The organism is Blautia intestinalis, from assembly GCF_014297355.1.
GTDB lineage: Bacteria > Bacillota > Clostridia > Lachnospirales > Lachnospiraceae > Blautia_A > Blautia_A intestinalis.
Genome location: NZ_JACOQE010000006.1, coordinates 1 through 115,343 on the forward strand (window position 1 = coordinate 1; position 115,343 = coordinate 115,343).

The 115,343-nt window shown below is 43.1% G+C and carries 104 protein-coding genes, 6 pseudogenes and 2 riboswitches (1 of these 112 running past the window's edge); of the genes and pseudogenes, 17 read left to right on the plus strand and 93 right to left on the minus strand.

Translation table 11 applies throughout. From position 1 onward, the window contains the following. The 19 genes and pseudogenes from H8Z79_RS10580 to H8Z79_RS10670 all read right to left on the minus strand — a co-directional run. A partial coding sequence (locus H8Z79_RS10580; RefSeq protein WP_187002817.1) for a rubredoxin occupies nt 1–102 on the minus strand: 102 nt, incomplete at its 3' end. A 91-nt stretch (nt 103–193) separates the two neighbouring features. Then, the gene (locus H8Z79_RS10585) at nt 194–568 is read right to left on the minus strand and encodes a desulfoferrodoxin family protein (RefSeq protein ID WP_015541216.1); all 375 of its coding nucleotides are present in this window, start codon (nt 566–568) and stop codon (nt 194–196) included. A gap of 27 nt (nt 569–595) precedes the next feature. Beyond that, on the minus strand, nt 596–1,543 hold the full coding sequence (locus tag H8Z79_RS10590; RefSeq protein WP_225876968.1) for an L-lactate dehydrogenase: 948 nt from the start codon (nt 1,541–1,543) through the stop codon (nt 596–598). A gap of 592 nt (nt 1,544–2,135) precedes the next feature. Then, a complete protein-coding gene (locus H8Z79_RS10595) occupies nt 2,136–2,570 on the minus strand; it encodes a bacteriohemerythrin (protein ID WP_015541209.1) in 435 nt (144 codons plus the stop codon). A 76-nt stretch (nt 2,571–2,646) separates the two neighbouring features. Then, on the minus strand, nt 2,647–2,811 hold the full coding sequence (rd, locus tag H8Z79_RS10600) for a rubredoxin (protein WP_015541208.1): 165 nt from the start codon (nt 2,809–2,811) through the stop codon (nt 2,647–2,649). A gap of 390 nt (nt 2,812–3,201) precedes the next feature. Next, on the minus strand, nt 3,202–3,459 hold the full coding sequence (locus H8Z79_RS10605; RefSeq protein WP_015541207.1) for a hypothetical protein: 258 nt from the start codon (nt 3,457–3,459) through the stop codon (nt 3,202–3,204). Between the two features lie 315 nt (nt 3,460–3,774). Beyond that, a pseudogene (locus tag H8Z79_RS17615) lies at nt 3,775–4,032 on the minus strand (hypothetical protein); the annotation flags it as partial. Nucleotides 4,033–4,239: 207 nt separating this feature from the next. Then, nucleotides 4,240–4,743: pseudogene (locus H8Z79_RS10615) on the minus strand (alpha/beta fold hydrolase); the annotation flags it as partial. 462 nt (nt 4,744–5,205) lie between these two features. Beyond that, a pseudogene (locus H8Z79_RS17680) lies at nt 5,206–5,295 on the minus strand (YaiI/YqxD family protein); the annotation flags it as partial. A 32-nt stretch (nt 5,296–5,327) separates the two neighbouring features. Beyond that, the gene (locus H8Z79_RS10625) at nt 5,328–5,696 is read right to left on the minus strand and encodes a DUF4186 domain-containing protein (RefSeq protein WP_072523184.1); all 369 of its coding nucleotides are present in this window, start codon (nt 5,694–5,696) and stop codon (nt 5,328–5,330) included. Between the two features lie 4 nt (nt 5,697–5,700). Beyond that, a complete protein-coding gene (locus H8Z79_RS10630; protein WP_225876969.1) occupies nt 5,701–5,985 on the minus strand; it encodes a fatty acid/phospholipid synthesis protein PlsX in 285 nt (94 codons plus the stop codon). A gap of 180 nt (nt 5,986–6,165) precedes the next feature. Continuing rightward, complete coding sequence (locus H8Z79_RS10635) at nt 6,166–6,306, minus strand: hypothetical protein (RefSeq protein ID WP_182279274.1); 141 nt, start codon at nt 6,304–6,306, stop codon at nt 6,166–6,168. A gap of 32 nt (nt 6,307–6,338) precedes the next feature. After that, nucleotides 6,339–8,567 carry a transporter substrate-binding domain-containing protein gene (locus H8Z79_RS10640; protein ID WP_187002838.1) on the minus strand — a complete coding sequence of 743 codons (2,229 nt, stop codon included), beginning with the start codon at nt 8,565–8,567 and terminating at the stop codon, nt 6,339–6,341. A gap of 99 nt (nt 8,568–8,666) precedes the next feature. Then, entirely contained in the window at nt 8,667–10,817 is a 2,151-nt protein-coding gene (locus tag H8Z79_RS10645; RefSeq protein WP_187002839.1) for an ATP-binding response regulator, read from the minus strand. 146 nt (nt 10,818–10,963) lie between these two features. Beyond that, entirely contained in the window at nt 10,964–12,808 is a 1,845-nt protein-coding gene (locus H8Z79_RS10650; protein WP_072523181.1) for an ABC transporter substrate-binding protein, read from the minus strand. A 99-nt stretch (nt 12,809–12,907) separates the two neighbouring features. Then, nucleotides 12,908–12,983, minus strand: a riboswitch (cyclic di-GMP riboswitch). Between the two features lie 221 nt (nt 12,984–13,204). Next, entirely contained in the window at nt 13,205–14,077 is an 873-nt protein-coding gene (locus H8Z79_RS10655; RefSeq protein WP_072523180.1) for a damage-control phosphatase ARMT1 family protein, read from the minus strand. A 28-nt stretch (nt 14,078–14,105) separates the two neighbouring features. Beyond that, nucleotides 14,106–14,255 carry a hypothetical protein gene (locus H8Z79_RS10660; protein WP_182001928.1) on the minus strand — a complete coding sequence of 50 codons (150 nt, stop codon included), beginning with the start codon at nt 14,253–14,255 and terminating at the stop codon, nt 14,106–14,108. 666 nt (nt 14,256–14,921) lie between these two features. After that, a pseudogene (locus tag H8Z79_RS10665) lies at nt 14,922–15,407 on the minus strand (LysR family transcriptional regulator); the annotation flags it as partial. Between the two features lie 104 nt (nt 15,408–15,511). After that, nucleotides 15,512–17,032, minus strand: a complete 1,521-nt coding sequence (locus tag H8Z79_RS10670; protein WP_015541196.1) for a PucR family transcriptional regulator — start codon at nt 17,030–17,032, stop codon at nt 15,512–15,514. A gap of 255 nt (nt 17,033–17,287) precedes the next feature. Here H8Z79_RS10670 and H8Z79_RS10675 point away from each other — a divergent pair, with 255 nt between their 5' ends. Genes H8Z79_RS10675 through H8Z79_RS10685 form a run of 3 tightly spaced genes read left to right on the plus strand, consistent with a single transcriptional unit; the run spans nt 17,288 to nt 20,290 of the window. Beyond that, nucleotides 17,288–18,508, plus strand: coding sequence for a hypothetical protein (locus H8Z79_RS10675; RefSeq protein ID WP_005426710.1), 1,221 nt, complete (start codon nt 17,288–17,290; stop codon nt 18,506–18,508). Between the two features lie 16 nt (nt 18,509–18,524). Beyond that, the gene (locus H8Z79_RS10680; RefSeq protein WP_005426712.1) at nt 18,525–19,514 is read left to right on the plus strand and encodes a glycine cleavage T C-terminal barrel domain-containing protein; all 990 of its coding nucleotides are present in this window, start codon (nt 18,525–18,527) and stop codon (nt 19,512–19,514) included. Between the two features lie 14 nt (nt 19,515–19,528). Continuing rightward, nucleotides 19,529–20,290: an SDR family NAD(P)-dependent oxidoreductase gene (locus H8Z79_RS10685; protein WP_015541195.1), complete on the plus strand. Its 762-nt coding sequence runs from the start codon at nt 19,529–19,531 to the stop codon at nt 20,288–20,290. Nucleotides 20,291–20,522: 232 nt separating this feature from the next. On the opposite strand, the gene H8Z79_RS10690 is transcribed toward H8Z79_RS10685, so the two are convergent. Beyond that, nucleotides 20,523–20,735, minus strand: a complete 213-nt coding sequence (locus H8Z79_RS10690; protein ID WP_005426717.1) for a hypothetical protein — start codon at nt 20,733–20,735, stop codon at nt 20,523–20,525. 364 nt (nt 20,736–21,099) lie between these two features. Between H8Z79_RS10690 and H8Z79_RS10695 the strand changes: the two genes are divergently transcribed. The 3 genes from H8Z79_RS10695 to H8Z79_RS10705 all read left to right on the plus strand — a co-directional run bounded on the left by H8Z79_RS10695 (nt 21,100) and on the right by H8Z79_RS10705 (nt 24,319). Next, on the plus strand, nt 21,100–22,290 hold the full coding sequence (locus H8Z79_RS10695; protein ID WP_243023288.1) for a sensor histidine kinase: 1,191 nt from the start codon (nt 21,100–21,102) through the stop codon (nt 22,288–22,290). Continuing rightward, nucleotides 22,291–23,004, plus strand: coding sequence for a response regulator transcription factor (locus H8Z79_RS10700; protein WP_015541192.1), 714 nt, complete (start codon nt 22,291–22,293; stop codon nt 23,002–23,004). 88 nt (nt 23,005–23,092) lie between these two features. Continuing rightward, on the plus strand, nt 23,093–24,319 hold the full coding sequence (locus H8Z79_RS10705) for a hypothetical protein (protein ID WP_015541191.1): 1,227 nt from the start codon (nt 23,093–23,095) through the stop codon (nt 24,317–24,319). Between the two features lie 109 nt (nt 24,320–24,428). Here the strand turns inward: H8Z79_RS10705 and H8Z79_RS10710 are convergent, their stop codons facing one another. The 3 genes from H8Z79_RS10710 to H8Z79_RS10720 are packed head-to-tail and all read right to left on the minus strand — an operon-like array spanning nt 24,429 to nt 25,718. Beyond that, on the minus strand, nt 24,429–24,998 hold the full coding sequence (locus tag H8Z79_RS10710) for a hypothetical protein (RefSeq protein WP_015541190.1): 570 nt from the start codon (nt 24,996–24,998) through the stop codon (nt 24,429–24,431). A 43-nt stretch (nt 24,999–25,041) separates the two neighbouring features. Continuing rightward, nucleotides 25,042–25,473: a flavodoxin family protein gene (locus tag H8Z79_RS10715; protein WP_118041645.1), complete on the minus strand. Its 432-nt coding sequence runs from the start codon at nt 25,471–25,473 to the stop codon at nt 25,042–25,044. Between the two features lie 41 nt (nt 25,474–25,514). Continuing rightward, complete coding sequence (locus tag H8Z79_RS10720; RefSeq protein ID WP_330360617.1) at nt 25,515–25,718, minus strand: helix-turn-helix domain-containing protein; 204 nt, start codon at nt 25,716–25,718, stop codon at nt 25,515–25,517. On the opposite strand from H8Z79_RS10720, the pseudogene H8Z79_RS17460 reads away from it, so the two are divergent. Continuing rightward, a pseudogene (locus H8Z79_RS17460) lies at nt 25,706–25,867 on the plus strand (hypothetical protein); the annotation flags it as partial. The gene H8Z79_RS10720 and the pseudogene H8Z79_RS17460 sit on opposite strands and share 13 nt — an antisense overlap. Before the next feature lie 192 nt (nt 25,868–26,059). Here the strand turns inward: H8Z79_RS17460 and iadA are convergent. The 23 genes from iadA to H8Z79_RS10840 form a co-directional block, all read right to left on the minus strand. Further along, the gene (gene iadA, locus H8Z79_RS10730; RefSeq protein ID WP_118039245.1) at nt 26,060–27,208 is read right to left on the minus strand and encodes a beta-aspartyl-peptidase; all 1,149 of its coding nucleotides are present in this window, start codon (nt 27,206–27,208) and stop codon (nt 26,060–26,062) included. A 32-nt stretch (nt 27,209–27,240) separates the two neighbouring features. Beyond that, the gene (gene yfcC / locus H8Z79_RS10735; protein ID WP_118039216.1) at nt 27,241–28,761 is read right to left on the minus strand and encodes a putative basic amino acid antiporter YfcC; all 1,521 of its coding nucleotides are present in this window, start codon (nt 28,759–28,761) and stop codon (nt 27,241–27,243) included. 152 nt (nt 28,762–28,913) lie between these two features. Next, the gene (locus H8Z79_RS10740) at nt 28,914–29,399 is read right to left on the minus strand and encodes an HD domain-containing protein (protein ID WP_015541186.1); all 486 of its coding nucleotides are present in this window, start codon (nt 29,397–29,399) and stop codon (nt 28,914–28,916) included. 93 nt (nt 29,400–29,492) lie between these two features. Further along, nucleotides 29,493–32,114 carry a cation-translocating P-type ATPase gene (locus H8Z79_RS10745; protein WP_015541185.1) on the minus strand — a complete coding sequence of 874 codons (2,622 nt, stop codon included), beginning with the start codon at nt 32,112–32,114 and terminating at the stop codon, nt 29,493–29,495. A 274-nt stretch (nt 32,115–32,388) separates the two neighbouring features. Beyond that, nucleotides 32,389–32,619 (minus strand): hypothetical protein, encoded by a 231-nt coding sequence (locus H8Z79_RS10750; protein WP_015541184.1) that lies wholly within the window; start codon nt 32,617–32,619, stop codon nt 32,389–32,391. Between the two features lie 90 nt (nt 32,620–32,709). Next, complete coding sequence (locus H8Z79_RS10755; RefSeq protein ID WP_187002840.1) at nt 32,710–33,705, minus strand: alpha/beta fold hydrolase; 996 nt, start codon at nt 33,703–33,705, stop codon at nt 32,710–32,712. A gap of 33 nt (nt 33,706–33,738) precedes the next feature. Continuing rightward, nucleotides 33,739–35,106: an MFS transporter gene (locus H8Z79_RS10760; protein WP_118039214.1), complete on the minus strand. Its 1,368-nt coding sequence runs from the start codon at nt 35,104–35,106 to the stop codon at nt 33,739–33,741. Nucleotides 35,107–35,130: 24 nt separating this feature from the next. Then, the gene (locus tag H8Z79_RS10765) at nt 35,131–35,268 is read right to left on the minus strand and encodes a hypothetical protein (protein ID WP_225876970.1); all 138 of its coding nucleotides are present in this window, start codon (nt 35,266–35,268) and stop codon (nt 35,131–35,133) included. 136 nt (nt 35,269–35,404) lie between these two features. Continuing rightward, on the minus strand, nt 35,405–36,316 hold the full coding sequence (locus H8Z79_RS10770) for a LysR family transcriptional regulator (protein ID WP_118039213.1): 912 nt from the start codon (nt 36,314–36,316) through the stop codon (nt 35,405–35,407). A 610-nt stretch (nt 36,317–36,926) separates the two neighbouring features. Then, the gene (locus H8Z79_RS10775; protein WP_118039212.1) at nt 36,927–37,637 is read right to left on the minus strand and encodes a hypothetical protein; all 711 of its coding nucleotides are present in this window, start codon (nt 37,635–37,637) and stop codon (nt 36,927–36,929) included. Nucleotides 37,638–37,652: 15 nt separating this feature from the next. Continuing rightward, complete coding sequence (locus tag H8Z79_RS10780; RefSeq protein WP_118039211.1) at nt 37,653–38,687, minus strand: DUF5692 family protein; 1,035 nt, start codon at nt 38,685–38,687, stop codon at nt 37,653–37,655. Between the two features lie 23 nt (nt 38,688–38,710). Continuing rightward, nucleotides 38,711–39,055: a hydrogenase maturation nickel metallochaperone HypA gene (locus tag H8Z79_RS10785; protein ID WP_118039210.1), complete on the minus strand. Its 345-nt coding sequence runs from the start codon at nt 39,053–39,055 to the stop codon at nt 38,711–38,713. 37 nt (nt 39,056–39,092) lie between these two features. Continuing rightward, a complete protein-coding gene (locus tag H8Z79_RS10790) occupies nt 39,093–41,879 on the minus strand; it encodes an FAD-dependent oxidoreductase (RefSeq protein WP_118039209.1) in 2,787 nt (928 codons plus the stop codon). A 32-nt stretch (nt 41,880–41,911) separates the two neighbouring features. After that, a complete protein-coding gene (gene hypB, locus H8Z79_RS10795; protein ID WP_118039208.1) occupies nt 41,912–42,580 on the minus strand; it encodes a hydrogenase nickel incorporation protein HypB in 669 nt (222 codons plus the stop codon). Continuing rightward, nucleotides 42,567–42,758 carry a hypothetical protein gene (locus tag H8Z79_RS10800; RefSeq protein WP_015541174.1) on the minus strand — a complete coding sequence of 64 codons (192 nt, stop codon included), beginning with the start codon at nt 42,756–42,758 and terminating at the stop codon, nt 42,567–42,569. Before H8Z79_RS10800 ends, hypB begins: the two co-directional genes overlap by 14 nt. Next, nucleotides 42,737–43,399: an SDR family NAD(P)-dependent oxidoreductase gene (locus tag H8Z79_RS10805; RefSeq protein WP_015541173.1), complete on the minus strand. Its 663-nt coding sequence runs from the start codon at nt 43,397–43,399 to the stop codon at nt 42,737–42,739. Before H8Z79_RS10805 ends, H8Z79_RS10800 begins: the two co-directional genes overlap by 22 nt. Next, on the minus strand, nt 43,396–43,608 hold the full coding sequence (locus H8Z79_RS10810) for an NUDIX hydrolase (protein WP_015541172.1): 213 nt from the start codon (nt 43,606–43,608) through the stop codon (nt 43,396–43,398). Before H8Z79_RS10810 ends, H8Z79_RS10805 begins: the two co-directional genes overlap by 4 nt. A 42-nt stretch (nt 43,609–43,650) precedes the next feature. Then, nucleotides 43,651–45,489, minus strand: coding sequence for an outer membrane protein assembly factor BamB family protein (locus tag H8Z79_RS10815; RefSeq protein WP_118039207.1), 1,839 nt, complete (start codon nt 45,487–45,489; stop codon nt 43,651–43,653). A 111-nt stretch (nt 45,490–45,600) separates the two neighbouring features. Continuing rightward, entirely contained in the window at nt 45,601–46,845 is a 1,245-nt protein-coding gene (locus tag H8Z79_RS10820; RefSeq protein WP_118039206.1) for a DNA polymerase Y family protein, read from the minus strand. 4 nt (nt 46,846–46,849) lie between these two features. Beyond that, the gene (locus tag H8Z79_RS10825; RefSeq protein ID WP_118039205.1) at nt 46,850–49,360 is read right to left on the minus strand and encodes a glycoside hydrolase family 3 protein; all 2,511 of its coding nucleotides are present in this window, start codon (nt 49,358–49,360) and stop codon (nt 46,850–46,852) included. Nucleotides 49,361–49,362: 2 nt separating this feature from the next. Then, the gene (locus H8Z79_RS10830; protein WP_118039204.1) at nt 49,363–49,596 is read right to left on the minus strand and encodes an HPr family phosphocarrier protein; all 234 of its coding nucleotides are present in this window, start codon (nt 49,594–49,596) and stop codon (nt 49,363–49,365) included. Between the two features lie 71 nt (nt 49,597–49,667). Beyond that, nucleotides 49,668–51,236, minus strand: a complete 1,569-nt coding sequence (locus H8Z79_RS10835) for an alpha-L-rhamnosidase-related protein (protein WP_118039203.1) — start codon at nt 51,234–51,236, stop codon at nt 49,668–49,670. After that, complete coding sequence (locus H8Z79_RS10840) at nt 51,236–51,571, minus strand: MFS transporter (protein WP_225876971.1); 336 nt, start codon at nt 51,569–51,571, stop codon at nt 51,236–51,238. The genes H8Z79_RS10835 and H8Z79_RS10840 overlap by 1 nt, the downstream gene beginning before the upstream one ends. Before the next feature lie 192 nt (nt 51,572–51,763). On the opposite strand from H8Z79_RS10840, the gene H8Z79_RS10845 reads away from it, so the two are divergent. The 4 genes from H8Z79_RS10845 to H8Z79_RS10860 all read left to right on the plus strand — a co-directional run bounded on the left by H8Z79_RS10845 (nt 51,764) and on the right by H8Z79_RS10860 (nt 57,652). After that, the gene (locus H8Z79_RS10845) at nt 51,764–52,816 is read left to right on the plus strand and encodes an AraC family transcriptional regulator (protein ID WP_118039201.1); all 1,053 of its coding nucleotides are present in this window, start codon (nt 51,764–51,766) and stop codon (nt 52,814–52,816) included. A 21-nt stretch (nt 52,817–52,837) separates the two neighbouring features. After that, on the plus strand, nt 52,838–54,193 hold the full coding sequence (locus tag H8Z79_RS10850) for an MATE family efflux transporter (protein WP_118039200.1): 1,356 nt from the start codon (nt 52,838–52,840) through the stop codon (nt 54,191–54,193). A gap of 158 nt (nt 54,194–54,351) precedes the next feature. Next, nucleotides 54,352–55,956, plus strand: coding sequence for a phosphoenolpyruvate carboxykinase (ATP) (gene pckA / locus H8Z79_RS10855; protein WP_118039199.1), 1,605 nt, complete (start codon nt 54,352–54,354; stop codon nt 55,954–55,956). Between the two features lie 79 nt (nt 55,957–56,035). Beyond that, nucleotides 56,036–57,652, plus strand: a complete 1,617-nt coding sequence (locus H8Z79_RS10860) for an alpha-amylase family glycosyl hydrolase (protein WP_118039198.1) — start codon at nt 56,036–56,038, stop codon at nt 57,650–57,652. A 96-nt stretch (nt 57,653–57,748) separates the two neighbouring features. On the opposite strand, the gene H8Z79_RS10865 is transcribed toward H8Z79_RS10860, so the two are convergent. The 5 genes from H8Z79_RS10865 to H8Z79_RS10885 all read right to left on the minus strand — a co-directional run bounded on the left by H8Z79_RS10865 (nt 57,749) and on the right by H8Z79_RS10885 (nt 65,097). Further along, a complete protein-coding gene (locus tag H8Z79_RS10865) occupies nt 57,749–58,375 on the minus strand; it encodes an ECF transporter S component (RefSeq protein WP_118039197.1) in 627 nt (208 codons plus the stop codon). Nucleotides 58,376–58,388: 13 nt separating this feature from the next. After that, nucleotides 58,389–59,372: a nucleoside hydrolase gene (locus tag H8Z79_RS10870; protein ID WP_118039196.1), complete on the minus strand. Its 984-nt coding sequence runs from the start codon at nt 59,370–59,372 to the stop codon at nt 58,389–58,391. A gap of 76 nt (nt 59,373–59,448) precedes the next feature. Continuing rightward, a riboswitch (PreQ1 riboswitch) is annotated at nt 59,449–59,493 on the minus strand. 135 nt (nt 59,494–59,628) lie between these two features. Continuing rightward, nucleotides 59,629–61,113, minus strand: coding sequence for an AAA family ATPase (locus tag H8Z79_RS10875; RefSeq protein WP_118039195.1), 1,485 nt, complete (start codon nt 61,111–61,113; stop codon nt 59,629–59,631). Between the two features lie 20 nt (nt 61,114–61,133). Then, nucleotides 61,134–62,837 carry an adenine deaminase gene (gene ade, locus H8Z79_RS10880; RefSeq protein ID WP_015541159.1) on the minus strand — a complete coding sequence of 568 codons (1,704 nt, stop codon included), beginning with the start codon at nt 62,835–62,837 and terminating at the stop codon, nt 61,134–61,136. A gap of 70 nt (nt 62,838–62,907) precedes the next feature. Then, entirely contained in the window at nt 62,908–65,097 is a 2,190-nt protein-coding gene (locus H8Z79_RS10885; RefSeq protein ID WP_118039194.1) for a DNA topoisomerase III, read from the minus strand. A gap of 175 nt (nt 65,098–65,272) precedes the next feature. Between H8Z79_RS10885 and H8Z79_RS10890 the strand changes: the two genes are divergently transcribed. Beyond that, a complete protein-coding gene (locus H8Z79_RS10890) occupies nt 65,273–66,196 on the plus strand; it encodes a diacylglycerol/lipid kinase family protein (RefSeq protein ID WP_118039193.1) in 924 nt (307 codons plus the stop codon). 53 nt (nt 66,197–66,249) lie between these two features. Here H8Z79_RS10890 and H8Z79_RS10895 read toward each other — a convergent pair whose 3' ends face one another. After that, nucleotides 66,250–67,263, minus strand: coding sequence for a glycosyltransferase family 2 protein (locus tag H8Z79_RS10895; RefSeq protein WP_118039192.1), 1,014 nt, complete (start codon nt 67,261–67,263; stop codon nt 66,250–66,252). Next, entirely contained in the window at nt 67,260–68,318 is a 1,059-nt protein-coding gene (gene mutY / locus H8Z79_RS10900; RefSeq protein ID WP_118039191.1) for an A/G-specific adenine glycosylase, read from the minus strand. The genes H8Z79_RS10895 and mutY overlap by 4 nt, the downstream gene beginning before the upstream one ends. A gap of 207 nt (nt 68,319–68,525) precedes the next feature. On the opposite strand from mutY, the gene H8Z79_RS10905 reads away from it, so the two are divergent. After that, complete coding sequence (locus H8Z79_RS10905; RefSeq protein ID WP_118039190.1) at nt 68,526–69,146, plus strand: HAD family hydrolase; 621 nt, start codon at nt 68,526–68,528, stop codon at nt 69,144–69,146. A 124-nt stretch (nt 69,147–69,270) separates the two neighbouring features. Here the strand turns inward: H8Z79_RS10905 and H8Z79_RS10910 are convergent, their stop codons facing one another. The 9 genes from H8Z79_RS10910 to gap all read right to left on the minus strand — a co-directional run bounded on the left by H8Z79_RS10910 (nt 69,271) and on the right by gap (nt 80,234). Further along, nucleotides 69,271–69,573, minus strand: coding sequence for a DUF3784 domain-containing protein (locus H8Z79_RS10910; protein ID WP_015541153.1), 303 nt, complete (start codon nt 69,571–69,573; stop codon nt 69,271–69,273). Between the two features lie 21 nt (nt 69,574–69,594). Continuing rightward, nucleotides 69,595–71,406 carry a L,D-transpeptidase family protein gene (locus H8Z79_RS10915; protein ID WP_182279210.1) on the minus strand — a complete coding sequence of 604 codons (1,812 nt, stop codon included), beginning with the start codon at nt 71,404–71,406 and terminating at the stop codon, nt 69,595–69,597. Nucleotides 71,407–72,087: 681 nt separating this feature from the next. Beyond that, nucleotides 72,088–72,402: a hypothetical protein gene (locus H8Z79_RS10920; protein WP_015541151.1), complete on the minus strand. Its 315-nt coding sequence runs from the start codon at nt 72,400–72,402 to the stop codon at nt 72,088–72,090. A gap of 203 nt (nt 72,403–72,605) precedes the next feature. Further along, a complete protein-coding gene (gpmI, locus tag H8Z79_RS10925) occupies nt 72,606–74,147 on the minus strand; it encodes a 2,3-bisphosphoglycerate-independent phosphoglycerate mutase (protein WP_015541150.1) in 1,542 nt (513 codons plus the stop codon). An 86-nt stretch (nt 74,148–74,233) separates the two neighbouring features. Then, nucleotides 74,234–75,382, minus strand: a complete 1,149-nt coding sequence (locus H8Z79_RS10930; RefSeq protein WP_118039188.1) for a DUF2974 domain-containing protein — start codon at nt 75,380–75,382, stop codon at nt 74,234–74,236. Nucleotides 75,383–75,425: 43 nt separating this feature from the next. Then, the gene (locus H8Z79_RS10935) at nt 75,426–76,721 is read right to left on the minus strand and encodes a homoserine dehydrogenase (protein ID WP_015541148.1); all 1,296 of its coding nucleotides are present in this window, start codon (nt 76,719–76,721) and stop codon (nt 75,426–75,428) included. A 190-nt stretch (nt 76,722–76,911) separates the two neighbouring features. Next, complete coding sequence (gene tpiA / locus H8Z79_RS10940; protein WP_015541147.1) at nt 76,912–77,661, minus strand: triose-phosphate isomerase; 750 nt, start codon at nt 77,659–77,661, stop codon at nt 76,912–76,914. A 217-nt stretch (nt 77,662–77,878) separates the two neighbouring features. Continuing rightward, nucleotides 77,879–79,072 (minus strand): phosphoglycerate kinase, encoded by a 1,194-nt coding sequence (locus H8Z79_RS10945; protein WP_015541146.1) that lies wholly within the window; start codon nt 79,070–79,072, stop codon nt 77,879–77,881. 142 nt (nt 79,073–79,214) lie between these two features. Continuing rightward, complete coding sequence (gene gap / locus H8Z79_RS10950) at nt 79,215–80,234, minus strand: type I glyceraldehyde-3-phosphate dehydrogenase (protein ID WP_015541145.1); 1,020 nt, start codon at nt 80,232–80,234, stop codon at nt 79,215–79,217. A gap of 211 nt (nt 80,235–80,445) precedes the next feature. Between gap and H8Z79_RS10955 the strand changes: the two genes are divergently transcribed. Together H8Z79_RS10955 and H8Z79_RS10960 are read left to right on the plus strand one after the other, a co-directional pair. Then, nucleotides 80,446–81,264 (plus strand): histidinol-phosphatase HisJ family protein, encoded by an 819-nt coding sequence (locus H8Z79_RS10955; protein ID WP_015541144.1) that lies wholly within the window; start codon nt 80,446–80,448, stop codon nt 81,262–81,264. 46 nt (nt 81,265–81,310) lie between these two features. Beyond that, a complete protein-coding gene (locus H8Z79_RS10960) occupies nt 81,311–83,503 on the plus strand; it encodes an alpha-amylase family glycosyl hydrolase (RefSeq protein WP_118039187.1) in 2,193 nt (730 codons plus the stop codon). Nucleotides 83,504–83,603: 100 nt separating this feature from the next. On the opposite strand, the gene H8Z79_RS10965 is transcribed toward H8Z79_RS10960, so the two are convergent. From H8Z79_RS10965 to H8Z79_RS10980, 4 genes are all read right to left on the minus strand, one after another. Further along, the gene (locus H8Z79_RS10965) at nt 83,604–86,048 is read right to left on the minus strand and encodes a cation-translocating P-type ATPase (RefSeq protein WP_118039186.1); all 2,445 of its coding nucleotides are present in this window, start codon (nt 86,046–86,048) and stop codon (nt 83,604–83,606) included. A 28-nt stretch (nt 86,049–86,076) separates the two neighbouring features. Beyond that, complete coding sequence (nifU, locus tag H8Z79_RS10970; RefSeq protein ID WP_015541142.1) at nt 86,077–86,517, minus strand: Fe-S cluster assembly scaffold protein NifU; 441 nt, start codon at nt 86,515–86,517, stop codon at nt 86,077–86,079. Nucleotides 86,518–86,578: 61 nt separating this feature from the next. Further along, nucleotides 86,579–87,763 carry a cysteine desulfurase NifS gene (gene nifS, locus H8Z79_RS10975; protein ID WP_015541141.1) on the minus strand — a complete coding sequence of 395 codons (1,185 nt, stop codon included), beginning with the start codon at nt 87,761–87,763 and terminating at the stop codon, nt 86,579–86,581. 29 nt (nt 87,764–87,792) lie between these two features. Next, a complete protein-coding gene (locus tag H8Z79_RS10980) occupies nt 87,793–88,227 on the minus strand; it encodes an RrF2 family transcriptional regulator (RefSeq protein WP_015541140.1) in 435 nt (144 codons plus the stop codon). A gap of 126 nt (nt 88,228–88,353) precedes the next feature. On the opposite strand from H8Z79_RS10980, the gene H8Z79_RS10985 reads away from it, so the two are divergent. After that, complete coding sequence (locus tag H8Z79_RS10985; protein WP_015541139.1) at nt 88,354–89,667, plus strand: polysaccharide biosynthesis protein; 1,314 nt, start codon at nt 88,354–88,356, stop codon at nt 89,665–89,667. 107 nt (nt 89,668–89,774) lie between these two features. Continuing rightward, nucleotides 89,775–90,806 carry a 3-deoxy-7-phosphoheptulonate synthase gene (locus tag H8Z79_RS10990; RefSeq protein WP_015541138.1) on the plus strand — a complete coding sequence of 344 codons (1,032 nt, stop codon included), beginning with the start codon at nt 89,775–89,777 and terminating at the stop codon, nt 90,804–90,806. A gap of 46 nt (nt 90,807–90,852) precedes the next feature. Here H8Z79_RS10990 and xerD read toward each other — a convergent pair whose 3' ends face one another. The 27 genes and pseudogenes from xerD to spoIIIAA all read right to left on the minus strand — a co-directional run. Beyond that, nucleotides 90,853–91,737, minus strand: coding sequence for a site-specific tyrosine recombinase XerD (gene xerD, locus H8Z79_RS10995; RefSeq protein WP_015541137.1), 885 nt, complete (start codon nt 91,735–91,737; stop codon nt 90,853–90,855). A 184-nt stretch (nt 91,738–91,921) separates the two neighbouring features. Continuing rightward, entirely contained in the window at nt 91,922–92,515 is a 594-nt protein-coding gene (locus tag H8Z79_RS11000; protein ID WP_015541136.1) for a stage II sporulation protein M, read from the minus strand. Between the two features lie 148 nt (nt 92,516–92,663). Next, on the minus strand, nt 92,664–94,223 hold the full coding sequence (gene rny / locus H8Z79_RS11005; protein ID WP_330360615.1) for a ribonuclease Y: 1,560 nt from the start codon (nt 94,221–94,223) through the stop codon (nt 92,664–92,666). A gap of 72 nt (nt 94,224–94,295) precedes the next feature. Next, nucleotides 94,296–94,778, minus strand: a complete 483-nt coding sequence (locus H8Z79_RS11010) for a regulatory protein RecX (protein WP_015541135.1) — start codon at nt 94,776–94,778, stop codon at nt 94,296–94,298. A 4-nt stretch (nt 94,779–94,782) separates the two neighbouring features. Next, nucleotides 94,783–95,826, minus strand: coding sequence for a recombinase RecA (gene recA, locus H8Z79_RS11015; protein WP_015541134.1), 1,044 nt, complete (start codon nt 95,824–95,826; stop codon nt 94,783–94,785). A gap of 186 nt (nt 95,827–96,012) precedes the next feature. Beyond that, entirely contained in the window at nt 96,013–97,461 is a 1,449-nt protein-coding gene (glgA, locus tag H8Z79_RS11020) for a glycogen synthase GlgA (RefSeq protein ID WP_015541133.1), read from the minus strand. Nucleotides 97,462–97,556: 95 nt separating this feature from the next. Next, complete coding sequence (gene spo0A, locus H8Z79_RS11025; RefSeq protein WP_015541132.1) at nt 97,557–98,363, minus strand: sporulation transcription factor Spo0A; 807 nt, start codon at nt 98,361–98,363, stop codon at nt 97,557–97,559. Between the two features lie 210 nt (nt 98,364–98,573). After that, nucleotides 98,574–99,785 (minus strand): SpoIVB peptidase, encoded by a 1,212-nt coding sequence (gene spoIVB / locus H8Z79_RS11030; protein WP_118039240.1) that lies wholly within the window; start codon nt 99,783–99,785, stop codon nt 98,574–98,576. A 92-nt stretch (nt 99,786–99,877) separates the two neighbouring features. Then, nucleotides 99,878–101,569, minus strand: coding sequence for a DNA repair protein RecN (gene recN / locus H8Z79_RS11035; RefSeq protein ID WP_015541130.1), 1,692 nt, complete (start codon nt 101,567–101,569; stop codon nt 99,878–99,880). Then, complete coding sequence (gene argR, locus H8Z79_RS11040; protein WP_118039185.1) at nt 101,563–102,018, minus strand: arginine repressor; 456 nt, start codon at nt 102,016–102,018, stop codon at nt 101,563–101,565. Before argR ends, recN begins: the two co-directional genes overlap by 7 nt. A gap of 18 nt (nt 102,019–102,036) precedes the next feature. Next, nucleotides 102,037–102,900, minus strand: coding sequence for an NAD(+)/NADH kinase (locus tag H8Z79_RS11045; RefSeq protein ID WP_015541129.1), 864 nt, complete (start codon nt 102,898–102,900; stop codon nt 102,037–102,039). Between the two features lie 14 nt (nt 102,901–102,914). Next, nucleotides 102,915–103,724 (minus strand): TlyA family RNA methyltransferase, encoded by an 810-nt coding sequence (locus H8Z79_RS11050; protein ID WP_015541128.1) that lies wholly within the window; start codon nt 103,722–103,724, stop codon nt 102,915–102,917. Next, nucleotides 103,721–105,583 carry a 1-deoxy-D-xylulose-5-phosphate synthase gene (gene dxs, locus H8Z79_RS11055; protein ID WP_015541127.1) on the minus strand — a complete coding sequence of 621 codons (1,863 nt, stop codon included), beginning with the start codon at nt 105,581–105,583 and terminating at the stop codon, nt 103,721–103,723. The genes H8Z79_RS11050 and dxs overlap by 4 nt, the downstream gene beginning before the upstream one ends. Nucleotides 105,584–105,599: 16 nt before the next feature. Then, nucleotides 105,600–106,487, minus strand: coding sequence for a polyprenyl synthetase family protein (locus H8Z79_RS11060; protein WP_118039239.1), 888 nt, complete (start codon nt 106,485–106,487; stop codon nt 105,600–105,602). After that, nucleotides 106,477–106,698 carry an exodeoxyribonuclease VII small subunit gene (gene xseB, locus H8Z79_RS11065; RefSeq protein ID WP_015541126.1) on the minus strand — a complete coding sequence of 74 codons (222 nt, stop codon included), beginning with the start codon at nt 106,696–106,698 and terminating at the stop codon, nt 106,477–106,479. The genes H8Z79_RS11060 and xseB overlap by 11 nt, the downstream gene beginning before the upstream one ends. Further along, a complete protein-coding gene (gene xseA, locus H8Z79_RS11070) occupies nt 106,676–107,905 on the minus strand; it encodes an exodeoxyribonuclease VII large subunit (protein ID WP_187002841.1) in 1,230 nt (409 codons plus the stop codon). Before xseA ends, xseB begins: the two co-directional genes overlap by 23 nt. A 130-nt stretch (nt 107,906–108,035) precedes the next feature. Beyond that, nucleotides 108,036–108,428 (minus strand): annotated as a pseudogene (gene nusB, locus H8Z79_RS11075) (transcription antitermination factor NusB); the annotation flags it as partial. Nucleotides 108,429–108,456: 28 nt separating this feature from the next. Beyond that, on the minus strand, nt 108,457–108,843 hold the full coding sequence (locus H8Z79_RS11080; RefSeq protein WP_015541123.1) for an Asp23/Gls24 family envelope stress response protein: 387 nt from the start codon (nt 108,841–108,843) through the stop codon (nt 108,457–108,459). A 76-nt stretch (nt 108,844–108,919) separates the two neighbouring features. Beyond that, nucleotides 108,920–110,509: a peptide chain release factor 3 gene (locus H8Z79_RS11085; protein ID WP_118039183.1), complete on the minus strand. Its 1,590-nt coding sequence runs from the start codon at nt 110,507–110,509 to the stop codon at nt 108,920–108,922. A 177-nt stretch (nt 110,510–110,686) separates the two neighbouring features. Beyond that, nucleotides 110,687–111,439 carry a SpoIIIAH-like family protein gene (locus tag H8Z79_RS11090; RefSeq protein WP_330421907.1) on the minus strand — a complete coding sequence of 251 codons (753 nt, stop codon included), beginning with the start codon at nt 111,437–111,439 and terminating at the stop codon, nt 110,687–110,689. Between the two features lie 19 nt (nt 111,440–111,458). Further along, nucleotides 111,459–111,791: a hypothetical protein gene (locus tag H8Z79_RS11095; protein WP_015541122.1), complete on the minus strand. Its 333-nt coding sequence runs from the start codon at nt 111,789–111,791 to the stop codon at nt 111,459–111,461. Next, nucleotides 111,754–112,329 (minus strand): stage III sporulation protein AF, encoded by a 576-nt coding sequence (locus H8Z79_RS11100; protein WP_015541121.1) that lies wholly within the window; start codon nt 112,327–112,329, stop codon nt 111,754–111,756. The genes H8Z79_RS11095 and H8Z79_RS11100 overlap by 38 nt, the downstream gene beginning before the upstream one ends. A 3-nt stretch (nt 112,330–112,332) precedes the next feature. Next, nucleotides 112,333–113,601, minus strand: a complete 1,269-nt coding sequence (locus H8Z79_RS11105; RefSeq protein ID WP_118039181.1) for a stage III sporulation protein AE — start codon at nt 113,599–113,601, stop codon at nt 112,333–112,335. After that, nucleotides 113,598–113,984: a SpoIIIAC/SpoIIIAD family protein gene (locus H8Z79_RS11110; protein WP_015541119.1), complete on the minus strand. Its 387-nt coding sequence runs from the start codon at nt 113,982–113,984 to the stop codon at nt 113,598–113,600. The genes H8Z79_RS11105 and H8Z79_RS11110 overlap by 4 nt, the downstream gene beginning before the upstream one ends. 13 nt (nt 113,985–113,997) lie before the next feature. Beyond that, nucleotides 113,998–114,192 carry a stage III sporulation protein AC gene (spoIIIAC, locus tag H8Z79_RS11115; protein ID WP_015541118.1) on the minus strand — a complete coding sequence of 65 codons (195 nt, stop codon included), beginning with the start codon at nt 114,190–114,192 and terminating at the stop codon, nt 113,998–114,000. A 31-nt stretch (nt 114,193–114,223) separates the two neighbouring features. Continuing rightward, entirely contained in the window at nt 114,224–114,742 is a 519-nt protein-coding gene (locus H8Z79_RS11120; protein WP_118039180.1) for a stage III sporulation protein AB, read from the minus strand. Continuing rightward, nucleotides 114,736–115,343 carry the 3' portion of a stage III sporulation protein AA gene (spoIIIAA, locus tag H8Z79_RS11125; protein WP_330360613.1) on the minus strand. Its footprint extends 319 nt past the window's final position, so only the last 608 of its 927 coding nucleotides appear in the window; the start codon falls outside the window, past its right edge — the gene reads right to left on this strand; its stop codon occupies nt 114,736–114,738. The genes H8Z79_RS11120 and spoIIIAA overlap by 7 nt, the downstream gene beginning before the upstream one ends.

The following is a 115,343-nucleotide window of genomic DNA, read 5'->3' on the forward strand; positions in this document are numbered from 1 at the left end:
TTCCGGAACATCCTCCCACTTTGTTCCTGGTGCAATACCACCTTCAGGATAACCTTCCTCTTCATCATATTCCCATCCGCAAACGTCACATACATATTTCATTAGTTTGTTCCTCCTTATAAATATATTAATACACAGCATATATTACTGTTGTATTTGTGTTGTTCTGTAACCTTAATATGTATAAATGCTTTTAGCATTTCCATAATCCATGCAGGTTACAATATGCATATACTTCTTCTACCTGTTCACCATCGCAAAGACAAAAATCTGCTACCGGCTCCTGCCCTGGATTTAACTGTTTTCTGTATATTCCCTGGTTTGTATTTAATGTAATCCACTCAATGAAATGCGCTTCAAGCATTGGATGTTTTGTCTCTCCGACCACGACATGAACATGACTGCCTTCTACCGTATATACAGGTACATGCTTCTCGACAGCAGCATCTGTCACTCCGGCTTTTAATTCCTGCATAGGTTCTCCGCAACAAATTACAGGTACACCCTTATCCTTTACCTTTTCAACAATGTTTCCACAATGCTTACAAATATAATACCTTACTTCCATGCCTTTTTCTCCTTCCATGTGTAAAATTTATAATTCAATTGTCTCCATAATCTTTTTCAATGAATCTGCAGATTCCTTAAGCTTTAACGCTTCCTCGCCACTTAAATTAATAGGTATATCAGACTCAATACCATCTGCACCTACAATAGCTGGCATACTTAACGATACTTCGTCAATATCATATACTCCATGAATCATGTGTGATACAGGAAGTATTGATTTTTCATCTCTCATAATCACTTCGCAGATTCTTTTTACAGACATTGCAATTCCATAATATGTAGCGTGCTTTTTGTTTATAATCTCATAAGCACTGTTCTTGACTGCTGTAGCTATTTCTGCCGTGTTTTCCTTGTACTTGTAATGTCCACGCATTTCACACATTTCACTTAATGGAACACCAGATACATTGGCTGATGACCATGCTACAACTTCGCTGTCTCCATGCTCACCTACTATAAATGCATGAACACTCCTGCTGTCCACAGATAAATGCTCACCAAGCTTATATCTTAATCTGGCACTATCTAACACAGTACCCGATCCAATAACCCTGTTTTCTGGAAGTCCGGATAACTTTATGGCTACCTGAGTCAGGATATCTACCGGATTCGCAACTACAAGCATGATACCTGCAAAATTTCTCTTTGCTATTTCAGGAATGATTGACTTAAATATTGCTACATTTTTATTTACGAGATCAAGCCTTGTCTCTCCCGGTTTCTGTCCAGCTCCGGCAGATATGACAACAATTGCAGCATCAGCCACATCATCATAATCTCCGGCATATATTTTCATCGGACTTGCAAATGGAATACCATGACTGATATGACCTGTATATATCGCCATTACCATACATAACATAGAACTTAAAGCAAAGTATTTGTGACTTGATTTTTGCTTTTTATATCCAGTGTAAAAAGTCCCAAGCATTGTGATCAATGCTCCTACTGACCAATATTTATGTGCTTTCATGTAATTCCTCCATTTTTTCAGTGTATTCAATTCTAATTATACGCTACCATATTCCTATGTCAATTTGATAATAGAGCCTTCCTATAAATTTTTTCAAAATATCATTGTCAAAACTATGTATTGTTATCCTTTAATTTTTCTTTGAAATAATTGACAAAAAGCTTGCTTTCAGGAGATTACTATTTAATCTCTTTTCCATCTATATATAGTTGAAATTTATCAGGATTATTGACAACATCATAGTCCTTTCCGTATTCTACAGGTCTATATTCGGCTGTCATTACCGATTCCCCGTCTTCAATATCCTCTTTCCATAAATAGATGTTCATATCAATGCTCGTCGCATATCCTCTGTCTGTGGAGAATTTTGTCGAATGAAAAGAGACTTTACAACTTAAAATTGGATAAAAAGGACAACAAAAAAGAAGAGCTGCTTGCTCTTCCCATATAGTAGTAGTAAAATAATATGTCATGCCAGCGCAATATATTACCTAGAATATCGCTATAACAGGAAAGGGGCTGCATTGTGACAGCCCCTAGTTTACTTCATCACGTTGTCTACATTCTGAGTGAACTCGTTCCCTGGTTTATTTTAGCATCGGTCTGGATTTTGTTTCATAAAGATAAATTTTGCCACAGAGCGGTCGTATGTTTTAATGTGTCCAAACAGCCAGTCGATTACATTTTTCTGTACAAGTTCACTGAACCGATCTGTTGGTCCTTCATACTCCTGAAGGTATTCATACAGTTCCTGAATTGTCTTTTTAAACTCTTCATGTTTTTCATAATGTTTTTCACGCTCTGGATAACCGGATTTTTCCTGAAGCTTTTCCTCTTCTTTGAAATGAAAGTCAGTATATTCATCCAGATAATCCAGCATTTTGATTGCTTTTACTTTGCTGTCGCCATTTTGACAGGCAGTTACAAAGTTCTGGATACGGTCGATCAATTCTTTATGCTGGGTATCAATTGTTTCATTTCCTGTTACTAAATTGTCATCAAAGGTAATGTTTAAATCGTAAGTCATAATTTGACCTCCATTTCTTTTATATGTTCTCTTAGGCTCTTTTAATGTATGGCAGTTTCGTACCTGCATTTTCTGCTTAGTCTTCTACAGGAACGAAAACATCTTTTCCTAATCCGCAGATTGGGCATGTCCAGTCATCTGGAATATCCTCAAATGCAGTTTCTGGATCGATACCAGCGTCTGGATCTCCTACTGCCGAATCATAAATATATCCACATGGTTCACATTCATATTTTATCATAGTCATTTTCCATTTTCAATGTCGATTTATTTTTGTTACCAAGTTTCTAGCAATTTTTCTAACACTTTGTTTCTTGTATATCTGTATTATACATGATAATTATTCTTTTGTCAATAATAGTAATTATTATCATTTTTACACTTAGCATAAACTGATATTTGAATTGCACATTTACATATTGTATATATCATGGGAATAGTTGAATAAAAAAATGAACTCTATTCATTAAAGACAGAGTTGCTGGAAATTATTTCTCTACAACAACTTTCTTCGTCTTTAAGCCATTGAAACACAATACTGTCCAATCAGCTTCGTCCAACTATTATATTTATTCTTTTCACACACCTTTCGGCAAATTTCATTTTCCATCAGTACACAGAACATCTTATCCTAAGCAAATGCCCAAACCGCACCATTCACATGGTTTTCCACTGCTTTCTGATCTATGCGATTTAAGCGTGTGACCATTTTTTCAATTTCTCCATTTCTCAAGTTACCGATATTTTTGCAGATAAACCGAAAGAAATTCAACGTTGCATATTCGTCATGCCAATGGAATTCTTCTGGATTGTTTTTAATTTTACTGGCTCGCTGCTGTTCTTTGATTATCTGATCAGCTACACCTTTCATCGAATCTTCGTATCTCATATTATTCACCTACTCTTCCTCAACTGAACCACTATATTCAATTATTCCATACCAATCTTTACATATCTTCTCTTTTGAACATATAAAGATGAGTGAAATCTGCATTACCCATATAGCACCTTTGGCTAACATTGAAAAGAAAATTTATTTGAATCAATGTGAGATACCTATTGAAAATATTATCTTGCTACGCAATAATGATACCATATATCTTTTTACCGAAAGTGAGTATGCAGCATTATAACAAAAAGAACCTGTTTATGTTCAGGTTCTTTCTGATCGTATTCAATATAAACTATATAATTATTCGCTTTCTCACAAATTATTCTTCATAATTTCCAAATAATTTTCCGGGAATCCAATCAGATTCAAATCAATGTCGTCCCTATATTCATCTATCACTGTTTCCACCGTCTGAATCAATGATTTCTTACTAAATTCTACAATAACCCACAACGGCATTTTGCTAGAATATTTCAATTTGTGATGTTTTACAATCAGACTATCTTTATAATAATTTTTCTCCCTGCTGAAATTTTCCATAACTTCCTTGTAACCCTTTTTGTTATAGAAATTATTTTCATCGTAATGCTAATCATGCGGAGCTTCTATACATTTGGCTATTGAAAATCCATATACTATCTGTGTCCTATAATATACTTCTGCTTTTTCAATATAGTCACTACCAGAAGGCTCTTGTCTGAATTGCAAAGCATAACCCGTAAAGCGATAATAATTTACTCTTTTTAAAATGTCTTTTGCTTTTTCTCTATCAGCGACAAGCCTTGCATATTCTTTATGATCTGGATTATAGGACATCATCATCTTCCGCATAAGATTCTGACCATAATCCGTCTCTGCACACCCTCTTGAACCAGCCCTAAGAAGTGCTTTCCATGGATATATCTTATATAATGGCTCTGCTCTTTCAAGAAGCCATATTTCCATCGCAGTCATATAAGACTTTTGAAGCGGTGCCGAATCAATGGAGATAAAGCCTTTTATCTTATCCGGATATAATTCCATATACATTTGAGCCAGATATCCGCCCATAGACTGACCGATAATGATCGGATTATAAATTTCTTCTTTTGCCAGGATTTCATAAAGCCATTCTGCCATGTCTGATAAACTGTAATTATTCGTAAATGGTCTGGATAATGCATGTGATGGTGCATCCCATACAAACACATTCTGTTTATTCTCAAAATATTCTGTCTGCTTCTCAAAAAGCCGGTGGTCTGCCGTAAGTCCCGGTAAAAACACTAATGTAATTTTCTGTTCCCCTTCCTATAAACCATTTCCAATGTCGTATGGGCGACATTCAATACTTGTGATTGTTTTTCTTCCGACAAAGCGAAAAATTTATCATTTATAAATCACCTCCGTTGACCAGTTCGGTTAATATGAGTATATACCCATTGACCGATTAACGGAAGGCCTCATTGATCAGAGAGCAGCACACATCAACAGTGATCTGAGCACGCAGAAAGTCATTCAGAAACACTGCGATTCTTACCGGCTCTGCCGTAAAGTGATAGAAGATTGCAAATCTGCAAAAAATCCAAAAGCTTACTGAACCAAGCATCAGGCAGAATACCAGCTCCACGATTCATTAAAAAAAGAGCTTCAGGATCTCAGTATTACCAAAATCCCAAGCTCTAATAAAATCCAGAATCAGATAGAAAATCTTGAATCAGAACAGGCTGCTGCCCTCCGGAAAAACAGGACTTGCAGAAAAAGCTGAAGACCCTGTTTCACATTTTTATCATTCGTGTACCATTTACCTGATTGATGAATAGCATAAGCACCTTTTCTCAATGCCATTGCAACTACAGGGCAGGCATCTGCATCAACAAATATTTGCACTAGTTCCTCTCCATTTCTTTTTGAATCCATGTCATAATTATATCTACAAGATATTCCTGCTGCACTTGGCTTAGTTTCTTTCCCGGTTGCATTTTATGCCACTTCCGAATGCAATCTCTGCAACATGTTGCCGTTGCATGCTGGGCAATAAATACCGGATGCCCACGCATTGGTGTCTGCTTGCCATCATTTGCTATATACGCCGGAGCTTCTCTCTTTGCGATAAACTCCTTTGCATGTTGTCTGATTGTATCCAGTCCTTTTTCGTTTATGTAATCAATATCCTTCTGCTTCAGATGGAAACTGCTTCGAAACTTGGAATTATCCAGTCGTTCAAATAACTGCTTGTACCATTCATCCTTCGTCATGTCATCACCACAAATCGTATTGTTTCATAGTCTCTGTATTTCGATATTCATGCTTCTCATAATATCCTATCAACTTCCCATCATCTCTGAGTGCCACCATATAAACATCTTTATTCTGTTTCTCGTTGTGAAAAGTATAAACGATATTATGACTTTCATCTACTGCAAACCAGTCCACTACCTGCTGTATTTTATCTCTTGATTCCGGATTATGACAATCTAACAAACTTCTTCCAACTAGTTTATCGCCACCTCGCTTCGCATAACTGATAACAGCTGCCGGATTCATGTAAATAATCTCATGATTAAGATTGCATATAACAATGGATGCTCTGTCCTGATCAACAATACTTTTATAAAAGCTGACCATCTATCTTTTTATGTATTTTTTTCTTTTTACTTTTCGCCATCTTATGTTATCCTTAGAACTTCACTACTTCCGGTTCATGTGTAAATGATGAAAATGTAGCTATTGCATATCTAAAAGCATCAGATCAATTCCAATATTTTCTCCTATCATCTGGATTGCCTGATTTCCGTTTTCGGCTCCCAGATAGTTATAAGCATCTCCAAGCACTCTCGCATTGTCATCTTTTAGTCCTCCTGTCAATTGTATTCCACTAATTCATGAACCTCTGCTAATCAATTATATACATACCTTATAATCGTTTTTATAACTTCATCAATCACAATCGGCTTTGACAAATGTGCGTTCATTCCTGCATCCAGTGATGCCTGAACATCTTCTGCAAATGAATTAGCTGTCATTGCTATAATAGGAATGTTTTTTCCATCCGGTCTGTCATTCATTGCCCTGATTGCTTTTGCCGCTTCATAACCATTCATTTCAGGCATCATGATATCCATCAGGATTACATCAAATGTGCCTTCCGGATGATTTCTGAAAATCTCAACAGCATTCTTTCCATCCACAGCTCTTTCTACATTCATCCCGAACTCTTCCAACTGCACGGCAGCAATCTCTGCATTCAGTTCATTATCCTCTGCAAGAAGGACATTCACACCTGTAAGATTCACCTTTTCAGAAATACCTGTGTCTGACTTATTACATTCCTTATCTGTAATTTCCAAAGGAATATCCACAGTAAATGTGGTTCCCTCATTCATCGGTGTCCTCATATCATGGGACATATGTGACAGAAATGCTGTTTTTGCCTTGTTTGCAGCCTGTGCATGCTCTGCCAGTTCCGCCATTTTCTCAGCTTTCTCCTGGGCCGCCTTCTGAGCTTTTTTTCTTGCACTGAGACGCACCATTGTCACAGCCATAATAGTCAGCAGCCATCCAAAAATAAGAAGAACCCAAACAGTAACAACAGGATGCAGACGGATCCAGTCAACAAATGTCAGCTCTGTTGCTTTGTATGTGGTATACTGTGCTGCAAGATCTTCAACAAGATTTTTGGGCATGGCATACATTGCTTTCGTCAGAATACCAGCCAGCGCATGGTTCTCAGTTGATGAAATTACCATGCGGTAGGTGAATGTAGGCTGTTCCAGCAGAGTATATGTCATGGTGCCCGTAGTGTCACTGTTCACAAACGCCTGTGCCATGTAATAGTAGACGAAGGCAGCATCTGCTTTACCCTCACGGACAGCTTCCATCATTTCCTGTCGGGTACTGCACATCAGTTTTTCTGCACCGGGTGCCATTGCATCTTCAATTGAATTTGATACTGTCTGGTCAACAGTAGTAACAACATTAATTTTTCCATCAAAGTCACGCCGTGTCACACTTGCCAGCTGCATCGTAATGAAAGGTGCAGTAATCCCCCATTTTTTCGTCTCAGCATAGTTATCTGTTTCCAGGCGCGCATCGATGCTAATATCTGTAGTATCCTTATTTTTCTGATAGGCAATATACTCATCTCTGGTGGCAGGTGTAAGAAACTCATAGGAAATCCCGGCATAGTCTGCAATTTTCCGGAAGTAATCCGGGATAATACCCTTCATCTCACCATTTTCATTATAAGAATATGGATAACGGGTCGGATCACACAGAACATGAAGCGGGTTGTCCTTGGAATACTGTGAAATAATACTTTTTTCTTTCTCCGTATATTCTAGATTCTTAGTTTCTATGCTTTCATAATTTTTATTATAAAGTGTCGTTTTCCAGTCACCCTCAACTGCATTCATCTGGTCGATTGCATAATTGATCTCATTCAGCAATTCTGTATTACCTTTTTTAACCATGACATAGAAATCGCTGCTGTCAAATTTATCCACGATACGCTCATTGTTTGTTTTTCTCAGAGAACTGGCAGCAATAGCATCAACATTTCCGCTCTGAAGAGCTTCCTCCATCTCTTCTGTCGTATCAAAATAAAATGGATCATATGTAAATCCTTTATTGCCTGCAAAATCCGCAAACTCTTTATCTCGTGAGCTTCCGTTCAAAAGTGCCACACGCATACCGTTGTAAGTACTGTAATTACCATCCACAATCGTGCTGTTGTCACTGCGGACGGTCAGAATCCCATTATTGGTTCCGATCGGACGTGAAAAATCAAACTTTTCTTTTCTTTCCGGTGTTTTGCGGGGAGATGTTACCATATCAATCTCGCCATCTTCAAGCATCTGCTGCATATCATCCCAGCTCTTATCATATCCGACATATTCGTAATCTACATCCCAATAACGGGCCATCAGCCGAAGAAAATCATAGCCATACCCGCTGCGGTTGCCTTCTTCATCCATCACATGATAACCATCCATGGCAAAGAAACCGACTTTGACAGTTTCATGCTGCGAACTGTCCTCGGCTGCATATGCAGTCTGGGGAGAAAATATCATACACACGCATACAAAAGCCAGTAATACTGCCACATATTTCTTTGCTCTCGAAATCATATTAAATCTCCTGTCTGTCTGTCAAATATATTTTCTCTATACATCTCCTTGTCAACCTCCTGATTTAATAAAATTGCACTGCCGCATCAAATCCATTTGTCACTGTTCAGTGACCTGCGGTTCGGTACCCCCCCCACCAGATTTTATGCTTCTGATCGTCTTTTCCAGCATCTTCATCTCAACCGGTTTTGAAACATGTGCATTCATGCCAGCTGCAAAAGAATGCTGAATATCTTCTGAAAATGCATTCGCAGTCATGGCAATGATCGGAATCGTCTTTGCCAGTTCATGGGAGCTTCTGCGGATTGCCTTCGTTGCCTCATAACCATTCATAACAGGCATCTGCACATCCATCAGGATCATGTCATAATCACCTGGAGCAGACTGCTCAAATGCTTTCAAAATCTCTTCGCCATTTTCACAGATGGCACATTCCGCACCTTCAATCTTTAACAGTTCCGTCAGGATCTCTGCGTTCAACTCATTATCCTCTGCACACAGGAATTTCATTCCCTGCAGAATATTTCCACCCTGCTCATCTGTTTCTTCTTGTGCCGCCAGAGCAACCGTTCTATCCTCTGCAATTTTCAGATCCAAGAGAACCTCAAAACAGCTTCCCTGTCCCAATTCACTCTCCACATCAATGGTACCTCCCATTGCCTCAACCAGATTCTTAGTAATCGCCATTCCAAGTCCGGTTCCTTGTATTTTATTTGTAAGGGAACTTTCCGCACGGGTAAACGCATCAAAAATTGTATCCTTGAAATCTGCCGACATTCCCATACCATTATCGCTAACTAAGAAACGGTACTTTGCATAGACAGATGACTTTGTCTCACATTCTTCTACCAGAAGCTGAATTTCCCCACCTTCCTGGGTATACTTCACTGCATTGGAAAGCAGGTTGCTGAAAATCTGCATCAGGTGAACCTGATCCCCATTCACCCACTCATGCTGAATATTTTCTTTTATGATTGTAAAGGTCTGCTGCTTTTCATATATTTGAGTATGAAATATAGTGTCAAGTTCCTGTATAAAATCCAGTATAGAAAAGTCAGAATACTTGAAGACTGTTTTTCCTGCCTCAATCTTACTCATATCCAAAACATCATTAATAATTCCTAACAGATGCTGTGATGAAATATCTATTTTATCTGCATACTCTATAACTTTTGCTTTATTACCTGCATCATGTCTGATCAAAGATGTGATACCAATGATTGCATTCATAGGTGTGCGAATATCATGTGACATATTAGACAGGAAATCCGTTTTCGCCTTATTTGCATTTTCAGCTGTCTGTAAAGCCTCTGTTGCAACGTTCTTTGCCTTTTTCAGTTTTTGATTGACTACTTCCATTTCCTTCATTGTTTGTAAATGAAGTTCATTATTTCTTTTTTCATATTCTGCTTTTTGATCTGCAAGACTGAGTCTGGAAATACTGTAGAATAATCCGGTAAAAAGTAAAAGTATAAAACCTGCCATGAGTATTGTTGTAAACAACACCGTTTTCTGGTAATCCGTCAGCACATTGTCAACAACTCCCCTTGCCACAATGCATACCAAAATGGTGTTGTTGCTTTCTATCGGGCAATACCCCAGATAATAGGGATTCTGTTTTCCCAAAAGTGCAACTCCGGATTCTCTGTTATCAAACTTCTTTTTGAACAAATCAGCCTCTTCTTCTGTAATAGCCTGTTCCCCTTTTAAATGTTTTAACAAAGAATAATTACGCAGGTATTTATCTCCACTCTGGTTCGTATACGTAATATTTCCGTCATTATCCAGCATGAACAAATATGCTTTCCCATGATAACCTTTCAATTTTAACATGGAATCCAGTTTCGAATGATCATACACAGTTCCAATTGCCGTATAAGTTTCCCCATTGATGGTATATTCCTGACATGGGATCGCAACCAGATAACCGTCTTTTTTCTTCTGATCATAATCAAGACGCACCAGTTTTCCAATATTGTATCCGTTCTTTAAGTCCAGCAGAAGTTTACTTGGCATATCAATCCGCATTTTTGTTCCACCTGCTGATATTGCCTGACCATTTTCCTGAAGGAATATAAGTGTACTTTCCGATTCTTTTTCCCATGCTTCAAAGAAACTTTTGTTCACATCCGTTTCAAGAGACAGCTCCCTCTCATGAAGTAAAAATTCCTCAACCAACTGCAGCTGGTTGTAGTATCCACTCACTTGAAGATCATAGGTCTGCTGTATCTGTTCAACAACAGCTTCCATACTGCTTTTTCCATTTTCGCTGATATACTTGCCAGACTTACTTATAAGATACTTTATACAAACTAAGCTTAAAAGAATAATAAGTAGTATAAGCAACAGCCTTGTTATTTTTTTTCTTTTATTTACCGTTTGTTCTACCTCCACTTTTACTGTTCAACCTCTATATAGTCTTCCGGTGCTGACGGCTGCTGTCCTTTTGACATTGCTTCGATCCATGCACTTGATAATGTTGTATCTTTAAGCTGCTCAATCTCACATTTCGGATTTATTTTTTTCAAAACAGACATTGTGGTGTCTGTAAGAAGAATAGAGTATTCCTTTTCTTTGTCTATTTTCTTATCATTAACTGTCAAGTCCTTTAATGAAAATCCACTTTCCTCTTGATTGACGATCATTTTCATACCGGATGCAATTGGTAATTCGTATTTATTTGTTACATAAAAATTCTCATCAGCTTCGGCGAGATAATTTTCCACGAGTTCATAAACCTGTTTACCATTAATTTTTGCAAAATATAATACTGTATCTGAACTCTTCGCTGTCATCATGCCAACCCGGCTATTGGTGCATTCTCCTTTGTACATAGAAGAAGTAAAATAATAATATGGTGCCAGCGCCAGCTGTGCATCATTTTCTTCTCTGATCGTAGTTAAAATGGAAGATGCTGCATCACGGCCATTTCTATCGTTCAGTGAAATGGAATATTCATTTTCAAAATTCACCATTGCTTTTTCTTCTGGATCTTTACGATTCATTACACTGCGAAAAGTATCATAAGCCTGTGTTTCATCCATTTCCCCTGTCAGTAATCCGTGAACAGCCTCAAGACTTGCATCAAATGATTTTTGAGCGGAATACCGGATATAAACAGCATTATTATTAATTTCCTCTTTCAGTCCTGGCACATCCTGCATCATGGTTGGAACATCTGTATTCAATGAAATAACACCGCTTCCATCCGCAATCAGCTTTTGCCCCTCTTCTGAAATCATACAATCCAGCACATCCAGTGCAGTATCCAGTTTCTCCCGGTCTTTTTCCAGATTTTTGTTAAATGCAATGTTTAAGGACGGAGTCATGTACACATAGGATTCATCCGATGTCTGTGAAAAGTAAGGAATACGGATCAGCTCCGCATCCATCTGTTTCTGCACCTGCTGCATAACCGTCGGATGTCCATGAAACATTGCTGATTTTCCCTCGACAAACATCTGGATTCCTGTATCGACGTCAATATTGATATCTTCTTTGCCAAAATGCGAGTCCTTAAGAAACTGACTGGTTTCTGAAAAAATACGTTTCCATAATACATCATCAAACTTCACTTCATCCGCTGCAGTCTCTGCACCGTTTCGCCATTCAATACCATCCAGGCTTGTAAACTCACCGATTGCCGCCGCCTGGATGATTTCATTATTAGACCAGTCTTCCCCAAGATCCATGGAATACGGTTTTATGCCATTATCATAAAACTGCTGACAGGCCTGTACATATTCCTCATAATTTTCTGGAATCTTTACGCCATACTGATCAAATAGTGTTTTGTTGGCAATGATCGTCTGCGGAATACCACAGATTGGCAGCCACTGGATTTCATCCTCCTCATTCTTATAATATTGCACCGCATAAGAATAATACTTAGAAACAACATCATAAGAAGCAAAATCCATAAGATAAGGCTGTAAGTCCTGTGCATCTGTTCCGGAGAATCGACGTACTGTTATGATATCCGGTAATTCATCATGTTCTTTAAAATAACTGTATAAATCGGTATCATTGTTACCAATAATAAATTCAATATCCTGATCAGGAAACTGTTCATGGATATAAGGTGCAATATTTTTCATCAAACGATTTTCCCACAGATAAACGGTAAGATGATCATCGTTTTTAGATATTTCTTTCTTTGACTGTCCACATCCAGACAAAACAGCAGTTGTTGCAAGTATACCTGACACCACTGCTATCAGACAACGTTTTGCCTTTTTCATACTCTTATTTTCCTCATTCTTTCCTGACAAAATCATTATTGTTACGTCTATGAAATAACACCGTAAAAAAGCACCGTCAGACAGACAGTGCACCTCATTTCATGCAACTGGCTGCCATTTTAAAGGCCCTGTAGCTTTGCGTCCCAGACTTTCATCTGGTTTGCCGATTTCCTTATTATAGATTATAGCTTTTAAACTTATGCAAAAAACTGATTTTATTATACTTTAACGCTCTATTATACACAAGAAAAAAAATAACCGTTTTAACGTTCAAAAACAAAAAAGCCGAAAGCCACATTGTTATCCGTGACCTCCGACTCATCTTTTAGAAAAACGGTTAATCCATGATATATTATTTTCTTGAGTGAATTTTTACCCTACCTTGATCACCCTGTATCATTTAATAACTTCTTCTCTTGTCATAATCCCCGTAAATTGTTCAACGCCAAAACGTCTCATAAACATTTCACATTTGCATAGGAAAAAATAATAAATATTTAATCCGCAACCACTTAATCCTTCATAATTCCCCTGACCTTTAGAAATCAGCAAATCAGCGTTCTTGATCTCCTCCATTGCTTCCTGGGATATTGCTCCTATAACGTTACCTGGCATTCCTGTACCGTTTCCAATTACCTTTTGCGCAACATTTTCCATATGAATATATTTTGCATCCTCTAATGTCGCATCATTTAGAACCGGCTTTCCTCTTACAATTACAGATATATACAAATCAGGATTAATATCTCGAAGAGTTGAAATGAATAACTTATCTGTTACAATTTCTCCGCAGTTATCTGTAAAATAAACTAACCTGTTTGCATTGACTATATCTTTCTGAAAAACAGTCAGCAGATTAGGATCTATATGTATATTTACTGCTTCATCCAGCTGAGTTTTTAACTTAATTTCATTCACATTTTCTAATGCACCAAAATCAATATAATTTCCAACCATCGCATACTGTATTGCCATTTTCAAATGATCTTCAGCTATATTAACTCTATTTTTCATATATGGAAGACATTCCAACATTAATTGATTATAATGTTTTTTAATTTCCGTATAGTCCATTAAATTCCCAAACATATCCCGACGAAGGTTGTCCATTTTCTCTGCTATCTGTGGTGTAGTTAATCCATCACTATTCCTTATGATTTCGTTAACTTCATATTGATATTTTTTTATTTCTTCTTTAGTTACATTATCAGGGTATTTATCAACATTTCGTTTTATCTGACATTTTTTACATTCTTTATTTATAACCATATTATTCTCCCTACATCATATTAGTTTATTACAGTAAATAAAAATGATTCTTTTCATTTTCTTTTTTGTAGATTGTTGTTCTATTTTCAATATCGACCCGACACGTTTCTGCTATACTATTTACTATTTTTTCTGTATTTCCATGATGCACCGATGCATATACAATTGCTTTTCTCATATCTCCCCTTTCTATCAGATCAATAATAGAATTATACCATCATTTGTCAGCTTGTAAATCTGTTTCATTACAAGCAAGCCCTGTAGCTCCTCCGATCACAACAGCGTTTTTCCGATCAGACCTTTACTGAAAACCTGCTCCAGTGATTCCAGATTCTGAAGGCTCATACCGGCCAAGTCATCCGGATTCAGGTTAAGTAATGGATTATCGCTCACTTGCCAACCTCCTTCTATGTTTTTTTATGGTTTTATTATAGCCGCAGCTTTCTTTTAGAAAAATACTACTTTTGTATGATTTGCTGTGTATTTCGCCTGTATTTTACTATTTTTATCAAACAATGTTTCTTCTTTCTATTAATTATTTTTTACAAAGAACAAAAAAGAGAACCCCAACGGATTCTCTGTAATCAATATCCTTTCAAAAGCCCCAACGCGCTTCCCCTCACCAAGAGACGTGGTGGGTTCTGTGAGCTATTTGGTTAGCACTGTTGCTATCGTTCACAGCAAGATGAGAAAACCATTCATCCGGTGCGGCACCATGCCAGTGTTTCACTTCTGCCGGAAAATACGGTGCAAACCCATCATTTGGTGCACCGATAGGAAATACCATCTCTTTTTGTGTTACACCATGATTTTTTGCATTTTGAAGATGATATTTTAAAGAAGAATCCGTAATCCAGATATAATCCAGCCCTTCCGTGTCCACCGGCTCCAGGAATAATGCAATGTCTACAAGTCCTTTGTTCATCATCTCATACACTGTATCTGCTGTTGCAGTATGCAACACAATCTGAACCAGTGGATATTTTTCTTTATATGTTTTGCATATCTCCGCCAATGTCTCCACCGCTGCAAATTCACCGCATCCAATGGTTATAGTTCCCTCTACAACATCTTCTTTTCCTTTCAGTTCCTCAAGTGTTTTTTCCTCAAGATTAAGGATCTCCAGGGCACGCCTTTTTAATAAAATCCCCTCTTCAGTAAGCGAAATTTTCTTCCCGCTTCGAATAAATAATGTTACTCCAAGCTCCTCTTCAAATGCCGCCATTTGTCTGGATAGCGTTGGCTGGGTAATATGCAATTGTTCTGCTGCTTTTGTAAAGCTCTGTTCTTTTGCTACTGTCAAAAAATAGCGTAATAGTCTTAATTCCATGTTTTTATATTCCTACAATTTTTTTATTCTAACCATTCTATCATGTTGCATCCCAGACATCATCTATATCTTTAATGTGACATTTTACAGTCTTATGTGATAAGTTATTTCAGATAAATTTTCTCTATTCGTCGTTGCTCCAACTCGGCCCTAAGAATAATCCCAAGTGTCAGACAATAGTCCGGATCCCTCAGATCACTGCCAAGCATGGCAGTAATATGAGATAACCGATCGAGCAGAGTAGAACGATGCAGATAAAGCGCCGCAGCAGTTTTTGTAACAGAAAGATTATTGTCCAAATACACCCTCAGAGTATGTAAATAAGAAACCTGTGAACTGTCATCATGTTTCTTCAGGCGTTTCAGGCCTTCCGTATAATAAACCCAGCTTGGCCGTCCCGCCAGAGCACTGTTGAGAAGCTGCGGAAGCAAATAGTCCTGAAAATAGAATATGATAGAATTATCTTCCTGAGAAAGTCCGTTCTGCAACGCCGCAGAAGCCTGAAACCAGGCATGATTTCCATCGTAGAGATTGGTAAATGAGGAGGAAACACCACAAATGGCTCCAAGTTTTTCCAAAACGGAAGTCAGCGAATCCATTGATTCCTTTTGAACCTGATCAGCAGGCAGAAATTCTACAACAGCATCCTCAAATTCAAATGCAAATGATCCTGGATGTCGCTCCTCCAAAGCAGCAGAAAGATAGGTTCCTGAAAGATGACTACCGCTGGATTCCGGAATCAGCTTCATACAGATCCAATCATGCTTTCCATTTTCCATACTCAAAGCACGACGATATTCAAAATCAATACGCTGCCCGGAAATGACGCTGCGCAAGGCTCGTCGTACAGCGGTACGGGTACTGGACAAAATCGGATTCTGCTGAATAGCCTGTCGCAGAAGTTTGGAAAAGAAAACTGCCAATGCCCTGTCAGAGGACCTGAATGGACGAGATCCTTCAAAAACAGTCAGACATCCTAAGTATTCTTCCTGATCGAAAATATTTACAGAGAGAGAACGCCTTCCCTGTAATTCCAGCAACAGAGGTTCGCGAACATAGTTGGACATATCATGCAGAGACAGAAATGTTGCCATTTTCTCAACATCGAAAGATTGCGTGTCCAATTGCAATCCCAATTGTTTTTTCAGGTACTCTTCCTCCGTCACTCCCAGATAGCGAAAATCCGAGCCTATAAGCAGCATTGGATTTTCAAAGATGCCTCTACTGGCATCCAGCATTTGAGACAAAGCTGCACCATGGCGCAGGATGAACCAGAGCCTTTCCTCCCAGGTATCATATTGATTGAACACTTCCTGCACCAAATTGAATATTTGAAAAATGTCCTGGCTGCCATGTATAAGAATAACGCTGCACCGCTCATAGTAGGCATTAAGATTCCAGTGTTCTCCCAAACATACCAGACAGACATTTTCTCCCAACTCTGGTGTCTGTGGTAAATGATCTGCAGAACAGACATAGACACTATTTTCCTCAAAGGACTGAGATCGATCCAGATAAAATTCCGGTCGGTTCAAGATCAGTGTACTGTTCTTCCTGCCATAAAACAAAACTCCTGTCAGTTCTTCTTTCAGCCTCCAATAAAGAATATCCGCGCATAACTTCATAACCAGCCTCCCAAATTATTCTAAAAATATTATAATTTTTCAAAAAAAAGCTGTCAAGATATCACCCATACGTTTTGTATGGGTGGCATCTGTTTTATATGCATTATTCACAAATAATGGCCATATAAATTGTATGGTTTTTTAGAATACAAATTGTATGTAAAGAAGAAGATAAAAACCATCTTTTTGTAGAATGTTCGATGCAGTATTTTTTGACTATAATAAATCAAAACAAAAGTAGACAGGAGGTATACCATGCTAAAAGAAAAACTGGAGACGAAAAAATGCTTTTCAACTGCCTGGGGCAGACTAATTACGGAGGAAGAAGCCTATCGACAGCTGAATCGCCAAATTGCCGCTATGACTGCCAATCTTTTTCAGGTCATGCGCATTTTTGAACCTAACTGGGAAAAACGCACCGCAGCCATCTGCAATATTGCCAATATGATGAATATGGCAGTTGCAGGAAGCCCCGATGAACAGAAAAACTATGTTAATGCTGCTCTCTATGAAGCATTTAACATCCCGGAGCTTTGTGAAAAATCCAGCTGGCTTGGTGGCATTACCGGTGACTCCGGCGATGAATGGGAAAATATGGCCGGTCGAGTAATACAGTTTACCCGAAATCGAGTGGAAAAAGAGCTGGATACCTGTCCCTGGGATATTGTGGGCAGCGAACTGTGCAATATGACCACCAGTATGTTCACTGCAAACTTCGATCTGGCTTCTTCCAACGGAACAGAAAACGAAGTGGCACTGAATATGTGCCAGGCACGAGGCTGTGGTAACAAGCACTGTCGTGTCGTGGCAGAACGACGGGATGTCTATGGACTGCCGAAGCAGGATTGGCTGGAACATATGCAGCAACCTGTAGATCCTATTCATGATACGCCTCGAGAACGCATGGTCAAAGATGGTCAGTGTCTGCGTAATGGTCAATACACACAGAACTTCGGCGAGGAAACATCGCTGGAAAAAGCATATCACTGGGTTGCGCAAATGGGCTGGGTATGGTCTATCCAGTTCCCAATGATGGCTATTAAAGAGATGGCGCCTGATGAAGATGAATTCATGCGAGTATTCCGCATTATCTTTGCTACTGCCGGTAAAAATCAGTTTATCGATCCCTTTGCAAAAGAAGGTCTGCGGAGTTTTCTGGGCATTCCTCATGATATGGACGAGAACGACGGCCGTATTCTCGGCGGATATATCCGCTATATGCTGGACGTACAACAGGTCCCCTATGAGATGGTTCGCTGGACCAAGGATGAAACCTGGATCAAGGTCAAATCAGAGGACTTTACTGCCCGTTATGAGATGGCACCTCTGGATGAACTGGTAGATGCCTACGAGGCACAGTGGAATGGTGCAGCTAAAACGCTGGTCAGCACGGAATGGTCCTGTGTAATCGAAAATCGTGACGAAGAAGAAATGTACATCAAGGTCATCCGCAAGGAAGACTCGCGAATGCTGTAAAGGAGGAGGACAAAATATGCTGTTTAGAGAAGATAACGTCGCACGTGCAGACGCTGATGCTATACGTAAGGGTGTGGGATTTTACCGCTGGACACACGATATCGTAGAGATTACCGGCAAAGACGCACTGGAGGTTCTTCAAAAGATTTATATCAGCAACATTTCCAAAGTTGCTGTCGGACGTTCAAAATACACTGCATCGCTGGATGAAAACGGTGAAATCATTGACGATGTGATCGTCATGCACATGGCAGATGGTCTGTACTGGGTCTCCGACCTCTATGGACCACGTTTGCTACCGTGGATTGAGAAGCACAAAGGTACAGCTGATATTCAGACAAAAATCATCACCTATGACTGGGATATGTATGCCATACAGGGACCTGATAGTATCAATGCGATGAATGCCATGTTAGATAAACCGATTGACGAACTCAAACGGTTTGGCATCTGCGAGCGTAAGATTGGCGATATTCCTGTCTATATTCACCGTTCCGGCTTCACCGGTGAAAATGGCTATGAAATCTATTCTGCATTTGATAAGAGTGCAGAAATTCACAATTTAGCACTGAAAGCTGTCGAAGCTGTCGGAGGACGTGAACTTCAAACTCTTGAAGTCTATGTCCGATCTATCCCAATGGAAAAAGGCTTCGCGCTCAAACAGGACTTTAAGCACCTGAGTCCATATGAGTGTGGACTCGGATGGGCCGTTGCCGCTGATAAAGATTTCATTGGTAAAGAGGCAGCACTGGCGCGTAAAGAACATCCGAAATATCGTATGGTCGGTCTTGAATTTTCACGTGAATCAACAGAAGATATCTCCATCTGGGAGCGTGTATACTGGTACGGTGTGGAAGTCGGCCGCTGTGCACAGACAATCTACGGCTATACAGTCGACAAAAACATTGGTTTTGCCACCGTCCGCGCTGACATACCCGATGGTGCGGAGCTGACCGTTGGCTGCAATGATTCTCCGGCCATCGTGGTAAACAAAGTTTTCTGCTGAGAAAGGAGGACATTATGGGAAGATTAGATGGAAAAGTCTGTATCGTAACAGGTGCATCTGCAGGTATCGGCCGTGCCACAGCAGAACTGTTCTGCCGTGAAGGTGCCAAGGTCGTGGCGGTTGCTCGCCGCGAAGATCGTCTTAGAGACCTGGCCGAAGAATGCAGCGAACTACCTGGCGAGATAATCTGGCATGCAGGTGATGTCGGTGATCCGGCAACTGCTGTAAACATGGTAAAAAAAGCAGTGGAGACATTCGGAAAACTGGATATCGCCGTAAACGATGCCGGTATCATGGATGACAACACCGCTATTGCGGACATGTCTGACACAATGCTTATGGAGACATTCCGCATCAACACATTTGGTCTCATGTATGGAATGCGTGAAGAATGCAGACAGTATCTTGCACAGGGCAACGGTGGCGTAATCGTCAACATCTGCTCCGTCGGCGCAACACACCAGACTTCCGGTGCTGCCTACTGTGCAAGCAAGGGTGCTGTGCTGGCAGCAACAAAAAACACAGCATTCATGTACATGGAAGAAGGCATCCGCTGTAATGCACTTTCACCCGGTGGTGTCGTAACTGACATTCCTCTGGTCATGCCTCCTTCCGACGAGTTCGGCTTTGGCCGAACCAGCATGCTGCTGAACTTCTCCGGTGAGCTTGCTATGCCGGAGGACTTGGCTGACGCAATCCTGTTTCTCGCAAGCGACCAGTCCCGCTATGTTAACGGTGAAGAACTTAAATGTGACGGCGGCTGGACATGTTTCTAAAAAATAAGGGAGGATATATATGAGTCTCACCGAGCGACACAACAACAGAAAATATCATCCGCATCAATGCAATTGGAACCGTCAATATGGTCAAAGGTGAGTTTTTCCGCGCTGGTCTGGCCTATGCCATGTCTAAAAAGTTTGTGATCTACTTCACACAGAAAAATATTTCCAGATTTGAGTTCAAAAAAAGAAACAGTCTCCAAATTGGAGACTGCTTCTTTTTTGAAGATTATTCGATTGCCTGAAGCTCTTTTTCCAGTTCTTCCAGATGTGGTTTCAAAAATGCCGACTGCGGGAAAGATGCCAGTTTCCGTAAGGTCAGACCACCAACCAGTTTCATCTGTGGATTTTTTGAAGCGTCAGGGCTGTACTTATCCAGAACTGCTGCCGCTTCCGGATTTTTCAGGATATCCTTTACTTTGCTGTCAAGTGAAAATGCCATAACACTTACCTCCTGCCGTATATTTTATGGTAATATTATACAAAATATCGGGCAGGAATCATAGCCTACAAAGTGCATGTTTTACAATCATCTTAATCCTTCACTCTAACGGTTATCCAGTTTTCCATATTTTTTCCAATCCAGTTTCCATTACATTTCACGCCTCCTCCGATTTCACATAACCAGACTATTTTTCTTACTCTGTTTGTGATAAAATCACAGTAACTTCAGAAACTTTCCCATTGTTTTCTTTTTACCGGAGGATTTTTCAATGCAGGAAATACATCATTTTTTTCACTCATTATTCAGTCTCACCCTTGATTTTCGTGTCCGGCTGTTTAATATCCTGGCTTTAGGAGGCACTGTGATCAGCCTGATTATGGCCTTTCTCAGTCTCGGAACTGGTTCCTTTGGAAATGTCCTGATCAACCTATTGCTGGTCGCAGTCTCAGGAGGACTTTTTCTTTATTCCTATTACAGTGGGAAATATCAGCGATGCTATCTGATCTCCATTGTCCTAATTTTTCTGATTGTTTTTCCGGTGATGTTTTTTACCAGCGGCGGATATCATGGCGGTATGCCGGCCTTCTTCGTGTTTGCCATTATTTTTACCGTGCTGATGCTGGAAAAAAGACGGGCTCTGATCGTTTCTCTGCTGGAGATTGTCCTATATATAGGACTGTGTCTGGTCGCATACCATTTTCCGCACTTTGTAACTCCTTTTGCCACGGAAGCAGATCGGCTGGCAGATATTCTTCTGGCATTTGTCTCTGTAAGTACTGTCTGCGGCATTGTTCTCTATTTTCATCTGAAGGAATACAACCAGCAGCAGCTCCTTCTGGAGGAACAGAACCGGCGGCTGCGCTCCCTTGACAATGCCAAGTCTACCTTTCTGACCACCGTTGCCCACGAGATTAAAAATCCTCTGAGTTCCATCTCCCTCCACGCCCGCGACACATCCGAGCTCCTTGAGGAAGAACCTCTGGATTTCTCTCTTATGCAGGAAAATCTCCGTACCATTGAACAGTCGGTAATGCGGATCGACCGGATCGTGCTGGATTTGATGGATACCGTTTCCATTAAGCAGGGACGGCTGGCCCTTTCCCTTGTACCATCAGATCTGGGAGTACTTTTACATTCTGTAGAAAAAGATTTCAGCAGTCATCCAAGTTCCGGGAATAACCAGCTGGTCCTTACGATACAACCCGACCTCCCGGAAATCTCTGCAGACTCTGAACGGCTGATCCAGGTTATCACCAATCTGATCTCCAATGCAGAGCGTCACACCCAAAACGGAACCATCACCATTTCCCTTACAGGTGAACCGGGCTGGCAGACCATCTGCGTCTCCGACACCGGAACCGGCATGTCAGAAGAAATGCGAAAAAACGCACTTAAGGGTTATGTTTCCGCAGATAAAGATTACTGGCGACACGGCATAGGCCTCTATGTCTGTCATCAGATCATCACTGCCCACGGCGGCAAAATATGGCTGAAAAGCAAAGAAGGCGAGGGAACTCAGGTGTTCTTCTCACTTCCGGAGGAGGTATCATAAATGAATGAAAAGAAATCGCTTATCCTTATGGTTGAGGATGAAGAACAGGTGCTGAATACCAACTGCCGGATGCTACGGCGCCGTGGCTACGATGTCCGCACTGCACAGACAGTCTCCGAAGTCTGTCATCAGCTTGAAGAACAGCTGCCGGATCTTCTCATCCTGGACATTATGCTTCCGGACGGAAACGGCTTGGATATCTGCCGCCACTTCCGCGAAAAAACCATGAACCCTGTTCTTTTTCTCACAGGAAAAAGCGATATCCGCGATAAGGTAGAAGGGCTTCAGCAGGGAGGCGACTATTATCTCACCAAACCTTATAATTTTGACGAATTTCTGGCCGTGATCCAGATGCTTCTGGAACGCCAGAAACGAATAGAAGAAAAAATAAAAGAAAAATTTCAGGCTTCCCACCAGATCACCATCGGAAGCCTGCGGCTGGATCTTTCGGACGGTCACGCATATCTCAATAATACCGACACAGGTCTTACCCGTACCGAATTCTCCCTGCTGCGTCTCCTTGCCGAAAACCAGGAGAAGATTTTTTCTGCAAAGGAGCTCTATGAAGCAGTATGGGGCAGCTGTGCGGGAACAGATACCAGCACGGTACGGCGGCATATCTTTAATCTTCGTGTCAAGATCGGTGCCGAGGATACCGATGAATATGACATTGTCTCGGTTTATGGTAAGGGATATCTTTTTACCTGCCGGTAAATGTCTCTTTTTCTTCACATTTCTGAATATCAGAATCTGTCTGTTACAATATACTTAACAGACAAGTTCTTTTTATCAGGAGGTGCCTATGCATAAAAAAATCTTATTTCTTTTAACAGGCTTGATCGCTCTTTCCATATCTGCAATCCCAGCCCTCGCTTCTGACCCTCCAACTGATGATGGTCAGTACATCTGGCAGGATGAAAACGGAGATTACTGGTACCGCAATGGTTCCGAGGATGAATATATCGGCGAAGGTAATTATGCCCCTGATCCGGATTCCGGTGAACTGATGGAAGGCAACGATGCCGGCTGGACCGAACAGGACGGTTATTTTGAACCTCATTATTATTATGAGGATGGCAGTGTGTGGCTGGAGGACGCTACCGGAACCACTTATATTGGCTCCAGAGATAAATACTATATTGATGACTACGGCAATCTTCAGGAATATTCCGAATCAGAAGCTGCTTCCTCCTCCGGGGATTCTTCAGAAGAATACTCTAAATCAGAAAAGCGTGGCGAACTTCATATGCGGGTTGGATTCACTGCTGATGATACGATCAGAGAATCCATGCCTGAAAAAGAAGGTTATTTCGAGCAACGTTCCGTAAATGAGGGAAAAAGTACTGCCTTTGCTTTAAAAGTAGCTAATTCTTCTCTGGAGGATTCTTCCCTGAAGGGTTTTCTGGCAGAATACTATCCGGTAAAGGGTGAGATCATCACTCAAAAGGATCTTACCTTTGAATCTTATCCTGCTACGAAATATCAATATTTAACCGCAGTCAACGAAGAAGAAAAAAATGTTGATGCGCTTGTATGCCAGACTGACGATTATACATTTGGACTTTTTATCCTGACTCCGTCAGACGCCTATGATAAAGCTGCTGAAAAGAAAGCTACAGAGCTGATCAAATCCATAGATTTCATTTACGCAGAGTCTGTAGATATGGCCATGACGGATTACTTCCAGGTTCTTACTCCGGAGCGTTGGAAATATCTCTGCCATTATGAAACGACCGAAACCGAAAATGGTGGATATAAACTGACTTATTACAATGAGGATGTTCCTGTGCTGACCCTGGAAGCCAGATATTACGATGGCGAAGACCAGCCTCTGGACAGTGTATGGCAGGGCTATCTCGGCCGTATCGAAACAGTCGATGGCAAAAAATACGATCTTCTTTCCACCATCAGCCAGTACTCCGAGGATGCCTCTGACGAATGGAAGGAAATGTATGACACCTATCTGGATACCATAAACGGAATCCGCATGATGGATGGCTGTTCCCTGACCGAAGGAAGCCATACCTGATTTCCCTTGCCCCTCTGCCGTTATTTTGCAGACCGGAAAATCTATAGCTGTATCTCAACCGCAAAAGACACATCATATTTACACAAAAGAAGCTGCAGAACTTGAGTCTTCATTGTTCTGCAGCTTTTTTGTATTTTAAAATCACATTCTGCGTTCTTTTGTATTCCTGCTCTCTTCGGTGCTGATCCCGTATGGTAACAGTTTTGTCATGAATCGGATTCCTGAGAGTTTTTTCATAATTGTGATTCATTAGTGCCTCACCTGCTTTGTAATGGGGCGTTGGTGCCGCGCCTACCAACGAACAGCAATATTTCCATGCACTTCCGTGAATCCCAGGCTGCCACTGATACTGTTTCGGAATAGGCATATTGTAACGCATATAATGTGCATATTCGTGTTTGTAAAGATCCATTCTGTCTTCTTTACTGAGTGGATTCTTTACGGCATATCCTATAAAAAACAGCGAAAAATGAAAATGTTCTTTCTGCCCGTGTCCATTTTGATTATAAGACCCCAATGAGTCCGTATCAAACCCAAAAGTAATCGGCACTTTTGCTCCCTGAAGATGAAATTTCTTATCTAATTCTCTGTATAACGCACGAATCTGCGCTATAAGAATCGGTGTTTCTTTCTCAAGTATTGCACGAAGGCCTTCACAAGTATTGTAATCTGTCTGCATTATTTCACATTCCTGCCTATATTTCTATTTCTTCTTTACGTGTTTATAAGTCTTTTACAAACTCCACTGCATTTTGGATATCTTTATCATCCGGATGTCCTTTTGCAATACCTCCAACCAGTTTGAAGGGACCAAATGTATCATATCCTTTGCATCCAAATTTCCCTACTACGCTGGCATGTTTTTTATTCAGAATCTGCTCTATGGATCTATAATTCGCACTTCCACCATAAGTGCAGATCAGGAATACCTTTTTGTCATCTGACAAATTCTTTTCTGCAAATTTTAATATCGACTGATGAAATTTCGAAAAATAGATTCCTGATGCAAACCCGATCATATCATAACTTCTCAGATCTGCATCTGACTGTTTTACTGCATCAATCAAATCGACCTGACACTCTTCTGCTATGCTTTTTACTATTTTATCTGTATTTCCATGATGCACCGATGCATATACGATTGCTTTTCTCATATCTAGACCCTTTCTATCAGCTCAACAATAGAATTATACCATCATTTGTTATCTTGTAAATCTGTTTCATTACAAGCAATCAACTCAAAATGATTTCGATTTGTTTTTATAAAGTCTTCTTTTTGTAACTTTGATATCTCTGTAGACATTGCTGCACGATTAATACAAAGATAATCTGCCAGTTGCTGCCGGTCAAACGGAATATCAAACGATAACGATGAATGTCTGATGGATTCTGCTGACACTTTTACACCTGGATATCAAAAACATTCGTCTTGATCCTTCTCTTCCGGCATTCCTGTCTCCTAATATTCTGAACTATCTGGTGGAAAATTATGGTATTGCACCTATCACCACACCGAAAGAAAACATCAAACCACTGATGAACCATTAAAAGTGCTTTTTATATCAAAAAGGCATGCAAGTCTCACTCCTCACACGCCCTGATAATATCCATATTCTTCCTTTAATACCTTTTAACGATTATCCCCATTCCAGTTCATTCTGTCTGATATTCCATAGTCCTGCTATGGCAGATGAATAGTATTTTAATCATAATTTTCGTTTTCTTCATCATCAATATACTTTATTTTGTATAAACTGTATTCCCTTTTGCAATTACTTTAACAAGCTGAAGTTCCGCGTCAAGAATACAAAGATCAGCATCATACCCTTCTTCAACCTTACCTTTTCCTTTGAGACAAAGAATATCTGCGGGATTAGATGTAATTGTAGAAATAGCTATTTCTAAAGGAATTTCCGTTTTAAATACACATTCCTTTACTTCCTTCAGAAGGCAGCTGGACTGTCCAACGCCCATTCCAAGGAATTCACCATCACTATTGTACATCGGAAGGCTTCCCTGTCCATCAGAAGAAATTGTCATGCGGTTCGGATTTACTCCTGCATCTAACATCCGTTTGATACCATTACATACACGTACCTCATCACAGATAGTTTCCCAATAGTCAATATCTTCATTTCCGGTAAAGTCTACTGCTCCGCCTTTCAGCGCATACTCAATCGACTTGCAGAAAAGCATCTCATTTCGATTGATATGTGTTGGCAGTATTTGAGAAGCCGGTATCTCTGTCTCATCTACCACTCGCTCAATAAGATCTAAGCATCTCGGACTGTCTCCAAGATGAACATTTACAATACCAGCTTTCCCGGAAAGAACACCACCAAGTCTTGTATCCGCAACGACACGTGCAAATTCCTCAAAAGTCGGCTGAGAAGAACGATGATCAGAGATCGCGATTTCTCCAGTTCCGATGATTTCCTGAATCATCATAATATCTTTCACAATACTGTCAGTCAACGTGCGAACCGGAATCTGATAACTGCCTGTATAACAGTATGCAGACATTCCCTGCTCATTCAATCCTTTTGTCTTTGCAACCAGTGCACATATATCACGACCGATTCCATCTGTTCCAAGGCAGCCAATAACTGTTGTTACTCCAAACTTCGTAAGTCCTTCCATAGTTGCTTCCGGAGTACGATTGGCGAATCCACCTTCGCCACCGCCTCCGAGTACATGAACATGACTATCAATGAATCCCGGAGTTAAAAGTAACCCCTCTCCATTGATTATTTCTACCTCAGAAAGAAATCCGTCTGCGGATATAGAACCTGCATCTTTAATCTTGACAATCTTATCATTGATTGTAAGTACATCTTTTTTCCCCAGATGCTGTGGGGCATAAACATCAATATTCTGAATTAATTTCATCATAAATCACTCTCAATTATCAAATGTATGTTTTAGAATCCAATTCCAACTGCAATAAGAACTGTAATGATTGCGCCAATCATTAAGACGCCAAGGAATTTCCACATGAATTTAATCCAGTTAGACCACTCAATCTTTGCAATTGCAAGAGATCCGATCAGACATCCGGATGTAGGAACAATCAGGTTTGTAAATGCATCACCAAGCTGGAATGCAACTACTGCTGTCTGACGTGAAACACCTAACAGGTCTGACAGTGGAGCCATGATCGGCATTGTGATCGCAGCCTGTCCTGTTCCGGAGACAACGAAGAAGTTGAATACGGACTGAAACAGATACATAAGTACTGCTGCAACTGCCCCTGAAACTCCAGACAGTGCATTTGAAATATTATACATAATTGTATTGATAACTGTAGGTGTTGTCGGATCAGATCCACCAAGAACCTGCATGATACCCTGTGCCATAGCAACAACAAGTGCAGCACCGATCAGATCTTTTGCTCCATCTTTGAATGATGTTGCGATATCATTCAGTTTCATATCGTTCAGTTTAAAGATAACGCCGATCACACCGGAAACAATTCCCATAATGAAGAACTGTGTAGCAATCTCTGGCATGTAATATCCTTGAGTCATAACTCCCCAGATTACCCATACTACTGTAACAGCCAGTGCCAGAAGAACTAAAATGTGTCCAAGACCAAATGAATGTCCTTCGTCAATTCCTGTTTTTTCATTCTGCTCACGGAAATATGCATCCGTCTTATATGCGATTGAAATTGTCGGAGTCTTTTTGATCTTTGATGCATAGAACATAGTCATTCCACAGCCGAGTGCTGTAAATGCTACCCACATTACCATACGGAATCCTGCTCCGGAGAATACGTCAATACCTGCAATACCCTGTGCAATACCTACAGAGAATGGATTCATCCAAGATGAACCGAAACCAATCTGTGTTGCAACATAAGTAACAAGAACTGCAATCACTGAATCATATCCAACTGCTACAAACAACGGACAAAGAATCATGGTAAACGGAAGTGCTTCTTCTCCCATCCCAAAAACTGCTCCACCAAGAGAAAACAGTACGAAAAGTACCGGAATCAGCAGTTTTTCTGCTCCCTTTGCCTTACGGATCAATCCGATCAATCCGGATTCAATCGCACCTGTACGGATCATGATACCGAATGCACCACCTACTACCATAAGGAATGCGATAATTTCGATTGCAGAACTATTTACAATTCCGTTGTACATATAGTTGAAGAATCCTGTTCCGCCGTCTCCACTAAAGAGTGCTACTCCTTCTGTTACTACATTTCCTGTATCATCTGTCAGATACTGGAAACTTCCGTCTTTGATTACTGTACGGGTTTTCTCAACACCATTGATCATATATGAAATGTCCTGTGTTTCGTAAAATCCCTTTGGTACAAGAAATGTCAGAAGTGCTGCGATAACAACTACAAAAAAGATGATAATGTAGGTATCAGGCACCTGGAATCCCTTGTTAAAAGACTTTATCCCTTTTCCTTCTCTTTTGCTCATTTTTAAGTTTTCCTCCCATTTTTGATATACAATAATAGTGTACCATAGAATGTTTAAAATTTACACCTTTTATGTCATTCTCCTGTATTTTTATACATCAAAAGATGGGATTGACTCTGGTAATGAAGAAATCGGCTTAGACAGATGCCATCTCAAATATCAAACATCTCCCTGCAAATTGTTTTTCCACATGCTGTTTTGAAAATATTATGACAGGCTTTTAGCGCTGCTTCTTTCGATAAGCCATCCTCCATAATATTAACCAGAAAATCAGCCTCCACTAATATCTGATAATCAATTTCATTAATATTATTATATGTATGATGATGTGCGATCAAATACTGAACACGCTCAGATATATCTTTCTCAAATCCCAATTTTTCAAGCAGCCTTTCTGCTATTGCAGGACCTTCTTGTTCCTGTAATTTTCCATTGCAATTTCCATATTTTTCTTCGCAGAAATGAATTCCAATATCATGTGTCAAAGCTGCCGCTTCAATAGTAAACAAACATTTCTTATCTACATTTTCCGTTTCTGCTATCAGTTTTGCATAGCTATGCACTTTGCAAAAATGTTGAATTCTCTTTGCATCCCCTCTGTATAATTCAATCATTGCCAAATGTAATTTATTGATCATTTAAAGTTTCCTCCCTTTTCTTTTATTATCTGTTCCATTTTATCAGACTCACTGGCATTACTTTTGCAATCATTGATATTTTACTTAAATCCACTATTTTTCTCCATTCTTTCCAGTTTTCATACGTATAGATTTGAGTAATTGTATAATTAAGAGACTGGCACACGCATACAGATATACACATCCAAGCTGCATAAGATTCAGAGTTTCCACTTTAAACACGCGATGTAATCCCGGTATCGTCAGTACCGCTGTAATTAATACTGCGCCAAGTACAAATGCTCCCTGCAACCATTTATTATTAAAGAATACTTTTGTAAAAATAACCGGATGATCTGATTTGCAATTGAATCCATGAAACAATCGAGCCAGGCAAAGAGTGCCGAAAGCATATGTACTTCCGAGCAATGCACCGTTCTGATGATATCCTGTCAAGAAACCGATCATTGTCATAGCTCCGATCACAAAACCATCCAGACCAATTTTACTAAGAAAATCTTTTGTCAGTATCGATTCATTTGCTGATCTTGGCTTCTCGTTCATCACTTCACTTCTATGTGGTTCAATTCCTAATGCAATTGCCGGAAGGCTGTCTGTCAAAAGATTAATAAACAGCAGATGTACGGGAGCAAATGGAACCGGTAATCCTACAATTGATGCACAAAGAACGGCTAAGATTGCGCCAAAATTTCCTGATAAAAGAAACTGTATGGCATTCTTAATGTTTTGATATAAATTTCGGCCATTTTCTACTGCTTTTACTATCGTTGCAAAATTATCATCTGTAAGTACCATCGCTGCCGCATCTTTTGCAACTTCTGTTCCGGTCACACCCATTGCGACACCAATGTCTGCCTGCTTCAAGGCCGGAGCGTCATTGACGCCATCTCCAGTCATAGCCACTATTTTTCCTTTTTCCTGCCATGCCCTGACAATACGGATTTTGTGTTCCGGTGACACTCTCGCATATACAGAAATATTCGGTACAAACTCTTGTAATTCTTCATCACTCATTTTTTCTATATCTGCACCCTCACAGGCTTCTGATAAATCATGCAATATACCAACTCTCTTAGCAATTGCTGCTGCTGTGATTTTATGATCTCCTGTGATCATAACCGGCCTGATTCCTGCTTTTATACATTCTGTAACTGCAGTTTTTGATTCTTCTCTCGGCGGATCCATCATCGCGATCAAACCAAGAAATACCAGGTGATTCTCATCTTTTATAGTTAATGTGTAATTCTCTGGGATTTCACGATAAGTAAAAGCCAATACTCGCAGGCCTTCCATTGAAAACTTCTGGTTTTGACGTTGGATTTTATCTTTATCTTCAGCAGTAATGTCTCGAAGCCCATCTTTGGTCCAGATTCGTTCTGTCCGTTCCAGAAGATTGTCAACTGCACCTTTTACAATAATTCGATCTTCACCATCTATCAGATGACGTGTTGACATCATCTTTCGATCACTGTCAAACGGAAGTTCTCCTATTCTCGGATATTGTTTTCTTACGCTTGCTGCCTCTACGCCATATCGGCTTCCCAGGTTGATCAATGCTGTTTCCGTAGGATCCCCGATTTCTACTCCATTTTCATTTGTCGAATCATTACACAAAATACTGTAATCTAAAAGACATCTTTGTCCCGGATCTGCTATATCCATTGCTGTTGCCGGGATCCTTTTTCCATCTATATAGTAATCTTCTACTGTCATTTTATTTTGTGTAAGTGTTCCTGTCTTATCTGAACAAATTACTGAAACACTTCCAAGGCCTTCTACTGCCTGAAGTTTACGAATAATTGCATGCTCTTTTGCCATCTTCTGGGTTCCAAATGAAAGAACAATTGTCACGATAGAGCTTAATGCTTCCGGAATTGCTGCGACTGCAAGTGCTACTGCAAACATAAATGCACTGCTAATTTTTTCACCCCGGAATACATTGATTGCAAACAAAAAGCCGCAGAATATCAGGATTATAATTGAAAGTTTCTTTCCAAAAACTTCCAGACTTGCCTGAAGTGGTGTCTGTTTTTCCGAAGTTGATTTTAAAAGTCCTGCAATCTTTCCAACTTCTGTCTGCATTCCTATGTCAGTCACAACTGCTCTGCCACGACCATATGTCACAAAGCTACCTGAAAACAACATATTCTTCCGATCTCCAAGTGACACTTCTGTTTGTATAGTATCCATACTCTTCTCAACTGCCAGGCTCTCTCCGGTCAGTGCACTCTCATCAACCTTGAGACTTGCATTTTCTATCAATCTTCCATCAGCCGGAATCATATCTCCTGCTTCAAGCAGTATCACATCACCAATGACCAATTCCCTGGCTGGAATTTGAACAATCGCTCCATCACGCAGCACCTTTGCCTCCGGACCAGAAAGCTTCTTTAAACTTTGTAAAGATTGTTCGGCTTTTACTGTCTGTATCGTTCCCAAAATTGCATTGATTGTGATAACAATTACAATAACTGCTGCACTCTCAACATCTCCTAAAATACCCGATATGATTGCTGATGCAATCAGGATCAGAACCAGGAAATCCTTATACTGTTCCAGGAAAATCTGCAGGATACTTTTCTTTTTTCCTTCTGCAAGTTCATTCCATCCACATTTTTCTCTGGAAGATTTCACCTGTGCGCTCGTAAGACCTGATATACTGCCTTTCACTCGCCCAAATACTTCTTCTACTGTCTGTTGATAAATTTCTTTCATCACTTATGCCTCCTCTTTTCATAAATGTTTATTGGATTTTTATGCAATGAAAGATCTTTTCGACAAACAATGTATAAAAAAAGAAACCTTTATTGCATAACAAAAATGCAATAAAAGTCTCACCATTTTCTTGTGATACCGGATGTTTCCACCGTACTGACGATACCACAAACGCAGATTTATAAAGCGTAGGTTACTCCCCTTTATTTGGTACAATCATATATCAAATCAATATTTCTGTCAAGCAGTTCCAACCGGAATATATCCATCTTCATTACGCTTCAAATTCCGCTGTTATATAATATCCCTGCGGTGTATGCTCGATATTGGTTACAATGCCTTCTTTTGCCTTAATACGTTCTGCATTTTTGTAGCAGCCGGACATTGCAACTGCCGGTTCTATGATATAACTGTAATTCATATAAGACTGAAATTCCGTAATCTGCACTTTATCTCCTATTTCCAGGAGCCCCGGTCTCTCCATCTTAAATTTTTCCTGACGCATGATCCAGCTCCTCCTTTCGTGATTTATTGTAACTGTTCATTACCCTCAGATAGATCTTCTGTGCTGATCTCATAAAGCTCCTCGCTGTCTTTATTTCGCCATAAAATTTAAAATCCGCTCTATGTATGCCTTCACAGTCCTGTCATCACTTCCGAAAATTTCATGTTTACTTTCCGGTATGTAAACATATTCACAGGAAGTCTTCCCTCGCCGCTGTATCTTCTTTGCAAATTTCTGCATTGCCCGAACGGAAACAAATGCATCTTTTTCCGCCTGAAAAATGATAACCGGTGCGGTAAGTTTTTTCCATCCATAATATCGCAAATACCAGCTCATTTTTATGGATGCCAGCAGCCAGCCATAGGAAGCTGCACTTGTCTGAATATCTTTGCACCGTTTGCGGATTTCATTGTATCTTGTAAATCGTACTTCTGACACAGCCGCACTTGTTTCAAAAGTCTCACTTCCATCATACGGCTTTTGTCCGATTACATATTTCTCTGCTCTTCCCACAAGGCATTCTGCCTGTGCAATCGCAACGGTCAACGGCCACGGCACATTTCCCGTAAGTGGCCGGATCATTGGGGAACTCAGTATTATTTTATGAAAAAAATCCGGTTCCCATGCAGCAGCTATCGTTCCGATTGCACCGCCCATCGAATGAGCAAACAAAACACGCGGAAGATCCTGATATCTTTTAGCCGTCTCATGACACACCTTCAGAAAATCCCGTACAAAACGTTTCCATGTATCAATATGTACCAGTGACGGCTCATCTGCAAGCCGGTAACTTAAACCGTGTCCCGTATGCTCCGGTATGCATACATGATAACCTGCTTTCAGGAAATAGTAAACCATCTCATCATATTTTGGTGCACCTTCGGTAAAACCGTGACTGACGATCACCACACCTTTCGGCCTTTCCGTCTCATAAAATTTTACATGAAGTTTCCCTGCCCGAGTAGTTTTTCCCTGTCCGTCTTCCTTTGCTCCAGTAACAAACTTGTCCCGGCAGTGTGCTGCCAGATATGGTTCCACTTCATTTCGCATTGTATATTCATAGTTTTCTTCCTGTATGATTTTCATGTTCGTATACTCCAGATTTTTGCACCACTTCTTTTATCCCTGCTGTTGTTTTCCACAAATAATGCCGTTGATTTTTTTCTCATTGTAAAATACCAGTATGATTCCTCCGATACAACAGAACACCGCTGCACCAAAAGCCGCCAGGCGATATCCCGTTCCGTCTCCTGCCCCAATGGTAGAAACGGCTGTAAAAATCAGCATAGAAAGACTCTGCCCCAGTTTGAATGCAAAGGTTCTTGCTGCATAAAACATACCTTCCCGATTGCTTCCCGTTTTTATAGAATCGCTCTGTGCAATATCCGCCACAACCGCCTGCGGAAGAATGCCGAAAATTGCCATCGGAAGTGCCGCTACAACAGTCAGAATTGCCCCCTGAACTGCCGCCGGAATAAACGATATTTTTCCCATAAATCCGGTATAGAAATAAGCGAGACTGAATACTGCAAATGCAAACAAAATCATCTTTTTCTTGCCAAGTTTCGGAGTAAGTTTATTCACCGGAACATAAAATACCAGTGATAATGCCGTCATCCCGACAAAATACAGCGTGGTCATGGTTTCCGGAAGTTTCAGAAGGCTGGTAACAAAAAACGGCAGGCCTGTCTGAAACATAGTAAGTGCGATCCAGTAAAAAATATCCGATCCTACAAATTTGCGAAACTCTCCGTTTCTGAATGTAGCAACAAGAGAACGAAAAGCAGATTCTTTCGCCGGAACCGTATTCACATAATCCTTTTCTCTGATACAAAAGACCGGAACTAGCATACAGATGAAAGCCACCACTGCCATCAAAGTAAAGGTAATACGGATAGCTCCAATTCTTCCAAATGTCGGAATAAAGACTCCCCAGATCGTCGGTGCCAGATATGCCACCGCAGTTCCGGCAATAAAAGTAAACGAAATCACTGTTGAAATATTCAGTCTTTCCTGCTGCGTATGTCCAAGCTCCGGAATCAATGCATTATACGGAGTACAATAGGCAGTGATAGAAAGATAATAAACCAGAATCATCACAAGCAAAAAGGCTGCATTGATCCAACTGTTTTTATTGACTGGCGACCAGAAAACAAGCACGGTCGAAAGTGCCAATGGCAATGAAGCCCATTTCAAAAACGGAATCCTGCGGCCGTCCTTCGAAGTACACCTGTCAGACCATGATGCGATCATCGGATCCGTAAATGCATCAAAAATTCTTCCAAATGCCGTGATTCCACCAATAATCGTAAAAATACCAAGCACGACAAGTCCCTGCGGAATAAAGACCGTCTGCCCCTGACTGATCGATGCCTGATCCGGCTGATAAAAATAAACGAGCCAGTTCGAAATAATACCGGACAACATTGCCCAGCCGAACTGTCCTGCTGCAAACTGCCATATTTTTGCTGTTGTTAATTTTTTCATATCGTACCTCCCGATAAAATGACTTTATCCTTTGATTCCTCTTAACAATAACTCCGTAACAATCTGAAGCTGTCTTTGCCCACCTACTTCCTGATCCGAAGAAAGAATATCCCCTCCGACTGCCAGTTTTTCCATTAATGCCAATAACGTATGCATCAGCAAAAAATACATCTCATCTACAGAACAGGTAAAAAACTTGCTCCCTCTGCTATTTTATCTGTAGTCTTTTGATAGATCCAAATAACCCTGTTGTCACAATGATTTCCAACGCCCTCACTATTTTTCAATTATTCCGGTTCTATCGCAATATCCCCATATTCTCTGGTATTTCCACATTCTTATATGCATGAAGAATTCTCTCCAGCTCATGAATCACCGGTGTAAGAAATTTATTTTTATGATAAACCAGTTTGAATTTCCGGTTCCATTCCCCATTCTGATTCTGAAATACACGGATGCTCTCATGTCTTATTTCATGATACATCAAGCGCAGGGACATTACGGAAAGAACACGATCATAAAGTACTGCATTCAGTAATGTACGGGGACTGTTTGCCTCCCAGACCGTTTCAAACGTAATCTGATGTTTTGCTGCATAGTCCTCAAACAGCTGTCGTGTACCGCTTCCCTGTTCCCTCATCGCAAACGGCTCATGATCCAGATCCTGAACCCGGATTATTTTTCTTGCGTAAAAAGGATGTTCTTTACCCACTGCAAGTACCAGACAGTCATCTACAATCGGAATCACTGTAAGATCAGAAGAAAGAATTTCACCCTCTACAATTCCTGCATCAAGCTCAGAACGCAGAAGCTTCTGTTCAATGTCCCTGGTGTTGTTCACATAGGATGAGACTCTTGTCTCCGGACAGTTTTTCTGAAGCTCCGGAATCAAAAACGGAGTCAGACAGGTTCCAACCGTAATCGTTGACCCCAGTTTAAGATTTGGCGACTGTCCCTGATTCAGCATAAGCTCTTCTGTTTCTTCAAACTGATGGACAAGCTCTCTCGCCCTTGACAGCAGAAGCTCCCCCCGCTCCGTAAGATAAAGTTTCTTACCAAGTCTCTCGAATAATAAGCCATTATAGTGTTTTTCCAGCTCACGTATTGCCTGACTTACAGTTGGCTGGGAAAGATATAAATGTGAAGCAGCTGCACTCATAGAACCAAAATCTGCAACAGCGACAAAAATATTCAGATGCCGGATTGTCATTTTTATCTGCTCTCCTTGTATAGAAAATACCTATTATTTGTATAAAATAATATCATTTTCCAAATACATACTCAAGTGGTATATTATCAGTTGTAACTGAGCAAAAATCTAAACTGAAATTAAACTGATATGACAGGAGAACTGATAAAATTGAAGATTTTCCACTCCAGTTTATCTTCTTCGCAGAGCATATTTTTGCAGTGTATCCAGATTAATACTTCACCTGAAACGCATTGATGATTACACACGGAATGACCAAATAGACCATGATCACAGACACACTTATTAGATGGTGAAAAGGCATACTCAGCTCTTTTCTAGATATCCACATGTAGATTCTCAGTTTCACACCCACTGTTTCTATCCACTTCATCTGATTTCGCTGCACATACATAACTTATTTTTATGTACTCTCTCAGTCCTTCTCTAAACTCATTGTTCAAAAACATTTTCATTCTCCTGCATTTCACATTTTATATATAGTCTAGCACCTTGATCACCAAAACTCTATACAAATACCTTTTCTCCCTGATCTATATTATATAAATATACATAATTAATGGTCGCATAACAGGCGACAAAAAACGGACTCTTTTCAGAATCCGTTTTTTTATTTCCTCTTTTTGTATTTTGTCTGAAGCAGCCATTTCTGATCTATGATTTTCATATCTTCTCCGAAACGGATATGAAGTATCACCGTTCCTGACTGCTTCTCTATTTTTTCTATGATTCCCTCACCAAACTTCGGATGATCGACGGTCTCTCCGGTTTCATATTTTATAATTACATTCTGGGTTCTTTTGTATTCCTGTTCTCTTCTGTGCTGGTCCCGTATGGTGACTGTTTTATCATGAATCGGATTTTTGAGTGCTTTTTCATAATTGTGATTCATCAGGGCCTCACCCGCTTTGTAATACGGTGTAGGCGCGGCTCCTACCAACGAACAACAATATTTCCACGCACTTCCATGAATTCCCGGCTGCCAATGGTACTGCTTCGGGATTGGCATATTGTACCGCATGTAGTGTGCATATTTATGTTTATAAAGGTCCATCCTGTCTTCTTTGCTGAGAGGATTTTTGACAGCATAGCCTATGAAAAACAACGAAAAATGAAAATGCTCTTTCTGTCCATGCCCGTTCTGATTGTAGGAGCCAAGAGTATCCGTCTCAAAGCCAAAGGTGATGGGGACTTTTGAGCCCTGAAGATGAAATTTTTTGTCTAATTCTGAATACAACGCACGAATCTGTGCCATAAGAACCGGTGTTTCTTTTTCGAGTATCGCACGAAGCCCTTCGTATGTATTGAAGTCTGTCTGCATTATTTTTTCTCGTTCTTATGCTCTTTCCATTGCTTCTTTGTAGTCTTTTGTATCTGTGAAGATCTCGTTCTTCCACGGATTCTTTTTCTGTACTTTTGCACGTTTCAGTATATATGCAAAAACAAATACATTCACCGCGAAGGACAGTACGGAAATAATTCCCTGTGCAGTCGGTTCTGCAATGGTCGGCATGCTGCTTCCCATAGCTGCTGCGATGCCTCCCTGTCCATACACGGAAGTAACTGTTGTAAAACGGCTCGCATCCTGGAACAGTGGGAATACCTGCGCAAACATACACCAGAGAGCCAGTGTGTTTGCACGGTTCTGGATCCAGCCGCCTTTGTTCCACAGTGCTGCTGCGAAGGTTGGCGCAAGCAGAAGTGCCAGTCCACAGTACCAGGAATGTGTAGGCAGGTTCAGATATGTATACTGGAAGTTCCAGATATCATATGCCAGAACATATACCCAGATCATGTCCGGCCACAGCATGTCCTTTTTGTCCTTTGAGGAATAGATTCCCCACCAGCCTGTCATACAGAAAATGTTCAGAAGACCGGCCAGTCCGTTTAATACATTCCACCAGCCTCCGTAAAGCCATACACCTTCGGAAGAAAGCCACCATCCGCCTGCCAGAGATCCGGCATGAATTGCTGATTCAAAATCTGATGCTACCGCGATCAGGATGTTAATTGCAACAATGATGAATGGAAACGCTTTAAAACCATGAGATTTTCCGGCTTTTCCCCAGTGATACTTCAGTACCATAAATCCGATACAGCCTGCTGTTGCCGCATACAGTTTTGCATAGTGGAACCAGCTGTTCATGTGTACGTAAGTGTCATTCTTCAGTGCCCACTCTGCGCCGGATGCCGCGCCGACATAAATGGCAATAAAATACACGGTAAGTGCTGCAGGAAGAGCCAGAAAACATGCAATGCCGCCTGCTTTGGATCTTCTTGCGATTTCATTCATTACGACAAGTCCGGTAAATACCAGCAGCCATCCAAGAAGCTGCCATCCGGCTGTCTCTCCGTAGATTTGAAAAAACATACTCTTTCCCTCTTTCCTTTATTCTACTCTACTTCTATTTCCTTAATATTGAATTCATTTCCCTGCAGCAGATATGTATGCTCGCTTCCGCAATACGGGCAGATCTTGCCATGCTCTACCGTCGGATATGTCTTCTGGCAGTCTTCACAGTATGTAACTGCGGGTAATGTTTCCAATACTAATTCAGCTTCATTGAACAGAGGCCGTTTTTTTGCAGCCCATGTCCAGCAGTTTTGCAGATAGGACCCGATCACTGTCGAGACCTCCCCCAACTCAAGGGTGACTTTACGAATGTGTGTCACCTTATTTTCCTCGGCCACCTTTTCAAGGTGATCCATAATATGAAATGTTACTCCAAGCTCGTGCATAACTCTGCTCCTTTATGTGAGAGCTGCTGCACAGCTCTTATTTCTTCTTTTTAAATTTTACTTTGATCGACTGCTTCACCATGTTCGGAAGGATGTATTTCAGTTTTTCCTCTGAGGTGCGCATGACAGATGCTCCCGGCAGCTCTCTGTGCAGATGAATTGCATCAAACATACACTTTGTAGTACAGATACCGCATCCGATACATTTATTCGGATCTACAACAGACGCACCGCAGGACAGGCAGCGGGAGGTTTCTTTTTTCACCTGTTCTTCCGTCAGACTATGTGACAGATCACGGAAGGTTTTGGCCTGTTCTTTTACATCTGCTTTTGGCGGAATCTGACGGCTAGATGTGTCATAAGCGTCCACCTTGATGTTTTCTTTATCCAGTTCAATGAAGTCGCGGCGGTTACGTCCAATCGTCAGTGTACAATGTTCATGCACATAACGGTGCAGGGAAATCGCTCCTTCACGTCCGGCTGCGATCGCATCAATGGCAAATTTCGGACCGGTGTAAACGTCACCGCCTACAAAAATATCCGGTTCGGAAGTCTGATAGGTCAGTTTGTTTGCAATCGCGCCACCGTTCGGGCGAAGTTCCACATGAAGATTATCAAGCATATGGCCCCAGTCGATTGCCTGTCCAACGGAAAAGATGACATGGCGACACGGCACTGTTATCGTATCATTCTCATCGTATTCCGGTGAAAATCTTCCCTGTGCATCAAATACGCGGGTACATTTTTTGAAAACGACGCCGCTTACATGACCGTCTTCTTCCAGAACTTCCTTCGGTCCCCAGCCACAGTTCAGAGTGATTCCCTCTTCCAGCGCCTCTTCGATTTCCTCATTGCTTGCCGGCATTTTTTCTCTTGTTTCCAGACAGAACATGGAAATTTTCGCATCGGTACATCTGCTGCTGATTCTTGCCGCATCGATTGCAACATTTCCACCGCCGACTACGACTACATCACCCTCAAGCTCAAAGCTTTCTTTTGTGCCTGCTTCTCTCAGGAAATCCACAGCAGTGTATGCGCCTCTGGCATTTTCTCCACTGATTCCCGGCTTTCTTCCCCGCTGGCATCCGATTGCCGCATAAAAGCCTCTGTATCCCTGCTCTCTCAGTTCTTCGATCGTAATGTCTTTTCCGACCTCAACTCCACAGCGAATTTCCACACCAAGCTGACGGATCACATCAATCTCGGCAGCCAGAAGGTCTTTTTCCAGTTTGTAGGATGGAATACCATAACGCAGCATACCGCCCGGTTCTGCATTTTTTTCAAAAATCGTCGGTTTGTATCCGGTCAGTGCAAGGAAATACGCACAGGATAATCCTGCCGGTCCGGCTCCGATGATCGCAACTTTTTCCTCAAATCCACCTTTCAGTGACGGAATTGTTTTCTCAGGAATGTAACGTGTCTCTGCATTAAGATCACGTTCTGCAATAAAACGTTTGACTTCATCTATTGCAACAGCCTCATCAATCGTACCTCTTGTGCAGGCATCCTCACAGCGGCGGTTACATACATGTCCACAGACAGCCGGAAGTGGATTATCTTTCTTGATCAGTGCAAGTGCATCCTCATAACGTCCTTCTTTTGCAAGCTGCAGATATCCCTGGATACCGATATGTGCAGGGCAGGCTGTCTTGCATGGTGCTGTTCCTGTGTCATAACAGTTGATACGGTTGATGTCGCGGTAGTTGTGTGACCACATATGTTCACCCCATGGCTGATCACCCGGAAGCGGCATACGCGGATATGTGATCTCACATCCTTCTTTATCGCAAAGCTTCTGACCAAGCTTGACAGCACCTGCCGGACAGGCTTCCACACATTTGCCGCATGCAACACAGTTCTGTTTTTCAACCTTTGCCACATATGCAGAACGTGACATATTTGGTGTATTAAAAAGCTGCGACGTACGAAGTGCATAGCAGACATTTACATTACAGTTGCAGATGGCAAAAATTTTGTCTTTGCCGTCAATGTTTGTAATCTGATGTACAAAGCCGTTTTCTTCCGCCTTCTTAAAAATATCCAGTGCTTCCTCTTTCGTAATATATCGTCCGTCTTTCTGTGTCTCCACAACATAGTCTGCCATATCACCGATTGCAATGCACCAGCCTTCCGGATCATCTGCGCAGCCTTCGTTATGTGTCAGTCGGGAACGACGGCAGGAACATGGACTTGCCGCATATTTGCCTTCATATTTACTGAGCCAGTAGGAAATATGCTCCAGATCTACAGACTCATTTTCCATCTCAATTGCTTTTTCTACAGGAATGACATGCATACCTATCCCAGCACCGCCTTCCGGTACAAACGGAGTGATTTTTTCCAGCGGCAGGCGGGACATATGCTCAAAAAATGTTCCCATCTCCGGATTGGATTCCAGAATTTTTGCATTCATATTGAAGAATTCCGCACATCCCGGAACATACATCGGAAGGACATACTGTTTCTCATGTGCTGCATTTTCCCAGTTATACTCCAGAAGCCCCTTGCGTGACATTTCTTCCAGAAGTGCTTCACATTTCTTTTCTTCCAGACCGGAAAGCTTCACGATCTCCGGCAGTGTTTTGGGCTTTCTCACCCCAAGCTTCAGTGCCAGCTCTGCTTCCTCATCGGAAAGCACTCCGGCCAGTCCCCAGTACTCCGGATCATTTCTGGTAATCTTTTTCAGTCCCAGTTTCTGTGGAATACGATCCGTGATCTTTTTGCCCAGCTTCGCAATCGGTTCACGAAATGGTTCATTCGGATCAGGAGTAAATTCCGGGTAGATATAATCCGGATAAAGTTCTTTGTCGAGTTCTTTTTTCATCTCTCTTTCCTTTCCCTTCTCTCTGTTTCTTTTTATGATTTCCAGTCAGCAACCTGCTTTTTCAGCCATGTTATCCATGCCTCTATACCTTCTCCAGTTTTGGCACTGACCGGGAAGATCTCTGCTTTGGGATTTCTTTGACGAATGTATTTTTTCACCAGTTCCATATCGAAATCAAAGTATGGAAGTACATCAATCTTATTGATCATAACAGCATCGCATACTTCAAACATCAACGGATATTTCAGTGGTTTGTCGTGTCCCTCCGGTACGGAAAGAATCATCACATTTTTGGATGCACCTGTGTCAAACTCGGCAGGACAGACAAGGTTTCCCACGTTTTCAAGAATTGCCAGATCTACATCTTCAATACCTAATCCTTCGATCCCCTGTTCTGTCATTTTTGCATCCAGATGGCACATGCCACCGGTATGTAACTGAATTGCCTTTGCCCCTGTTTCTGCGATTGCAAGTGCATCGACATCTGAATCAATATCCGCCTCCATAACCCCAATACGAAGATCATTTTTCAGTGCTTCGATTGTTCTTTTCAGTGTTGTCGTCTTTCCGGAACCCGGTGATGACATCAGATTCATCAGGAAGACTCCTTTTTCTTTCAGTCTGGTGCGAAGCTGATCTGCCTGTCTGTCATTGTCCGCAAACACGCTCTCTTTAATTTCCAGAATTCTAACTTTTTCCACCTGCTTTTATTCCTTTCATCAGTATTTCCACCATTTCTTTTTTGGCCTGTTCATAGGTCAGTTCATTCTGGTACAGAACATCTGACTCCATAAAACAGATTACAGTACCTGCTTCTCCAGTTTCTGTACCACATTCAGGCTTACCCGGAAACTCTTTCAGTTTTCTGTCTCCGGCCATACGAAATGTGCATTTCCTGCTTCCAGTCCATCGATCAGAATATTCTGTCCGGTGCAGAAGCGATTGGTGACAGTCATAAAATATGCCCAGTCTGCACTTTCTTCTACGGTCATCCACCTTTTTAACGGTGTCTGTTCCATAATCTCTTCCCACAGAGCTTTATCTTCCATAACCGGTTTGTTCAGCTCGGTAAGAACGCCTCCAAAATCAAGGCTGTTACATACTGCTCCGTATTTTGCAATGCGCAGGGCAACGTTTTTTGTATAAGAAAGGACTCCACCTTTGCTTGCTACGTATTCAGGAAATTCTGACCCGTTATGGCCGCTGGCAGAACCTATCATCAGTACTGCACGGATACCTGAATGAATCCCGTACTTTTCTGTAATACCAATAGTTCCCTTCAGATTCACATCAATATCTTCTTCATTCTGCACACCTGCGTTATTGATCACAATATCAAATGGTGGAAAGTCCGGATACTGTTCCTTTGCCCGGATATCCATACAGATATGTCTGTAATTCTCGTGATAAACCGCTGCTTCTTTGCGGTCGATTCCTGTGACGCTGTGCCCTTCCTTCAAAAATTTTTCCGCAATGCCTTTTCCTATGCCGGAGCTTGTCCCTGTAATCAGTACTCTCATGATTTATTCTCCCTCAGATATTTTCTCACAACTTCCAGACCGCCTGTCGATACGCAGAATTTATCCCGGTGATGCTGACATTCCCTGTATGTTTCTTCGAGATCAAACCACTCTGCCGATTCTACTTCCTCTTTTTGCAGAGTCAGCTCGTCAATATTCACTGGTTCTTTATAGATATATACAAATGCAATTTCCTCATCACGAAACATTTTTCCATTTTCTTTTGTCTCACTCTGTTCTTCATATTATCCTTACTTTATTTCAATTCCCCATATTTTGCAGTCTCTGGTACCAACAACTGCATAATTATTGTACACAGCCGGTGATGCTTCGATGACACCGTCACTGATGGACAACGTATCTTCCAGTTTTCCTGTTTTACCATCAAGCAACCGTACATCCCCTGTACTGTTACAATAAAGTACTTTTCCACTTCCATCTTTGTTATAAATGCAGACCGGCGATGACCATGCATATGAGGAGGAATCTTCCCATGCTTTAGATCCGTCTGATTTTTTGAGGCAGGCAAGAACACCTGATGCATTGTCCGAGGTTTTGGACACTGTAACATATATATAGTCGGAAAAACTGTTTTTTCCGCACGCGATTGTAGACTGTACACCGCCAGATACGCCGTCATCCGTATAACACTCATAATCTGTATGCCAGATGATTTCTCCTGTTTCCGCATCAATTTTCCAGATTGGAATCGTTGCTGAATCGTTACTTCTCCAGCCCAGACGGAACGAGGTGCTTACATACAGATAAAGATGCCCGTTTTCGATTTCAAGAACCGGTGTGGAATTGGAATCATCAAGCACATCCTGTACCCAGACAAGCTGCAGGGTATTCAGATTCAGACACATCAGATTGCCTCCGTTGTCAGCCATGAATGCATATCCTTTATAGACTGCAACACTGTCCTCCATGCCAAGCCAGAACGATTCATCACTGCTTCTTGTTCCATAATAGCGCCATTTGACAATCTTTCCCGGATTAATGGATAAGGTACCATTTTCCTTATCGTAGCTGGTATTTAATTTAATCAGATATAAAATTCCATTTTCTCCCGGATAGATCAGGGTATCGGTTTCCGCATCTACCAACGCGGAACCATCAAAAAAACTCAGACTTCCACGAAGTGAAAATTCATCATTATTTCCAAAAGTATACAGCACGCTGCAGTCAAGCAAATTTATAACAAAAACTCTTGCAGTCCCTTCATCACTGTTGTATCCTGCACCGACATACATGATCGGATAACCTCTTGGATCCAAAGCACCGGCTCCCTTAAAGGTATATCCCAGATATAAAGAATCTCTTGTTTTTTCTCCTGTTTTCAGATTCAGAAAATATACATTTCCATCCATGCAGGCATATATTACTTCTACCAGATCATCATCTGCTTTTGCTTCTTCCGTCATGTTCATATGTGCTTTGACTTCTTTTGGCCATTTCATCATCAGCGGCTGACCTGTCCAGCCGCTTCCTGTCCACACGGTATCACCGGAAGCAAGTGAACCCGTATCTGCAGACCATGCTCCATTGAGCCTGTATTCACTCATATTGGCATATCCATACGTCGGATTATCCCGAAAACTGTTTCCCCGGAAAGTAACAATTCCATTTGCCTTCGTATAATCCTCACCTATATTAAATTCAATATCTCCATCCGCCTGATAATCTGCAACATTTTCAAGTTGATTTCCATCAACTTCAATATTGGTATAGCTGATAAGATTTTCCGGCTTTGTTGAATCCACACAATGCGGCTCGAATGCAATCTCCTTAACTTCTTCCATCTCTACAAGGTTATCGGTTTCTTTTGCATTTTTAGAAAGAGCCTCCTGTGCTTTTCCTGTACCTGTTTTTTTGTCAGTAAAAAAAGTATGATATCCTACAGAAACAATCAACAGGGCAAGAATTATGATTCCTCCGATTTTGACCTGAGGTTTCAGACGAAAGCGTCTTTTTCTGCGGCATTTTTGAGTTCCTGTCCTTTGCGCGTTTGTATACTGAAGATGCTCCGGCCGCGCAGTTTTGGATGTATACCTGCTTTTTCTGACATGCGTGCTCTTCTTTTGTTTCATATTATTCTTCCCCCAAAAGTTTCCGTTTCTATATACTGAAAAACTATTTCCAGTATATAACAGAAATCCCGGAGAATCAAACTCTCCGGGATAATTTCTTACTTATAATAGTTATTCTTTTTCATCCTCATTCTTTATCTGTGCACGCGCTTTTCGCGCGATACCGCCATTACTGTTCATGATACTCGCACGCTTGATTTTATCATTTCCATACTTCCTGCGGATTTCATCCATCGTCGCATCCAGTTTTCTGCGGCGTTCTTTCTTTTCATTATCTTCAAACAGGGACAGCTGCTCAAAGCTTTCATCTTTCAGATTGGTAAGTGCTACTCCGATCAGCCGGAGCGGTTCCCCTTTCCATGATTCGACGAAAAGTCTTTTTGCATTTTTATAAATTTCGTCTGTCAGATCTGTAGCATTCGCAAGTGTTGTCTGATGTGACTTATTTCTAAAATCCAGTGTGCGGAATGTTACCGACACAGAAGTACATTTTTTCTCTTTTCGACGCATTCTGGTTGCCACTATGTCACACTGTTCCAGCAGTATCGGAAGCACCTGCTCCACAGAAACAATATCGTCATTGAATGTTGTTTCCACACTGAAACCTTTTGCTTCTTCCGGCTGTGCCCTGACCGGTGAATCGTCAATTCCACATGCATACTGCCAGAGCTGATGTCCTGCTTTATTTCCCAGCAATGCCTGAATCTCACGTTCTTTTGCATGTGCCATATCACCGATCGTACAGATTCCTGCGCCGGTCAGTTTCTTCTCAGAAGCCTTCCCCAGAAACAGCAGATCACGCACCGGCAATGGCCACATTTTTGTCGGAATTTCATCAGGAAAAAGAGTATGTACTTTATCCGGCTTTTCAAAATCCGATGCCATTTTGGCCAGAAGTTTATTTGTGGAAATTCCAACATTCACCGTAAATCCCAGTTCCTTTCGTATCTTATCTTTAATCTCGTGAGCTGTCTTTATAGGGTCAGGATAAATTAATGAGGTCCCCGTCATATCCAGAAAAACTTCATCAATTGAAAACGATTCCATTACCGGAGCATAGGATGCACAAATCTCTTTGAATGCTCTGGAGCATTTGATATACAATTCAAAATCACTTTTTACAATAACCAAATCCGGGCATTTGCGAAGTGCCATTGCTACCGGCTCACCTGTCTGGATTCCATATTTTTTTGCCGGAATGGACTTTGCTACAACGATTCCCGTACGCTTCCTGGGATCTCCGCCAATGCAGGCAGGGACATTCCGGAGATCCGGAAGTCCCTGTTTCACTCTGCGTACCGATTCCCATGAAAGGAACGCACTGTTTACATCAATATGAAAAATTAAACGGTTCATAGCTTTACTGAAGGTACTGGTTGGATTTCCAGATCACACTTACCAGTCGTGCAATACATGCTTTCAGGTCTTCGATTTTTAGAGTTCCCTCTGTCAGTTCTTTATGCATGTTATCATGATCTCCAAAGCCTCCCGGCATTACAAGGTCGTTTCCAGCTCTCATACATCCGGATGCGGTGCATTTCTCATCAACTTCTGTTGTTGTCCAGTCTGTCATGATCATACCCTTGAAGCCCCATTCATTACGTGCAGTCTCTGTACAGAGATCATAATTATTCGCTGCATGAACACCGTTGATCAGGTTATAGCTTGTCATGATAGACAGTGGCTGAGATTCTCTGACTGCGATTTCAAATCCTTTAAGGTATACTTCGCGAAGTGTACGCTCGGAAATCACGCTGTCAGATCCCATACGGTTGTCTTCCTGGTTGTTACATGCGAAATGCTTGATGGTTGTGCCACATCCATAGTTTGACTGTACACCTTCTGTCATTGCTGCTGCAATGGTTCCTGCCACATACGGATCTTCGGAATAATATTCGAAGTTTCTTCCGCAGAGCGGATTTCTGTGAATGTTCATTCCCGGAGCCAGCCAGAGTGTCACACCGAAATGTTCCATCTCAGTACCGATCATCGCACCCACTTCACGGATCAGTATGCGGTTCCATGTCTGTGCAAGCAGAGTTCCTACAGGAATTGCAGTGCAGTACTGATAATATCTCTCGCCCGGAAGTTCTCTGGAATCATCATAGAAAAGGCCGCCCTCCAGACTGAATTCAAACGGCATGGTCACAATGCTTCCATCGTTCACGTGGTAGTATTTCATGAGACGAAGTCCCGCCGGACCGTCTGCCAGTACGATACTTGCAAGACCTTTATCGATCGCGCAGCGATGTGTTTCACCTGCGGATCCCGGAACAGAAATGCCTGCCGCACCGAGGTTTCCGCCCTGTGCTTTGCCCGGATCTCCGGCTGCCAGATTGATCAGTTCTTCTTCTGTCAGTGTGTTGACAAAATCCAGCGCATCTTTTTCACATAGTTCACTGTTTTTCTTATATTCGATGACTTCTGTCGTAAAATCTGTCGCATGCAGTTCTGCAACGTTCAGCTTCTGTTCTGCTGCCAGTTTCTCCGCTTCTTTTTCGCGGGACAAAGTTTTTCCGGAAGTCTGTGTTTTTTCATCCAATTCCTGCTTCAGCGGGAAAAGATTTTTTACCTGACGAAGAATTACTTCTTTATCAAGTTTTACACCGCCGCACAGTTTTGCATCTGCAAGGCTGTTGCCGACCCAGATTCCATAGAATCCGCTTTCCAGAATCCATGCGGCTCTCTTTTCATCATAGGAAGTCAGATGTTCCATAGAAATTTCTACAGTTATCTTTTCGCTTTCACCCGGTTTAAGTTCGGATGTTTTGGCATAAGCCACGAGACGATGTGCCTCTTTTTCGAGGATGCCTCCCGTAAGAGATGCGTACACCTGAACGACCTCTTTACCGGAAACTTTGCCGATATTTTTCACCTGTACGGAGACAGTCAGTTTTTTATTGTCCAGACTTTCCAGAAAGTAGTCGTTTATCTCAAAATCTGTATAGGAAAGGCCAAATCCGAAGCCATAACGTACCGGCACGTCAAAGGTATCAAAATAACGATAGCCGACATACATACCTTCTTCATAAACTTCCGTCTCAACATTTCCATTATTGTGGGAAAATGTCTCTGCATTCGGATAATCTTCGTATTTGTATGCCCATGTATCGGTGAGCTTTCCGGATGGATTCACCCTGCCGGAAACAACATCCGCAAATGCATTTCCGCCTTCCATACCCGGCTGTACGATCGTCAGAAGTGCTTTAATATTGGTAAACTCGTCCATAAAAGAAAGATCTACCTGTGCGCCTGCATTGATTACAACGATGACATTTTCGTAATTTGCACAGATATCTGCCAGCATCTCGTATTCTTCGTCTTTCAGATAATAGTCGCCCTTGTCTGCCTGACGGTCCATACCTTCACCGGCGATGCGGCTGAGCACATAAATTGCATTCTCAGCTTCATCACCTGCTGATTTCTCAATCTTGTCTCCTGCCGGCATGTTAAATGGTGTCGTACTGTAGACCTCAAAGAAACTCATGGTGTCCGCACCATATCCGGTTCTGGATAAAATATCATTTTTCCAGTCCTGACGGGCTTTGTCATAAATTTCGTTGTACCGATTGATCCATGCTTCTGTAGTAATCTGGAATCCGGCATTTTTCATGCCCTCACAGATAGAAACCTTTTCTCTTTCGTTAACGTCACCGGAACCGGTGCCGCCTTTGATCGTCTTGCCAGCACCTGCTCCATAAAGAGCAATCGCACTGCCCTCTTTCAGAGGAAGGACATGATCTTCATTTTTCAGAAGAACGATGCCTTCTGCGGCTGCACGTCTTGCAACTTTACGATGTTCTGTTTCCCATGGCTGGATTTCCGGATTTGTTGTACCGGCAAATGTTCTTTCTTTTAAAGTACGTGTCATGATTATTCCTCTCCGACAAAATCTGCAAATGTTTCTTTTACTTTTGATTCATCGTCTGTATCTGCATTCAGAATCAGCGGTTTGCTGAGATCCAGACTGAAAATTCCCATAATGGATTTTGCATCTACGTAATATTTGCCACTCTGCAGATCCATGTCACAGTCAAATTTGCTGCAAAGCTTGTTAAATTTGTCCGCATCCTGCATGGATACGATCTTTACTGTTAATTTTACCATAATCTGACTCCTTTTTCCATTTCTAATCATGTTCGTACGGATATTCGAAAATCGTTTTCTTAATCCGTTTTTCAGATAAAATATTTTCTGAGAAGATAAGTCGGTGTACAGCTCCATGCATGACAGTAGCTGTTGACGATACTTCCGCCATACGGAGATTCTGCCGGATTTTCCGGATTGTAAAGTTCCCAGAAGGTATCTGCTCCATGGCTCAGCATGCCGCCCCAGTAATATTTCATATAATCCATTGCCTGTTCTTTTTTGCCGCACTTAAGAAGTGCTTCCACAAAATGATGGTTCATATACGGAGAAACCATTCCTTTTTCCGGATTCAGTGCAATGACTTTATCAAGGATTTCTGCTCCCTCTTCTGCGGATACTGCACCGGCAAGTATCATCCACACCTGGCTTGCGTAACTGAGCTGTTTTTCTTCTCCGCTTACAAACAGGCCGCTCTCCGGATTCAGAAGATATTTCCTTGCAGATTCTGTCTTTTCTTTTGCTTCTTTTGCAAAATAAGCAGCCTTTTCTGTATCACCAAGTACTTCCGCAATCTTCTGTGCTTTTCTTGCACAGTAGATGTATACGCCCTGCATGGCACTCTGTTTATTAAGTCCATCAGTCCAGTCAATAAATCCCCAGAAACCTTCGCCGTTTTTCAGCAGATTTTTTTCATCAAACCACTCTTCTGCGATTTCCATCTGACGATATGCGCAGGCACTTAAATCTTTTAAGGTTTTTTTGTCGCTGGACGCTTCATAATAATCGCAAAGCGTTGCACCGAAGAACATAGAATAATCAAGAAGGAAGGTATCATCTACAATGAATTTCGGTTCTGTGAAGAGACACGCACTTACCTGTCCGTTATCTTTCGTCTGCGCTGCAAAGAGATACAGACATCTTTTTACGAGATCCATATTGTGGAAAGTTTCATAGTTTGCAAGTGCCTGCAGACGAAGGTCTCCAAGCCAGAGACGACGGTCTCTCTTCGGTCCGTCCTCAAAAACAGACTGCATACAGTTCTGCAGCGTGCGGAGGCTCACACGATCAAGTCTTCTGATCATCTCGTCATCGCTCTTTACCGGCTCCACATCTTCGATGCGAACTGCGGAAACACTGGTGCAGCTTACATCCTCGACAACGAGCTGCCATTTCAGGGAGGTATCGATTGCCTCAATCTCCATGTAACGGAATGCATATCTTCTCGGAAGTTTCAGTTCTGCCGGAAGAACATCCACATGGATAAATTCCTCCTGGATCCAGCCACGGCTGATCCATCCGTCATAGTCTTTGGAATCCTCTGTGATTTCTTTTGCGATCTCTGCAAATTTCAGTCTGAAAAATGCCGGTGCATCCTGCGGACTTCCTACAGAGTTTAATTTCATTGTAACATATCCTACCTGATGATCACCGAAATCCAGACAGATCTTATCTCCTTTTGCAAGATGATAGGAAGAAAGATTTTCGATGTCGTCCTTCTTATTAACATCCGGATATACATTTTCTGTTTTTACGATATCTACGATGGAAACAGGGCGAACTACCGTCTCAAGAAGCTTCGGTGCGCATGCCTCTGCTTTTTCCACAAATGCATCATTGGTCACACGAACCATGTTAAGATCAATACTTACTTCTGCCATTATGCGTTTGCTCTCCTTTCATCAAGTTCTTTGATGATCTGCGGATAAATCTTATCCAGATCATAGAACATCATAGTAACAATTGTTGCAATATTTGTGAGAATCGGAACCCAGATATACATGGCAGTGATATAATGCTGTGCCGTTACTGTCTGGATAGCCTGGTTTGCATCAAATCCACCAAACTGGAGAAGTGCTGCACCAATACTGCTGGCAATTGCCATACCGACTTTACCGACAAAACCATTCACTGCGGAAAGAGTTCCGGCTGTGTTGACACCGCTTTTCCATTCACCATAATCCACCGGGTCAGGCTGCATTTCAACTTCGTTCATTTTTGTAACCTCCAAATTTCTTTCTGCCATTACTTTACTTCTTTTTTACATTTCTTCCAATTGTGCTTTTTTTTGTAAAACACTGACTTTTTTTTCGATTCAGATGATGCTATACTGAAAATATCGAATTGCAAAACGACATCTATTATATAAAGAAATAATTCTGATCTATCAATATTTTGAGGGGCATTTATGGAACTTACCAGAGAGGATTTTCGAAATTATATTAAGAAATACTGTGACGACGAAATCTTTTACAGAGATTTGTATTTTCAGAAAAAAAATCATCCCGAAACTTTTCATGAATACTGTCTGAATCTGGATCGGCAGTTTATTTCCGCTCACCGTTTTTTTGTACCTGAACTTCAGAAAGAAGCATGGTATCCTTATATGGAAGAAAAGGATCTCTTCGGTGATCTGTCCGGAAATATCATGTTCTCAAAGCATTACCGGTATACACCGATATTTGATCATGAGCATGAGTTTTTTGAGATTATCTGCGTATATGACGGAACTGCCCACACAACAATCCAGGGAATGTCTCACGAACTCCATACCGGAGATATCTGCATTATACCACCGCATACCATGCACAGTATCGGAATTTTTGATGACAGTCTCGCTTTTAATATCCTGGTCCGTGGCTCTACTTTTCAGTCCACTTTTTTCCAGTCGTTGACTGCTGACAGCGCACTTGCCCATTTTTTTGCACATGTACTTTATCGTAAAACTGAGGGGAATTACCTGATTTTCCATACTTTTGATGATATCCGCATCCGTGATATGCTGGAAAATCTTTATATCGAATATCTCGGACATGAGAAATACAGTTACACGTTCCTGAATTCCATGCTGATCATGTTCTGGGCAATGCTTCTGCGCTATCACGAAAATGATATTGAGTCTATTCTCACGAGAGACACCGGAAGCGGCTCTATGACAGAAATTCTGAATTATCTGAATCGTCATTATCAGAATGCTACTCTTGGAAGCACCGCGGAACATTTTGGCTACAGTACTTCGCATTTCAGTACACTGATAAAAGAAGGAACCGGCCAGACTTTTCTTCAAATCATCCGTGACATTAAGCTGAACCAGGCATGCCGCGCGCTCCGTGAGACCAAACTCAGCAACCACGCGATCTGTGAGTTGGTCGGCTATGAATCACCTGAACATTTTATGCGGACTTTTAAGAAAGCCTACGGGATCACTCCGGGCGAATACCGCAAAAAACATAAAATTTAATTTATTATTGAGGTTTATATGATGCGTGAAAATACAAAAAAGAAAGCCCGTTCCATTGAGATGGTAACGGGTTCTTTGTGGAAAAATATTCTTTTCTTCAGCATTCCGCTGATGTGCTCCCAGCTTCTGGAGGTCATGTTCAATTTAAGCGATGTTGCTGTTGTCGGACATTTTGCCGATTACAAAGCACTCGGTGCTGTTGGTTCCACTACACTTCTGGTCACCTTGTTTACCGGATTTCTGATCGGTATGGGCAGCGGTGTCAATGTCCGCGTCGCACACGCGCTTGGTGCAAAAAATCACGAAAATACTGTAGAGACCATACAGACTTCTCTTTTTCTCTGTACATTGATCGGGTTTCTGATCGGGGCAGTCTGTTTCTTCTTTTCAGGAGGAATGCTCCGACTTTTAAATACAAAAGAAGATCTGATTGATCAGGCTTCACTCTACCTTCGAATTTATGCTCTCTGTATGCCGGCAATGGGAATTTATAATTTTGGTAATGGTGTTTTGAGTGCCCGTGGCGAAACGAAGCGACCGCTTTATTATCTCGCAATTGCCGGTGTGTTAAACGTACTTCTGAACCTGTTTTTTGTCATTGTATTTCATATGGCTGCTGCAGGTGTGGCAACTGCAACTGCGATTGCCCAGTACGTTTCTGCAGGCCTTATCATGATTCATCTCATACGACGAAAAGATGAATGTCATGTTTCCTTAAAAAATATCCGTTTTCACAGAGATGCCGGCGTACGTGTTCTGATGATCGGTATCCCTGCCGGAATCCAGAGTGCCGTTTTTGCTATTGCCAATCTTTTTGTACAGGCAGGGGTTAACTCCTTCAATACTATTACAGTCTCCGGAAATGCCGCTGCCACCAATGCGGATTCACTGATTTTTAACGTGTTATATGCTTTTTATACAGGCTGTTCCAGTTTCATGAGCCAGAATTACGGTGCCGGAAACAAAAAAAGAATTTTAAAAAGCTATTTTGTCTGTCTTTTTTACTCTTTCTCTGCAAGTGTCCTTCTGGGTGTGCTGCTGTTTGTTTTCGGTCATCAGTTTCTTTCATTGTTTGCAACTGACACGGCAGTCATCGACGCCGGCATGCAGAGAATACGGATTATGGCTTTTTCCTATGCAGTATCTGTGTTTATGGACTGCACAACTGCAGCATCACGTGGAATCGGCAAAACGATCGTCCCGACCATTATTATCCTCCTCGGTTCCTGTGCCTTCCGTATCATATGGATCTACACGATCTTTGCCTGGATTCATACGATTCCGTCACTTTATCTGCTGTATGTTTTTTCGTGGCTCATCACTTCAGCCGCAGAAATCATTTATTTTACCATAAGCTATCGAAAACTTAACTGTTAAATAATTGTCATTTTTTAAAAATTTCATTGTTTTTTTATTGCTTTTATTGATGAATTATGTATAATTAACTCTATGAGAAGTAGGAGCATTCCACTTCTTAAAGGTTAAAGAAAGCCAGCGTGTAGATGGCTCTATTAAAGAAGAGAGGTAAATGTAAGATGGCAAAAATCGATTTAACTAAGTATGGCATCACTGGTACAACTGAAATTGTGTACAATCCTTCTTACGAAGTTTTATTCGAGGAAGAGACCAAAGCAGGTCTTGAAGGATTTGAAGTAGGCCGGGAAACAGAACTTGGCGCTGTTAACGTAATGACTGGTATCTACACAGGACGTTCTCCTAAAGATAAATTCATCGTTATGGATGAGAACTCCAAAGATACAGTATGGTGGACTTCTGATGAATACAAGAACGACAACCATCCTGCAACACAGGAAGCTTGGGAAGCTTGTAAAGAACTTGCTAAGAAAGAACTTTCCAACAAGAAACTTTTCGTAGTTGACGCATTCTGCGGTGCTAACGCTGATACTCGTATGGCTATCCGTTTCATCGTTGAAGTTGCATGGCAGGCACACTTTGTTACAAACATGTTCATCCAGCCAACAGCTGAAGAACTGGAAACATTTGAGCCAGATTTCGTTGTATACAATGCTTCCAAAGCAAAAGTTACAAACTACAAAGAACTCGGCCTGAACTCTGAGACAGCTGTAATGTTCAACATTACATCCAAAGAGCAGGTTATCATCAACACATGGTACGGCGGAGAAATGAAGAAAGGTATGTTCTCTATGATGAACTACTTCCTTCCACTGAAAGGTATCGCAGCTATGCACTGCTCCGCTAACACAGACATGAATGGTGAAAACACCGCTATCTTCTTCGGACTTTCCGGAACAGGTAAAACAACTCTTTCCACAGACCCGAAACGTCTCCTGATCGGTGATGACGAACACGGCTGGGATGACAACGGTGTATTCAACTTCGAAGGCGGATGCTACGCTAAGGTTATCAACCTTGACAAAGAATCTGAACCGGATATCTACAATGCAATCAGACGTAACGCTCTTCTTGAGAACGTAACAGTTGATGCAAACGGTAAGATCGACTTCGCTGATAAGAGCGTAACAGAAAACACTCGTGTTTCCTACCCGATCGACCACATCGAAAAAATCGTTCGCCCGATTTCTTCTGCACCGGCAGCTAAGAACGTAATCTTCCTGTCCGCAGATGCATTCGGTGTACTGCCGCCAGTATCTATCCTGACAGAAGCTCAGACACAGTACTACTTCCTGTCCGGATTCACAGCTAAACTTGCTGGTACAGAGCGTGGAATCACAGAGCCTACACCTACATTCTCTGCTTGCTTCGGTCAGGCATTCCTTGAACTGCATCCGACCAAATATGCAGAAGAACTTGTTAAGAAAATGGAAAAGAGCGGAGCAAAAGCTTACCTCGTTAATACAGGATGGAACGGAACAGGCAAACGTATCTCCATCAAAGATACCCGTGGTATCATCGATGCTATCCTGAGCGGAGCCATTCTGAACGCTCCTACAAAGACAATTCCATACTTCAACTTCGAAGTTCCTACAGAACTCCCGGGTGTTGATGCAGGAATCCTTGATCCACGTGACACATATGCAGATGCTGCACAGTGGGAAGAAAAAGCAAAAGATCTTGCTGCAAGATTCGTTAAGAACTTTGCTAAATACGAAGGAAATGCTGCTGGTAAAGCACTTGTTGCTGCTGGTCCTCAGGCATAATTTCATAATCGAAAGCAATTTCAGGGGCTGCCGTTTAACGACAGCCCCATAATTTTATATGAAATGAGATGATAACAACATGAGTTGGTACAACGAAGCTATTTTTTATCACATTTATCCGCTTGGTCTTTCCGGAGCGCCGAAGCAGAATGACTACAGTACACCGATGCATCGCCTGAACACTCTTCTTCCATGGATTGACCATATTAAAGCAATCGGCTGCACTGCCCTGTACATCGGACCTCTTTTTGAAAGTGTCGGCCATGGTTATGAAACAACCGATTACAAAAAACTGGATTCCCGTCTCGGAACCAACGAAGATCTAACAGCTTTCGTAAAAGTCTGTCACGAAAAAGGAATCAAGGTTATTTTTGACGGTGTATTCAACCATACCGGACGTGATTTTTTCGCCTTTAAAGATATCCAGAAAAACAGGGAGCATTCTCCATATCTTAACTGGTACTGCAACGTCAATTTCTATGGAAACAACGAATACAATGATGGATTTTCCTATGACAACTGGGGTGGATATAATCTGCTCGTCAAACTGAATCAACGTAATCCTGATGTTCAGAATTATATCTGTGATGTGATCCGTTACTGGGTTTCTGAATTTGATGTGGATGGCATCCGTCTTGATGCTGCCGATGTCCTTGATTTTGATTTTATGCGTATGCTCCGTCGTACTGCCGAGGAAGTCAAACCGGATTTCTGGCTAATGGGCGAGGTTATCCACGGCGATTACAGCCGCTGGGTAAACGGCGAGACGCTGCACAGCGTCACGAACTATGCGCTTCACAAGGCACTCTACAGCGGTCATAATGACCACAACTATTTCGAGATTGCCCACACTGTCAAATATTTACAGAATATGGGAAATCTCGATCTTTATAATTTTGTGGACAATCATGATGTCGAGCGAATTTATACAAAACTGTCCAATAAAGCGCACTTCACTCCGGTTCATATTTTGCTCTATACTCTTCCGGGAGTTCCGAGTATTTATTATGGTTCCGAGTTCGGAATTGAGGGACGCAAGGAGCGTTCTTCTGATGACAGTCTCCGCCCTGCCCTTTCACTTGATGATTACGAAACTGCTCTGGGAGATAATCCATGTACTGCCCTCGTTGCAGCTCTCGGACAGATCAGACAGCACACACCGGCATTAAGTTATGGAAGCTATACGGAACTGCACCTTACAAACCGTCAGTTTGCATTTGCACGTGATCTGAACGATGTGCGTGTCGTTGTAACAGTCAATAATGATGACAATGCTGCTTCCATGGATCTTCCCTCTGGAAATGCTACAGAATACATCGGTGCATTGTCCGGTCAGAAAGCCACTGTACAGGATGGCCGTATCAATGTGACTGTTCCGGCAAACAGTGGCGAGATCTGGGTACCTGACGGCGATATGCCGGAGTATAAGCCGTTTAAGATTGAGATTTCGGTGAAAGAGGAAACAGTAACAGATGAAGAATCCATACCGGCTGATTCTGAAGAACCATCCGCCGCCGCAGAACCGGTTCATTTCGATCCGAACAAGTCACCGGAAGACATGTCTGTTGCAGAATTACATGCCGCCATCCTTACCAAAATGGCAAACAACGGTCCTGTTACCGATCAGATGCAAAAAACTGTCAATGAAAACATCTGGCACGATTCCCTCGTCAATTGGTTAAAGAGTTTCCGTTGATATTCTTTTCTCTTTGAGGCAATATATAAAAAAAGAGCTGCGTACCACCACGAGATCATAGTCTCGTCAAGTACGACAGCTCTTATTTTATAATTTTTACGCTCTGTTATGCACACTTCCCGTCAGACGCTGTTTCATTTCTCCACTGAGCATAGTCACAAATACACTGACAACAAAGACTGCTATACAGCGATCGAGATAATCCGTCAAAAACTGAACTGCAAAAATACTTCCGGTCAGACCAAGCGGCGTATGTGAAAGAAGCTGCACCAGAATTGAAGATCCGGAGGAAGTAACTCCGCCAAACAGCACTGCGTTGATTATAGAACTTACCACTGTTCCCGGAACAGTGATCATTGCAGCTGCCGCCAGCACCTTTACCCTCTTTACGGACAGTTTACGAAATACAAGGCCACTCATAATACCGGTGATCATTCCTACCGGAGCAAAATACAGGGAATAAATATCAACTGTCATTCCCATAAAGATTCCGCTGATCAGATTTGGAAGCATTCCAAACCATGGTCCCAGAAGTGCACCGGTCAGAATCGTACCAATGCTGTCCAGATAAACAGGCAATTTCAGAAGAAGTGCAATCTGTCCTCCAGCAATATTGATTCCGACTGCCAGCGCCACCAGACAGATCTGGTAAGCATTGATCTTGCCACCGGCAGAACTTTTCTTTGTGTTATTTACGTTGTTTGTTTTCAGGTTTGCGCTCATTTTTCTTCCCCTTTCACAGTTCATGCAGAAGTTTTAATTCTTCGTCGTTCCATTTGCTGCCATCTTCTTTCTTAAGCACACGTTCCATAAAAAAGCGGAAAAACTTCTCCGGATCCGTCTCTGTAAGAATACGACTGTTCGGTTCTTTTTTCCAGAAATCCATAGAGTCTACTACTGTCTGTCCACGACAGATACCATCGGTTGCAACGGCTGTAAAGCTGTCAAATCCACTGCACATTGACCTGTCAATGAAATATGCCACTGCAAGTGGATCATTGATCACACAGCCGATGATGCCTTCCTGCTCCCAGTGAAAATCCATATAAAATCCTGTGATTTTGCGGATGAACTCACCATTTTCTTTGTCGAGGCGGCACATATACTCCAGACGATTCGGTGTCAGCACGATTTCTCTGGTAACATCCAGACCGATCATATGAATGATATTGCCTTCTTTTTCAAAAAGATCATACACAATGGCTGCCGCATCCGGGTCACACCAGTAATTGTACTCTGCCACCGGTGAACAGTTTCCGTGACTTCTGAAATTGCCTCCCATAGACACCAGTTCTTCCACATTTCGGATAAGGTGTGGCTTCTTCGAAAATACTTTTGCAAGATTTGTCATCGGACCAAGAGCAATGATCGAAATCTTTTCTTTTTCCAGAATCTCTGTCAGAAAATCCACCGCACTCTGCTTCTCACACCCGCTGGAAACTTCCGGGAGAAAACTTTCCCCAAGTCCGTCCATGCCATGTGTATCACGTGCATCGATATATTCTTCCCGAAGTGGTGCATCTTCTCCGATATAGACCGGAATATCCAGTCTGTTTAACTGTTTGAGGACTTTTTTCGCATTGACTGCTCCCATATCAGAAGGTACATTTCCTGATACAGTCGTAATCGCCACAATCTCCAGCTCCGGAGAATTGACCGCAAGCATGATGGCAAGTGCGTCATCGATCCCCGGATCACAGTCTATAATAATTTTGCACATAAAAAAACTTCCAACCTTTCCCTTTTCTATGTAAAAATCCTCCACAGAAAAGGTATCAACGATCGGAAGATACCTGAATGACCTAGTTTTTTATACTGGGAGGGTTTCGAACCAGTTATTTAATTTCTATGAAACTTTCTGTAGTATAACAAAAGAATTCCCGAAATGCAAGTCTATTTTGTAAAACAATCCTGCATTCCGGGTGTTTAGTTACTGTTCACAGATAGTATCCTGTGAACAGTAACAGCGTTTATTCTTATTCAAACAGTTTCTTTACCATCTCTGCATCAAATGTTACAGAAGATACATGATTGACTTCAATCTGATACAGTGCATTTGCTGCAATATGCTCAGCTGCCTGTTCAAGATCACGGATACCGGTCGTATCGGCAAACTGCTCAATGACTGCATCCAGACCGTCCGGTGCCACCACACACTCTTCCGCTTTCAGGCTCATTCGTTTCAGGACTTTCGGAAGAGCAAATTTCGAAAAGATCACTTTCTTTTCTTCTGCTGTGTAATCCGGAAGTTCAATAACCGCAAAACGGGACATTAACGGTGCACTAATCTGTGCCTTGTCATTTGCTGTGGCGATCGGATATACACCGACGGTCGGAACCATACATTCCATATAGTTGTCTGTAAATCCGAGATTGTCAAGAAGCGTCAGAAGGACATCGGCCGGGTTGCCGTTTCCTTTGCCATTCGTCGCCTTGTCAAGCTCATTGATGATAAATACCAGATTTGATTCACCCGCCATAGAAAAAGCTTCCATGATGATACCCGGCTTTGCATTTGCATAAACACGGGAACTTCCTGTCAGCTGCTCTGGATCGTTGATAGAACTCATGTCAAGTGTTGTCCATGGAAGTTTCAGAATACGTGCCACAGCATAGGCAATCTGGGACTTACCGGTACCTGCCGGGCCTACGAGAAGCAGACCATATGCCGGAAGGGTGTGTGTACGGTTGATCTGGATGATCGTCTCAATGATTCTCTGTTTTACTTTTTCCATTCCATAGAGTTCTTCGTCGAGAATGCGGCGTGCCTCTACCGGATCAATGGATTCGAAATAATTGTTTTTCCACTGAATGTTCATCATAATGGACAGAGCTCTCTGTGCATGTCTCCGCTCTTCCTGCGAAACTTCATGAGAACGTGCCACTGCAAGGTTTCTTCTTGCCCAGAGGCGGATGTTGTCCGGCATGGTTCTTCCGGCACAGGTCATAAAGTCCGTAATACTCTGTATACTGGTGAGTTTCATATCGTCACCATCTTCATCTTCCTCATCGTTTTCCGGAAGTTCCGCCGGTGCATTACTTGCAAGAAGTCGTTCGATCATAAACTGCAGGAATCCATCCTCTGCTGAAAGCTTCGTTCCGCCTCCAAATGCTGTCTCACGAATCTTATAAACCACATAACCCAATTCATTATTCTGTCCCGATAATCGTACACTGATATGATTTTCGCCAAGCCATTTTACAAGGCTCACAAAACGTGCATCAATCTTTAAGATATCTGCCGGAAACACGCCATCATCCTCTTTAAACTCGAAGGATGATTTCTGGTTTGGGTTGGAAAATACACCACAGGAATGATGTTTCCACTGACGGTTTCTGTTCTCAATAACCAGAATCGGTTTTTCTGCTGAAGGTACTTTTTCATTGGACTGGAACATCGTATAAGTACATTCCGGATCTTTTTTCTCTGTTTTTGTATTGCTGAAATCAAATACTGGCATAATAAACTGTTACTCCTCTTTTAGTATTTATAAAATTCACCTGTACATACATCATAGATGCCTCGCGGTGTAATACGAATCTCCGGAATGACCGGAAGCGCCATAAATGACAGTGTGATAAATGGTGCGATTCCATCCGGTACACCCATTTCATGGGCTTTTTCAATCATTCTTTTCAGTTTGATGTGACTATACCGGAAACCGGCATCACTCATCAGTCCCATCACCGGTAATTCCAGTGTATCAAAAACCTTATGGTCTGCAATAAGCGTATAGCCTCCCTGCGTACGGATCAGTTCCTGTACTGCAAGTGCCATATCCTGATCATTGTCACCTATCACGATAATGTTGTGAGAATCATGTGAAACACTGGACGCAATCGCTCCGCCGCGGATTCCAAAGCCACTTACAATACCCACTCCCGTTTTACCGGTTGCTTTGTGACGCTCGATCACCGCAATTTTCTGATAATCCTCATCTGCCCGGAACACACCCGGTCCGTCAAATAGCTGAACTCTTTTACGGACAGTTGTAATCTCACCTTCCTGCATTTCAATTACATAAAAACTTCCGTCTGGTGATTCCAGTGTCAGATCATCTACTGTAAAGTTTCCGACATGAACTGTATTTTTTAATTCAGCCGGACATTCTCTTATCGTAATCTCGCTGTCCTGATCGATTCTCTGTCCGTTATAATAGACATCATAAATTGTCATATTTTCAATATCATCCAGAACCAGAAGATCCGCCTGATATCCTGTTGCAACTGCACCAAGTCTTCTGAGTCCATAACATTTCGCAGAATTGATCGTCGCCATGCAAATAGCATCGATCGGATCCATGCCGAGCTTTATTGCCTTACGTACATTATGATCGATATGTCCTTCTTGTTCAATATCTTCGATATGTTTATCATCGGTACAGAAGCAGAAGCCTTCTCCGTTCATCTGATGCCTGACAATGCCGGATACAATTGCCTTGAGGTTTCTCGCCGCACTGCCTTCACGGATATGTACCGTCATTCCACAGCGCCGCTCCTGCATTGCATAGTCAAAATCCGAACACTCATGATCTGTCGTGATTCCAGCCATCACATAAGCCTGCAAATCCGCTTCAGCCAGAAACGGTGCATGCCCGTCTCTCACCCTTTCTCTGAACAGATCCAGTTTGCTGTGCATGGCTTCATCAGCATTCACTACAGATATATAGTCCATTACTTCTCCCAGTCCCAGTATTCTTCTGTTGCCAAGATACGGTACCATATCCTGTGCAGTAATGGTACATCCATTGTCGTCAATTGCAGTTGCCGGTACGCAGGATGGCATCATCACAAACACATTTGCCTCTACATCTTCTGTCTGATTCAGGATATAATCAATACCCTTTAAACCGGACACATTTGCAGATTCATGCGGATCCACAATAAACGTCGTTGTCCCATGGCGGGCAGCCACTGTTACAAGCTCTGCCGGTGTCACAAGGGTTGATTCCAGATGCAGATGACTGTCGATCAGTCCCGGACAGACGTACCTGCCTTCCAGATCAATTTCTCTTTTTCCTTCGTAACTTCCGATTCCTGAAATCAGACCATCTTCTATCGCAATGTCCCCTTTCAGGATCTCTCTGGTAAAAACATTCACAATACGGGCATTTTTCAGTACAAGTTCTGCTTTTTCCAGTCCACGGGTAACTTCTGAACATTTTTGATACTTCTGTAACTTCATAAGCCCACTCTCCTTTTATTCTGCTTTACCTTGTTTTTAAATTCTGCCAGTGCTTCATGCACCTGATTTCTCAATCCAGCTTAATGCCTGCCAGCGCCTGTGCAAATGCATTATTTACCGGCTCTGCCGCCTCTTTTTGCTGCTTTTTCAAATATTTCTGCACGTCTCTTTTATTTACGCCTGCGCCTTCTTTTGCACGTCTTGCCTGGAAGGAAGAAAGCTTTTCTTTATAGCCGCATGCACATACGAAAGTTTCTTCTTTTCCTTTGACCAGCATCTCCATACGTTTGTGGCACTTCGGACAGCGCGCATTGGTCGTACGGGAAATCGTCTCTCTGTATCCACATTCTCTGTCCTGGCATACCAGCATCTTACTGTTTTTACCATTTACTGCAAGAAGACGTTTTCCACAGTTCGGACAGATTTTATTTGTCAGATTGTCGTGACGGAATGTACCTGTTCCTGTCTTTATCTCACCAACAATTTCTTCCGTATATTCCCGGATTCCGTCAAGAAATACTTTTTGCTTCAGCTTTCCCTTTGAAATATCAGAAAGTTTCTTTTCCCAGTCTGCTGTCAGCTCCGGTTTCTTCAAGTCTTCCGGTACCAGTTCCAGAAGCTGTTTTGCCTTCGATGTCAGATAAATCTCATTTCCACGTTTTTCCATAAGGAATGTGTGAAATAGTTTCTCAATGATATCGGCTCTTGTGGCAACAGTACCAAGTCCGCCGGTCTCTCCCAGCGTCTTTGCCGCCTGTGAGTCTTTCGTCGACATATATTTTACCGGATTTTCCATCGCAGCAAGAAGTGTTGCCTCGGTAAAATGTGCCGGTGGTTTTGTCTTGCCGTTAGTGAGCCTTACACTGTCTATATGGATTTTTTCTCCTTGACGGAACACAGGAAGTTTCTGATCTTTCAGTGCATTGTCCTCCGTATCTTCTTCCTGCATGCCCTCCTCATAGACAGCTTTCCATCCGGCTCTTATAACTGTTTTTCCGTTTGCTGCAAAAGTCTGTCCTGCTGCCTTTGCTTCAAGAGAAGTCTGCTCATATTCAAATGCAGGATAAAGCACACTTAAGAACCGGCGCACGACCATATCATATATTTTGCGTTCTTCGTTCGTCATATGATCGAGCTGTACAAACTGTTCTGTCGGAATGATTGCATGATGGTCACTGACCTTTTTATCATCCACGAAACTTCTGTTTGTCTGAATCGGTTTGCTGATCAGTACTCCGGCAAGCTTTCTGTACGGGCCTGTTCCACATGCTTTCAGACGTTCTTTGATCGTCGGTACAACATCCTTTCCGATATAACGTGAATCCGTTCTCGGATACGTAAGGACTTTATGATTCTCATAAAGCCGCTGCATGATGTTCAGCGTTTCTTTTGCGGAAAACCCGTATTTCTGGTTTGCTTCTCTCTGCAGCGTAGTCAGATCATACAAGCCCGGTGCATAAGTTTTCTTCGGTTTCTTGTCTACAGAAATGATTTCCAGTACACCGTCTGAAATATTTTTGCTGATATCTTCTGCACGATTTTTCTGGAATGTACGGTAACTGCCGCTTCTGGTATCCTTCCACGTCCACTGTATACCTCCGGCATGCAGAACAACGCCATAATATTCTTCCGACTGGAATTTACGGATTTCTTCTTCTCTTCCTGCAATGATCGCGAGTGTCGGTGTCTGCACCCTTCCGCACGAAAGCTGTGCATTATGCTTACAGGTCAGTGCTCTCGTGCCATTGATGCCGACCAGCCAGTCCGCTTCTGCTCTGGCTACTGCCGCACGATAAAGATTATCGTATTCCCTGCCATCCTTCAGATTGTGGAAACCATCACGTATTGCCTTATCTGTCACAGATGAAATCCACAGACGTCTTATTGGCTTCCTGCAGCCTGATTTATCCAGAATCCAGCGCGCAACAAGCTCACCCTCTCTGCCTGCATCCGTTGCAATGATGACATCTCCGATATCCTTTCGAAACAGCTGGGTCTTAACTGCCTGATATTGTTTTGATGTCTGGCGGATGACCACGAGTTTCATCTTCTCCGGCATCATCGGCAGAGTTTCCATATCCCATTTCATATATTTCTTATCATATTCTTCAGGATCTGCAAGCGTTACAAGATGTCCAAGTGCCCATGTCACCACGTATTCTTTCCCTTCCAGAATTCCGTTTCCCTTCTGGTTACAGTGGAGAACTCTCGCAATATCCCGTGCTACAGATGGTTTCTCTGCAATTACCAATGACTTCATAGATGTTCCTCTTTCTCAAGTTGATATTTTCTGAATTTTCTTTGATGTGAGTATACCATATCCCACACAAAAAAGGAAGATAACTACTCTTCCTTTCAATGATAATAAATGCCTGAAATATTTGTAAATTTCTGTCGGTCATGCTATGATAAACAGGAACGTAAGGGAGGAAATTATGTACTATTTTATCGTAAATCCTAATTCCCGCTCAGGAAAAGGTGCCCTAATCTGGAAAGGACTCGAAGGCATCTTAAATGAGCGAAATATCGAATATAAAACATTTTTTACAGAATACAGGGGGCATGCCGTTCTTCTGTCTGAGTCCATTACTTCCGATGCTGCCCCGGAAAACCCCGTAACCCTCATTGCAGTCGGAGGAGACGGCACGATTCAGGAAGTATTAAGCGGTGTACGCGATCTGTCATATATCACTTTCGGTTATATTCCCACCGGATCCGGAAACGATTTCTGCCGCGGAATGAAACTTCCGGCAGAACCCGGTGAAGCCCTTGATCTGATTCTTTCCGGCTGCCGGCCACATCCAATGGATGTCCCGGTACTCACCTGCGGTACGGGAAGCAGCCACTTTGCAATAAGCTGCGGAATCGGTTTCGATGCCGGTGTATGCCATGAAGTCAGTGTCACACCGATGAAAAAAATTCTTAACCGTATCGGACTCGGAAAGCTGGTCTATCTTTTTGTTGCATTAAAACAGCTTCTTTTTCTGAAACCATCTCCTATGACACTTGTCATGGACGATGACAACGTGCAGCAATTTTCCAAAGTATATTTTACTGCGGTCATGAATCAGAAATACGAAGGCGGTGGATTTAAATTTTGTCCCAATGCCAGTCCATCTGACGGATATCTCGATGTCATCGTAGTCGACAGTTTAAGCAAACCCAAAGTCCTGTGTTGTCTTCCGACAGCATTTTTCGGAAAACATACGATTTTTCACGGTATCCACATTTTCCGCTGCAAAAAAATAGATATCCACAGTGATCTCGCACTGCCGGTGCACAAAGACGGGGAATCCGCCGGAATCCTGAAAGAATTTTCCGTATCGATTGGAGCTGCCCAGGTGCGCATGATCTCATAATTTACTGTAACGTAAAAAACTTCTGCCGGTCAATCAGCAGAAGTTTTTTGATTTTAGTTAAATCCGTAGAATTTCTGACATATTTTATACGCAGCCACAAACATCTTGCGGCCTCCTCTGCCCGGCAGGTTTGCCGCACGGCCGAGGATGCTGTAACGCAGTTTGTGATAGAGCCACAGATCCTGCTCACGGATATAATCCAGCAGTTCTTTTTTCTTATCGAGGGCTTCCTGTGTGCCGGCACGAACCAGCATAATAGAAGAAACTGTCGTAATGATGTCCAGATAACTCAGCATATATTTCTTTACGTGTTTGTTGTCAAACTGACAGTTATGGAAAATATCTGCCATCAGTTTATTTACTCTGATCTGCTGGTCAATTCTCTTTATCATGACCTTTTCGTTTACAGACTGGTCATCTCTTCCGATAAAGTAACGATAAAAATTCACATCCAGATAATACATTTTCTTCACAAACGGAAGCGGCTCAAACGCAAAGATGTTGTCCACATAGAATGTATGCTTCGGAAGTTCCATTCCACATTCATGCAGAAGTTTGGTACGGTAAATGATCGAATGCATCAAAAGGTATTTACCTTTCGACATATGCACGCTGTCCCATCCGAAAATCTCATTTACCGGCAGGCAATGACGGTACTGCATAACTTTCTTGCGGGCTGCCCCCTGCTTCTCATAAACAAAATTGCTGATCAGCATATCCACGGTCTCCGGTCCACGCACGAGTTCTCCCAGTGTATGAAGAATCTTTGCATAAGCTTCTTCATTTACCCAGTCATCGCTGTCTACGACCTTGAAATAAAGACCTGTGGCATTACGGATGCCGGCATTGACAGCTTCTCCGTGTCCGCCATTTTCCTGATGGACTGCCTTTATGATCGTCGGGTACTTCTCTGCGTATGCATCTGCGATCTCTGCAGTACGGTCAGAAGATCCGTCATTTACTACAAGAATCTCCACATCTTCTCCACCCTTTAAAAGAGACTCGATACATTTTTCCATATATGCTTCTGAATTATAACAGGGAATTGCAATACTCAGTAATTTCATTTTCCTGATTTCTCCTTCATGTATTTTATATATGCTCTGAAAGCAGACGGTATCGCATACTGCTTTTCAGACTGTTTCTTTTCTGTAAAAATAAACGATGATTCCTTCCGTTCTTCCAGCGAAGACACACGGATACGGTAACCGGTCATTCTCCATTCTATGTGAGAAAAAATATGCTTTGCCTCTGGCAGTGCTTCAATATACAGCGGCTCCAGTGCCATTTCTTTAACCCTTTCCAGAGCCTCGTCCATACTCAGATGGCCTTCGGCATTTGGCAGTTCATAAAGTCCTGCCAGAAGTCCTTCCTCTGGTCTTTTATGAATTGCAGTACGCTCACCGTCCTGAATCACAAAAACCGTTCTGTTTTCGATGGTGCGTTTTTTCTTCGGTGCTTTTACCGGAAGTTCATCAACTGTCCCGTGATGATATGCCCTGCAAAATTCCGCAATCGGGCATTCCGTACATCTCGCCGGTCCGTTGGGTACGCACACCACTGCTCCGAGCTCCATCAATGCCTGATTAAAATCTCCCGGTGCTTCTTTCGGCATGATCTCCAGCAGTTTCTCTTCGACCTGACGACGAACAGATTGTTTCATGATATCCTGACGGTCCTCGGTGATCCTGGAAAAAACACGAAGGACATTACCGTCAACTGCCGGAACAGGAATATCATAAGCGATTGACGCGATTGCACCTGCTGTGTAACTCCCGATTCCCTTAAGTGCAAGCAATTCCTCATAAGATGCCGGCAAAATACCACTATATTCACTAACTACAGTCTGTGCTGCGTTCTTCATATTTCTTACCCGATTATAGTACCCCAATCCTTCCCACAGCTTCATAAGCTTCTCTTCGGGGCATTCTGCAAGAGCTTTCACATCCGGAAGTTCTCCGATAAAACGAAGAAAATACGGCTTCACTGCTTCTACTCTGGTCTGCTGGAGCATAATTTCCGACACCCAGGTATAATAGGCATTCTTCTGATCTCTCCATGGAAGGATTCGTTTATTTTGTCTGTACCAGCTAATAAGCGGCTGTACAATCTCATTCAGCATAAAGTCCTCCGGATCTGATGGAATCATTGTCTCGGGATTTTGCCATATTCATGGCAAAACACCTCGCGGGATATTACCTGTGAACAGTAACAAGTATAACATAAATCCCGCCAAAAGACAGTTGATTTTTTTTATTATAACAGATAGAATATCAAACATGGTAATATAAATAACATTTCAGAAGAATTTATCGAAAGGATTTGTACTATGGACAGCATCATTTTTGACGTAGACGGTACTTTGTGGAACTCCACAGAAGTCGTGGCAAAAGCCTGGAACAATTATTTACAAAAGGAAGAACATATGAATATCACTTTTACAGCAGACCAGCTCAAGGCTCTCTTCGGAAAGCCTCTGGCAGAAATTGCTGCCCTGATTTTTCCTGAACATCCTGTGGATGAGCAATCTCGCCTGATTGATGGATGTTGTGAAGCAGAGCACGCATTACTTCATATTACCGGTGCTCCTCTGTACGAAGATCTGGAAAAAGCTCTGCAGATTCTGTCCGCAAAATATCCTCTTTATATTGTCAGCAACAGCCAATGTGGTTATATTGAGCTTTTCCTTGAAAAAAACGGTTTCGGCAAATATTTCCGGGGACATCTCTGCAATGGAGATACCGGACTTGATAAAGGTTCCAATATCCGTCAGATTGCTGACCAGAATGGTTTAAAATCCCCTGTCTATATTGGAGATACCATGGGGGACTTCGAAGCATGCCGTAAAGCCGGAGTTCCTTTTATTCTTGCCGAGTATGGTTTCGGAAAAGTACCAGAACCAGATATGCGAATCAGCAAACCGATGGATCTGATAACACTGTTTTGCTGATACTCAGACATCCGTGATTGTTTACACTTACACATAATGCGAAAAGAGCATGGAAGATTCGATTTCGATTTCTTCCATGCTCTTCTTTTGTGTAAGCATCAATTTATTTTTAGATTTTCTGTAATTATTTTTTCTTAGCACATTTGGTTTTCAGATAGAATACCAGCCATGCAAGAATTGCAAGCAGTACAACAATGTAAGCAACTTCTGCTGCAAGGCTCGTCGTATAGCTGTCTATAAGGGTTGCCACACCGATCAGAAGCAGGGCAACACCTGATCCCCATGTCATTTTTTTCTCATCGTATTTTTCTTTGCGAAGCTTTGCATTGCCGCCCTTCAATAAAATATCACCATGTCCTGTCAGAAGCATGATTCCGGCAACCAGTGCGATTACGGCCAGAATAAGGCCAAAAGATTTGTCCATCATAATTATTCTTTCTCCTGTGTTTTAGTAGAAGCAGACGATCGGCACATCATACTGTATCAGATCATACAGAACACCCGCATTTTCCGGTGGCATGTTGATACATCCGTGTGAACCGTCTGTCAGGTAAATATCTCCGCCAAACTCATCTCGCCATGAAGCATCGTGGAATCCGATTCCGCCATCAAACGGCATCCAGTATTCAACCTTTGATTCGTACTCGTAAGTACCATCTGCCTTCATTGTTCCTCTGAGTACATCCGGGCTCTTCTTATAATAGAGTGTAAAGATACCGGCATGTGTCTGACGATCTGCGTAACTCATATTACCGGAAACAAAATCAGATTCAAAAATGTCGGCTCCGTTCTGATAATAGTACATATGCTGTTCACTTAAATCAACTTCAATATAAGTATTACCAAGATCATTTACTCCGTAGGCATTTGCTGTCTGTGAGAAGACCGGCTCTCTCGTCGTCTGCGTACCAGACTGAATCTCCTTACTCAGCTGCGCTGTCTCCGCGCTCTGGTCAATCTTCCATCCGTATACGGAACTGGATACATAAACTGTTCTGCCGCTTGTCGTCTGGAATTCTCTCTCCGTACCGACTGTATCATAAGTTGCTGCAAGCTGTGCCACGTAATCAGCCACATGCTGCTGGAAAGAATTGTCATCCCATACAAGCTGGCCCTTCTCGTCAAACTGCAGCCAGTCTTTGATGGTATTGCCATCGAGCGTTTCTGTACGGTCACCAAAAGTATAAGTAATACTTGCTCTCGTGTAGTTATTGCATGCTTCCAGAGCAGACTGCAGTGCCTGATCATTCTGTGTAACATCAGCGCTGACATATGCTTCCGGTGTATCCGCAAAATTAACACTTGTCTGTCCGGACTCAACAGCCGCATCCAATACCTGATATGCCTGCTTGATATTAAGCTTGCTTCCTTCCGTCTCCGGAACGATCACAAACTGTCCATCCTGAAATGCCACATATGCGTTCTCAGGTGCTGTCTGATTCTCTGCCTGGGCACAATTCAGTGATTTGAGCTGTTCCTGAAGTTTGGTCTTGTTGTAACCTGTATTCTCGGAAACAGTATAGCTCTTCTGCTCATACATACCCTTAATCCACTCATATGGCTTCTGCTGCTGCAAAAGTTTCAGTACTTCTCCGGTAGAAAGATACTGATAATCAATCTGATCTCCGGCAATTGTCTGCGGATCCAGTCCTCTTGAAGAAACCTCGATAGAATAGTCTTGAAATTTCTGCCTGAACAGATTTTCTACTTCATATGCTGTCATCTGTGAACAGTTCACACCATTGATCCATGTGCCTTCAAAAAATCTGTCGGAAAAATAATAGCTTGCCGCTGCATAGGCACAGCCACCAACCACAAGCACCATCAGAAGCAGAAGACCAAAGATACGACCACCTTTGTGTTTCTTTTTTCTTCCTTTCTTTTTCTGTGCCGGCTGTTCATCCATATCATCTACCGGAACATACACAACCGGACCGGGACGTGCCGATTTATGTCTTGCAGGATGAGTTCTCTCCTCATACACTGCTTCGGCCTCATCATACGGTTCTGTATCTTCTATGGATTCTTCGTCATCCTCAGTAAATTCTTCACCATCATCAGGATTCTCCTCGTCCGGCTCTGTATCTTCATATTCTTCTCTTGAATCATCATACTCGCCCAGATCATCCAACCCTTCATCGTCGTCCGGTGGATCTGTCAGTCTGTCCATAACCGCATCAATACGTTCTTCCATATCTGTGCGCTCATCCGGTGCCCCTTCACCGTCAGATAATCTATCCTTAATTTCTTTGTTACTCATTTATTATACTCTCCTGAATATCAATACCTGCGTCTAATCACCCATATCATAACATTTCCAGATAATTTTCCTGTAACGTTTCTATTATAACATACTTCTGTGTTTTTGCATCTTAAATTATCTCTTTTTTTATGAAATGTCAAATTTCTGTCACCGACATTCAAATCGCGGGATACATTTCTACAGCCCGCGCTTCAAATACTCAATTATTTTGTAACTTTTATGACAGTTCTGTATACCGCCCTTCCTGCTTTTACTGTAATCACAGTACTTCCTGTTCTTATTCCTTTTACTCTGCCCCTTGCATCTACAGTTACAATTCATTTATTGGAACTTGCATAGATTATTCTGTCCTGGCAGGCAGTACAGATCTGATGACGTTTTTCTGCTTTTCCACAGTTTCCTTTGATATCAATAACAGTTTCCCAGAGATGACTGCATTTTTCGGATTTGTATCAATGAGCTCTTTCAGTCGAATCTGTGTGGAGTACTCTCTCTCTGCCTGAACATAAATCTGCGTTTCTGCACTCCAGAGAGGATTTTCTTCATCATCTTTGTCTTTTGAAATCACTCTTACGCCGACAAAAATTTCCTGATCCTGAACGTCTTTTGCCTTAATCGTCAGTGTATTGCCTTTGATATTTACATATTCAACAGCGTTTTTATCATAAGAATCTTCTATCAGTTCAAACTCATATTTCGAAAAAAGACATCTGTTACAGAAATATTGAAAATTCCTTTCTGCTGATTTCCATGGATATCTGTATAAGTAACTTCAATTTTTGTCTCTCCCGAAACAGATTCCAGTGTTGTTCCAAAATTAATATAATATTCTTCAATAACTTCTTTACCTGAAAGATCAGCCCGACACGTGAATACCTCTGTTCCGTTTATTTTTATGTATGCCCGTGCTTCAAACCAGTATTCGTCTCCTTTGTTCGCGCTTAACCATCTACAGGCTTCCTGCCTCTTCTGCTGCAAAAATTTCTTCTTCATTTTCTGATGTTTCCTGCTGCACCTGCACATCCATCTCATCTGCAAGTACCGTAAAGGAATTTCCCGCGTTTCAAGACTTTTTTGTGCATTTTCAACAGTTCCAAAACGCAAATTTAGGTAAAAAAGACCCCGGACAATTCTGGCAATCTATATTGTCAATTGCCTGAATCATCCGGGGATTTCATTATTTGCGTATATTCAGATTATTTTTCGATCAGAAGGCTTTCCCCTGTCATGTCTGCCGGCTGTTCCATTCCCATAAGCTGGATCAGTGTAGGAATGATGTCTGCAAGGCATCCGTTCTCTCTTAAGGTGTATTTCGGATCTGCATTTACGAGGATGAACGGAACCGGGTTTGTTGTATGGGCGGTCCACGGTTCACCTGTCTCATAATCGATCAGCTGCTCTGCGTTACCGTGGTCAGCGCAGATGAACATCTGTCCGTCAACTTCTTTGAGAGCTTCTACTGCTTTGCCCACGCAGCCGTCAACAGTCTCGATTGCTTTTACTGCTGCAGCCTGTACACCGGTATGACCAACCATATCCGGGTTTGCAAAGTTGATAATGATCACATCGTATTTGTCAGATTTGATCGCATCTACAAGTTTATCGCAAACTTCCGGTGCGCTCATTTCCGGCTGAAGGTCATAAGTAGCGACCTTCGGAGATTTTACAAGGATTCTGTCCTCACCTTTGTTTGGCTCTTCTACTCCACCGTTGAAGAAGAAAGTAACGTGAGCGTATTTCTCTGTCTCAGCGATACGAACCTGTGTCATATCGTGAGCTGCAAGGTATTCGCCAAATGTATTCTGAAGCAGTACTTTGTGGAATGCAACCAGTTTGTTCTGGATCGTCTCATCGTAGTCTGTGAAGCAAACATATGTGAGGTCAAGTTTCTTTGCTCTCTCGAAGCCTTTGAACTCATCATCACAGAATGCTCTGGTGATCTCACGCGCACGGTCAGGACGGAAGTTGAAGAATACAACGGAATCTTTGTCCTGAATGGTTGCAACCGGTTTGCCGTCTTTTTCGATTACAGTCGGAAGTACGAATTCATCTGTCTTGTCAGCATCGTAGGAAGCCTGAACTGCAGCTGCTGCGTCTGTACCTTTGACACCTTCGCCTTCAGTCAGTGCTTTGTATGCAAGTTCTACACGATCCCAGCGGTTATCTCTGTCCATTGCATAGTAACGTCCGGAAACAACACCGATCTCACCAGCACCAATCTCCTTCATCTTTGCTTCAAGCTGTTCAATGAATTCTTTACCGGATGCCGGAGGTGTATCACGTCCGTCGAGGAAGCAGTGTACATAAACTTTCTTCAGACCTTCTCTCTTAGCCATCTCAAGCAGTGCATAGAGATGTGTGTTGTGACTGTGTACACCACCATCGGAAAGAAGTCCCATGAAGTGGATAGCAGAATCATTGTCTTTTGCATTCTTCATTGCTGCAAGAAGTGCTTCATTCTTGAAGAAATCACCATCGTTGATCTCTTTTGTGATTCTGGTAAGTTCCTGATATACAATACGGCCTGCGCCCATATTCATATGACCTACCTCAGAGTTACCCATCTGTCCGTCCGGAAGACCAACTGCAAGTCCGCTGGCATTTCCTTTTACGAATGGATATTCTGCCATTAATTTATCCATAACAGGAGTCTTTGCTTCGTAGATTGCATTTCCCTCATGTTTGTCATTCAGGCCATAACCATCCAGGATCATTAAAACGGTTGGTTTTTTACTCATAATATTCTCCTTCTGTTGTATAGTTTTTCTGCATATCAATACAGTATTTACCTGTATGTTTTTTCCTATTATATAGTACCAAAAATTTAGAATTTTTCAAGGATTTTATCGGAAAAGCTCTGTGGAATCGCAGATAGTTTATCCTTTGTATTCTCCTGAAGCTGTTCCAGCCAGCCGCCACAGATCGCGGTCAGAAGTTCCTGCATCATTCCCCTTGATTCCGGTGCAAATTTATCCAGTCGTTTCACCATTGCCGCAAGGCTCTTGATTCCGCCCGACTGTACTTCACTTAAGTTTTCGTATCCGGATGCCTGCAAAGTTGCAAAGAGATCTTCGATCAGAAGACGCTTCTGCTCCGTGTCCATTCCGTCGATCCATTTGTGAAGTATCTCGATAAAACGAAGCGCTGTTTTATTCAGGCTGTCTCGTCTGACAAGACCCGGCCCCTGCACCTCCCAGGAAAAGCCATCGTGCTGAAGAAGTCCTCTGCTGGTGCTTGCCACAATAATCGGCTGTTTTTCATGTTCGAGAAGTGTTCCTATGATGGAATATTCCGGGATGATCCGGATGATCTTCGGCATCATCTCTGCTGTCTCGGGAGATTCCTGAAATTCCTTTGAAAATCCCGGCCCGTCGTTCGAATATATTTCCAGAATCTTATCGTGCGCACTTTTGCACATGACTGAGCCATAAATCGCAAGATTTCCACCCTTTGAGTGTCCGCCTACCCGCAGCATCCCGTAAGCTTTGTCAGAAATCCGCTGCATGTATTCAACTGCACGTTCCTGAGCAGGAACGACACCGGTGCTTAAATTGAAGTCTTCTTTCCAGCCTATAATGGTATCATCCGTGCCGCGGAAAGAAATATAAGAAGTTCCGTCATCCAGAACGATCTCCACAGCCGAAAACTGCTGTTCTGCTTCTGTGACGATCTCATTGACATAGTTTCGGATCACACATTTTCCAAATCGGACGGATTTCGCCATTTCAAACATCATAAACGGCGCCAGGCGGATAAATGATTTATCCGCCTCCAGTTCTTTTATCGTGTGTAATTTCTTAAATTCTTTGACCAGTTTTTTCAGTTCTATCCCTTTTTGCCCGGACACTGCCGGAATCCCGTCGAGATTCACATACGAAAAACAGGCAAGAATCAGGTTATCCACCTCATTAAACGGGGACTGCGCAAAAGAAAGATCACCTCTCCAGCTGATATAATCCATAATATTTCCCATAAGCTTCTCCTTCTCGAAAACAACTTAAGGTATAATTTTTATTTTATTCTCCGTACACACGAAGCATGCTGCTGATCTTACGTACAGAGCTTCTTCCGCTCAGTTCTTCCATTGCAGTACGGAAATCTCCCTCTCGAACTTTTGCCGTGATCACAACTACTTCTGCGCTTCCTTCATCTCTTGCTGCTTTCTGGATGATCTGAGCCACACTGACACCATATTTTGCAAATACTGCGGTCATCTCAGCCAGTACACCACAGCGGTCTTCTACGATCAGTCTCATAAAGTAACGGTTGCAGGTATCTGCCATTTTTTTCACCGGAAGTTCTTTGTAGCAGGTACATCCGATACGTGCACAGCAATTTGCCTGAATATTTCTTACGATTTCAAAAAGATCCCCGACTACCGCACTTGCTGTCGGTAATTCTCCTGCGCCACGGCCATAGAACATTGCATTCTCTACTGCATCACCGTTTACAAATACTGCATTGTAGGAATCATTGACAGATGCAAGCGGATGGCTGCTCGGAATCAGCATCGGGCATACATAAGCTTCCACTCCGTCTTCTGTATTCTTTGCAACTCCGAGGAGTTTTATGTCACATCCCATTTCTTTAGCATATTTGATATCTTTGGCTGTGATCTTTGTGATTCCCTCGATATAAACATCATCAAATACAACTCTGGAATTAAACGCTACGGATGCAAGGATTGCTACCTTACGTCCGGCATCCAGACCTTCGATATCTGCAGTCGGGTCTGCCTCGGCATAACCCAGCTCTGTAGCAAGGGCAAGGGCATCTTTGAATTCCATACCATCCTGTGTCATCTTTGTGAGGATAAAGTTGGTCGTTCCGTTGACGATTCCCATTACTTCTGCCATATGATTGCCTGCCAGACATTCTTTCAGCGGACGGATGATCGGAATTCCACCGGCTACTGCTGCCTCAAACAGGAAATCTACATGGTTTGCTTCTGCTGCATCAAGAAGTTCTTTTCCATGAGCTGCAATCAGGTCTTTGTTGGCTGTTACTACATGTTTGCCGGCATTTAATGCGTCAAGTATGTAGGTTCTTGCCGGTTCGATTCCACCGATCAATTCAATTACAATATCTATTTCTGGATCTTTTACGATCTCGTCCCAGTTGTTTGTCAGAATCTCAGAATTTTTTACCTTTGATGCTGCTTTTTGCAGATTACGTACCAGAATCTTACTGATCTCAAGCTGACTTCCAAGCTTCGGGATCATCTCCTCTTTCTGCTTTTCCAGTACTTTATATACGCCGGTTCCTACTGTACCAAATCCCAGAAGGGCTGCACGAATCACTTTTTTCTCCATTTTGGAATGGCTCCTTTCTCCTCGTCCCTTAAAGTTCAGGGATTATTCTTACCATGTGTCTAATAGTATGGTATAAAATGGATTTTGTCAAGCGCGGACATTTGTACGTGTACGAAAACATAAAGTAAAAAAAGCCAGATACCTCTGACCAATGCGGTTTGAAGTATCTGGCTGTATATTCTTGTATGAATTATTTGTAGTTTACGATTTTTCCGAAGTCTGGTTTGAGGGAAGCTCCACCAACAAGACCACCGTCGATATCGCCCATTGCAAACAGTTCTGCTGCATTTCCTGCATTTACAGATCCGCCGTACTGGATACGGATAGCTGCTGCTGTGTCTGTATCATAGATTTCTGCTACGCAGTCACGGATGCCTTTGCAGATTTCCTGAGCCTGTTCGCTTGTTGCTGTTTTGCCTGTTCCGATAGCCCAGATTGGCTCGTAAGCGATAACCATAGTCTTAGCCTGATCTGCAGTTACATTCTGAAGACCAACTTTAACCTGCTGACGAATCCAGTCCATTGTGATGCCCTGTTCTCTCTGCTCAAGAGATTCTCCACAGCACATGATTGGTGTGATGCCATGTTCGAAAGCTTTCAGGACTTTCTTGTTAACGTCTTCGTTTGTTTCTCCGAAGTAATCTCTTCTTTCGGAATGTCCGAGGATAACGTATTTAACACCTGCATCTACGAGCATAGCCGGAGCGATCTCGCCTGTGTATGCACCTTTTTCTTCGAAGTACATGTTTTCAGCTGCTACAGCGATGTTTGTGCCTTTGCAGGCTTCAACTACAGGAACGATGTCGATAGCCGGTACACCGAATACTACGTCAACTTCGTCGTTCTGTACGAGTGGTTTCAGAGTTTCAACTAATTTAACTGCTTCGCTTGGAGTCATGTTCATTTTCCAGTTTCCAGCGATAATTTTCTTTCTTTCCATTTTCTTATCTCCTAATTTTTATTTATTACTGTATATATCTTTTCGTAATAAGCTGCGGATATGGAAATTCGATTCACTAAATCGCACTATTTCCCGCCATACATGTTCGCCTCGCACTAAATTCACACTGCGTCTCTGACTTGTGTTCATTAAGAGCGGCGAACCAAGTAAACGCTAAGTTCTGTCTGCGCCTGCGGCTTGCCAATCACTAAGCTTTTTACTTGTCGTTAGCTGCTGCTACGCCCGGTAACTCCTTACCTTCGAGGAATTCCAGAGAAGCACCGCCACCTGTGGAGATGTGAGTCATCTTGTCGCCATAGCCAAGGATGTTGACTGCAGCAGCGGAATCACCACCACCGATGATTGTTGTAGCTTCTGTATCAGCAAGAGCTTTGGCAACTGCTTCTGTACCATGAGCAAAATTCGGCATTTCGAAACAGCCCATTGGTCCGTTCCAAACAACTGTCTTAGCATCTTTTACAGCATCACAGAAGATTTTCTCTGTCTCTGTTCCGATGTCCATTCCTTCCCAGCCATCCGGAATACATCCACGTTTTACGATCTGGATGTTGCAGTCATTGGAGAAATCATCTCCGATTCTGTTGTCAACCGGAAGAAGAAGCTTAACACCTTTTTCTTCTGCTTTCTTAAGCATGTCTAATGCATACTGAAGGTAATCGTCCTCGCAGAGGGATTTACCGATATGTCCGCCAAGTGCTTTGGAGAATGTGTAAGACATACCACCACCAATGATCAGAGTATCAACTTTATCAAGAAGGTTGTTGATAACAGAGATCTTGCTGGAAACTTTAGCTCCACCAAGGATAGCTACGAATGGTCTTTCCGGATTATTTACAGCGTTTCCGAGGAAATCGATCTCTTTCTGCATCAGATATCCAACTACTGCTGTATCTACATATTTGGTAACACCAACGTTAGAGCAGTGAGCTCTGTGAGCTGTACCAAATGCGTCGTTTACAAATACATCACAAAGAGAAGCAAGTTCTTTGCTGAATTCATCACCATTCTTTGTCTCTTCTGCACGATAACGAGTATTCTCAAGAAGAATGATCTCGCCGTCTTTCATATCAGCTACTGCTGCTTTTACTGTGTCATCTACAACAACCGGGCTCGGAACAAATTTAACTTCCTGACCGAGAAGCTCTGTGAGACGTTTTGCGACAGGTGCAAGAGAAAGTTCCGGTTTCGGCTCTCCCTTCGGTTTTCCGAGGTGGGAGCAAAGGATAATCTTTCCACCATCTGCAACAAGCTTCTTGATTGTAGGAAGAGCTGCTACCAGACGGTTCTCATCTGTAATTTTACCGTCCTGCAGAGGTACATTGAAGTCGCATCTTACGAGGACTTTCTGGCCTTTTACGTTGATGTCATCAACAGATTTCTTATTCAGCATCTTGTTATGCCTCCTTATAAATATTTAACTTTATACAGACAAAAAGGCCCGGTCCTATTCAAGACCGGACCCTTCTCTGAGTCTTATTCATATGTGTCAGACAATTCATATCTGTCACATCTGAGTGCTACTCGGCTTCTAATTAAGCGTTCAGAAGTTTGCCAAAGTGTTTGATTGTACGAACCATCTGGCTTGTGTAGGAGTTTTCATTGTCATACCATGAAACAACCTGTACTTCTGTTGTGCCATTCTCAAGTGGAAGAACCATTGTCTGAGTAGCATCGAACAGAGAACCAAATCTCATACCAACGATATCGCTGGATACGATTTCGTCTTCGTTGTATCCGAAGGATTCGTTAGAAGCTGCTTTCATAGCTGCATTGATCTGTTCTTTTGTAACGTTTCCTTCAACTACTGCTGTAAGGATTGTTGTAGAACCTGTCGGGGTTGGTACACGCTGAGCAGATCCGATAAGTTTGCCGTTCAGTTCCGGAATAACCAGACCGATAGCTTTTGCAGCACCTGTGCTGTTCGGAACGATGTTAACTGCAGCTGCACGAGATCTTCTCAGGTCGCCTTTTCTCTGCGGTCCGTCAAGTGTCATCTGATCGCCTGTGTAAGCATGGATTGTGCACATGATACCGGATTTGATCGGTGCAAGATCGTTAAGAGCCTTAGCCATTGGTGCAAGGCAGTTTGTAGTACAGGATGCAGCGGAGATGATTTTATCTTCGTTTGTAAGACCTTCATGGTTTACATTGTAAACGATTGTCTTAAGGTCGTTTCCAGCCGGAGCGGAAATAACAACATGTTTAGCACCTGCATCGATATGAGCCTGAGCTTTGTCTTTGGATGTATAGAAACCTGTGCACTCAAGAACTACGTCTACACCGATTTCTCCCCAAGGAAGTTCTGCAGCGTTAGCTTTTGCATAGATTTTGATTTCTTTTCCGTCAACTGTGATGGAATCTTCGCCTGCTTCTACTTTGTCAGCCAGAGCGTATCTTCCCTGAGTTGAGTCATATTTTAATAAGTGAGCCAGCATTTTCGGGGATGTAAGGTCGTTGATAGCAACGATTTCAAATCCTTCTGCTCCAAACATCTGACGGAAAGCCAGACGACCGATACGGCCAAATCCGTTAATTGCAACTTTTACTGCCATGATAAATTCCTCCTATGAATTAAATGGTTGATTTACGGCGTTTGTTAAAGAAACGTCAACCTATTGCATATTGTATCGAATCTTGTACAAAAATTCAAGACCATTTTATAAAAAAACATGATAAAAATGTTTTAATATAGGAATGAAACCATAGCAGGAACGTTTTTTACATGCTATAATAGTGTCAGTCCATTCAAAGGAGGATACAAAAATGTCAAATCAGATTTTATGGGACTGCCATATGCATTCTTCTTTTTCTGCTGACTCAGACACATCTATGGAAGATATGATCCATGAGGCGATCCAACGGAATCTCTCCGGCATCTGTTTTACAGAGCATCTGGATCCTGATTACCCACCCACACCGGATAATGAAACATTTGAGCTTGATCTGGATGCATACAAAGAGACGCTTTTCTCACTTCAGGAGAAATACCGTTCAAAACTGAATATACATTTCGGCATTGAGCTGGGGCTGCAGCCACATCTTGCAGATTCTTTTAAAGAGCTTCTTAAGACACTGCCTTTTGATTTTGTGATCGGCTCTTCCCATGTAGTTCACGGCTATGATCCATATTATGGAGAATTTTTTGAAAACCGTGAGGAATCCGCGTGTTACCGGGAATATTTTGAATCTATTCTTGAGAATCTGGAAGCTTTTTCCGGGATGGATGTCTACGGACATATTGACTATGTAGTCCGGTATGGTCCGAATCAGAACAAAGAATATTCCTATGAACGTTATCGGGATATTCTGGATGAGATCCTGCGCACAATCATTGACAAAAATCTCGGAATCGAGCTGAATACAGGTGGTTTCCATTATGGTCTCGGGGAACCGAATCCATGTCGCGCTGTCATCCGCCGTTATCGTGAACTTGGCGGCGAGATCATCACGGTCGGAGCCGATGCACATGCCCCGGCCAAAATCGCCTATGATTTTGATAAGGCTGCTGCCATACTTGCAGAAAGCGGCTTTAAATACTATACTGTATTCCAAAACCGCAAGCCGGAATTTATTAAATTATAGTTGTCAGTTAATTTTCAGATAAAGATACAAAAGGAGGCTATTTATTATGGCAAAAAAACGTCTTCAGAAAAAGCGTGAAGCTGCCAGAGCTTCTGCGGCACAGACTGCCGCACCAAAAGCAGAACCTGTCAAAAAAGCAACCAAAACTGTCGCACCTTTAAAGGTCGAAACGAAAAAGACCGAACCGGTTAAAGTTGAAACCAAGAAGACTGAGGCTGTAAAAGTCGAGACAAAAAAGGTTGAACCGGTTAAGGTAGAAACTAAGAAGACTGAGACTGTCAAAGTCGAAACAAAAAAGGTTGAACCGGTTAAGGTAGAAACTAAGAAGACTGAGACTATCAAAGTCGAGACTGCAAAATCCGAACCTGTCAGACTTGAAAACAAGCGTGATGATGATCGCATTTACTGTGAGCGTCTTGCCCGTCATCTTGACGAGCTGAAATGGCTTTACTGTGAACTGTATCAGGACAATCCATATGTCACAATGCACCTGAACGATCTTCTGAAAGTACTCAAGAAGTTCTACGACATGCGAGGCAATGCCCTGAAAGAATCTGATCTGAAACGAGAAAAAGATCCGACATGGTACAAGCGCAATGATCTTACCGGTATGATGATGTATGTCAATGCATTTGCCGGTACTCTTTCCAATCTGGAATCCAAACTGGATTATGTGCAGGAATGCAATGTTAATTATCTGCATCTGATGCCGCTTCTTGACTCCCCGAAGGGACGCAGCGACGGCGGTTATGCGGTTGCTGATTTCCGTAAAATCCAGGAAGAACTCGGAACCATGGATGATTTTGCAGATCTGACTGCTGCCTGCCACAAACGTGGCATTAACGTCTGTCTGGATTTCGTCATGAACCATACATCCGAAGATCACGAATGGGCAAAACGTGCCCGTGCAGGAGAAAAAGAATATCAAGACCGTTACTTCTTCTTTGACAACTATGATATTCCTTCCTTATATGAGCAGACCTGCCCGGAAGTTTTCCCAACTACTGCACCTGGCAACTTTACCTGGCTGGAAGATCTTCATAAACATGTTATGACTACCTTCTATCCTTATCAGTGGGATCTGAATTACCGCAATCCGATTGTTCTCAATGAAATGATCTTTAATATGCTGTATCTTGCCAATCAGGGTGTGGATATCGTTCGTCTGGATGCTGTACCATATATCTGGAAACAGCTTGGAACCAACTGCCGCAATCTTCCACAGGTTCACACCATTGTACGCATCATGCGTATGGTCTGCGAGATTGTATGCCCGGGCATACTTCTTCTCGGAGAAGTTGTTATGGCTCCTGAAAAGGTTGTTCCATACTTTGGAACTGTCGAGAAACCAGAATGCCATCTGCTCTACAATGTAACAACTATGGCAAGCACCTGGCACACAGTCGCAACCAAAGATGTTTCTCTGCTGCGCCGGCAGCTGGATATCATCTCAAACCTTCCAGGAGACTGCGTATTCCAAAATTATCTCCGCTGCCATGACGATATCGGATGGGGACTGGATTATGAATATCTGGAAAACTTCGGTATTCAGGAAGTACCTCATAAGAAATACCTGAATGATTTCCTTACAGGAAAATATCCGGATTCATTTGCACGAGGAGAACTTTATAACGATGATCCACGTCTTGGTGATGCAAGACTCTGTGGAACTACTGCTTCTCTCTGCGGTATTGAACGTTTTGGATTTGAAGGAAATCAGGAGGGTGTAGACAGAGCTGTCCGTTATGACATTACCCTGCATGCATTTATGCTTTCCCAGTCCGGTATCCCGGTAATTTACAGTGGTGACGAGATCGGTCAGGTAAATGATTATACTTACAAAGATGATCCGGAAAAAGCTGACGATTCCCGTTATCTCCACAGAGGAAACTTTGACTGGAAACTGGCTGAAAACCGTCATGATCCGACTACTGTACAGGGCAAACTCTTCCCTGCACTTGATAAGCTGGAACATATCCGTACCAGTCACGGCGTATTTAACAGCAATGTACCGTTTCATACCATCGACACATGGGATAATTCAATTCTTGCTTTTGTACGTGAAAATGATGAAGAGAAATTCATCGGAATCTACAACTTCAGTGAAAACAACAAAGTAGCCTGGATCAATGAGGAAGACGGCATGTACACAGACCTCATTTCCGGCCGTGAACTGGAAGCCAAAGGCGTGCAGATTCCGGCATTCGGATGCTACTGGCTGTGCAGAAGTAAAAAATAAACGTTTTTTCTATAAAACCATTCCAAAAGGCTCCGGTCATGATGACCAGAGCCTTTCTTAATGTCTTATTGTTAATATCCTATTCTGGATATCATATATTCTATTTACGAAGTTTGTCGATGAATCCGGTAAAGCGTCCCGGGGTTTCCTGATCCAGCGAACGGGCATAAATGCCTTTCAGCCAGACCGTGATCACATCGATCAGTACCGGTGCAAATGTCATCAGTATGAATACAAGAATGATCATGCCGAAATCCAGCGAACCAAGTGAAAGCAGTTTCTGGAAAATAACAGCCGCCGCGAAGAAAATAAACTGCATACCGTAGATAATCACCTTGCGATACGTATTAAGCGGTGCATAGACTGTTTTTAATGCTGCCATGTAATTCCATCCTGTCACAAGGACACATGCGGTATTCAGCATTGCCATAGAATGATATACATTCTGGCAGACAAGCATTACTGCAAATACACAGAATGTGATCGTAATTGCTGCCGGAAAAGCATTGATAAATACATGTCGTAAAAACGTATGGTCAATCTTTTCGTAGTTATTCTCCTGTGCAAGAAGAAATGTCGGAATACCGACCGCACATGCACTGATCAGTGACATCTGGATCGGCTCGAACGGATATGCATTTCCGAAAAAGATCGTCAGCAGAGACAACATAACAGAAAACATTGTCTTGATCAGGAACATTGATGCTGCTGTACGGATATTGTTTACAACCCTTCGCCCCTGATTTACGATATGTGGCATGGAAGCAAAGTTTGAATCCAGAAGTACCACATTCGCAATATTCTTTGCCGCATCACTGCCCTGCGCCATTGCAATACTGCAGTCCGCTTCTTTCAGGGCAAGTACGTCATTGACACCATCACCGGTCATCGCAACTGTATGACCCTGAGACTGTAATGCCTGTACCATTGCTTTCTTCTGCTGTGGTGTCACGCGTCCGAACACGCTGTACTGTGCCACTGCATCCTGTAATTCTTCCTCAGTTGTCAGTGTTGTCGCATCTACATAACTGTCCGCATTCTTAAGTCCTGCACGTCTCGCAATCGCCGCAACTGTCACCGGATCATCACCGGAAATCACTTTAAGATCTACTTCCTGGCTGTCAAAGAAAGCCAGCGTATCCGGCGCTTCTTCACGAATCACATCGGTAAGAAGCATCAGAGCCAGCGGTTCCAGCCCTTCCGGAAGTTCTGTCCCTTCCGCATTCTGAGAACTATGTGCAAGTACAAGCACTCTCAGTCCTTCTTCTGCATAAGCCTGACATTTCTCCGTCAGTTCTTCATTATCCTCCGGAAACAAAAACTGCGCTGCTCCCATCAGATAAGTGCCTTTTTCTTCAAAAACAGCACCACTGTATTTACGGTCAGAAGAGAACGGAATCACATGTTCCAGCGTCATGTCCTGCTTTGCCGGAAAACGCTTACGAAGTGCATCAATCGTCGCATTCTGATCTTTGAGCACGTGCATCATGTTACCCATGATGGTGTCGATGTCATCCGTAAATGCAGGATCTGTCTGTACCTGCTCTTCTGCCTCCGGGCTTTCTGCGGACTCAGGCTCTGTCGCAGCTGTCTCAACTCGTCCTGTACTTACATATGGTTCCACGCGCTCGACGCACATTGTTCCTTCCGTGATCGTTCCGGTCTTGTCCAGACAGAGTGTATCGACTCTTGCAAGTGTCTCGATACAGTAAAGCTCCTGTACAAGTGTCTTTTTATTTGCAAGTACAAGTGCACCGAGGGTCAGCGCAACACTTGTCAGAAGGACAAGTCCCTCAGGAATCATTCCCAGGACTCCGGCTACCATGCTCACTACAGAATCTCTAAATGTATCACCTACGATATAATACTGCTTATAAAATAACAGTGCACCGAGCGGCACAATAATAATACTGATTACTTTAAGGATCGCATTCAGGGAATTTTTCAGTTCGGAATTGTGTCGTTTAAATTCCTTCGCTTCGCTGGTGATCTGTGCTGCGTAATTATCCTTTCCTACATGAATAATCTGGCAGCACGCTTCTCCTGATGTTACAAAACTTCCGGAAAAAAGTTCGTCTCCTTCACTCTTCGGAAGATTATCCGATTCTCCCGTAAGCAATGATTCGTTTACTTCCAGGCTGCCTTCCAGTATGCAGGCATCTGCCGGCACCTGATCACCGGTCTTAAGACAGACCACGTCATCAAGCACCAGTTCTTCCGTCGGAACGGTCCATTTCTGTCCTTCACGGATAACAACGGATTTTCTGGCTGTAAGAATTGCCAGCTTATCGATTGTTTTTTTGGCACGGATCTCCTGAGCAATACCAATCAGCGTATTAATGATAATGATACATACAAAAAACGCATTTTTGTAAGAGCCCACCATAAGAACCAGTACCAGAAGTACAAGGTTCAGAAAGTTGAAAAATGTCAGTGTGTTTTCTCTGACGATCTGCTTATAGGTACGCGTATTCGGATTTTCATCCGCATTGACCTTTCCCTCCGCAATTCGCTCATTTACCTGTTCATCTGTAAGTCCTGTCAACCTTTCACCTCACAATCAGCCACAGTTATTAATACTCTTCTTCCTCTTCGCCTTCGCTGATATCAGACTTCGGTTTGTCCAGTCCTTCAATCACGATGCCGTGTTTCTGTGCATAGTCCCACAGCGCAGCATGAATTGCCTCTTCTGCAAGAAGGGAGCAGTGTACTTTAACCGGCGGAAGTCCGTCCAGAGCTTCCATAACGGCTTTGTTTGTAATCTGCATTGCTTCTTCGATAGTCTTACCTTTTACCATTTCTGTAGCCATACTGCTTGTTGCAACAGCTGCACCACAGCCGAATGTTTTGAATTTGCATTCTTTGATGATATGTGTCTCATCGTCGATATCAAGGAACATTCTCATGATATCTCCGCATTTTGCATTACCAACAGTTCCTACACCGCTGGCGTCTTCGATTTCTCCTACATTTCTCGGATGCTGAAAATGATCCATTACTTTTTCGCTGTACATAATATTTAATCCTCCTGTTATTGTCTTTTGTCTACCGTAAATACTATTTAGATTTTGTTATTTACTTCTGGTTTTTCATGAAGTCTTCATACAGTGGAGACATGCTTCTCAGATACTGTACGATTTCTTTTAGTTTATCTACTGTAAATTCCAGATCTTCTTTGGTTGTCTCTTCGCTTAAGGTAAGTCTCAGAGAACCGTGTGCGATCTCATGAGGCAGCCCGATTGCCAGAAGTACATGAGACGGGTCAAGGGAACCGGATGTGCATGCAGATCCGCTTGATCCGCAGATGCCGTTCTGATCAAGCATCAGAAGCATGGACTCACCTTCAATGAACTGGAAGCTTACATTAACGTTGTTCGGAAGTCTCTTCACTCTGTCACCGTTCAGTCTGGAGTATGGGATTTCAGTAGTAAGACGATTAATCAGGTAATCTCTCAGTTCGATTTCTTTTTCTGTACGTTCTTTCATGTTTTTCATTGCACGTTCTGCTGCTGCGCCGTACCCTACGATTCCCGGAACGTTTTCTGTACCGGCACGACGTTTACGCTCCTGTGCACCGCCATGTACGAAGGATTTAATCTTTACGCCTTTACGGATATAAAGGAAACCGATTCCTTTTGGTCCGTTGATCTTGTGTCCGCTGGAACTCAGCATATCAATGTTGTATTCATCTACATCGATCGGAACCTGACAAAATGCCTGTACTGCATCTGTGTGGAACAGAATGCCGTGTTCTCTGGCAATACGTCCGATTTCTTTGATTGGCTGAATAGATCCGATCTCGTTGTTTGCAAACATTACAGAAATCAGGATAGTCTCCGGTGTGATTGCCTTTTCCAGTTCGTCCAGACGTACGATACCATTCTCATCTACGTCAAGATATGTGATCTTTGCACCTCTTTCTTTTTCGAGGTATTCACATGTATGAAGAATAGCATGATGCTCAATCTTTGTTGTAATAATGTGATTTCCTTTTGATTTGTATGCTTCAAAAGTAGCCTTCAGTGCCCAGTTATCCGCTTCACTTCCACCTGCTGTAAAATAAATTTCTTCTTTTTTTGCATTCAGAACATCCGCGATCTGCTGTCTTCCTTTTGTTACTGCTTCTTTGCTCTTCTGGGCAAAATCATAAATACTGGACGGGTTTCCATAAAATTCAGAAAAATACGGAAGCATTGCATCAAGAACTTCCGGTGCAGTTTTTGTTGTGGCTGCGTTATCCAGATATATTAATTTACTCATATTTTTTCCTCCTGCTTAAAAAATGAATTTTACATTTTTTCTTTTTGTTTTTTCCGGCTTTCTTCTATCAACTGATCCAGCATCATGGTATCTACCGCCTGTGTAATACTGTCGTTGATTCGTTTCCACACATATTTCGTCACACATATATCATGATTTTCGCAGGTGCTCTCGTCTTCCATGCCGGAACACTGTGCTGCTTCAAGGCTTCCCTCAAGGACTCTCAGGACATCGCCAACAGAAATCTCTGCTGCCGGACGTCCCAGGCGATATCCGCCACCGGCGCCTCTGGTACTCTCCACCAGACCTGCCTTCTTAAGCTTCGCCATCAGCTGTTCAAGATAGCTGTCCGAAATATTCTGCCGACTTGCAATACTCTGAATGGAAACGGCTTCTGTTTCACAATGCAAGCCCAAATCGATCAAAGCTTTCAGACCATATCTTGCTCTTGTTGACAGTTTCATCCACTCACCTCTTTAATTCCTAGTGTTTTCGTCGGATTTATTTCAATTCATACTTTAGCAGAAAGGAATCGGTCTGTCAAGGAGGTTTTATGCATATACTGACAAAAAAGCAGCCAGGTAATTTTTATGTCAAAAAAGCGTTTTTTTGCAGGAACTTTTCTGCTTTCCGCGGCCGGTATCATCAGCCGGATCATGGGCTTTTTCTATAGGATATTCCTTTCACAGACAATTGGTTCCAGAGGGCTTGGTCTGTACCAGCTTGTTGTTCCATTGCAGCATATGGTACTTGCAGTGACAACCTCAGGCATCCAGACTGCGCTCTCACGAACAGTTGCCTCCCAGACTGCTTTAACGAAAAAAAAGGAAGCCGGGGATTCTTTTTGCGTCGGTACACTTTTTGCATTCGTGCTTTCCTTTGTGGCTATGTGGATCTTTTACACTTTTGCCGGCTGGTTTGCCGGAGAGATTCTGAAAGAACCGGAAACCGAAGCACTGATCCGGATCATGGCATGCAGTTTTCCATTTGCCTCCCTGCATGCCTGCATCAGCAGTTACTACCTGGGTCGCAAACAGGCCGGTTATCCTGCCTTTACCCAGATTCTGGAACAGACCGCACGCATCCTTTCTTCCTGTATCCTGGTAAAAATTTTTCTGTCACGGAATATCGAAGTTACTGCCTGGATTGCCGTTACCGGCGCCCTGATTGCAGAATTCACCGCAGCATTGTCATCGCTGCTTTTTTTAAGTCTGCATTTTCACGCAGAAAATTATTCTTTTTTCCATATAAAAGCACCCTTTCACAAACTCTCCGAAATTACTGCCACAGCCTTTCCGCTGACACTCAATCGTCTTCTCCTCTCAGTTCTCGCCGCGATCGAAGTCGTACTGATTCCACAGCGATTACGTATGTATGGATTTTCCCAGAGTAATGCTCTGAGTCTGTACGGAATTTTTACAGGTATGGCTCTTCCCTGCATCCTGTTTCCATCCACAGTCACAAATTCCGCAGCTGTCATGCTCACGCCGTCTGTCGCAGAATTGCAGACGTTAGGAGCTCACCGGCGTATTCGTTACATAGCCAGCCGTGCATGTGCCGCCTGTTTTCTGATCGGTACTGCCTGCACGGGTCTTTTCTACTTTTTCGGCCCGTTTGCAGGAAAACTTCTGTTTCATGAAGTTACAGCCGGAAACTGCATCCGTACGCTTTCCTTTGTCTGTCCTTTTTTGTATACAAACATCACGCTTACAAGCATCCTGAACGGACTCGGAAAAACCGGAGCAACGCTTCTTCACAATGCAGCAGGAAGCCTTATCCGCATCCTGTTTGTATTATTTGCAATTCCACTGATTGGTATACGTGGGTATCTTTACGGATTGCTTCTTAGTGAAATGCTCTTAAGTATTATGCATATTAATACACTTTATCATATAAAATCCTGAAGATTTCGACAAAATACGTACCTTTCTCTATCGACAATTACTTAACAATCATATATAATAAGCCTGATATGTCCAATTGAAAACGCGTTGGACACGAGGAGGAAAATATGGGATTCACTTTTTTAAAGAAACTGCCTACACCTGCCGAAATACGCAATCAGTATCCCATTGATACTGCCATTCAGGAATTAAAGTCAAAAAGAGATCAGGAAATCCGTGATGTTTTTACCGGGAAATCCGATAAATTTCTTGCCATCATCGGACCTTGTTCTGCGGACAACGAAGATGCTGTATGTGACTATCTTCTCCGTCTCCGCAAAGTTCAGGAAAAAATCGAAGATAAAGTTCTGATCATTCCGAGAGTTTATACAAATAAACCACGTACAACAGGCGAAGGTTACAAGGGTATGGTTCACCAGCCGGATCCGGAAAAAGCTCCGGATATGCTTGCCGGTCTGATTGCCATCCGTAAGATGCACATCCACGCCATCCAGGAAAGTGGTTTCACCTGTGCAGATGAAATGCTTTATCCTGAAAACTACCGTTACCTTTCCGACATTCTCTCTTATGTCGCTGTAGGTGCACGTTCCGTAGAAGATCAGCAGCATCGACTTACCGTCAGCGGTATGGATGTACCTGCCGGAATGAAAAACCCGACCAGTGGTAATTACAGTGTTATGCTCAACTCAGTTGTTGCAGCTCAGGGATCTCACCGCTTTATCTACAGAAGCTGGGAAGTTGAAACAGCCGGAAATCCTCTGGCACACACCATTCTCCGCGGTGCCGTAAACAAACACGGAGAGGCGATTCCGAACTACCATTACGAAGATCTCCGTCTTCTGTGGGAAAAATATCAGGAAAAGAACCTGCAGAACCCTGCAGTCATCGTTGATACCAACCACTCCAATTCCAACAAGCAGTATGAACAGCAGGTTCGTATTGCAAAAGAAGTTCTCCACAGCCGTATGGTCGATCCGGAACTTCATAAACTGGTCAAAGGCTTCATGATTGAAAGTTACATCGAGCCGGGCAGCCAGAAAATCGGTGGTACACATATTTACGGAAAATCCATCACAGATCCTTGTCTTGGATGGGAAGAATCCGAAAAACTGCTTTACACTATCGCAGAAATGTGCTGATAAATCAGCAAAAGGACCTGCTATTCGGCAGGTCCTTACTTATGATTCAATGTCTCGGGTGCGCCTTCATATACACATCTCTCATCTTCGAAACGTTCAGTCCCAGATAAATCTGTGTCGATGAAATATCTGCATGTCCCAGCATTTCCTGTACACTCTTTACATCCGCCCCGTTCTGCAGCATATGTGCCGCAAAAGAATGGCGAAGTGTATGCGGTGTGATATCTCTGTGGATTCCGGCATCTGCCGCATATCCTTTCAATACTTTCCAAAATCCCTGTCTGCTCATGGATTTCCCGGAGCAGTTCGTAAACAGTGCACTCTCATTTGTATCTTTTGTAAAAAAGCCTCTGGAATGCTCCATATATTGCAAAATCGCATTACGGCTGACATTTCCAATCGGGATAATACGTTCTTTGTCACTGTCATGGCATACCACATAGCCCATCTGAAGATTAATATCTGTAGTACTGAGATGAATCAGTTCGCTGACACGCATGCCCGTTGCATACAGAAGTTCCATCATTGCATTGTCACGGATGCCCTTCGGTGTACGGATATCCGGCTGCTTCAGCAGACGATCTACTTCCTCAACAGAAAGGATCTCCGGTAGTTTCTTCTCAATCTTCGGTGTATGTAATACCTCTGTCGGGTCTTCTGCTACAATTCCTTTTTTTAGCAGGTAATGATAAAGAGCCCGGATTGACGCAATATTTCTCGAAATCGTCGATGCCGCCAGATTTTCACTTTTTATTTTATTTAAATATCCCTGCAGATCTGTACAGGTCACTTCTGAAAAACTCGTAAGATCCTGTTCCTGTAAATATCGGATCAGTTTTTTCAGGTCACGTTCATACGACACTTCTGTATTTTTTGAGGTATTTTTCGTCTCATGTAAATATAAAATGAAATCCTCGACTACTCTTTCCATTCTGCTTCATCCCAACTCTGTTTCTACATATTTTTCCTGAAAATGTATCTGTATTATACTGATTATTTTACATAAAATCAAACACTATTTTTGCATGAAAAGCCTGCCAAACAGGCATTTTCGACATTTTCCACCAAATATCGAGATTTTATTGTAAACCTCCACTACATCTGGTAAAACCCACTCAGAAAATTTTTAAATTTTTTATCAGGATTTCTGTGATTTTCGGGTTACAATATACTTCCAGGAGAATCCCCGCCAGGCAGAGTGCCGCACAAAACAGCATTCTCAGAAGATATCCTGTAATCTGTCCTGCTGAAAAAGAACGGTTCTTCCAGAGTCTTTTTGAACAGCTGTAAATCTGTTCCAGTCCGATAAACATGCATGGCAGATATAGAAGATACTGGGGAAAAAGAAGTCCCGCACCAATCAGGCCTCCGTTCAGACCAAACTGCAGTACTGATACAGTGAGCAGCATTCCAATCAACACGCCTCCGGCAAGCATTCCCATGATGGCCAGTGGCATTCCAAATATCGTCACACCGCTGCATGCCGCAAGCAGAAAGATTCCGCCTCGCATCTTGAGTACCTGCCAGAAATACTCTGCGCTGTTATCTCCTGAAAAAATCCCCATAAGATACATAGACGATGCGGTGCTCTGACGCCACTGCGTCCGGTAAATAAAATTCGGTAAAATCACTCCGATTAGAAATCCCATTCCAAACAGCAACTGCCCCGGATACTTTTTTCTTTCATAAATTCCGGTTTCATATTTCATCACCTCACCCCATATCAGTTTACGAACATGCATAGATGAATAGAACCAAAAGGTGGGATCTCCGCTACATACATACGAAAAAAAGAGTATGCCATCCTGTATGGACATCATACTCTTTTGAACGTTCACGTTTATGTTTCAGAAAGAATTATTTCGCGTAATCTACTGCACGGCTCTCACGGATTACATTGACCTTAATCTGTCCCGGATATTCCAGTTCAGCTTCGATCTGTTTGGAAATATCACGTGCCAGCAGAACCATATCTGCATCGTTTACCTGTTCCGGTATTACCATTACACGAATTTCTCTGCCTGCCTGAATAGCAAATGACTTGTCAACACCCTTGAATTCATTTGTGATATCTTCAAGCTGTTTCAAGCGGTTGGTATAAGTTTCCAGTGTCTCACGTCTTGCACCAGGTCTTGCTGCTGAAATCGCATCAGCCGCCTGTACAATGCATGCAACCAGAGACTCCGGTTCCACATCGCCATGATGGGAAGCAACTGTATTGATAACAACTGCTGACTCTTTGTATTTCTTACAAAGATCCACACCAATCTGGATATGTGATCCTTCTACTTCATGGTCAATAGATTTGCCGATATCATGAAGCAGTCCGGCACGTTTGGCCATGCGCACATCCGCTCCGATTTCTCCTGCAAGAAGTCCGGAAAGCTGTGCTACTTCGATAGAATGTTTCAGTGCATTCTGTCCATAGCTGGTACGGAATTTCATACGTCCAAGAAGTTTCAGAAGCTCCGGATGAATACCATGAACGCCAACATCCATAGCTGCATTCTCACCGTCTTCACGGATCTGTGCCTCTACTTCTTTCTGTGCTTTCTCTACCATTTCTTCGATTCTTGCCGGATGGATACGTCCGTCAACGATTAATTTTTCCAGAGCAACTCTGGCAATCTCACGTCGAATCGGATCAAATGCTGATAAAACTACTGCTTCCGGAGTATCATCGATAATGAGATCAACACCTGTCAGTGTTTCAAGGGTACGAATGTTACGTCCTTCACGGCCGATGATTCTTCCTTTCATCTCATCACTTGGAAGCTGTACAACGGAAATTGTAGTCTCAGAAACATGGTCTACTGCACATTTTTGGATTGCATTTACCACGTATTCCTTTGCCTTCTTACCTGCGTCTTCTTTCGCGCGGCTCTCAAGCTCTTTGTAGAGTCTCGCCACGTCTACTTTGACATCGTCTTCTACACTTCTGAGTAACTCGTCTTTTGCCTGTTCGGAGGTCAGACCGGAAATTCTTTCCAGTTCCTGTACTCCTTTTTGTTCAAGTTCGTCTACTTTCTTTTCTCTTTTTTGTAACTCTGCAACTTTTGCTGTGCAATCTGCTTCACGCTTCTCTACTGCATCCGCCTTCTTGTCAACAGATTCCTCTTTTGACAGGACACGTCTTTCGTATTTCTGCAGTTCTGATCTTCGTTCCTTGGTTTCCTTCTCAAGTTCATTTTTCGTTCTGAGGGATTCTTCCTTTACTTCCAATAAAGCTTCTCTCTTCTTCGTCTCAGCAGTTTTTAAAGCTTCATCTATGATGCTTCTTGCTCTGTCTTCTGCTGTGCCAACAACTTCTGCATCTTTCTGCACTTTATTGTTAACAGCAACCTTGCAAGTAATAGGAACCGCAATAAGCAGTGCGACCGCTACAGCGACAATTGCTACAATGATTGTAATTGCCACAGGAGCACCTCCTTATTTAGTTTTCATTGTACAAATACAACAATACAAGTTTAGCTGTTTTTGGGAATTATGTCAAGTTTTTATTTGTGTTATGTCCATTTCTTCAAGCACCGAAAAGATGTCTCCGGAGCGGAATCCACGTCGTGCCAGATATCCGTAAAGACGACGCATCTCACGCTCATCAAGCTCCGCTCCGGGCTCGTACTTCTTCTCGATCATCTGGCATAGAAGAGCTCTCTCATCCGGTGTCTCAAGCTCCTCTGCTTCCTCCCACGCATCCTGTATCGTCTGTCGGTCGATTCCCTTCCCGGATAGTTCCTGAAAAATCTTCTGGCGGCTCTTGTCATGAATTCTGTACATAATATAATTCAGCGCATATCTCCGGTCATTGATATAACCATAATCCTTTACATAAGAGACAGCATCCTCTGCAAGTTCTTCTGAAAAGCCGGCACGGAGAAGGCGATCCGTCAATCCCTTCTCCGTACGATCCATATGTTCCAGAAGACGCAGGGCTTTCTTACGTGCCTCCCTCTGCTGTTCCATATCTGTCATTTAATTATTCCTGCTCTTCTCCATCCTGCTCTGCATTCTCCGGCTCTTCACCCGGAAGCAGATGGTACTGAATCCTTACTTTCTTCTCGATTTCTTCACAGATATCCGGATGATCTTTCAGGAAGATCTTGACATTCTCACGTCCCTGTCCGATACGATCTCCGTTGTAAGAGTACCATGCACCGCTCTTGTTGACCACATTACATTCTGCGGCCAGGTCAAGGATCTCACCTTCTCTGGAAATACCGGTACCAAACATGATATCGAACTCTGCCTGTTTAAACGGCGGAGCAACTTTGTTCTTAACGACTTTAACCTTTACATGGTTGCCAACCATCTCGCCGCCCTGCTTCAAAGTCTCTGTCCTTCTGACATCAAGACGTACAGAAGCATAGAACTTCAGGGCACGTCCACCGGTCGTAGTCTCCGGATTACCGAACATAACACCAACCTTTTCACGAAGCTGGTTGATAAAGATTACCACACAGTTGGAACGGCTGATTGCCGCAGTAAGTTTACGAAGTGCCTGAGACATCAGTCTCGCATGAAGACCTACATGACTGTCTCCCATATCGCCCTCAATCTCTGCCTTCGGGACAAGTGCTGCAACAGAGTCAACGATCACGATATCCACCGCACCGGAACGTACCATCGTCTCAGTGATCTCAAGTGCCTGCTCACCGTTATCCGGCTGGGAAATATAAAGATTGTCGATATCAACACCGATATTCTTCGCATAGACCGGATCAAGCGCATGCTCTGCATCAATGAAACCGGCGATTCCGCCACGCTTCTGTACTTCTGCAACCATATGTAAGGCAACGGTCGTCTTACCACTGGACTCCGGTCCGTAGATCTCAACGATTCTTCCCTTCGGTACACCGCCAACACCAAGCGCGATATCCAGTCCCAGAGAACCGGTCGGAACCGCCTCTACCACCATATTAGAGCTGGAATCTCCAAGCTTCATCACGGATCCTTTACCGTACTGCTTCTCAATATGTCCAAGGGCTGCTTCCAGCGCCTTCTGCTTCTCTTCGTTCATCATTTCAGGATTCTCCTTAACTTTATTTTGAATTTTATTTATGGGCAAAGCCAAACCTATGTTCGTGTTTTCTTCTTATATGCTATTATAAATCCCAGCTAAAGTCAAGCAAAACTTTTTGACATTTTTCTCTCTGAAACGACAGAAGAGGTACCGGAATTCCCCGGTACCTCCTGATATCTGTATTATTTATTTGTCTCCGATCAGCCAGTTGTACATTTCTTCATACTGTTGTGCGGAATGACTCCATGAGAAATCTGCTGCCATTGCGCGGTCAACCATTTTATTCCATTCACGTTTGTCATCATAGAATACCTTCTCTGCATTGCGGACAGTTGCAAGCATCTCATGTGCATTGTAATTTGTAAAGCTGAATCCTGTACCGGTTCCCTCGTACTGGTTGTATGGCTCTACCGTATCCTTCAGACCGCCTGTCTCACGTACGATCGGCAGTGTGCCATAACGGAGACTCATCAGCTGGCTTAAGCCGCATGGCTCAAACAGAGACGGCATCAGGAATGCATCAGATGCAGCATAGATTCTGTGTGACATCGGTTCATCATAATAGATCTGAGCAGATACCTTGCCATGATATTTCCAGTCAAAGTGACGGAACATATTTTCATAGCGTTCTTCACCGGTACCGAGTACGACGATCTGAACAGCATCCTGACACAGTTCATCCATGATATATGCAATCAGGTCAAAGCCTTTCTGGTCTGTCAGACGGGAAACGATACCGATCAGCATTGCGTTCGGATCTTCGTTCAGCCCGAGGTCACGCTGAAGCTGAAGCTTGTTTTTGACTTTTTCCTTGCGGAAGGTCTTTGCATTATAATTCTGTGTAATGTATTTATCTGTCTCCGGATTGAATACATCATAATCGATTCCGTTGACGATACCGCGAAGGTCATGGGCACGCGCACAGAGAAGTCCGTCCAGTCTCTCTCCGTAGAACGGTGTCTTGATCTCTTCGGCATAAGTATTACTTACTGTTGTTACTGCATCTGCAAATACAATTCCACCTTTGAGGAAGTTTGCATCTTTGTATGCTTCCAGCTTATCCGGGGCAAAATAGTAATCAGAAAGACCTGTGATACCCTGTACGGTCTTGACATCCCATACGCCCTGGAATTTCAGATTGTGGATCGTCATAACCGTCTTGATTCCCCAGAAAAATTCATTCTGCTGGAAAGAATCATGCAGATATACCGGAACAAGACCTGTCTGCCAGTCGTGGCAGTGAATCACATCCGGGCGGAATCCGATGACCGGAAGCACGGAAAGAACTGCTTTTGAGAAGAAAGCAAACTTCTCAAGATCCCATGGTGCACTGTCATACGGTTTCGGACCGCTGAAATAATATTCATTATCAATAAAGTAAAACTGGATTCCGTCATATTCCATATGAAGAATTCCAACATAACAATTCTTATATCCCAGATCCATATAGAAGTGGGTGATATATTCCATTTTATCTTTCCATTCCTGCTTCATACAGGCATATTTCGGTAAAATCACGCGTACATCGAAATAACGTTTATCGAAACATTTCGGAAGTGCACCTGCTACGTCTGCAAGACCTCCTGTCTTGATAAATGGTACTGCTTCTGATGTTGCAAATAAGATTCTTTTCATCTGTAAATACCCCTCCTTGATTCCCGCTGTCAGAAAATTTTCTGACATTCTCGGTCTATGCCGGATTTTTATGTTTATTATACCCTAAAACACTTCTAATGGAAAGAGTGATTTTTGTATTCCAGACGTATTTTATCTGCGATCAGAGCAATAAATTCCGAGTTGGTCGGCTTACCTTTTCCGGTGCTTACCGTATAGCCGAAAAGCGCATCAATCGTGTCCATTTTGCCCCTGCTCCATGCAACTTCGATTGCATGACGTATGGCACGTTCTACCCTGCTCGGGGTCGTCTGATGTTTTTTTGCGATCGTCGGATACAGGACTTTCGTGATAGAATTCAACATCTCCATATCATTGACCGAAAGAATAATCGCATCACGCAGATACTGATATCCCTTGATATGTGCCGGAACGCCGATTTCATGAATGATATTGGTGACATCCGCCTCCAGATTATGTTTTCCATACGGAGCAGGGTCCTCATGTACTGCCTGACGCACCGGTTCTCGAAATCTTTTTATGCTGCTTTTGCGGATATGTTTAATACGGTTCAGCAATACCTGATTATCAAAAGGTTTCAGCATATAGTAGGAAGCTCCCAGATTAAATGCGTCTTCTGTAATCCGTTCCTGTCCCACTGCTGAGATCACAATAAATGCAGGCTGTTTTCTGACCGTCTGGTCATGACTGCACTGCTCCATAACAGTCAGTCCGTCCATTTTCGGCATGATCACATCCAGAACCACCACATCCGGTTCTTTTTCTCTTATGATATTACAGATTTCTTCTCCGTTATGTGCTTTACCGACCAGAGTCAGTTCTTTATCTTCTTCGATCATCTGACCAAGTATGTCTGTCATTCTCTCATTATCATCTGCAATCGCCACATTTAAATTTTCCATGAGGCCTTTCCCTCCTAACCTACAGCATTCTACTTCCTTACAACAAGGACATTATAGTGGAAAGGCCTTCACGAAATCAAGCCGAAACTGGCTGAAATACAGCATTTTCGTTCGTCTGAAAACGACATTTTCCTAGCTTCTTTTTTCATATTTTTCTGCTTTTTTCTTTTTCTTCGCATCTTCGACATGACTTTTTCTGCCATTATTTTTTTATTCTTTTTCCACATTTTCCATCATCGTTTCTGCAAAAATCCCATAACCACTCGCTGCATCCTGTACAAATACATGTGTGATCGCACCTGCAAACTTTCCGTTCTGGATCACAGGACTGCCACTCATGCCCTGCACGATTCCGCCGGTCATGTCCAGAAGTTCCTGATCAGTGACCCGGATCACAAAACTCTTATTTGAATCCTCATGATTCATATCAATTCTTGTAATCTCTGCGTCAAATTCTTTCACCTCACCGTCTATGCAACACAAAACAGTCGCCGGTCCTGTTTCCAGTTCCTGCTTGTAGGCAACTTCCATCTTCTTCAGTGAAAGCTGATTTGGAAGAACACTTAATGTTCCGTAAATTCCCTGATCACAATTCTTATTGATGGAACCGATCACCTGCTGTGCATCGTAATGGATCATCCCGGAAAGCTCGCCGGGACTTCCGCTGCTACCCTTCTGTATCCCGACGATCTTTGCCTGATACAATGCGCCTTCATTTATATGCAGAAGTTCCCCGGTATCTACATCACTGATTCCATGTCCGAGCGCGCCAAAACTCCCCTTTTCATCTGCAAAGGTCAGCGTACCGATTCCCTGTGTATTGTCACGCACCCAGATTCCCAGCTTATACTCTCCCCTGACATCTTTTACCGGAGTGATTGAAAGAGGGATTTTTTCCCCGTTTCTGACAACTTCAAGCGTAACCTGCAAATCACCCAGTTCTGAAAGGTCATCAAGCAGTTCTTTCTTGCTGTGCACCGTCCGGTCATTAAATGCCACAATATAATCTCCCGGCTTTACGATATTTTTTGCCGGTTCCTGTGTATATCCTTCCTGCGAAACAATTTCTCCGGTATCGATCACCAGTACACCGTCTGTCTCCATATAGATTCCGACCGTGTCACCGGAAACCATAACGGATTCGCTGTCTGCCGGAGTAACTTTCACATTTTTAAACGGAATCACCCCGAGGATCCGTGCTTTCAGAAGATAGCTTCCGTCACCTGATACGGTAATCGCATCATCAAAATTTAAAAGCGGAAAATCCAGCATATTCTTTACCTGTTCTTCTTTTCCTTCTGAGACAAACAGTTCATCCGGAATCTTGCGCTCCAGATAACGATATCCCAACCACGCTGCTGCAAGCAGATCCAGACACAGGAACCACAGAAGCAGGCATCGGTATTTCTTCTTTCTGTCCACTCTGCCACATCCTTTCTTTTGTAAACTTCTCTCCATACAAAAAAGAGAAGAGATCCTTTTGGATCATCCTCTCTTATTATCTGTAGATCTGTTTATTTCAGTCTTGTATTTTTATGTACCTGTGCCAATTCTTTCATTTCTTTTGCATTATCAAAAACAGCCTGTGTGAGCTCGGCCCCACCAAGAAGGCGCGCCAGTTCACGGACAGAATCATCACCCTCAAGCGGATGGATCTCTGTGATCGTTTCGTTGTCTTTCTGATGTTTTTCGATTTCGAAATGCGTATCTGCCATTGCTGCGATCTGTGGAAGATGCGTAATGCAGAGCACCTGATGACACCGGCCGATCAATGCCATTTTTTCTGAGACTTTCTGTGCGGTCCTGCCGCTGATTCCTGTATCAATTTCATCAAAGATCAGTGTCTCGATCTGATCACGGTCTGCAAGAATCGCCTTGATCGCCAGCATGATTCGTGAAAGCTCACCGCCGGATACGATCTTGCCTAATGGTTTCAGGCTTTCGCCCGGGTTCGTCGATATTTCGTATTCAATGTCGTCAAATCCGCCTGCTGTATATTCCTTCCTGCGGCGGAATGTAATCTGAAACTGTACATCAAGAAAATTCAGATCTTTCAATCCTTCTGTAATTTTATCTGTCAGCATCTGACTGTATTTTTGACGGATCACGGATAATTTATGCGAAACAGTTTCCAGTTCTTCTCTGCTCTTTTTAAGATTTTCTTCTGCTTCGTGGAAGCGTTCCTCATATTTATCCAGATTTTCCAGTTTTTGTTTTTGTTTAAGACAATACTCCTGAATGTCTTCAATCGTACGTCCGTATTTTGCCTTGAGACCATTGATCGTATCCAGACGCTTCTCGGTCTCATAAAAAGCTTCATCATCAAAATTCAGATCATCAACGTACGAAGCCAGCTCACGGTTAAAATCATTCAGAAGGCCGTCTATCTCCTGAAGTGCGGATGCCATGGAATCAAGCTGTGCATCATATTCTGTCACACGGCTGATCTCACGTACAGCATTTCCGACCGACTCACCGGCGCCCTGCCCGGATTCATATCCTGTCAGATCACGTACACCCTGTAGTGTCTCAAGGATCTTCCTGCCATTGTTCAGCTTACGGTAGCGCTTCTCCAGCTCCTCATCTTCACCTGATACAAGCTGTGCGCTCTCGATCTCATTGATCTCAAACTCAAGAAACGCACGTTCTCTGTTGCGCTGTTCTTCATCAATGTCAAGTTCATCCAGCTGTCTCTTACAGTCACGGTACTTTTTATATGCTGTCTGTACTTTCTCTTTTGCAGGAAAAATTTCTTCTTTTCCGTAAATATCAAGAATTTCTAGCTGTTTATCCTGATACAGAAGTGACTGGTGCTCGTGCTGCCCGTGAATATCCAGAAGACAGGAAGCTGCTGCTTTCATCTGCGCCACCGTACAGGTCTCACCATTGATCTTGTTGATGCTTCTGCCATCCATAAGCTTACGTGTCAAAAGTACCTGACCTTCCGATGTCTCGACTCCAAGCTCCCGAAGAGATGCCTCCGCACGCGGATTTTCCACCTGAAAAAGAAGCTCCACCAGCGCATTTGACGCACCGGTACGAATCATATCTTTCGCACTTCTGCCGCCAAGTATCAACTGCATGGAGCCTAAGAGAATGGATTTACCGGCTCCGGTCTCACCTGTCAGAATATTAAGACCCGGACCAAACTCCACTTCAATATCTTCGATCAGTGCAAGATTTCTCACATGAAGATGAACTAACATAATTTCAAAATTCCTTTCAAACGCTCAGCTACGCTCTGTGCCTGTTCGTTGTCCCGTGCCACACACATAACGGTATCGTCCCCGGCAATGCTTCCGAGGATTTCTTTCCAGTTCAGTGCATCCAGTGCTGCCGCAACCCCCATAGCCATACCCGGTACTGTCCGGATCACGATCATATTCTGTCCAACATCAATGGATGTAAGCGCATCATGAAGTACGCGTGTATACTTGTCTCCAAGCTCCACAGATGCACCGGAAAGTACTGCGTAACGGGATTTTCCGTCTTTGCCGGCAACCTTTGTCAGTTTCAGTGCACGGATATCTCTGGACACCGTTGCCTGTGTCACCTTAAATCCGGCACTGTTCAGTCTCGCAGCAAGCTCTTCCTGTGTATCAATGTCATGCTGCTGGATCAGCTCTATAATTTTTTCGTGTCTTGCACTTTTCACGACATTCCCTCCATCACACTAATTGTTACTCATTTTCTGTCTCAGCACCTCGACAAAACTCAGATGGTTCAGTTTCAGTATTTTAACGCTGACTGAAGCTTTTTTTATTACAATCCGGTCTCCTGTCGACATCGGCACTTCGACATCTCCGTCAAACGACGCAAGACCGTTTTCCTGAATCTGTCGTCTTCCTTCGCCAAGCTCAACCGTGATCACATCATCTTCCGGAAAAATAATACTTCTGGTATTCAGCGTATGCGGTGCGATCGGTGTCATCACCGTCATTGCCGCATTCGGCGATATGATCGGTCCGCCGCATGACAGACTGTATCCGGTGGAACCGGTAGGTGTCGCAATGATGATTCCGTCCGCATTGTAGGAATTCAGATAACCGTCGTTTACATAATTGTTAAATCCAATTACACGAAGAGGCGGTCCCACTCTGCTGATCACGATATCATTCAGTGCCACATCCTGTCCTGTGATTTTATCACCACGCCATACCGTTCCGGTAAGCATCATTCTCTCTTCTATTTCGTAGTCGTCCTCAAAAAGTTTGTCCAGTGCTGTATAAATCGACGTTTTATCTATCTCCGCAAGAAAACCAAGTGTACCGAGATTGATTCCGAGCATCGGGATTTCTCTGTGAACCACATCACGGGCTGCCTGAAGAAGCGTTCCGTCTCCTCCGAGTACCAGAATACACTGTGTATCCTCCGGTATCAGAGCCGGATCTGTGTAATGGTATTCCCCCTCCACTCTGCGCTCTGCCTGCTGCACCTGACATTTTTTTCCGTGTTCTTTCAGATACTGTACGATCTCCTCCGTAAATCTCAGATTCTGATCTTTGTCACGATTGGTTATGATATAAAACTTGTCCATCTCTTCTGCCTTCCTTAATCGAGCTGATCATGCGCCTCCCGCACTACCTGCTCCGGTTCTGCTTCAAGAGAAGCTTCGATCACTTCTCCTTCCGGTCTTTTCTTAAGATGTAACAGATACTCAATATTTCCCTCCGGTCCCTTGATCGGTGAGAAAGAAAGATGTCTCGGTTCCAGCGCAATCGAGGACGCATAGGCAATCACTTTTTCAATGACCTCAAGATGTACTGCCGGATCTCTTACCACACCTTTTTTGCCGACTTTTTCACGTCCGGCCTCAAACTGCGGTTTGATCAGACAGACGATCTCTCCGTCTTCCGTCAGAAGATTTCTTACCGGAAGAAGTACTTTTGTCAGTGAAATAAAGGAAACATCAATCGATGAAAACTGTGCCGGTTCCTGAATATCTTCCGGAAGGACATAGCGGATATTTGTTTTTTCCATGCAGACCACACGCGGGTCATTGCGAAGTTTCCAGTCAAGCTGTCCATATCCGACATCGATGGAATATACTTTCACTGCTCCGTTCTGAAGCATACAGTCTGTAAATCCACCGGTAGATGCCCCTACGTCCATGCAGACTTTACCATCCAGTTCCACACCGAAATGGTTCATCGCCTTTTCCAGTTTCAGACCGCCGCGGCTTACATACGGAAGTGTATTTCCACGCACTTCTATCTTTACAGTTTCCTGAAACATGGTTCCTGCTTTGTCTTCTTTCTGGCCATCCACATAAACATTTCCAGCCATAATATATGCTTTTGCTTTTTCTCTGGAAGGTGCCAGTGCACGCTCCATCATCAAAAGATCCAGTCTTTTCTTCATTCCTGCTCCTCATATTCCTCTATCGCATTCAAAATCTCCGGTGCTGACAGACCGATTTTTGCCCGCAGACTGGCGATCTCTCCATGCTGTATAAAACGGTTCCAGATTGCCAGCGGAAGCACACGTACCTCCGGATGACAGGCTTCCATATAAGCTGCCACATGTTCTCCGAATCCGCCGTTTTTTACATTTTCTTCTACTGTCACAAACAGTTTGTGATCCTTTGCAAGTTCGTCCAGAAGTTCCGTGTCCAGAGGCTTTACAAATCTTGCATTGACAAATGTCGGATCTTCCCCCCTGTTTTTCATCTCTTTATAAACCTGTTCGCAGACTTCCGTCATACTTCCCACAGAAAGAATTGCGGTATCTTTGCCCCTGTAAAGGATCTCACTCTTGCCATAACGAACCGGGCTTTCGAATTCTTCCAGTCCCTGATACGCCGTTCCTCTCGGATAACGGATTGCACACGGACCTGCCGCGTGTACGGCAAATTCCATCATTTTTTCGAGTTCTGTGCCATTCTTCGGTGCCATGACTGTCATGTTCGGCATCATAGTCAGATATGACAGGTCAAAACAGCCCTGATGCGTCTCACCGTCTGCACCAACCAGTCCTGCCCGGTCAATTGCAAAAACAACATGCAGATTCTGCATACAGACATCATGAAGCATCTGATCCACTGCTCTCTGAAGAAATGACGAGTAAATTGCAACGACTGGAATCATTCCGCCCAGTGCAAGTCCTGCTGCAAAGCTGACTGCGTGTTCCTCTGCAATTCCCACATCAAAAAGACGCTCCGGAAATGCTTTTTCAAAAGCCACAAGGCCGGTGCCTGCTTTCATAGCCGCAGTAATGCCCACAAGCTTCGGATTGTCTTTTCCCAGACGCACCATTACATCGGAAAAAACATCCGTCCACGAAGATCCTTTTTTCACAGCAAGCTGTCTGCCGGTACGGATATCAAACGGCCCTGTACCATGGAACTGATCCGGATGCAGACTTGCCGGTTCGTAGCCACGTCCCTTCTGTGTCAGAACGTGAACGATAACCGGGCCTTCTACTCGCTTTGCCTCGTTAAAAAGTTTCATCATCTGACGCATATCATGACCGTCAACCGGTCCCAGATAGGTCAGTCCCATATTTTCAAAAAGCATGCCCGGTATGATGAGCTGCTTGATACTGCTCTTTGTGCGGCGCATCGTATCTATGACAGCCGTTCCCACCTTCGGGATTTTCTTAAGTGTTTTCGTCACATTGATCTTCATGCCGGTGTAGACTTCTGCTGTACGAAGCGCACTCAGATAAGACGACATGCCACCGACGTTCTTGGAAATAGACATATTATTATCGTTCAGTACAATGATAAAGTTTGTCTTAAGTTCTGCTGCATTATTTAATGCCTCATATGCCATTCCTCCGGTAAGTGCGCCGTCTCCGATCACAGATACCACACGGTATTTCTGTCCCTGCAGATCTCTGGCGCGCACATAGCCCAGACCTGCCGAAATAGAATTGGAACTGTGTCCTGCATCAAATGCGTCACAGTCGCTCTCACAGCGCTTCGGAAAGCCGCTCATGCCGCCTTCTTTACGCAGATTTTTGAACCCTTCTTTTCTTCCGGTCAGAATCTTGTGTGTATATGCCTGATGTCCTACATCCCATACGATCTTGTCTTCCGGAAATTCCAGAACATTGTGAAGTGCCATCGTCAGTTCCACAACGCCAAGATTGGATGCCAGGTGGCCTCCTGTGTGACTTACGGATTCTATCAGAAACTGTCGGATCTCCTCTGCAAGCTGTGGAAAATCCGCCAGCGCAATTTTGTGTATATCATTTGGCTTATTGATCTTTTCCAGCATCCTTCGTATCCCTCTTTCATTTCCTGCGCTCTGCCATCTCTCTGACCAGAGCCTCCAGAAATTCGTTTTTATTATTCAGTCTGTCCAGAATCTCGACTGCTTTTTCAGAAAATTTCTTAACCTGCGCAGACGCTTCTTCGATTCCAAATAAGGTCACATACGTAACTTTGTTGTTTTTTTCATCACTGTGTGCCGGTTTGCCAAGTTCTTCGCTGGTACAGGTCACATCCAGAATGTCATCCTGAATCTGAAAAGCAAGACCAATTGCCGACGCAGCTTCCCCGATCAGCTTCGTCTGTTCTTCATCGGCACCTGCAAGTACGGCACCGGTCATCATGGATGCTTCAAGCAGCGCAGAAGTCTTGTGTTCATAGATATAATCAAGCGTTGCCTTATCGATCGGTTTGCCGTCATTTTCCACGTCGACACTCTGACCGCCAAGCATACCGTAAATGCCTGTCCGATCCGCCATGATCTGAAGCGCACGGATCACATGTACACTGTCTTCCGTCATGGAAAAAGCACGCAGCATGGTCTCATAGGCATAGTTTAAAAGGCTTACACCACTCAAAACGCCCATGGCTTCTCCGTAAACCTTATGTGTGGTAAGGCGGCCTCTGCGATAATCGTCATTGTCGATTGCCGGAAGGTCATCATGGATCAGCGAATGCGTGTGGATCATCTCGATACCTGCCATAAAAGGCTCCACAACTTCTCCCTCTCCTCCGAACAGACGGAATGTTTCCAGAAGAAGAATCGGACGAAGTCTCTTTCCGCCCGCGCACATACTGTAATTCATTGCCTGCGCCATCGTCAGGGCAAACCCTTCTTCCTCCGGCAGCCATTTACGTATCACTTCTTCCGCATAAGCGGTTCTCTGCTGTAATTCTTCTTTAAAATTCACGTAATGTTCCATCCTCATCCATCTGGAGCATCTTTTTTTCTACTGTGTCGAGTTTGCCGCTGCAGTATTTCAGAAGCTCCATTCCTTTTTTGTATAAACGAAAAGAGTCTTCCAGTGAAGTGTCACTGCTTTCAAGTTTTTCTGCAATGACGTCAAGCTCCTGAAAGACGTCTTCGATATTTTTTTCGTTATCTGTTGTCTGCTGTGCCATTTTCCCAGTCTTCCCTTCTGATATGCCGTATCTCTGCTTCAAGTACACCGTCTGTCACATTTACTTTTACGGTATCTCCCGGCTGTACCTGCTCTACGGAACGGATTCCTCGTCCCTGCTCATCAGCTACAAACGCATATCCCTGATTCAGCTTCTCCAGAGGTGAAAGTCCTCTGTAGCGTTCCAGACAGATGCCAAGCTGATGACGATATCCGAGTACCTTGTCCTGCATTGCCTTACGAATCCTGTTTTCGTTATCAATCAGGCGCTGCCGGCTGTCACGGAGCTTTCCTTCCGGACTTAAATACTGCATCCGCATCTGATATTTTGCAAGTTTCATGCGGTACAGTTCGAGTTTTCCATTCATTCCACGCTCAAGGCGTTCACGTCCGATTCGGATTTCCTGCATGATCTGCCTGAAATCGTCAACAGCCAGTTCTGCTGCCGCCGATGGTGTCGGTGCACGCAGATCAGATACAAAATCAGCGATCGTAAAATCCGTCTCATGTCCTACCGCGGAGATGATCGGTGTCCTGCATTCAAAGATTGCACGGGCAACCTTCTCTTCGTTAAAAGCCCACAGATCCTCGATTGAGCCGCCGCCACGTCCTACAATGATCGTATCCACGCCTGCCTGATCCAGCATATGGATTCCGTGCACGATACTGTCTGCCGCACCCTCGCCCTGAACCAGTGCCGGATACAAAATAATCTGAAGATATGGATTCCTCCTCAGTGAAATATTGCGGATATCCTGAACAGCAGCACCGGTCGGTGCAGTAACCACACCAAGTCTGTGAATATAGTGCGGAATGGGCTGCTTATATTCTTCGGCAAACATTCCCATTTCTTCGAGTTCTGCCTTTAATGCAAGAAAACGCTCGTAAAGTGCGCCTGCACCTTCGAGTGTGATCTCTTTTGCATAAAGCTGATATCTGCCGTCTCTTTCATAAACATCCACTGCTCCGCCGACAACGACACGGTCGCCGTCTTTCATACGGAACGCAAGTCCCCTCCTGTGTCCTGCAAACATGACGCAGGAAAGCACAACAGTCTCATCCTTCAGTGAAAAATAGATGTGGCCGCTGGTGTGATATTTGCAGTTGGAGACTTCTCCCTTGACATAGATCTTCTGCAGGATAAAATCCTGCGTAAACATGTTCTTTACATATCGGTTGATCTGTCCGACTGAAAAAATGTTTTTCATTTTATTCTTATTCTGCGCTTTCTTCAGGCGCTTTCCTGTGATCTTTCTTTGAAGACCGGATAATGATCTTTGCAGAATGTGTCTGACGGCGCGGATGTTTCGGTTCTTCACCGGAATCTTTCTTACCACTTGCGATCTTGCCAAGGACACCGTTTACAAAGGAGCCGGAATCTTCTCCGCCAAAAAGTTTAGCAAGCTCAACAGCTTCGTTGATCGCTACTCCGACCGGAACATCCTCGTCCATTTTCATTTCATAAACTGCCAGACGCAGAGCGGTCAGATCCACGCGATTCATACGTGTAGTCTTCCATCCGCGGCTGTAATCATTCAGGATTTCGTCGATTTCCTCCAGATGTTCCAGAATGTGGTCGTATTTCTGCTGGATAGCTTCCTGATCTTTCTCGCTGACTTCGCCAAGTCCTTCGAAATAGATGGAAAGCTGTTCCGGCATCTCGTTTTCTGTATTGAACTGTGTCATAAACAACAGTTTAAAGATATGTTCTCTCTGCTCGCTTCTTCGCATATTTCCTCCTAAAGAAAAAAGGAAAGGTTTACTTTCCTTTTTCGTTCTCCATATCAACACCTGTGATGCGGATGTTTACATCTGCAACTTCAAGGCCGGTCATATTTTCAATGGATGATTTTACTTTATCCTGAACTTTCTTGCTGACTTCAAGGATATTCTTGCCAAACTCGATGTTCAGTGTCAGATCTACGGTAACAACACCTTCCAGTACGGTTACCTTAACGCCTTTGGAAAGGTTCTTGACACCAAGCCTGCTTACCAGTTCGTTTGTGATATTGCCTTCCATGGAAGCAACACCGTCTACATCTGTCGCAGCAAGTCCGGCGATCACTGTCACTACTTCATCAGCGATCTTTACTTCGCCGATTCCTCCTACGTCCTGTAATTTATAAGTTGTTCTTTTTTCTGCCATTCCAATTCCTCCTGCGGATTCCGAATCGAATAATTGATGGTTTTAGTATATCAAATCTGACTGCAAATTAAAAGGTTTATTTACTGAATTCTGTAAGCACCAGATCCGGATTTCTGTCTTCGACCATACCCACGCTCCATGCATTGACAAACAGAAGCAGCGGATTTCCCTTCAGGTCTGTAACTTTCTTCATATCTGAAGTTCCGGAAATCTTTGCAACATCAACCTGCTCTTTATTTGCGATCCAGCGGATGTGTTCATATGGAAGGTTTTCCAGACGGATTTCTACGTTGTATTCATTTTCCAGTCGATATTTCAGAACGTCAAACTGAAGTACGCCGACAACGCCGACAATGATTTCTTCCATACCGGTATTGAACTCCTGGAAGATCTGAATGGCACCTTCCTGTGCAATCTGATTGATACCTTTGACAAACTGTTTACGTTTCATGGTATCGATCTGACGTACACGTGCAAAATGCTCCGGTGCGAAAGTCGGGATTCCTTCAAAAGCAAACTTCTTACCCGGTGCACAGATCGTATCACCGATGGAAAAGATACCCGGGTCAAACACACCGATGATATCTCCCGCATATGCCTCGTCTACCACATGACGGGACTCTGCCATCATCTGCTGCGGCTGAAGAAGTCTCATCTTCTTTTCGCCCTGTACATGATAAACTTCCTGAGAAGCATCAAATTTGCCGGAACAGATACGCATAAATGCAATTCTGTCTCTGTGTGCTTTGTTCATATTTGCCTGGATCTTAAATACAAATGCAGAAAAATCATCAGACATCGGATCGATCTCACCCTCATCGGATACTCGCGGAAGCGGAGAAGTCGTCATCTTGAGGAAGTGCTCCAGAAATGTCTCAACACCAAAGTTTGTCAGCGCAGAACCGAAAAATACCGGTGTCATATTTCCTTTACTTACCTGTTCCTGATCAAAATCAACGCTTGCGCCATCCAGAAGCTCAATCTCTTCCATAAGCTGTTCTCTCTGATCCGGATCTACAATGTCATCAAGACGTGCATCATCGATATCGATTTCCTCAATGACACCTTCCTTTGTTCCCTTCTGTGTATCAGAGAAAGTCAGGACTTTGTGTGTGTTTCTGTCATAGACTCCGCGGAATTTCTTACCGGAACCGATCGGCCAGTTGATCGGACATGTCGCAATTCCGAGTTCTTTTTCTATTTCATCAAGAAGGTCGAACGTGTCATTTGCATCACGGTCCATTTTATTGATAAATGTAAAAATAGGAATGTGGCGCATAACGCAGACTTTGAATAACTTTCTTGTCTGTGCCTCCACACCTTTGCTTCCGTCGATAACCATGACTGCAGAATCGGCAGCCATCAGTGTACGATAGGTATCCTCGGAGAAATCCTGATGTCCCGGTGTATCCAGAATGTTGATGCAATACCCATCATAATGAAACTGTAGTACGGAAGAGGTTACGGAAATACCTCTCTCTTTCTCTATTTCCATCCAGTCAGATACTGCATGGCGGGCTGTGGCTTTACCCTTAACGCTGCCTGCCAGATTAATGGCACCTCCATACAGCAGGAACTTCTCTGTCAGAGTCGTCTTACCTGCATCCGGGTGGGAGATAATGGCAAAGGTTCTTCTTTTTTCTATTTCTTTCGCATACTTAGACACGTTTTGCCTCCTGTCTATTATCCATTTTCCAATTTCTATACAACTTTTTATTCTAGTATATAGAATACCCTGATGTCAAGAAAATTCGAAGCACAGCTTCATAACGCTGCAAACTCAGTATACCTGCAGAAAAGCTGCCCCGAAACAGCATCTCGCACATTTCCGGGCAGCCTGCATTTAATCGTAGATCCCTTCTGTCACGATCTCCTCTCCTGAAGTCTCCTGATCGTCGTATGTAGCTGTTTCTTCCGTCTGATTCTCTGCTGCCGTTCCGTCATCTGCCGTGTCTTCGGAAACAGATGTATCTTCCGAAGCAGTGGTATCTTCGCTTTCATTTAATGGCGTGATCACGATATTCTCCGGTGCGATGCCAGTCTTACGTTTTACGATATCCTCGATCTGCGCACGTCTGGAATCTTCCAGATCTGCTTCCGGTACTACCACATCCGCGGTCTCACCGGTCAGATTCACCACTGTATTTTCAAACCCTTTCGCTTCAAGAAGCATTTCTGCTGCCGCCTCTTTTTCTGCGATCTCGGTCATTTGCACCATGGTATTGACCGCTTCCTGTTTCTGTTCATCCCCTACTTCTGTGTTGTTCAGAATCTCCTGCAGATCTGCTTTGCTCTGTGAACGCACCTGTTCCCTCGAAAGTTTCGCCTGCGCTGCAAAATCCGATGCTCCTGTCAGTACCGCTTCCCCCGGTGTACTGCCGTCTTCCGGCACTTCTGCCGTTTCTGTGACACTGTTTTCATCTGCTACCGCAGACTCATCACTCAGATCATAATCCACCTGATCAAGAATACTGCTGCTCTCCGTACTTGCTTCTTTTTCGCCAAATCCCAGATCCACATCTGCAAAATTCAGATAACCGGCTATCGCGATCAATATCGCCAGTGAGGTGATAATGACCTGATTTTTTCTGATCACTTTTTTCAATTTTTACTCCTCATTTCATTTTCATTATTCTAATTTTATGCGCATCGATCTGAAATAATGCCATCACCGCCTGCTGAATCTTCTGAACGGTTAACGCGTTGTCTGCCCCTTCCGCAACGATCAGAACGCCCGTAACTTCGGTTTCTCCGGCACTATAAACACCCTGTCCGCCGTCCTCCATAAGCATCACTTTTACCTTGCCGACTCCTTCTGCATTTTCCAGAAGATTCTCCAGCTTTTCTTCAAGCTCCGACTTCTGCTCCTGTATTGTCTGCGGAGCTGTCAAAAGCTTTTCACCTGCTGTATCACTGTTTCCCTTCGATACCGGAAGTGCGATCACCATCAGAAGAAGTCCCGCCAGCAATACAACTGTCCATCGCTGCCTGTTCATCCCCTGAATCCATGATCTGACAGTTTTTTTCTTCGATGCCGAAGTTTCTGCCGAGCGCATCGTTCAGCCCCCTTTCCTGCTCCTCCGCCAGTTTTTCTTCTATATAAAGCACAGCCGATACCGTCTCTCCTTCTATATGTACGACTGCATCGGTTAGTTTTATTCCGTTTTTTTTGCAAAGTGCCGCGATTTCTGTTTCGATTTCCCGGCAATAACCTTCACGCAGATAAAAATCCTGAAGGTTTTCTGCTTCCTCTGTCTCAAGTGTCTGCATTTCCTGTGTATATCTGTCGGAAAAAATTCCTGCCAGTTCGCTCCCCCGCCCGAAAACGGCAAAAACAGGTGTACACAGAATATAAATCAGAAGCAGCCCCATAAACGAACGGATGTAACGCTCATATTTTGAGTCCGGAATCAGATGCAGAACAGCAGAAAAAAGAATATAAAAAACTGCCAGCGTTTTTACCCACTGATAAAAAGATTCTTTCATATATTATGCGCCTCCTCCCACACTCGTCATCAGGATCACAAAATCCAGCATGCACAGTACCTCCGCGGTAAAAAGCACTTTCAGAAGCATCGCACAGCCCTCCCCCATAGTTGCCAGCGACTCGACGATTCTTTTATCCGAGACGGGCTGCGCCACCGCCGCAAGAAAACGATACACCAGTGACTGCAGTCCGTAATGGATCACCGGCCCGACACCAACCGCCACAAATGCCAGAAGGATCACGACGCCCAGACAGTTGCGCACCAGCACCGCACTTGTCAGCACAAGTTCCGTCACCATATTGACTGCGTTCCCGATCCCCGGAAGCGCACCGGCCGCCCTTCCGACCATACTCCGTTTCAGAGTATCGATGACCGGAGCCACGAGATTGCGCACTACCTGAAGTCCGACAACTGCCCCGAGCATGGTCTTAAGTCCCCAGTTCACGACAGTTTTTAATAGTTCTGCCATCCGATCCAGCATTTCTTCTTTTGACAGATGGTTAATAAGCGATAACAAAACATACATTCCGACTCCCGGAAGCAATATGCCAAGAAGAAGGCTCTGCACCAGCCAGACAAGCAAAAGCACTCCTTCATAAAAAACTGCCGCACTGGTCGTCCCCGCTGAGACAGAAACTGTCAGAAAATAAGCAGGAGCCAACACCCGCATAAATTCCGCCATCCAGGAAAGGACATTTTGAAGTGCCCGGCTCATGCCGGAAAAAGAATCCATACAGACCATAAAAAGCAATAAATACACCACATAAAAACAGGTGTCTCCGATCTGTCCGTTATCAAAAACTGCCGCAAAATTCGAAAAAACTGCCGCGAGTAAAATCAGCAGCAGTATCCTGATATAAAGTCCTTTTTGTTTTTCAATCTGTCCGAAAAAGAGGCGGTAAAAAATCCCCTGCAGATCTTTTTCAGAAAAAATCTTTTCCCCTCTTGTCAGACTGACCAGTATATCTGTGAGTGAAAAACTATTTTCTCCGAGCATGTCATCCAACATCTTTTGCACCTGCATAAGTTCCAGATCATCGAGGAGATTTTGCACAGTATCAGTCTGAGTAATTTCCGATTGCAGGTCTGTTTCCATAGTGTCGGATTGCGGATTTGTTTCTGTTTTTGCAATAATCTGCCCTGTCTCTGCACGTACACAAGCCGACGGTAAAATCCATGTAAAAGTCAGCAATAACAGCAGCCAGATAACATATCTGCTCTTCCATTTATCCCGCCAGGCTCCTCCAGTCCCTTTTGCCAGTCTCTTCATGTCAGAAACTCCTGAATCGTCTCGAGCAGTGCCAGAAGGATCGGCATGCTCAAAACCATGACCGACAATTTACAGAATAGCTCGATCTGCGCCGCAGTTGCCTGATGTCCGGCATCTTTGCAGATTCCGGCTGAAAACTGTCCGATATATGTGATTCCCACCATTTTGATCAGCGTATAAAAATATTCCTGATCAACTGAAATACTTTTTTGCAAATTTCCCAGTGTCTGAAAAAGATATTCCAGTTTTCCCACGGCAAGTCCGAGAATCATGATTCCGATTCCCATCGTGATAAACGCTGTATACTCCGCGCGTGTTCCTTTCAGGAAAAATCCCATGATCACACCACACATACCAAGCATAGAAACCCGGATGATATCCATACTGCCTCCTTCCTCAGATCACAAACAATTTCTGAATACTCTGAAACAGTTCATAAATATAGGGAACGATCCAGAAAAGAACGATGAGAAGGCCTGCAAGGCTGACCATAAATGCCTGCTCGTCCCTCCCGCTGTGTTTCAGCACCTGCGACAGAATGGAAACCAGAATGCCGACCGCCGCTATTTTAAATATGATCGTGACTTCCATTCCACGCCCCCTTCCGCCAGATTTCATTCTCCTACCAAAACAGAATCGCAAGCATTGCACCGCCTAAAACTCCCAGACTGTGATACAGTTTTTTCTTTGCCGGAGCAGCCTCCTTCGCCTTCTGTATCATCCGCTCGAATTCATCTTCATAGAGAGAAAGCTGCCGAAGCTGCATCTCCCGGTCAAGATAACCCAGCCGTTCTCCAAGCTGTGCGATGCGTTCCTGTTCTTCTGCTGACAGCGCATTTTCCTTAAGATATTTCTTTGCACATTGCTGTATGATCCTGCCCGGATCTTCTACTTGCCTGTTTTCCATTTTTTCAGATACTGCTTTCAGAAAAGCAGCATATCCCTCTGAGCAATGCATCGCGGTTTCACGAAACGCATCCGGAAGTGAACTTCCCCCATAGCGGATCTCACCTTTCAGGCAGATGATCACCTGTAAAAATTCCTCCAGTGCCTGTATATGTTCGGACAGTTTCCGACTCTCCTGACAGCCCATTCCGGCCGATGCAAGAAATACCAGAAATGCCCCGATGGCTCTCAGCATGGTTTCCCTTTCCCGTCCAGAATATGTACGGTCCTGCCGTTTCGGTTCTGCCTGCCAAGTATGATGTAGCGTTCAAAAACCTGCATGTTTTTCAGTTTCTGGAAAAAGGGCTGCTCCATGATATCCTCGAGTGAATTTCCATGCGCCGTCGCAAGAAGTGTGCAGCCACAGTGAATCACGGATTCCACTGCCCGGAAATCCTCTTCTTTGCCAAGCTCGTCCACCGCCACAACTGCCGGTGACATTGAACGGATCAAAAGCTGCATTCCTTCCGCTTTCGGACATCCGTCCAGCACATCGGTACGCATACCCACATCGTTCTGCGGAACTCCCTGATAGCATCCTGCCAGTTCTCCTCTCTCATCGACCAGTCCGACCGTCATTCCCGGAAACTTCTCATTCCCGTTACTGATCTGACGCACGATATCCCGAAGAAGCGTCGTCTTGCCACAGCCCGGTGGTGAGATCAGAAGTGTATGACAGATTTTTTCTTTTTTTCGGATAAAAGGCATCACCGCATCTGCACACCCGAGAATCTGGTGCGCAAGCCGGACATTGATACAGGAAATATATTTGATACTGCGAATATTTCCCCGATCAA

Bases quoted from the DNA above. Each gene is read 5' to 3' on its own strand.
- H8Z79_RS10585 (WP_015541216.1), bottom strand. From the start codon at position 568: ATGGAAGTAAGGTATTATATTTGTAAGCATTGTGGAAACATTGTTGAA.
- H8Z79_RS10590 (WP_225876968.1), bottom strand. From the start codon at position 1,543: ATGAAAGCACATAAATATTGGTCAGTAGGAGCATTGATCACAATGCTT.
- H8Z79_RS10595 (WP_015541209.1), bottom strand. From the start codon at position 2,570: ATGACTTACGATTTAAACATTACCTTTGATGACAATTTAGTAACAGGA.
- rd (WP_015541208.1), bottom strand. From the start codon at position 2,811: ATGATAAAATATGAATGTGAACCATGTGGATATATTTATGATTCGGCA.
- H8Z79_RS10605 (WP_015541207.1), bottom strand. From the start codon at position 3,459: ATGAGATACGAAGATTCGATGAAAGGTGTAGCTGATCAGATAATCAAA.
- H8Z79_RS10625 (WP_072523184.1), bottom strand. From the start codon at position 5,696: ATGACGAAGGATGAATGGTACAAGCAGTTATTTGAACGACTGGATAAT.
- H8Z79_RS10630 (WP_225876969.1), bottom strand. From the start codon at position 5,985: ATGAATCCGGCAGCTGTTATCAGTTATGCGAAGCGAGGTGGCGATAAA.
- H8Z79_RS10640 (WP_187002838.1), bottom strand. From the start codon at position 8,567: ATGATTTCGAGAGCAAAGAAATATGTGGCAGTATTACTGGCTTTTGTA.
- H8Z79_RS10645 (WP_187002839.1), bottom strand. From the start codon at position 10,817: ATGGAAGCTGTTGTTGAACAGATACAGCAGACCTATGATCTTCAAGTG.
- H8Z79_RS10650 (WP_072523181.1), bottom strand. From the start codon at position 12,808: ATGAAAAAGGCAAAACGTTGTCTGATAGCAGTGGTGTCAGGTATACTT.
- H8Z79_RS10655 (WP_072523180.1), bottom strand. From the start codon at position 14,077: ATGGTTATAAATAAAGAATGTAAAAAATGTCAGATAAAACGAAATGTT.
- H8Z79_RS10660 (WP_182001928.1), bottom strand. From the start codon at position 14,255: ATGAGAAAAGCAATTGTATATGCATCGGTGCATCATGGAAATACAGAA.
- H8Z79_RS10670 (WP_015541196.1), bottom strand. From the start codon at position 17,032: ATGAAGTTATGCGCGGATATTCTTTATTGGAGGCTGAAAGAAGAACTG.
- H8Z79_RS10675 (WP_005426710.1), top strand. From the start codon at position 17,288: ATGCTAAAAGAAAAACTGGAGACGAAAAAATGCTTTTCAACTGCCTGG.
- H8Z79_RS10680 (WP_005426712.1), top strand. From the start codon at position 18,525: ATGCTGTTTAGAGAAGATAACGTCGCACGTGCAGACGCTGATGCTATA.
- H8Z79_RS10685 (WP_015541195.1), top strand. From the start codon at position 19,529: ATGGGAAGATTAGATGGAAAAGTCTGTATCGTAACAGGTGCATCTGCA.
- H8Z79_RS10690 (WP_005426717.1), bottom strand. From the start codon at position 20,735: ATGGCATTTTCACTTGACAGCAAAGTAAAGGATATCCTGAAAAATCCG.
- H8Z79_RS10700 (WP_015541192.1), top strand. From the start codon at position 22,291: ATGAATGAAAAGAAATCGCTTATCCTTATGGTTGAGGATGAAGAACAG.
- H8Z79_RS10705 (WP_015541191.1), top strand. From the start codon at position 23,093: ATGCATAAAAAAATCTTATTTCTTTTAACAGGCTTGATCGCTCTTTCC.
- H8Z79_RS10710 (WP_015541190.1), bottom strand. From the start codon at position 24,998: ATGCAGACAGATTACAATACTTGTGAAGGCCTTCGTGCAATACTTGAG.
- H8Z79_RS10715 (WP_118041645.1), bottom strand. From the start codon at position 25,473: ATGAGAAAAGCAATCGTATATGCATCGGTGCATCATGGAAATACAGAT.
- iadA (WP_118039245.1), bottom strand. From the start codon at position 27,208: ATGAAATTAATTCAGAATATTGATGTTTATGCCCCACAGCATCTGGGG.
- yfcC (WP_118039216.1), bottom strand. From the start codon at position 28,761: ATGAGCAAAAGAGAAGGAAAAGGGATAAAGTCTTTTAACAAGGGATTC.
- H8Z79_RS10740 (WP_015541186.1), bottom strand. From the start codon at position 29,399: ATGATCAATAAATTACATTTGGCAATGATTGAATTATACAGAGGGGAT.
- H8Z79_RS10745 (WP_015541185.1), bottom strand. From the start codon at position 32,114: ATGAAAGAAATTTATCAACAGACAGTAGAAGAAGTATTTGGGCGAGTG.
- H8Z79_RS10750 (WP_015541184.1), bottom strand. From the start codon at position 32,619: ATGCGTCAGGAAAAATTTAAGATGGAGAGACCGGGGCTCCTGGAAATA.
- H8Z79_RS10755 (WP_187002840.1), bottom strand. From the start codon at position 33,705: ATGAAAATCATACAGGAAGAAAACTATGAATATACAATGCGAAATGAA.
- H8Z79_RS10760 (WP_118039214.1), bottom strand. From the start codon at position 35,106: ATGAAAAAATTAACAACAGCAAAAATATGGCAGTTTGCAGCAGGACAG.
- H8Z79_RS10770 (WP_118039213.1), bottom strand. From the start codon at position 36,316: ATGACAATCCGGCATCTGAATATTTTTGTCGCTGTTGCAGATTTTGGT.
- H8Z79_RS10775 (WP_118039212.1), bottom strand. From the start codon at position 37,637: ATGCAGACAGACTTCAATACATACGAAGGGCTTCGTGCGATACTCGAA.
- H8Z79_RS10780 (WP_118039211.1), bottom strand. From the start codon at position 38,687: ATGTTTTTTCAAATCTACGGAGAGACAGCCGGATGGCAGCTTCTTGGA.
- H8Z79_RS10785 (WP_118039210.1), bottom strand. From the start codon at position 39,055: ATGCACGAGCTTGGAGTAACATTTCATATTATGGATCACCTTGAAAAG.
- H8Z79_RS10790 (WP_118039209.1), bottom strand. From the start codon at position 41,879: ATGAAAAAAGAACTCGACAAAGAACTTTATCCGGATTATATCTACCCG.
- H8Z79_RS10800 (WP_015541174.1), bottom strand. From the start codon at position 42,758: ATGGCCGGAGACAGAAAACTGAAAGAGTTTCCGGGTAAGCCTGAATGT.
- H8Z79_RS10805 (WP_015541173.1), bottom strand. From the start codon at position 43,399: ATGAGAGTACTGATTACAGGGACAAGCTCCGGCATAGGAAAAGGCATT.
- H8Z79_RS10810 (WP_015541172.1), bottom strand. From the start codon at position 43,608: ATGTTTCGTGATGAGGAAATTGCATTTGTATATATCTATAAAGAACCA.
- H8Z79_RS10815 (WP_118039207.1), bottom strand. From the start codon at position 45,489: ATGAAACAAAAGAAGAGCACGCATGTCAGAAAAAGCAGGTATACATCC.
- H8Z79_RS10820 (WP_118039206.1), bottom strand. From the start codon at position 46,845: ATGAACCGTTTAATTTTTCATATTGATGTAAACAGTGCGTTCCTTTCA.
- H8Z79_RS10825 (WP_118039205.1), bottom strand. From the start codon at position 49,360: ATGACACGTACTTTAAAAGAAAGAACATTTGCCGGTACAACAAATCCG.
- H8Z79_RS10830 (WP_118039204.1), bottom strand. From the start codon at position 49,596: ATGGTAAAATTAACAGTAAAGATCGTATCCATGCAGGATGCGGACAAA.
- H8Z79_RS10835 (WP_118039203.1), bottom strand. From the start codon at position 51,236: ATGGCAGAAGTAAGTATTGATCTTAACATGGTTCGTGTGACCAATGAT.
- H8Z79_RS10840 (WP_225876971.1), bottom strand. From the start codon at position 51,571: ATGAACGAAGTTGAAATGCAGCCTGACCCGGTGGATTATGGTGAATGG.
- H8Z79_RS10845 (WP_118039201.1), top strand. From the start codon at position 51,764: ATGGAACTTACCAGAGAGGATTTTCGAAATTATATTAAGAAATACTGT.
- H8Z79_RS10850 (WP_118039200.1), top strand. From the start codon at position 52,838: ATGCGTGAAAATACAAAAAAGAAAGCCCGTTCCATTGAGATGGTAACG.
- pckA (WP_118039199.1), top strand. From the start codon at position 54,352: ATGGCAAAAATCGATTTAACTAAGTATGGCATCACTGGTACAACTGAA.
- H8Z79_RS10860 (WP_118039198.1), top strand. From the start codon at position 56,036: ATGAGTTGGTACAACGAAGCTATTTTTTATCACATTTATCCGCTTGGT.
- H8Z79_RS10865 (WP_118039197.1), bottom strand. From the start codon at position 58,375: ATGAGCGCAAACCTGAAAACAAACAACGTAAATAACACAAAGAAAAGT.
- H8Z79_RS10870 (WP_118039196.1), bottom strand. From the start codon at position 59,372: ATGTGCAAAATTATTATAGACTGTGATCCGGGGATCGATGACGCACTT.
- H8Z79_RS10875 (WP_118039195.1), bottom strand. From the start codon at position 61,113: ATGCCAGTATTTGATTTCAGCAATACAAAAACAGAGAAAAAAGATCCG.
- ade (WP_015541159.1), bottom strand. From the start codon at position 62,837: ATGAAGTTACAGAAGTATCAAAAATGTTCAGAAGTTACCCGTGGACTG.
- H8Z79_RS10885 (WP_118039194.1), bottom strand. From the start codon at position 65,097: ATGAAGTCATTGGTAATTGCAGAGAAACCATCTGTAGCACGGGATATT.
- H8Z79_RS10890 (WP_118039193.1), top strand. From the start codon at position 65,273: ATGTACTATTTTATCGTAAATCCTAATTCCCGCTCAGGAAAAGGTGCC.
- H8Z79_RS10895 (WP_118039192.1), bottom strand. From the start codon at position 67,263: ATGAAATTACTGAGTATTGCAATTCCCTGTTATAATTCAGAAGCATAT.
- mutY (WP_118039191.1), bottom strand. From the start codon at position 68,318: ATGCTGAATGAGATTGTACAGCCGCTTATTAGCTGGTACAGACAAAAT.
- H8Z79_RS10905 (WP_118039190.1), top strand. From the start codon at position 68,526: ATGGACAGCATCATTTTTGACGTAGACGGTACTTTGTGGAACTCCACA.
- H8Z79_RS10910 (WP_015541153.1), bottom strand. From the start codon at position 69,573: ATGATGGACAAATCTTTTGGCCTTATTCTGGCCGTAATCGCACTGGTT.
- H8Z79_RS10915 (WP_182279210.1), bottom strand. From the start codon at position 71,406: ATGAGTAACAAAGAAATTAAGGATAGATTATCTGACGGTGAAGGGGCA.
- H8Z79_RS10920 (WP_015541151.1), bottom strand. From the start codon at position 72,402: ATGAAGAAGAAATTTTTGCAGCAGAAGAGGCAGGAAGCCTGTAGATGG.
- gpmI (WP_015541150.1), bottom strand. From the start codon at position 74,147: ATGAGTAAAAAACCAACCGTTTTAATGATCCTGGATGGTTATGGCCTG.
- H8Z79_RS10930 (WP_118039188.1), bottom strand. From the start codon at position 75,382: ATGGGAAATATTATGGATTATATCAGCTGGAGAGGTGATCTTTCTTTT.
- H8Z79_RS10935 (WP_015541148.1), bottom strand. From the start codon at position 76,721: ATGGAGAAAAAAGTGATTCGTGCAGCCCTTCTGGGATTTGGTACAGTA.
- tpiA (WP_015541147.1), bottom strand. From the start codon at position 77,661: ATGGAAAGAAAGAAAATTATCGCTGGAAACTGGAAAATGAACATGACT.
- H8Z79_RS10945 (WP_015541146.1), bottom strand. From the start codon at position 79,072: ATGCTGAATAAGAAATCTGTTGATGACATCAACGTAAAAGGCCAGAAA.
- gap (WP_015541145.1), bottom strand. From the start codon at position 80,234: ATGGCAGTAAAAGTTGCAATTAACGGATTTGGCCGTATCGGTCGTCTG.
- H8Z79_RS10955 (WP_015541144.1), top strand. From the start codon at position 80,446: ATGTCAAATCAGATTTTATGGGACTGCCATATGCATTCTTCTTTTTCT.
- H8Z79_RS10960 (WP_118039187.1), top strand. From the start codon at position 81,311: ATGGCAAAAAAACGTCTTCAGAAAAAGCGTGAAGCTGCCAGAGCTTCT.
- nifU (WP_015541142.1), bottom strand. From the start codon at position 86,517: ATGTACAGCGAAAAAGTAATGGATCATTTTCAGCATCCGAGAAATGTA.
- nifS (WP_015541141.1), bottom strand. From the start codon at position 87,763: ATGAGTAAATTAATATATCTGGATAACGCAGCCACAACAAAAACTGCA.
- H8Z79_RS10980 (WP_015541140.1), bottom strand. From the start codon at position 88,227: ATGAAACTGTCAACAAGAGCAAGATATGGTCTGAAAGCTTTGATCGAT.
- H8Z79_RS10985 (WP_015541139.1), top strand. From the start codon at position 88,354: ATGTCAAAAAAGCGTTTTTTTGCAGGAACTTTTCTGCTTTCCGCGGCC.
- H8Z79_RS10990 (WP_015541138.1), top strand. From the start codon at position 89,775: ATGGGATTCACTTTTTTAAAGAAACTGCCTACACCTGCCGAAATACGC.
- xerD (WP_015541137.1), bottom strand. From the start codon at position 91,737: ATGGAAAGAGTAGTCGAGGATTTCATTTTATATTTACATGAGACGAAA.
- H8Z79_RS11000 (WP_015541136.1), bottom strand. From the start codon at position 92,515: ATGAAATATGAAACCGGAATTTATGAAAGAAAAAAGTATCCGGGGCAG.
- H8Z79_RS11010 (WP_015541135.1), bottom strand. From the start codon at position 94,778: ATGACAGATATGGAACAGCAGAGGGAGGCACGTAAGAAAGCCCTGCGT.
- recA (WP_015541134.1), bottom strand. From the start codon at position 95,826: ATGATGAACGAAGAGAAGCAGAAGGCGCTGGAAGCAGCCCTTGGACAT.
- glgA (WP_015541133.1), bottom strand. From the start codon at position 97,461: ATGAAAAGAATCTTATTTGCAACATCAGAAGCAGTACCATTTATCAAG.
- spo0A (WP_015541132.1), bottom strand. From the start codon at position 98,363: ATGGAAAATTTAAATGTGGCGATTGCAGATGATAATGAGAGAATGACA.
- recN (WP_015541130.1), bottom strand. From the start codon at position 101,569: ATGTTAGTTCATCTTCATGTGAGAAATCTTGCACTGATCGAAGATATT.
- H8Z79_RS11045 (WP_015541129.1), bottom strand. From the start codon at position 102,900: ATGGACAAGTTTTATATCATAACCAATCGTGACAAAGATCAGAATCTG.
- H8Z79_RS11050 (WP_015541128.1), bottom strand. From the start codon at position 103,724: ATGAAGAAAAGACTGGATCTTTTGATGATGGAGCGTGCACTGGCACCT.
- dxs (WP_015541127.1), bottom strand. From the start codon at position 105,583: ATGCTGGAAAAGATCAATAAGCCAAATGATATACACAAAATTGCGCTG.
- xseB (WP_015541126.1), bottom strand. From the start codon at position 106,698: ATGGCACAGCAGACAACAGATAACGAAAAAAATATCGAAGACGTCTTT.
- xseA (WP_187002841.1), bottom strand. From the start codon at position 107,905: ATGAAAAACATTTTTTCAGTCGGACAGATCAACCGATATGTAAAGAAC.
- H8Z79_RS11080 (WP_015541123.1), bottom strand. From the start codon at position 108,843: ATGGCAGAAAAAAGAACAACTTATAAATTACAGGACGTAGGAGGAATC.
- H8Z79_RS11095 (WP_015541122.1), bottom strand. From the start codon at position 111,791: ATGGTGATCGCACTTCCGGTATCGAAGGGAAACAGTGATACAGCAGGT.
- H8Z79_RS11100 (WP_015541121.1), bottom strand. From the start codon at position 112,329: ATGAAAGAATCTTTTTATCAGTGGGTAAAAACGCTGGCAGTTTTTTAT.
- H8Z79_RS11105 (WP_118039181.1), bottom strand. From the start codon at position 113,601: ATGAAGAGACTGGCAAAAGGGACTGGAGGAGCCTGGCGGGATAAATGG.
- H8Z79_RS11110 (WP_015541119.1), bottom strand. From the start codon at position 113,984: ATGGATATCATCCGGGTTTCTATGCTTGGTATGTGTGGTGTGATCATG.
- spoIIIAC (WP_015541118.1), bottom strand. From the start codon at position 114,192: ATGGAAGTCACGATCATATTTAAAATAGCGGCGGTCGGCATTCTGGTT.
- H8Z79_RS11120 (WP_118039180.1), bottom strand. From the start codon at position 114,742: ATGCTGAGAGCCATCGGGGCATTTCTGGTATTTCTTGCATCGGCCGGA.